The following is a 112168-nucleotide window of genomic DNA, read 5'->3' as shown; positions in this document are numbered from 1 at the left end:
GTCACCGCGGCGATATCCTCGTCCTTGCGCAGGCCGTTGAACGACATCTTGGTGCCTTTGACATAGCCACGCGGATCGGACAGGAATTCCGCCATGGTCTCGGCGTTCCAGACCAGACCTTCCTCGCCCATCGACTGCAACGTCTTGGAATATCTGAAATCCCCGACCGCGGCCATGTGGCGCCCGATCACGTCGTTCAGCTGCGGACCGACACGGTTTTTCGCGCCGTCGCCCACCTGATGGCAAGCCTTGCATTGACGGAAAACCTTTTCGCCGTCCTCGACCAGCGCCATGTCCAGCGCGGCCTCTTCGGCAGCCGCTTCTTCGGGTTCGGCCTCTGCCGTCTGCTCGGTCTCTTCATCGGCAGCTGTGTCGGCATTGGCCTCTTCCATCGCCTCCTCGGGCTCGGCTTTCCCTTCTTCTTCGGGGGTCACATCCAGAACTGCGGCGCGCATGGTGATTTCCACGCTGTCCTTGCAGTTCTCCATACAGGCCTCTTCGCTGAACCGGGGATATTCGGTTTCGGCCCGGTCATCCACGATGAACCCATCCGCGTTAGGCATTTCGACCTCGAGGAAATTTTCGTTCGTCAGAACGAAATCCTCGTCCACCAGATAGTTGGAATACAGAATATAGGCCACGATGGCATAGGTATCGTCCACCGACATGGTCTGCGCGGCGCCAAACGGCATTGAACGATGCACATAATCCCATGCCGTCGACAAGTAAGGCCAATAAGAACCGACCGTTTTCACCGGGTCCTTGTCTGCCAGCGTGTCGTCGCCTCCCGCCAGCTTGGGCCAGTTGTCCACGCCTTCGGCAAAATCGCCATGGCAGATCGCGCAATTGTCGACGAACAGCATTTCACCGTCCATGACCGAGCCCGACCCTTCGGGCAGCCCGGTACCATCCGGGCTGACATCCAGATCCCAGGCGGCAACCTCTTCCGGCAGGGCCTCGCGGCCAATGCCAAGGCGCTTGGCTTCGGCGGCTTCGTCCGCGCGGGCGGCCGCGATGAACATCATGTCCGGCGATCCGGCATCGGCCGAAACAATCGGCATCTCGGTCGGCATCGGCGCGACGTTACGATCCGCGAAATTGTAAGCCGCGGTCAGAAGCGCGGCCGCGCCGACCCCGCTCAACCCGTACAACTTAAGAGACTTCGACATTCTCTGCCTCCCCGTTTTCCTTCACCCACCAGGTCTGGATGCAGTTGTTGTGATAGATCGAATTCTCGCCGCGCACGTCGCGCAAAGCGTTCTTGGTCGGCTGGACATACCCGGTTTCGTCATGGGCACGGGACTGCAACAGCATCTCTTTTCCGTCCCACTCGATCTCGAGATAGAAGCGCGACAGCGCCTTGGACTGCCCCTCTGCCGCAAGGCGCGCCTGCTGCCAGTTCTTGCCGCCATCGGTCGAGACATCCACACGGGTGATTGCGCCGTGGCCCGACCATGCCAGCCCGGTGATGACCAGCGGTCCGGGGCCGTGCTTGATCGGCGATTGCGGGCTGGGGCTGGTGACGACCGATTTGGCATCCATGACCCAGGTCCACTTGCGGCTGGTGCCATCGGCCAGCGTATCGGTGTATTTCGATGTTTCCTCGCGGCTTTCGACGGCCTGATTTGTCACTTCGATACGGCGCAGCCACTTGATCCACATGTTGCCTTCCCAGCCAGGAACGACCAGGCGCACGGGATAGCCGTGCTCCTTGCGCAGTGCTTCACCATTGGCCTTGAAGGCAATCAGAACATCGTCCAGCGCCTTGTCCATCGGGATCGAGCGCCCGTTCGACGAGGCATCGGCCCCTTCCACATACACCCACTTGTCCGACAGATCGCCCGCAGCCTCCAGCCCCGCCTCGGTCAGCAGGGTGCGCAGGGACACACCGGAATATTCCATGTTGTGGATCATGCCGTGGGTGAACTGCGCGCCGTTCAACTGCGCACCGGCCCATTCCATGCCCGTGTTTGCCGCGCATTCGCAGAAATACACGTGGTTTTCACGCGGGAAGCGTTCCAGATCCTCGTAGGTAAAGACCAGCGGCTTGTCGACCAGCCCGTTGATCATCAGGCGGTAGTCGTCCTTCTTCAACTCGATCGCGCCCGAGTGGTGACGCTCGAACGCGCAGCCCTGCGGGGTGATCGTCCCGTCCAGCGCGTGGATCGGGGTGAAGTTGATCGAACTGATCGTATCGGCGGTCAGCCACTCCACATTGCGGCGGATCACGTCACCCTCGAACCGGATCGGCATGCCATACGGCGTTGCATCGACCCCCTCACCCAGTCCGCTTGCCCATTCCTGAACTTCGGTGATCAGCGGGTCCGGCCCGGCCGCACGGGCCATTCCGGCCCCGGCAACCGCTCCTCCGGCCGCAACAGCGCCCTTCAGGAACGCGCGGCGCGAGGCCCCTTTCTTTTCGTTGTCGGCTGTCATCTGTTCTTAGCCTCCTCTTACAACATCAAATTCGCTTACGTGAATATGATGAATCCACGGTATCCGTCAAACGGTCGCGGCACGAATTACGTGCCGCTGACCTTCACACTTGTGTTCGGCTCCAGCGAAACGGTGCCGAGCTTGCGGATATGGCTTTCGACCACGTCCCAGATCTGCGGCCCTTCGGTGCCTTCGTTCACGCTGGCCCACCCGGCCACGACATAATTGCGCGCCGGGTCGATCGGCTCGCCCGTGCTCAGCAACGTCATGTCGGAAATCCGTTCGCCCTGCGGTTTGGAAATGTCGATGGAATAGCCCATGCCGCCGATCCGCACCATGTCCCCGCCCTGCTGGTAATAGGGGTCGGGGTTGAAGATGTTGTCGGCCACGTCTTCAAGGATCACCTTGATGAATTCGCCGGTCATCTCGCTGCGATAGGCCTTGCCATAGGTCATCGAGGTGACGTTCCAGATATCGTCACGCGTGATATCGTCGCCGGGGATCAGGCTGGGGCCCCACCGCACGCCGGGGCTCATGGCGATCTCGGCATCGCGCTCGCTCAGCAACGCGTCGCAAATCAGATCGTCCCAGGACCCGTTGAAGTTGCCACGACGATACAACAGGCTGTCCGTCTGGCCGATCACCTCGTCCAGTTCGGCCTGATAGGGCGCGCGCTGTTCGTCGATCAGGGCGGCCACCTCGGCATCAGGCTCGATCACGTCACTGAAAATCGGGATCAGCTTGTGGCGGAATCCCATCATCCGCCCGTCGCGCACATCCAGATCGACGCGGCTGACGAATTTCCCGTTCGATCCGCTGGCGATGATGATCGTATCGCCCACCAGCGCCGGCTCGGGCAGCGCATCATGGGTATGCCCCGACAGGATCACGTCGATCCCCGTGACCACGCCGGCCATTTTCTTGTCCACGTCAAAGCCGTTATGGCTCAGGCAGACAACCAGTTCGGCGCCCTGCTCACGCACCTCGTCGACCATCTGCTGCATATGCTCGTCACGAATGCCGAAACTGTAATCGGGGAACATCCATCCCGGATTGGCAATCGGCATATACGGGAAGGCCTGACCGATCACGGCGATCTTCACGCCGCCGCGCTCAAAGAATTCATAGGGTTTGAAATCTTCCGCCGGCTCGTCCCATTCCGCATCGAAGATATTCTGCCCAAGCGCGGCAAAGGGCAGGCCTTCGACGATTTCGCGCACCCGGTCCTGCCCAAGGGTGAATTCCCAGTGGAAGGTCATCGCGTCGGGCTTGAGCGCGTTCATCACATTGACCATGTCCTGCCCTGCGGTCTGATAGCAGGTGTAGGACCCATGCCAGGTATCGCCGCCATCCAGCAACAGTGCATCGGGGCGCGCGGCCCGGATCGAATTGATCACCGTCGCCACGCGATCCAGACCGCCAACGCGACCGTATTCCTTGGCCAGTGACGAGAAATCATTGTAGGTCAGCGCGTAATGCGACGGGCTGCCGTCTTCGATCCCGTACATTTTGCGGAAATCCGCCCCGGTGACATGGGGCACCTCGCCCTTGTTGTCACCAACCCCGATATTGATCTCCGGCTCGCGGAAATAGATCGGTTTCAGCTGGGCGTGGATATCGGTCACATGGATCAGCGACACGTTCCCGAACGTGTCGAACTCCAACAACTGGTCTTGCGTCAGCGCCTGCTGCGCCGCCAGCCTGGCCCAGTTGCCAAAACCGCTTGCGCCCACCATCGCCGAGGCCGCCATGCTGACCTGTAGAAAATCGCGACGAGAGATCATTTCAGTCTCCGATAGTTAAAGTTAACCCTGTCCGCGCCCGGCCTCCCGGATGCGGCATGGCCCGAAGGCCCCGAATTTCAATGTCATGCAGGCAGCGGCACGCCGGGGCAACGGGGCCGCCCCGGCCAGTATCAGATCAGTTGCGGACCGACGGACCTTCGACCGACAGGCCATTACCGCGGCTCGCAACATAAAGCTCAAGCGCCACGAACTCCTCGCCACCCGGCGTGAAGGTCTCGGCGCGGGTATCCCGCACGCATCCCTTGAACCGCCCGTGAACCGTATTCAGCTTGGTGTTCTTCAGGCGATAGGTCGGAAATCCGTTGACCTGCCCCTGGCTCAGATGGTCGGCGCGGATCATGTTCCCATAATTGTCCTCATGGCAATTGGCGCAGCTCAGTTCCAGCTGGCCGTAACGGGTATAGTAGATTTCCTTGCCCTTCTCCCAGGTCTCTTTCGCCGGGCCGTCAATGGCCACATTCACCGGCATCCCACGCGATTGCAGCGCGATCAGGGCTTCCATGTTGGCCATCTGACCGCCGGTGTACTCATAGGGTTCGGCCCCCATGTTTTCCTCACGGCAGGCGTTGATCTGCATGGCGAGCGTACGGACTTCGCCCGCATCCTCGTTCCACTTGGGATAAACGGCGCGAACGCCGGTCATGCTTTCGGGGCCTTCATGGCATGACGCACAGGACTTGCCCTCGGACCCTTCGACGGTATCCCACTGCTCCTGCGCGATTTCGACGAACACCATGCCGGGGTTGTCGAAATCATCCATTTCCAGAACCTGGGTTTCGTCCGAGCGGAAGTGCCAGCCGGACATGATCATGTCCATGTTGAGATCTTCCATATGAGCGGGCAGCGGTGCCTTGGTGACGATCTCGGTTTCGCCATTGATGATCAGTTTATCATCGTCCGGCCCCGCCGATGCCACGCCCGGCACGGCCAGCATAACTGCGGCCACTGCTGTCATTGCATTGAATTTCATACGTTTCCTCCCTTGGGCTGCCCTGCCCGCCCGGTCGGGGCCGGCAGGGCGCCTTTATAGTTATCAACGATCAGCCGACCGAAACCGCCTTGACGTCTTCGTAAACATCGCCGTCATCGTCATACCAGGTGAACTTGAATTCACCGGCTTCGGGCACCTGGGCCTCGAACTCGAAATACGGGTTGGTCGAAATCGCAGGCTCCATCTTGACCTCCACGACGCTCTGGCCGTTGAACTCACAGGTGAAACGATTGATGATCGAACGCGGAATGGTATTGCCGTCGCTGTCCTTGCGCTGACCCGATTCCATCTTGTGGCTGATCAGGGTCTTGATGACGATCACCTCGCCGGCATCTGCCGACTTGGGAACTTTCACGCGGGGGCGTACACCTTTTGCCATTGTACTGTCTCCTTCTCGCTTAGCCGCCGCAGCCGCCGATGGTGACCTTCACGGTCTTCGAAACCCTGGCAAAGCTGCCATCGGCCATCTTGGCCACCGCGATCACGTCCTGCGTACCGGCAAGGCGGATACGGGTCTTGGCGCGGTGCACACCGGCCAGCGCGCCAAAGGTAAAGGTCGCCACACCGGGCGTCGGGTTACCGGCGGCCAGCACCATGATCGCCTCGGCGCCATCTGCGCCGACCTCGATCGGAACCGTGTTGCCGTTTTCCGCGATCTCGGGTGCGTCCAGATCGACACCGCCCTCGGCCACATCGGCACCGCCGGTGAATTCGTTGATCATGTCGTCCACGGCCGAGGCCATGGCAGGCATGGGCAGCACGGTCACCGCCGCAGCGGCGGCCCCGAGTGCCATAGTTTCGCGTCGTGTGAATTGCATCTTCATCTCCTTGATGAGCGTAACCGGATCACTGTTCCTTGAGGGTGACAAGGAAGGCGACCACATCTTCGATTTGCTGCGCCGACAGCAGCGGGTCCAGCGGACCCTCAGGGGCTTTGCCGGTATAGGCGTTGCCCGGCCGTACGAAGCCATCAACCTTATAGTAGGCCGGCATCATCGTCCCCGGATAGGTATTCTTGGCGTTGGATACGATACCGCGGATTTCAGCCTCGCTCCAGCGGTCGGCAACGCCATCCAGCGTCGGGCCGATTTCGCCATGGAACGGCGCGTCATTCAGCGCGGTGATCTCGTGACAGGAAATACAGTTGCCGATCGACTTGGTCTTCATGACCATCGCACCGTTCTCCGGATCTCCCGGCTGACCGGTCAGAGATTCGGCGACAGCGCCATATTCGTCAAACTGCACATCCGCCGGGGCAACCGGTTCGGCCATTGCAGAGCTGGCCGCAAGCACCGTTGCCGCCAGAAGTGTTGTTGAAAGCTTCATGTTTCCTCCCATAGCTACCAAGTTCTTTGCTGCGATAGCTTGGTATACAGTAGGCTACCAGTCACACGCTACGCAACAACAAATTCAGGTTTGTGAATTATTTCCCGTTCAGCGCCGTATTTTTACTGATCTTGCCCGGCCTGACGCTCCTTGATGCGGCGCGCGTGATATCTTTGAAAATCCTCGTCGTTTTCCATCTCATACCGCTTTTCATTGACCCAGGTATACATATCCAGCGTCGTGCCTTGCTGGAACGCGCCGGGCATGACGGCCACCGCAGCCTGCTGTGCCGTCGTGCCCTCCGGCACCTCCTCGGGCAGGAATATGACGGTCGGCGTGAACAGAATCCCCCATTTGCGCAACAGATTCTTCTCGGCCATGGTTTCGCCGTCCAGATCGGTCACCTCGCGGTCGCCATGCAGGTTCAGCTGCACGACAAAGAAGTTCTCTTCAATATAGTCCGAAATCTCCGGAACCGGATACACCTCTTCGTGCATTGTCTTGCAATAGATGCACCCGCGCTGCTCGATCATCAGCGCCATGCGCTTGCCCTCGGCGCCCGCTTCGGCCAGATCCTCGCGCAGGTCGAGGAATGTCTCGCGCATCCAGTCCTCTTTGTGCAGGCCGTCATCGCCCAGTTCCGCCGCGACGGTAGGCATTGCCAGTCCACCCAGAAGCACAGCCAGAGCCAAAATCATACGTTTCATAATCAATCCTCCCATCGTTCTGTCATTGTGCGGTCCGATCATCCGATCGACTGGAATCCGGGGAACCATCGAATCATCATATCCGCGATCAGGTTAACAGCGTCCGTCGCGATCAGAACAGCGAACAGGATCAGCATCCCGCCCATGACCTTTTCGACATAGCCCATGTATTTCCGCTTGCTTTGTATCCAGTTCAGGAACGGGCGCGCGAAAAATGCCGCCACGATGAACGGGGCGGTCATCCCCAGACCATAGACCAGCAGCAACAGCGCCCCCTCGGTCAGACTCCCCATGCCGCTCGCCACCATCAGGATCGCCGCCAGCGCCGGGCCCACGCAAGGCGTCCAGCCAAAGCCAAAGGCCAGCCCCATCAGATACGCGCCGATAATCGTGGTCGGTTCGGCGCTGCTTTCCATGCGCGCCTCGCGATAGAGCAGCGGGATGCGTACGATACCCAGGAAATGCAGACCAAACAGCAGCAGAATGCCCGCCGCGACATAGCTCAGCGGCTGGCGCCATTGCGCAAAGGCCTGCCCGAGCGCCGTCGCCCCCATACCCAGCAACACGAAGATCGTCGTCACGCCGAGGGCAAAGAATACGGCCGATACCACAAGACGTTTCTGCGCCCCCGGCGCGATGTCGTCCTCGCCGCGCAGCTCGTTCATCGAAAGCCCCGCCATGTAACACAGGTAAAACGGCACCATCGGCAGGATGCAGGGTGTAAAGAATGACAAGAGCCCGGCAAGTGCCGCCCCTGCATAGGAAATTTCCAGCATCCTTGAAGCTCCTTGTGAACTCAACATATTCAAATTATGTTTTGTGAATATCCAACGTCAATCGGTTCCTCAATGGCCCTGCGTAAATTTACCGTTCTTTCATCGCTCATCTGGCTGGTCATGGCGTCTGCTTCCCATGCCGTCGAACTGATCATGGTCGAACGCGCGGGCTGCCATTACTGCATCGAATGGAAAACCGATCTGGGCCCGATCTACCCCAGGACGCCCGAAGGCATCTATGCGCCGCTGCGCATGGTTTCGATTAAGGATGCCCCGCCGGACGGCGTTGAGTTCGACCGCCCGGTCACCTTTACGCCGACTTTCGTTCTGGTCGATGGCGGGCAGGAACTGGGCCGGATCGAAGGCTATCCGGGCGAAGACTTCTTTTGGGGCATTCTCGGGATGCTGCTTGAAAAACACACCGATTACCCGCAACAACCACGCACGAACTGATCAGGAACGCCCGAAACGGGCATGTAAAAACGGAACCGGGACAAATGGCACTTCCAGTTTTCGACACTTCGCTGACCGACGCCGAGATGGACCGCATGGTCGAGAACGCGACCAATGCATCGAACTTCCTCAAGGCGATCAGTCACGAAGGCCGGTTGATGATCCTGTGCCACCTTGTCAGCGGCGAAAAATCCGTCACCGAACTGGAAGACCTCCTGTCGGCGCGTCAGGCCGCCGTGTCACAACAACTGTCGCGCCTGAGGCTCGAAGGGCTGGTCGTGCCCCGGCGCGAAGGCAAGGCGATCTATTATCGTCTGGCCGATAACCGGCCGCGCCGTGTACTCGAACTCGTCTATGAGTTATTCTGCGCCGAAGAGTCCGGGGGTGCACAGGCCTGACGCCTGTCACCTCGGGGCCAGGGGACCGCGCCATGTTCGAATTCCTCACTGACAACACGCTCGTCGCGCTGATCGGGGCGGCTTCCGGCATTTTGCTGGGGCTGGCGGCCCGGATGGGGCGCTTTTGCACCATGGGCGCCATCGAAGACATGCTGTATGGCAGTTCAACGGTGCGGATGCGGATGTGGATTCTGGCCATCGGCGTCGCCATGATGGGCACCTTCGCCCTGACCGGCGCCGGAATGATGGCCCCGGAACAGTCGTTCTACCTCTCGATTCGCTGGATGCCGCTGGCCTCGATCCTCGGCGGGCTGATGTTCGGCTATGGCATGGCGCTGGCCGGGAACTGCGGATACGGCTGTATCGCACGGCTCGGCGGGGGCGATATCCGCGCCTTCGTCATCGTGATCGTGATGGGCGTTTCGGCTTATATCGTGCTGTATGGCCCGGTGTCCTACCTGCGGAACATGGCGTTCTTTCAGGAAGAGGTCACAAATGGCCTGCCCCCCGGCCTGATCCATCTGGCCGCCCGGCAGACCGGCCTGCCGCTGGCCCCGCTGGGGATCGCCATCGGCGCGCTGATCGCCTTGGGCGCACTGGCCTCGCGCTCCCTGATCACCGAACCGAAATCCATCCTCTGGGCCTGTGCCGTGGGTCTGGCGATCACCGCCGGTTGGGCGGGCAGCTATTGGGTGGCGACCACCGGCTTTACCGCCATGCCCGTCGTCTCGCACAGCTTCTCGGCCCCGGTCGGTGAATCCCTGCTCTACCTCATGACCGCCTCGGCCCGCGCGCCGTCCTTCGCGGTGGGGTCGGTCACGGGCGTTGCGCTCGGGGCCTTCATCGGCTCGCTGATCAAGGGGCATTTCCGGTGGGAAGCCTGCGAAGACCCGCGTGAACTGCGCCGCCAGATGACCGGCGCGGCGCTCATGGGCGCGGGCGCGGTGCTGGCCATGGGCTGCACCGTGGGGCAAGGCCTGTCGGCCTTTTCCGTCCTCAGCTATTCCGCCCCCGTGACATTCCTCGCGATCATCGCCGGCGCAGCCCTTGGCCTGCGCCAGTTGATCGAAGGGTTCCAGCCCGCCGAATAACGCCCGACACCACGGCTCGCCCCCCTTCGGGCTGCCCGCGGCGCAGCTCGGGCGTGCGCCCTGCGCATGCATCGTCAAATCCACTCCCGAAAATGTCCCAATTCCCGCCACAAACGCACGCCACAGTGACCACGGCGTCCCGCGGAACGCCCTGCATGTTGCAGGAATCTCCGCAGTGTATCCGGCGCGACCGCGCCAAATGTGTAAGAGTAATCGAGGTTCGGGCAAGGCATGCAAATCAGAACAACGCCAGAAACATCTGGAAAAACAGGCCGTGGCGAAAACGCCGTCACCTGTTTCACACCGGGCACGATGATCACCACGACGACAGGTCGTTGCGCCGTCAACCATCTGCAACCCGGTGATCGTGTCCTGACCCGCGACAGCGGGTTTCAACCGGTCGTCTGGATCGGTCAGCGCACATGCAGCGCCGCAACTCAGCGCAGCGATCCCGCGCAGGCCCCGATTCTGATCCGGGCAGGGGCGCTCGGCCCCGGCTTGCCCGCGCAGGACATGATCGTATCCCCCCGGCATCGGTTCCTCACAACCGATCCGGCGCTTTTGTCCGCCCTGAACGAAACCGAAGCCCTGGTCGAGGCACGCGCCCTGCTGGGCCGTCCCGGTATTTCGCGCACCGCCCCGGCCCGGCAGACCTATGTCCATGTCCTGTTCGATCGGCACGAGATCATCCTGTCCGACAATACATGGTCGGAAAGCTTCCGCCTCGATCGCATCAATACACAGGCGCTGATCCAGGATCGCGAAACACAGGTCCTGGCCCATTTCGCGCCACAGGGCGATCAGCCCGCAGAGTTGCAACCGCCCGCGCGCACCTGCCTGCCCTGCCGCGACACCGCCGCCTGAGCGCACAACCACGATTCGCGAATACCTGCGCACCGCGCCGCGCCGGGATGCCAGTGTGCGCCCGGCGTCCTACCCTGCCCGACCCCTTGCAATTCGGCGCCCGACAGGCAAAGCCTTGGTCAAAGCAAGGACACCGATGATGCCCGACGATTCCACTCCGACCGATCCCTTTGCCATTCCCCCCGACACCATGGGCATGACCGCCGACCAGATGCGCCGGCTGGGTCACCGGGTCGTCGATATGGTCGTCAACCGGTTCGAGCGCCGCAATGCCGAATCCGTGATCACCACGGGCGATGCCGTCGACCTGACCGCACGGCTCGGCGGCGATCTCCCCGAAGCCCCGGTCGATCCCGACGCCACGCTGGACCTGATGGCGCAGGTGGTGATGCAGAACATGCAGCACGGCGATCATCCGCGCTATTTCGCCCGCGTGCCCGGCCCCGCCTCTTTTGCCGCGATCCTGGGCGACTGGATGGGCACCGGCTTCAACGCCATCTGCGCCAGCTGGGGCGGCGGATCGGGCCCTGCGGTGGTGGAAACCACCGTCTGCGCGTGGATCGCGCAAATGCTGGGCCTGCCCGACCGAACCGAGGGCGTCCTGCTGTCGGGCGGCTCGCTGGGCAATTTCACGGGCTTTTGCGTCGCACGCTCGGAGATCGGGCGCGGCGTGGCCTACCTGACCGATCAGACGCATTCCTCCCTGCCCCGCAACCTGCGCCAGATGGGCCTGTCCGGGGACGAAATCCGCATCCTTCCCTCGGACGACGCCTTGCGCATGTCCGCCGATACCCTGCGCAACGCCATCGCGGACGACATCGCCGCGGGCCGCCGCCCGATGATGGTCGTGGCCACCGCCGGCAGCACCAATACCGGCGCGACCGACCCGCTCGACGCCATCGCCGACATCTGCACCGAGCACGGCATGTGGATGCATGTGGACGGGGCCTATGGCGCACCCGCCGCAATCACCGATCAGGGCCGCGCCGTCCTGCGCGGGATGGAGCGCGCGGATTCCGTGGTGCTGGACCCGCATAAATGGTTTTTCCAGCCCTACGATCTGGGCCTGTGCCTCGTCACCCGCCCCGGCGCGCTCGAGCGGTGCTTTTCCATGAACCCGGAATATCTGCGCGACGTTCAGGCAACGGGGGGCCAGGTGAACTACGGCAACCGCTCGCTGGAACTGTCCCGCCGCTCCCGTGCGCTCAAGCTCTGGATGTCGCTGCGCACCTACGGCGCTCAGGCATTTCGCGATGCCGTGGCGCGGGGCATCGAACTGGCCGAATTCACCGAAGCCCACCTGCGCAGCCAGCCCGACACCTGGGAGGTGATCACCCCCGCGCAATTGGGCGTGGTGTGTTTTGCCCATCGTGGATCGGACGCCGCCGATCACGCCGCACGGGCCGCGCGGCTGTCCGAATCGGGTTTCGCCACGTTGTCCTCGACCATGCTCAAGGACCGCTCGGCGCTGCGGCTCTGCACGATCAACCCGCTGACCACCCGCGAGGACATCCTGCAAACGCTCGACCGGCTGGCAGCGCCCCTCTGACATAACGCCCGAGCAATTGTATACTCGCTGAAACGGCGTCTTCGACCGCTCCCGAACCGGCGCGTCCGGATCACGCACGCAACGGGCTTTCCGACCGGCACACTGCGACATTCCGGCAAAAATCGGACGAAAAGGCTTGTTTCGCACCCAAAAAGTCAGCTTTAACGGCGAACGGCGACAAACAGAACGGGACAGACATGAACGACGGCAGCAACCTCCTTCCCCTGATCGCAAGCCTTCCCTTTATCGGTGCACTGGTTCCCGGCCTCATGATCCGCGCCGGACGTAACGCCTGTGCGACATTCACCGCCGTTCCGACCGTTCTGGCGCTGGTTTGCCTTGGCCTTCTGGCCCCTGCGGTGCTGCGCGGGGAAACCTTGCAGGCCGAAATCGCGTGGTTGCCGCAACTGGGCCTGTCCGTATCGTTCTTTCTTGACGGTCTGGGGCTGCTGTTTGCCGGGATGATCCTCGGCGTAGGCCTGCTGATCACCCTCTACGCACGGTTCTACCTGTCGGGCGACGACCCGATGGGGCAGTTCTATACCTACCTGCTGCTGTTTCAGGGCGCGATGCTGGGCATCGTCATTTCCGACAATATCCTGCTGCTGCTGATCTTCTGGGAACTGACCAGCCTGTCGTCCTTCCTGCTGATCGGCTATTGGAAACACCTGCCCGAGGGACGGCAGGGCGCGCGCATGGCGCTGGCCGTGACCGGCGCGGGCGGGCTGGCGATGATCGGCGGCATGCTGATCCTCGGCAATATCGTGGGCAGCTACAACCTGACCGACATCCTGTCACAGGGCGACGCGATCCGCGCCTCCGAATGGTACATGCCCGCGCTGATCCTGATCCTGATCGGGGCCTTCACCAAATCGGCGCAGTTCCCGTTCCATTTCTGGCTGCCTCACGCCATGGCCGCCCCGACGCCGGTATCGGCCTATCTGCACTCGGCCACGATGGTGAAGGCCGGTGTGTTCCTGATGGCCCGGATGTGGCCGGTGCTGGCGGGCACCGACGCGTGGTTCTATATCGTGTCGATCACCGGCATGATCACCATGGTGCTGGGCGCGCTGATCGCGCTGTTCAAGGACGACCTCAAGGCGCTGCTCGCCTTTTCCACGGTCAGCCACCTTGGCCTGCTCACCATGCTGCTGGGCTTCGGTACGAAAACGGCCGCCATCGCGGCGGTGTTTCACATCATCAACCACCTCACGTTCAAGGCCGCGCTCTTCATGACCGCGGGCATCGTCGATCACGAAACCCACACCCGCGACATCAAGCGCCTTGGCGGGCTGCGCCACCTGATGCCGATCACCGCCCTGATCGGCACCGTCGCCGCCCTGTCCATGGCGGGCATTCCGCTGTTCAACGGGTTCCTCTCCAAGGAAATGATGCTGGAAGAGGCCGCGCATACCGAATGGTTCCGCAACCCGTGGATCGTGCCGGCGCTGGCCACGCTCGGCGCGCTCCTGTCGGTGGCCTACAGCCTGCGCTTCATCTTCCATGTCTTCGCCGGGCCGGTGCGCGACGACTATCCGCACAAACCGCACGATCCGCCCTTCGGCATGTGGGCCTCGCCCGCGCTGCTGGTCGTGCTGGTGGTGCTGATCGGCCTCCTGCCGCACCTGGCCGAGCCGGTCGTGACCATGGCCGCCAACGCCGTGACCGGGCAGGACCTGCACCCGCATCTGAAAATCTGGCACGGCGTGACCCCTGCCCTGTTCATGTCCATCGCGGCGGTGGCGGGCGGTGCGATCCTGCTGGCGATGCACCGCCCGCTGGATCGCCTGTGGCTGACCACGCCGCGCCCCGAAGCCAAGACGATCTTCGATGCGCTTTACGGTGCACTGGCCGGGCTGTCCCGCGCGGCAACCGACGGCCTGCATAACGGCGCGATCAGCCGGTATCTGGCGATCTTCGTCTCCGCCACGGTCGTGCTGGGCTATTTCGCCTTCACCAGCGGCACCATGACCCCCCCGACCCGCGAATTGCTGCCCATTCCGCTGGTGGCGGCGGTGGGCTGGCTGCTGCTGATCGTGGCGACGGCGCTGGTGGTGATCAATCACCGCAACCGTTTCCGCGCGCTGATCCTGATCGGCATCATCGGTCTGATGGTCTCCAGCGGATTCGTCTATCTTTCGGCGCCCGATCTTGCGCTGACGCAGATCTCGGTCGAAACCGTCACGATCATGCTGCTGCTTCTGGCGCTCTATTTCATGCCGAAATCCACCCCGAACGAAAGCGGCGCCTCCCTGCGCCTGCGCGACGGGATCATCGCCGTTGCCGCAGGCGCGGCGGTGGCGGCCCTGGCCATGGCCTTCATGATGCGCGATCTCAGCTCGATTTCCGGGTTCCACCTGGCCAATTCCTACACCGGCGGCGGGGGCACCAACGTTGTCAACGTGATCCTCGTGGATTTCCGGGGCTACGACACCTATGGCGAAATCATCGTCCTGGGCATCGCGGGCCTGACGATCTTCGCCCTGATGGAGGCCCTGCTGCGCGGCCCCGCAGGCAGCCGGCTCAAGGCGCGCCCCGTACCGCCCGACCGCTCGCGCGACCGACATCCCCTGATGATGGTTGTCGCCACCCGCGCCATGCTGCCGATTGCCGTGATGGTGGGCATCTACATCTTCCTGCGCGGCCACAACCAGCCGGGCGGCGGGTTCGTCGCCGGGCTGGTGATCTCGATTGCGCTTCTGATGCAATACATGGCCTCGGGCTTTGCCTGGACCCAAAGCCGCCAGCGGATCGAATACCACTCGATGATCGGCTGGGGCGTGGTGATCGCCGGGCTGACCGGCGCAGGCGCATGGCTGGCGGGCAAACCGTTCCTGACCAGCGCCTATGGCTATATCCACTGGCCCCCGATCGAGGAATTCGAATGGGCCACCGCCATGTCCTTCGACCTTGGCGTGTTCCTGACGGTTCTGGGCGCGGTGATGCTGATGCTCTACAGCCTGTCGCGGATCGCGCGCTATGCCGGTGAAACCGTGAACATCGAACCGATGGACTACGACCCCTCGCTGCGGGTCGCCGACAGCAAGCAGGAGGAGGAGTAACATGGAAATCGTCGTTGCCAGCTCTGTCGGCGTCCTGACGGCAGGCGGGGTCTACCTGATCCTGCGCCTGCGCGCCTTTCCGGTGATCCTGGGCCTTGCCCTGCTGTCCTATGCGGTGAACGTGTTCCTGTTCGCCACCGGACGGCTGGCGATCAATGCGCCGCCCGTCCTGTCGAAATACGGTGACGCCACCTATACCGACCCGCTGCCGCAGGCGCTGGTGCTGACCGCGATCGTGATTTCCTTCGGGATGACCGCCGTTCTGGTGATGATCGCGCTCGGGGCCTACCTCGAAGCGGATCACGACAGGATCGACATGACCGGCCCCAACGCGCCCGACACCGACAAGAAGGAAACCGGAGCATGAGTCACTGGATCATTGCGCCGGTCGTCCTTCCGGCCCTTCTGGCCCCGATCATCGCTTTTGTGATGCGCCACGACATCACGCTGGCGCGTGCCGCATCCTTTGCCGGCACCATCACTCTGGCCGCGATCACCGTCGGGCTGCTGTTCATGTCCGCCGATGGCGCAACCCATGTCTACCGCCTCGGCGACTGGCCCGCGCCATTCGGCATCGTTCTGGTGCTGGACCGTCTGTCGGCGCTGATGCTGTTGCTGACCTCGGCGCTGGCGCTGATCGTGCTGCTGCACGCCACCGCCACCGGCTGGGACAATCGCGGGCGTCACTTCCACGCGCTGTTCCAGTTCCAGCTGATGGGCATCTGCGGCGCGTTCCTCACCGGCGACGCCTTCAACCTCTTCGTTTTCTTCGAGGTTCTGCTGATCGCCTCCTACGGGCTGATGATCCACGGCGGCGGGCGCGTGCGCCTTCAGGCGGGGCTGCAATACGTGGTGATGAACCTGGCCGGGTCCACCCTGTTCCTGTTCGCGCTCGGCACGCTCTATGCCTCGACAGGCACGCTCAACATCGCCGACCTTGCGGTGAAGGTGCGCGAACTTCCGGTCGAAGAGGCCTCGCTGGTGCGCGTCGCCGCGATCCTGCTGATGGTGGTCTTCGCCATCAAGGCCGCGCTGTTCCCGGTGCAGTTCTGGCTGCCCGCCACCTATTCCAACGCCCCGGCCCCCGTGGCGGCGCTGTTTGCCATCATGACCAAGGTCGGCGCCTATGCGATCATCCGCGTACACGCGGTGGTGTTCGGCCCCGACGTGGCCGTTCTGGACGGGCTGATCGGCGACTGGCTGATGCCCGCCGCCCTGGTCACGCTGGCCATCGGCGCCATCGGCGTCATGGGCGCGCGGCGGCTGATGTCGCTGCTGTCCTTCTCCGTGATCGCCTCGATGGGCACGATGATGATCGCCGTCGCGGCCTTCACCCCCTATGCCACCGGCGCGGCGCTCTATTACCTGCTGCACTCCACCTTTTCGGCGGCGGCCCTGTTCCTGCTGGCCGATCTGGTGGTCAGCCGCCGCCCCGGCGGCGACCTCCTGCGCGCCGAACCCCCCATCGTGCAGAACGGCCTGTTCGCCGCGCTGTTCTTTGCCGGGGCCATCGGCATGGCGGGCATGCCCCCGCTCAGCGGCTTCCTGGGCAAGCTGGTGATCCTCGACGCCATGGCCGACACGCCGCAAATGGTGATCAGCTGGATCGCGATCCTCGTGGGCTCGCTGCTGCTCATCCTGGGCTTTGCACGGGCAGGCAGCACGCTGTTCTGGAAATCCACCGCCCTCGCGCCGGCCCCCGAAGACACCGACACGCAAGAGGACGACGAAACACCGCCGCCCGATGACGCCCCGGCCCCGGCCCGCGCGCTCGAACTCGCCCCGACCATGGCCGCGCTGGCCGCTCTGGCCTTCCTGTCGGTCTTCGCCGGCCCGATCAGCACCTACCTTGTCGAAACCTCCGAGCAACTGTTCGACGGCACCGATTACGTCACCGCCGTGCTCGGCCAGGGCGAGGAGAGCTAACTCATGCTGAAGCGCCTTTTTCCCCACCCCGTTCTCAGCATCGTCCTGACCCTCGTCTGGCTCGCGCTGGTCAACAAGGTCACCGTCGGAAACCTGATCCTCGGCGGCGTGCTGGGGGTTTTCGTGCCGATGTTCACAGGCCCCTACTGGCCACGCCGCGCCAAGGTCGGCGGCCCGTTCCGCGTGATCGAATACCTCCTGATCGTGCTGTGGGATATCCTTGTGGCGAATGTCGAGGTCGCGCTGATCGTGATGTTCAAACGCAACGAAAACATCCGCTCGCACTGGATCACCGTTCCGCTGGAACTGACCTCGCCCGAGGCGATCACCGTTCTGGCGGGAACCATCACCATGACGCCGGGCACGGTGTCGACCATGCTGGCCGCCGACGGCGGCAGCATCCTCGTGCATTGCCTGCACACCGACGATCCCGACGAGGTGCGCGACACCATCAAAAGCCGCTACGAATGGCGCCTGAAGGAGATTTTCCAATGATCGAAGCCGCCCTGATCTTTGCCTTCGGCTGTTTCGGGCTGGGGCTCCTGTTCAATCTCTGGCGCATCGCGACCGGCCCCGACAGCGCCGATCGCATCCTTGCGCTCGACACCATGGTCATCAACATCATCGCCCTGCTGATCCTCTACGGAATCAAACAGGGCACGACGATCTATTACGAGGCGTCGATGCTGGTCGCCATGGTCGGGTTCGTCTCCACCGTCGCCTATTGCCGCTTCGTTCTGCGCGGCGACATCATCGAGTAACGAAAGGACAGGCCATGACAGTCGCAATCGAAGCCCTGATTTCCTTTTTCCTTGTCGTCGCAGGCCTCTTCGGCCTCGTCGGATCGTTCGGCCTGATCAAGCTGGAAAACACGATTCAGCGCCTGCACGCTCCCACCAAGGCCACCACCGTGGGCGTGGGCGGGGTGCTGATCGCCTCGATGCTCTATTTCCTGCTGGTCAAGGGCTCGGTGTCGTTCCACGAACTGCTGATCACGCTGTTCCTGTTCCTGACCGCCCCGATCAGCGCGAATTTCATCGCCAAGACCTACATTCAGGGCAACATCCGCGCCCATGAACTGCCCGGCACCGAATGCGATTACGGCTGGTCCGTCTACGACGACCCGCCCAAGCGCATCGAGGACGAGGAATAAACTCCAGGGGCCGGGCACACCGGCCCTTTTTCATTCGCCCACGCAAACAGAAGCACCGGCCAGCCGCATAACGGCCCCGGCATCTGCCCGAATGTCAGAATGAAAATGGTGCGGTCGAGAAGACTCGAACTTCCACGGGTGTTACCCCACAGCGACCTCAACGCTGCGCGTCTACCAATTCCGCCACGACCGCACGTGTCTGGTAGGTGAGCGGCGTATAGCAACGCGCCAAGACGATGTGAAGCACAATTTCAACTTTCGGCCATCCTTTCCGCACGACGCCGGGGATGCCCGCGTTCAGGGGGCCGCGGGCATCCCGCAGCCCCCCCCCGAAGTCAGATCAGTTGTCGATATTGAATGTCGGCAGGGTCGATGCCGGCTGAACCGAATTGACCGCCTCGCCATCCTCGACGCCATTCAGGCGATAGGCCGCTTTCTGAACCAGCGCACTACGCCCGGGATTGCCCGGTGAAAACACCGGCTCGGCCCCCCGCTCCAGCGCATCGAACGAGGACTGATACCACGCCAGCGCCAGATCGGGGCGCTTGGTGGTGCCGAATCCCTCGTTCAGGTGGTGGCCCAGCAACTCGCCATAGGCGCCTTCGCCAAGGGCCGTCAGCAACAGGGCCGATCCCAGGGCGACATCCATATTGTCGGTGCGATACCCGACCGACAGACAGATTTTCGCCGTACCGGCAAGCTGCTCGGGCGGTGCTCCGGCCTCGAGAATGAAGCTGCGCGCGCCTTGCAGCACTTCGGCCTGCGGCTTGAGCGACACCGACGCCACCAGATCCCGCATTGCCGGAGCGAACCCGTTGCATTGCTCTTCGATCTCCGCAACGCTCACGCCACGCAACCCGCTGGCCAGCTTTTCGCCCGCCGCGACCGCATAGGTGCGCGCCAGACAGAACTGCTCGTTCAGCGCGAAACGCGGGTCCTGGATCGAGGCTTCCGTGACGAATCCGCCATTGGAATTGGTCAGCAGGCTGACCTGATTGCAATGCGACGCCAGAGACCGGGTGTTTTCCTGCGATCCCATCAGGTTCGGCAAGGCCAGTTTCGTGCTGCCGCCGCTCGCGGCCTCCCCGGTCGTCCCCGAGAACGCGGCCATCGTCGATGTCGACTGCTCCTGCATGACAGGCACGGCAGGTGCAGCAGGCGCGGCAGGAACCGCCGGGGTGCTCGCCATCTGGCCCGAGGCCGTGCCGTTCGCCTCGTCGCGATAGGCATGCAGCAGCCCACGGGTGCCCTGACCGCGCTCAGCAATCAGTTGCGCCGTCACGGCACCGCTGGACTGCGCCCGATAATAGGAGCCGACAAGAAACTGGCGCTCGTAATCGGTGATATACCCCGTCACCGGATACCCCATATGCGCCTGGTACTGCGACACCGCGTTGCGCGTGTTGCGCCCGCTCACGCCGTCCGGGGTCCCGGCAGGGAATCCGAAATAATTGAGCGCGGTCTGGGTTTCACGCACCTCGGCGCGTTTCGCCGTATTCTGCGGCGCGGAGCGATAGATCGTGCGCGTGCGGGTCGTCGTCGCGCGCTTGCGCTCGCGCGCCTTGGCGCTTTCGTTCACGATGATCCCGCTGACCGCCCCGCCGACCAGACCGCCGACAATGCCGTCGCCGATATCCGCCGAAACCGGCGCCGCCGGGGCCGACAGCAGGCTTGCGGCGATCCCGCACATGACAATTCGTTTTGAAAACATTCTATCTCTCCCGTAAATGGAACTCGTTTTATTGCTTTAGTATAGCATACACCCCCGGCCCCGATGGAGAGTTTTGCCGCCGTGCTGCCCTATGATCCACAGATTCACGACAAAAATTCGGTCCAGTGGCATGTGTCGGGCGGGTTGGTCCCCTATGAACAGGCCGTTGCGGCCATGGAAGACCGGGCAAACCGAATCGCCCGTGGCGAGGCCCCCGAGGCGATCTGGCTTCTCGAACACCCGCCGCTTTACACCGCAGGCACCTCGGCCAACCCCGCCGACCTGACCGATCCCGACAGGTTCCCGGTGCATCCTTCCAGACGCGGCGGGCAATATACCTATCACGGCCCCGGTCAGCGCGTGGTCTACGTCATGCTCGACCTCAACAAGCGCGGCCGCGACGTGCGCGCCTTCGTCAAGCAACTCGAAAACTGGGTCATCGCCACGCTGGACGAATTCAACGTCACCGGCGAAATCCGCGACGGCCGCGTCGGGGTCTGGGTGACGCGCGACGACAAACCCCTGACCGCCAGCGGCGAACGCCCCGAGGACAAGATTGCCGCCATCGGCATCCGCCTGCGCAAATGGATCAGCTTCCACGGCATCTCGATCAACGTCGAGCCCGATCTCGACCATTTCACCGGCATCGTCCCCTGCGGCATCACCGAACATGGCGTCACCAGCCTTGTCGATCTGGGTCTGCCGGTCACCATGGACGATCTGGACGTGGCCCTGAAACGCCGCTTTGACGAAGTCTTCGGCGATACGGACCGCACAGCGCAGCGGCCCCCGCAGACAGCATGATCAGAAACACGACGGAGAAGAGCAAGATGACAACGACGGCAGAAAACGTACTGGTGGTCACCGGCGGCGGTGCCGGTATCGGCCTGGCCTGCGCCAGACGCATGGCGGCAGATCATGGCCGGATCGTATTGCTGGATCGCAACGAGGAGGCGCTGGAACAGGCCGTAAACGGCCTGAAAGCCTCGGGCATCGACGCCACCGGCATCGCCTGCGACGTGACCGACGCCGAAGCCCTCAGCGCCCTTGCCGACCGGGTCGAGGCCGAACATGGCCCGGTCGAAACCCTGGTCACATCGGCAGGAATCATCAGCAATACCGAAACCCTGATGGACATGGATCTCGACCGTCACCGTCAGGTCTGGGACGTGAACTATCACGGCACGGTCTACGCGGTGCGCGCCTTTGCCCGCGCCATGCAGGATCGCCGCAAGGGCGCAATCGTCACGCTCGGATCGATCACCGGCATGGGGGCCTTTCCCCTGCCCGCCTACAGCCCCGGCAAAACCGCCATCACACGCCTGACCCAGATCCTGTCGGTCGAACTCGGACGGTTCGATATCCGGGTGAACTGCGTCGCCCCCACCTATGTTCTGAGCGACACCCTGAAACAGCGCATCGCCGAGGGCCTGCGCGACGGCGAAGCCATCCGCAAGGCCGGGGCGCTGACCACCTATGTCCTGCCCGACGACATCGCCAACGCCGCCGCCTTCCTGTGCTCCGACGCCGCCCGCGCCATCACCGGGGTGCTGCTTCCGGTCGACGCGGGCTGGCAGGCGGCCACGATCTATCGCAGCTACACCGGCGGCGTCCCCTGGGAAGAATCGAACTGAGGTCAGGCGCAACGCCGCCACGGGCTGTCGAGCGTCAGGGCAATTGCCTTCTTCGGGTGCCACCGCACCCCGGTTCGGCTTGCCCGCAATTCTCGCCATCCACACGACGCTCGGTTGTCAGATGGTCGGGAAAAACGGAACAGATACGCGACTGTCAGACATTTCGCCAAGCGGTCGTCCTTCGAAAGGCCGGTCCAAAGTGGCTCCTCTTGTGCATGGCTGAACGTCAGCTTCGTTGCACGGCTCAGGCAATGTCCGCTTCATTCCACCCGGCCATCCGCTCCCGTTTCGCACCGCGAACGTGCACGGACGGGACGAACTCCGTGCCGCCGTTTTCACCGGACGCGCCGGAGCATATGGCGCAAAAGAAAAGGGCCGGTCGATGTGACCGGCCCTTTGGCGTTGTCGGTATGGGGCGCGATTACTCGCGCTGGCCCAGCAGGTTCAGGAGCATCATGAACATGTTGATGAAGTCCAGGTAGAGGCGCAGCGCGCCCATGATGGCGGACTTGCCCAGCCATTCGCTGTCGCCGTGATGGGCGTGGGCGAGGTATTCGTTCTTGATATCCTGCGTGTCATAGGCCGTCAGACCCGCAAAGATCAGCACACCGATGATCGAGATCGCGAACATGATCGCGGGCGAGCCGAGGAAGATATTGATGATCGACGCCACGATCAGGCCGATCACACCCATGATCAGGAAGCTGCCCCAGCCGGAAATGTCCTTTTTCGTGGTGTAACCCCACAGAGACAGGCCCGCGAAGGCGATCGCGGTGGTCAGAAAGACCTGCGCGATGGAGAAATCCGTGAAGACCACGAAGATGTAGCTGATCGAAACGCCCATCACCGCCGAAAAGGCGTAGAAGAACAGTTGCGCGCCGGCCGCCGACAGGCGGTTGATGGCCGCGCTGAAGGCGAACACCATGATCAGCGGGGCAAACATGACGATGTAACGGGTGAACCCGGTGAACAGGGTGTTCATCATCGCCGCGTTGTTGCCCACGGCCCAGGCCGCGGCAAAGGTCAGCAGCATGCCGATGGACATGGTGCCATAGACCTTGTTCATATGGGCGCGCAGGCCCTGGTCAATCTGGGCGGAACGGGCGCCGGCCGCCGTCCGGATTGTATCAAATTCAGCCATCAAAGCCTCCGATAAGTGTCAGACCAAACCCGTTGTCGGGCTTTGCCTGACAATATCGGTGAGCTTTGCGCCTATTTCAAGCTTTACCGTCGCAAATCGTACAACGCGGTGTCAGCTTTCGCGCCAGGTGTCGGGAACGTCCCAGAAGGGGCGGCGCGCCTCGGCCTGTGCGGCCTTGCGGGAGAGGCCGATATCGCGCAGCGCGGTTTCATCGAGCCGGGCCAATGTCCGCCGCTGGCGGCGCAGCACCAGAACGGCGCGCAGTTTGCGGGCCAGCGACAGCGGGCGCAGTGCAAGGCGGGTGCGGTGGTCGGACAGGTAAGCCATAGCGATATTCTTTCGTAAACGTGATGTATTCAGTGACATTCATCTTGCATGGTGATAGTTATGCCGGACAGAAGGGCATTCGGAAAACGAATGTTTGTGGTTTCGGTCATCAAAATGGGTGATGAATGAGAAATCTGGATACAACGACCCTGCGCTCGTTCGTGGCGGTGGCCGATTGTGGCGGTGTCACGCGGGCCGCCGGAATGCTGCACCTGACGCAATCGGCGGTGTCGATGCAGATCAAGCGGCTGGAAGAGTTGCTGGGCCTGTCCCTGTTCGACCGCAACAACCGGCGCGTGACGCTGACCGCCTCGGGCGAGCAGTTGCTGGGCTATGCGCGGCGCATTCTGGAACTCAACGACGAGGCCGTGGGCCGCCTGACCGAGCAGACCTTCGAGGGCGAACTGGTGCTGGGCGTGCCCAACGACATCGTTTACCCGGTGATCCCGCGGGTTCTGAAATCGTTCAACACGGCCTTTCCGCGGGTGAGCGTCAACCTGAAATCGTCCAGCACGGTCAGGTTGCTCGAAGGGCTGAAGAAGGGCGAACTGGATCTGATCCTGACCACCGAGGAAAATGTCGGCCCCGAGGGCGAGACCCTGAGCGAGATGCAGTTGCGCTGGACCGGGGCGGTGGACGGTGCGGCGTGGAAAAAGCGGCCCTTGCGGCTGGCATTCTGCAAATACTGCATTTTCCGTCCGCTGGTCCTGCGCAAGTTGGAGGCGGCGGGGATCGACTGGGAACTGGCGGTGGATTCCGATGACGACCGCGCGGTCGAGGCCCTGACAAGCGCCGACCTGGCGGTGGGGGCCTATCTGGAAGAGAGCATCCCGCCGCATCTGGAGGCGATCACACCGGGGGCGGCCCTGCCCGACCTGGGGGTGCAGAAAGTCAACCTCTATACCCGGAGCGGGCGCGACGAGTTGCTGGAGGAACTGGCCAACATGCTGCGCAAGGGCTATGGCGCGGTGCGGCCCGTGACCAGCGTCAACGCGGCGTGACCACCACCTTGCCGGTGGATTTGCGGGCGCGCAGCAGATCCAGCGCCTCGCTCACGCGCTCAAGCGGCAGCACGTGGCTGACATGGGGTTTGATCCTGCCCTCTTCGTACCAGCGCATGAGCGTGGCGAGACTGTCCGTCACCACCGAGGGGCGGAATTTCAGGAACCCGCCCCAGTAAAGCCCCATGACGCTGAGATTCTTGACCAGCAGGTGATTGGGCTTGATTTGGGGCATCTTGCCGCTGGCAAAGCCGATGGTCAGAAGGCGCCCTTCGGGGTTGGTGGCGCGAAAGGCGGCCTCGAACTGATCGCCGCCCACGGGATCGTAGACCACGTCGACACCGCCGAGGCGCTTGCATTCCGCGCGGATGTCCTGCGTTTCGGCGTCGATCAGGTGGTCGGCCCCGGCGCGTTCGGCCACCGCCAGCTTGGTCGCGCCGCGGGCGCAGGCGATCACGCGCGCGCCCATCACCTTGCCGATTTCCACCGCCGTCAGGCCGACGCCCCCCGCCGCCCCGAGCACGAGAAGCGTTTCGCCCGGTTGCAGCCGCGCGGTATGGGCCAGCGCGACATGGCTGGTGCCATAGGCGATCTGGAAGGCGGCGGCGTCGATATCGGACATCGCGTCAGGCAGGGGCACGGCGCGTTCGGCGGGAAAGCAGCCCATTTCGGCCAGCCCGCCCTGTCCGGCGAACACCGCGACACGGGTGCCGGTGGCGGGGCCGTCCACGCCGGGGCCGAGCGCATCGACGGTGCCGGCCACCTCCATCCCGAGGGTAAAGGGGGCCTCGGGCGTGTCCTGATAGTCGCCGGACATCATCAGGAGATCGGCGAAATTCAGGCCGCAGGCCCCGATGCGCAGGCGCAACTCACCCGGTCCCGGTTCCGGGTCGGGCAAGGTGCAGAGGGCCGGTTCGGCCCCCGCCGATTCGATGTGGAACGCGCGCATGAAAGGCCCCCGATGTCTGGCTGATGGGTGTGCAAGTGTCTGACATGGTTAACCGAATTGCCTTTTTCATGTCAATTGACGGGCGGCACGCCACCTGTATACTTCCAAAGGATAGGTGCCCGTTAAAATTGTCGGGCAAATAGCCGCGTCACGTTTTCGGGGTGCGAAAAATCTTGTAATTTTGCCGGGTGCTGCCTAACATCCCTAACGCGCTGTTGGGGTATGCAGTGCAAATATGATCATATTTATTATCGTAACTGGTGGTTTCTTTTACCGTTCTGTAGCAATTATAGAGAAGGGAAGATCATGCCGCACCCTGTTGATGTGCATGTTGGAAAACGTATTCGCCATCGCCGGTGGCTTGTGGGGATGACGCAACAACAACTGGCTGAACATGTCGGGATCAAATTTCAGCAAATTCAGAAGTACGAAACAGGAGCGAACCGCGTCAGCGCCTCGCGCTTGTGGGATATCGCGGACGCGCTGGGCGTCGAAGTAAGCTTTTTCTTCGAAGGTCTGGCACCCGAAGGCAGCACCGGCGGCGATGCCGAGAACATGCCGGCGGACCTGCTGGGGGACAAGGAAGCGCTGGATCTGGTGCGGTCGTATTACGCGATCCCCGAAAACCAGCGCCGCCGCCTGTTCGATCTGGCTCGGGTGCTGAGCGACGTGGCTTGAGATTGACGCCGGGGCGGTCTACCCATGACGCGACATGCGGCATGGCAGAGGGTGGCCCCGGCAGATGGATATCGACAGCATCGTAACAACGGCCCACGCCATGGCAGATGCGGCGCGGGCCGCTGTTCTTCCTTACTTCCGATCCGACAATCTGAGCGCCGATAACAAGGCGGACTCCGGGTTCGACCCGGTGACGGCCGCGGATCGCGCTGCCGAGCGGGCGATTCTGGCCGTGCTGGAGGCGCATCGCCCGGATGATGCCCTCTATGGCGAGGAATTCGGCGCGCGCCCCGGCACCAGCGGCCTGACCTGGGTGATCGACCCGGTGGACGGCACGCGCGGGTTCCTGTCGGGCACGCCCACATGGGGCGTGCTGATCGCGCTGAGCGACGCGAGCGGCCCCGTCTATGGCCTGATCGACCAGCCCTATATCGGGGAGCGGTTCGAGGGCGGGCTGGGCCGGGCGCGGCTGACCGGGCCGCAGGGCGAACGGGTGCTGAAGGCGCGCGGCGATCGCCCGCTGGCGCAGTCGATCCTGTTCAGCACCTTCCCCGAGATCGGATCGCCCGAGGAGGGCGCAGCGTTCGGCCGGGTGGCCGGGGCGGTGCAACTGGTGCGCTATGGCATGGATTGCTATGCCTACGCCCTGTTGGCCGCGGGCCAGATCGACCTTGTGATCGAAGCCGGGTTGCAGGCCTATGACATTCAGGCCCCCATCGCGGTGATCGAGGCCGCGGGCGGGATCGTCACCGACTGGCAGGGCCGCCCGGCCCATGCGGGCGGGCGCGTTCTGGCGGCGGCGGGGCGCGAGCAGCATGAGGCGGCACTGGCGTTGCTGGCGAGCATCTGAGCGGCGTCGATCCGGTGCCTTCCCGGATCGCCTGCGATCCGGTTCGCGCCCACCCTCGGGGTCGGGCGCGACCCTCTTGTTGTCCGAAGGGAATGGTGTCAGCCGGTCAGGATAATGCGCGCCCCGCGACATAGACCTGTTTCACCGCGCGGTCGTCCCCCATCATGATCGTGGGAAAAAGCGCCTGCCAGATATCCTCGGCGCGGACGTGGCGTTGGGCGATGGCCGGGGTCGAGGCGAGATCGAGCACCACCAGATCGGCCTCCATCCCCGGTGCGATTGTGCCGATGTGATCCTGCATATGCAGCGCGCGGGCCGATCCGGCGGTGGCCAGCCAGATCAGCTGTGCGGGATGCAGGGCGGTGCCGGTCAACTGGCCGATCTCATAAGCCGCCGCCATGGTGCGCAGCATCGAAAAGGATGAGCCGCCGCCGGTATCGGTGGCAAGGCCGATCCGCTGCCCTTCGGCGACGCGCCTGCCCATGTCGAACAGCCCCGAGCCGATGAAGGTGTTGGAGGTGGGGCAATGAATGAGGGCGGCGCCGGTTTCGGACAGGCGGGCGGTTTCGCGCTCTGTCAGGTGGATGGCATGGCCGTAAAGGCCGCGTTCCCCCAGAAGGCCGTGGGTTTCATAGACATCGAGATAATCGCGCGATTGCGGGAAAAGCCGCCGCACCCATTCGATTTCCTCGGTCTGTTCGCTGAGATGGGTTTGCATCAGGCAGGTGGGGTTTTCGGCCCAAAGCGCGCCGAGCGCATCGAGCTGTTCGGGCGTGGAGGTGGGCGCGAAGCGCGGCGTGATGACATAATGCAGCCGGTCCACCCCGTGCCAGCGGGCGATCAGGGCGGCACTGTCGTCATACGCGCTTCGGGCGGTATCGCACAGGGCCGCGGGCGCATTGCGGTCCATGCAGGTCTTGCCCGCCGCGGCCCGCAGGCCGCGCGCCTGTGCGGCGGCAAAGAAGGACTCGGCGCTTTGCGGGTGCGAGGTGCAGTAGCTGGCGGTTGTGGTGGTGCCGTTTGCCAGCGTCAGGTCGAGATAGCGCTCGGCGATCAGGGCGGCATAGGCAGGATCGCCAAAGCGCATTTCCTCAGGGAAAGTATAGCCGTTCAGCCAGTCGATCAGACGTTTGCCCCAACTGGCGATGATCGCGGTCTGCGGGTAATGCGCATGGGCGTCGATGAAGCCGGGCGAGATCAGGCAGCCCTCGTGCCGGGTGATCGCAGCCTCAGGCGCCTGTGCCGTGAGGGTATCGAGCGGGCCAAGCGCATGGATGCGCCCGGCGCGGATCAGAACGGCCTCGTGCAACTGCGCGGCGCGATCCGGGGCGTCGTCGAACGGGGAGCCGGTGAACGACAGGACGGTGCCGGTGAGAATCGTGTCGTCATGCATCGGGAAGGGCCTTTTGCGGTTGCCGTGTGATCGGCTTGACGATAGGCGGCGATGAACGCGGGGTAAATCGCGCAAGTCGATTGTCATTATGTGCGGTCTTGCTAGAATCTGCCGCGATGGCGCGTAACAGTGGAGGGGCATATGGCTGAAGACGACGATCAGGCAGAGCCCGATACCGAACGCGAGCCCGAGCGCGAAGAGGATGCGTATTCGCTGAGCCCGCAGGCGGTGGCGCGCATCATCTATGCAGTCGACATAGGCGATCACGACCTGTTGCTGCGGGAATTGTCCGGCCTGCATGCAGCGGACGTTGCCGACCTTCTGGAACAGATCAACGCCTTTGACCGGCGCCGCCTGATCGAGCTTTATGGCAGCGATTTCGATGGCGACGTGCTGTCGGAACTGGACGAAGGGCTGCGCCAGGAGGTGATCGGCCTGTTGCCGCCCGACGTTCTGGCCGATGCGGTGCGCGATCTGGAATCGGACGATGTGGTCGATCTGGTCGAGGATCTGGAGGATCACGAGCAAGAGGCGATCCTGAGCGCGCTCGAGGCCGGCGACAGGATCGCGGTGCAGCAATCGCTGACCTATCCGGAATATTCCGCCGGCCGCCTGATGCAGCGCGAAGTGGTAATGGCGCCCGAGCACTGGAATGTGGGCGAAGCCATTGATTACCTGCGCAATCAGGAGGATCTGCCCGAGCAGTTCTATCACATCATCCTGGTCGATCCGCGCCTGCGCCCGGTGGGCAACGTCACGCTGGGCAAGCTGATGGCGGCGCGGCGCGAGGTGTTGCTGAGCGCTCTGGTGGAGGAGACGTTCCATGTCTTTCCCGTCACGCAGGACGAAGAGGACGTGGCCTATGCGTTCAACCAGTATCACCTGATCTCGGCCCCGGTGGTGGACGAGGACGACCGCCTGGTCGGGGTGATCACCATCGACGACGCGATGGCGGTTCTGGACGAGGAACACGAAGAGGACATCCTGCGCCTTGCCGGTGTCGGCGAGGGGCGGCTGAGCGACCGGGTGATCGACACCACGCGCCGCCGGTTCCCGTGGCTGGCGGTGAACCTCGTGACGGCGATCCTGGCCTCGATGGTGATCGCGCAGTTCGAAGAGGCGATCACCCAGGTGGTGGCGCTGGCGGTGCTGATGCCCATCGTGGCGTCGATGGGCGGCAATGCCGGCACCCAGAGCCTGACCGTGGCGGTGCGCGCCATCGCCACCAAGGACCTTACCGGGTCGAACGTGTGGCGCTTCATCCGGCGCGAGGTGCTGGTGGGGCTGGTGAACGGGGTGATCTTCGCCGTGGTGATGGGCGTGGTCGGCGTGCTGTGGTTCGGGGGGCCGGAACTGGGTTACGTGATCGGTGCCGCCATGGTGATCAATCTGGTCGTGGCCGGGCTGGCCGGGACGGTGATTCCGGTCATACTGGAACGCATCGGCGTTGATCCGGCGCTGGCCTCGGGGGCGTTCGTGACCACCGTGACCGATGTGGTCGGGTTCTTCGCCTTTCTGGGGCTGGCGGCGGCGGTGTTGTTATGAACGATCTGACAGAGGTGAAGACGCAGGCGCGCAGGGCTGCCTTCGCTCGGCGCAAGGCGGCGCATGAGGTGGCCTTGCCGGGGGCGGCGGCGCATCTGTCCGAAGTGCTTGCCGGGTACCGGGGCGTGCCGCTGGCAGGCTATATGGCGATCCGCACCGAGATCGACCCGCTGCCGGCGATGGAGGAAGCGGCGGCGCATGGGCCGGTATGCGTGCCGGTGATTCAGGGGGCCGGGCTGGCGCTCAAATTCGCGCGCTGGTCGCCGGGCTGTACGCTGAAGGACGGGCCGTTCGGGGCGATGATCCCCGAACTTGACGATTTCTTCGAGCCCGAGATCGTGATCGTGCCGCTGGTGGCGTTCGACCGGCGGGGCGGACGGCTGGGCTATGGCGGCGGGTTTTACGACCGGACGCTGGAGATGCTGCGCGCGAAACGCCCGACGCTGGCGATCGGGTTTGCCTACGCGGCGCAGGAGGCCAGGGCGCTGCCGCTGGAGCCCACGGATCAGCCGCTGGACATGATCGTGACCGAAGCCGAGGTGATCGAACCCGGCCCGGTATGAATGCGCCGCCCGCGCCGTTCGGATCGGGCGCAGGGCCGGTTGTGGGGGTATGTATGAGGAGGCGTGGTCTGTGCCTTCCAAAAGGACCGGGATGAGCAGGTTAACGTATTTTATTCTCGCGAATTTCCTGTCGTCGGTCTCCATGGGGGTGTTTTTGATTGCGTTGCCGTGGTTGATCGTGAAGACGCTGGGTGGCAACGCGCTGATCGCGGTCAGCGCATTCGCGATGCTGGTTCTTTTCCTGCTGAGACAGAGAAGCGGAACACTCGTGGATTCCGCTCCGCGAGGTAGGTTATTCGCCACCGCAATGGTTGGGATGGGTCTGCTTCTGGCTCTGTTGGCCGTTGCGCCTGCGAACACGGCTTTGATGCTCACTGTATTCTTCTGCGGCCAAATCTACTTGTTTTTCTATTATGTCATCCGGTCTGCCATCACCCGTGAGATCGTGCCGGAGGGTCAATTTGGCCGCTACAATGGGATTCTCGAAATCGAGGGCCAGGTATCCACATTTTTCGCGGGAGGGGCCGCAGCGTTCTTCTTTGCACAGAATACGGAGTCCCTGTCTCCGGTCTTATGGGCCTCCGCAGGAGGTATGCTGATCTCATCGCTGATCGTGCTTGTAAAGCTGCCCACCGACGCGCCGCCACGTGACGCTGGTGAAAATGAAACGGAAACCCCTGCAACGCAAGCGTTTCCACTCTCTCTGATGCTTCTGGCCTACTGCGGGAGCGTACCGTTTATCTGCGTGATGCTACTCAACGTGATCAAGCCAATCGTTATTGTCGATCTGCTGCGGTATTCGGGTGAAGTGCTCGCGCTCACAAGCGTGTTCTACACAATCGGAGCCATTGCCGCGGGCCTGCTCGGCGGGCGAGGCTGGATCGGAACGGGACAGAAGCAGGTCGTCACCTTGACGCTGTTTGGTTTCTTTATTTTCTGCCTGTTGCCAGCTATCGCACCTACACCGATTGTCCTTTACGTTAGCTCAGTCGTCTGGGGGTTCAGCAACGGTTTGAGCCGGATCACATGGCAGACAGCAGCCATGAGCCAAGTCGGCAATCAGCGGATCGGAAACTTCTTTGCGACCGTCACCGCAGGAGTCGGTGTCATGCGCATCGGGTTATTGTTCGGCTATTGGGCAATATCCACGCTTTGGGGATATGAGATATCCTTCGGCTATCTCGCATTGATCTGTGCCATTGGCCTCGTCGTTTTTGCGTCAGCGCTCTTGAGGCCGCAAACCTTTTGACGATGGAACTTCCAATCAAATTCCTCGTTCTCATTGGGCTTTGGTGTCTGCATTTCCTGCTGGAATACAGTGAGATATTTCCTCGCTTTTGCAGAGATCGCGGTGCTGCGAGCGCAGGCCCCAAGAAATTGGCACTTCCGGAATGGTCTCCAAGCTGACCTTTAGGTTTCCATGAAGCGGGACAGCCGCGTGGCGGGGGCGGATAAGGAGGCGCCCGCTGGTGGCAGGCAAACCGACCGGGGCGCGGTGCACCTGAAGAGGGCAAATGCCCTGACGATCGACAGTTCGTGGCGTGAACTTGGCCCAGCACGAAATGACGCGCCAACCTGATCTGGTCGGACCTTTTCCAACTTCGGTGCTTCAGGATGACAATATGGCTGTGAGGATACTTATCAATAATGAATGTTGCTGCCTCTTCCGAGGACAGGCTACGGATATATGACGCTTCTTGATGATCTCTTTCATTCACAATTACAAACTGGTTTTCGCAAAAAAACTACGCAACTGAGGACTCACGGCCCCCTATCAGTTCCCCCGCACACACCCACCCCTCCACCCTCAACGAAATGAAAACGCTACATCTCGCGTTTCATCTGCACCGCCGGGAAATACACCCCCGGCCCCAGATGCAGCTCCACCTCGCCCTGCGCGGCAAATCCCATCGCCCCGTAAAACCGCACCGCATTGCGCGTGGACAGGCACAGGAAGCTCCTCACCCCCGCCGCCTGCCCCGTCGCTTCGATCCGCCCGAACAGCGCCCGTCCGATGCCCTGCCGCTGGTGATCGGGGCACACCGCCACATGCCGGATATGGCCCAGCCCCGCCACGCCGGGACGCCCGAACGGGGTTTCCCGGCTCCAGCCCCCCGCGCCCACCACGCGCCCGGCCCTCACCGCCACGAAATATTCCGCCGCGCTCAGCAACTCGGGCCGCGCCCGGCCCAGCACCGGCAACACCGCGCGCAGCAGGTCGGGCGGGTAATCCGCACAGAGCAGCCGGGCACAGCTGCGCTTCAGCATATCGTCGATATCGGCCGGACAGGCCGCACTTGCGGGAAGGATCTGAAGGGAACTCATAAAACGGGCCTCGGGCTGTTGGATCACCGCCCCGCCGCCCGTTCGCCTGCCCCCCGGAATCAAGAAAGCCGCGCATCGGGCGGCGCGGCTTTCGTCAGTCTGTCAAAGTCGGGCGATCTTACTTGATCTTGCCTTCCTTGTACTCGACGTGCTTGCGCGCCACCGGGTCATACTTTCGTACGACCATCTTTTCGGTCATGGTGCGTGCGTTTTTCTTGGTCACGTAGAAATGGCCCGTGCCCGCGGTCGAGTTCAGACGGATCTTGATGGTCGTCGGCTTCGCCATTTTGCTGTCTCCTGCACCGGACGCGCGGCGCGCCCGTGAAATTCGTCATGAAGCCCGCCTTTTAATGGCGCGCGCGCCCGAGTCAACCGGTTTTTGCCGCCCCGGTCGTGCCGGTCGTCAGTTCGACGACAAACGCGTGGGCATACGATAGAAATAATGCACCCCGATCGACGCGGTCTGCGAGAACGTGCGCGCCCAGCGCGGGCTGACCGCACGGGTATGGTAATGCGTCGCCCCCGCCGTCAGGTGACGCGGCGCACCGTCCACCATCAGCCTGGCCACCTTGCCCACCTGCTCGAAGGCGCGCGGCTCGCTGATCACCTCGGGATGCCCATCGCAGGTATAGCTGAACTGGCAGGCGTATTTGCGCCCCGTCCCCTGTTTGACCACACCGCAGATACTGTCGGGAAATTCGGCGCTGTCGACGCGGTTCATGATGACCTCGGCCACCGCAAACTGCCCCTTCACGCTTTCGCCGCGCGCCTCGAAATACAGCGCCTCGGCCAGGCACCGCCACTGCGCGCCGCCTTCTTCCAGAGATTGCCCCGCCAGCCAGTCGCGCGAATAGCGCAGATCGGCCTCGGGACGTTCCATGTAACTGGCCAGACGCGCCTGCGACATCTGGTTGAGCGCGCGCATCTCCTGATCGAACAACCGCTTGACCGGTGTGTCCGCCGCAGCCATCCCCCCCAGACACGTCAACACAATGGCAGCAAACCTGAACATCGGATCTTTCCTTTCATGGCCCCCCACCGGGCCCCCGGATTGATCCGCGTCACATAGACAAAATGCCTGCACAGGTCCAGTCCACGACACACCATGCCAATTCACGACATTATTTCCCGTCGCGACTCCCGTGGCCAACATGCCATATCTTGCGCAAAATGCGCCTCTCGCTACCCGATCTTGTCTTTTACCGCCAGCTGTGCGGCAGCAAGTCGCGCCACCGGCACCCGGAAGGGCGAGCACGAAACATAGTCGAATCCCACGTCCCGGCAGAAGGCGATTGATTCGGGGTTGCCGCCATGTTCGCCGCAGATCGACAGAACCAGATCGGGCGAGGCCCTGCGACCCCGTTCCGCCCCGATACGCAAAAGTTCGCCCACACCGTCCACATCCAGCGTATGGAACGGGTCTTCGGGGTACACTCCCTGCTGCACATAGGCCGACATGAACCGCCCGGCATCGTCGCGGCTCAGGCCATAGGTCATCTGCGTCAGGTCGTTGGTACCGAAACTCAGAAACGCCACATGCGGCGCGATCTCTTCGGCGCGCAGCGCGGCGCGCGGCGTTTCCACCATCACGCCCAGACGATAGGTGAACTCCTGCCCGGTCTCGTTGCGCACCGCCGCCGCCACCAGGTCGATCCGCGTCTTGACCAGTTCGACCTCGCGACAGGCCGACACCAGCGGAATCATGATCTCGGGCACCACCGGCGCCCCCTCGCGGCTGGCCTCGATGGTGGCCTCGAAAATCGCCCGCGCCTGCATCTCGTAGATTTCCGGCACCACGATGCCCAGCCGCACCCCCCGCATCCCCAGCATCGGGTTGTATTCGCCAAGGGCATCCACCCGGCGCGTCACGTCCGACAAGGGCAGGTCCAGCGCCTCGGCCAGCTCGCGCATGCCGCTGCGGTCGGACGGCAGGAATTCATGCAGCGGCGGGTCGAACAGGCGAATGCATACCGGCTTGCCCTGCATGATGCGGAACAGGTCGATGAAATCCGCCCGCTGCATCGGCAACAGCCGCTCCAGCGCCGCCGCGCGGTCCTCGCTGGAATCGGCAAAGATCATTTCGCGCATCACGGTCAGCCGGTCGGTCTCGAAAAACATGTGCTCGGTCCGGCACAGCCCGATTCCCTGCGCGCGGAACCTGCGCGCCACCTCGGCATCGGCGGGGGTGTCGGCATTGGCGCGCACGGCAATGTCGCGCACCTCGTCGGCCCAGGTCATCAGGGTCTGGAACGAGTCGTCGCGCGCCGCTTCCAGCAACGGGGCCTCGCCCGCCAGAACCTCGCCATTGCTGCCGTCGATGGTGATCGTATCGCCCTTTTTCAGAATCCGGCCATCGGGCATCTTCAATTGCTTGTGCGCCGGATCGAATCCGATCTCCGACGCGCCCACCACACACGGCAGGCCAATGCCCCGCCCGATCACCGCCGCGTGGCTGGTCATCCCGCCCCGTTCGGTCAGCACCGCCACCGCGGCATGCATCCCGCGAATATCCTCAGGGTTGGTTTCGCGCCGCACCAGAACGCAGGCTTCGCCCCGCGCCGCAGCGGCCTGCGCCGCCTCGGCGGTAAAGACGATCCGGCCCGTCGCCGCGCCGGGGCTGGCCGCCACGCCCCGCGCCAGCACGTCGCGCGGCGCTTCCGGATCGACCTGCCGGTGCAGCAATTCGTTCAGCGCCCGCGGCTCGATCCGCATCAGCGCCTCTTCACGCGCGATGATCCCGTCCTCGGCCAGCGCCACGGCAATCGCCACCGCCGCGCGGGCGTTGCGCGCCACGCGCACCCCGTCCAGAACGAACACCGCGCCGTTCTCGATGGTGAACTCCACCTGCATTTCCTCGCGCAGCTTGACGCGCATCAGGGCGGTATACTCCTTGAGCGCCGCAAACGCCTCGGGCGCCAGTTCCTCCAGCGACGGGCCGCGCGGGTCCTGCTCCAGATACAATGCGTCCGACCCGCCATGCAGCGCCTCGCGCCCCTGGCTCTGGCTCAGGTAGCGCCCGGTGATCTGGCGCGTGCCTGTCTGGCTGTCCACAAGCTGGATCACCCCCGATCCGCATTCGCCCTGCCCCAGCCCGAACGCCATCTCCTGCACCACAAGGCCCAACCCCGCATCCGCCGGTGCGCCCTTGGCCTGCCGCAGCAGCCGCGCCGTCGTGCCCTCCCAGGCCCGCGCCATCGAGCGCAGCACCTCGGCCAGTTGCACGCCCGTATCCTGCGGGAAATCTTCCTCGGTTTCGTCCTCATAAGCGCGCAGCGCCTGCCCCAGCCCTTCGATGGGGTCTTCGGAAATCTCGTCGAACATGTCCGGGTCCAGCCGCGCCACATGAATCGCATAGGCCTGCACGAACCGCAGATACAGATCCGAAGCCGCCTCCTTGCCCAGACGATCGCTCAGTTCCACGAACTTGGCGTCGTTCATCCCGATATTCAGAACCGCCCCCGGCCCGCCCCAGTCCGGGTCTTCCGAAGACGGGCGCACGCACAGCAAGGCCTCGTCCTGAAACGGCGCCAGCATCCGCGTCATGTCGGGGCTCTCGCCCGCGGCGATTCCGTGAACCGCCCGGAACGACAAAGCGATGGTGCGCGGCACCGGCAGATCCAGCCGCACCAGCCGCTGAAGACACTTGGCGCGCCCGCCATGCGTTTCCGCCGCCATCGGGGCCGAGGGGGTGATCAGGGTGATATCCGGGTCGTTATGCTGCACTGCGGCACCTTTCGCTGCGTGGCCGCAGAATACGCGCCCGCCCGCTCATGGCAAGGGAAAGCCGGTCACGGGCGGCAGGTGACCGGACGGCGCAAAGGTCCATGATGGACGCAATTTCGCGCCGGAGCCCCGATTTTCGTACAAAACGCGCGTACACTTCGTACAAAACCGTACGAAACGCGGCGCTCAGCCCTCCAGCCTGGTCAGATCGGCGGCTTTCAGGCAAATGTCACGGATTTTTCCAAGCAAATTCAGCCTGTTACGGCGAACGATCTCGTTCTCCGTATTGACCTGCACCGCCTCGAAAAACGCATCCACCGCCGGGCGCATCGCAGCCATCGCAGCCATCGCCCCCACAAAATCCTCGGCCTCGTTGGCCTTGGCGATCTCGGATTCGGCCGTGTCGAGAGCGGCGAAAAGGTCTTTTTCTTCAGTGACTTCCGCGAATTTCGGATCGGCCCCGAACGAGTATTCCACCCCGTCGCGCTCCTCGGCCTGGGTCAAGATATTGTTCGCCCGCTTGAACCCCTGCACCAGGTTTTCACCGTCTTCCGTTTTCAGAATATCGTTCAACGCCCCCGCCCGCGACACGATCAGGCTCAGGTCGTCGCCCCCGTCCAGCGTCAGGCAAGCGTCGATCACGTCATACCTAAGCCCTTGATCACGCAGGTAAACTTTCAGCCTGTCATGGAAGAACGCCAGCAGATCGGTGCTCAGATCCGGCACCAGATCGCCCACCGTGCGCAGCAAACTGCCCTCGCCCGTATCCGGCGCACCGTCCTTTCCCTGCAACCGATCCATCACCGCATGAAACGCCGCCCCGAACACCCCGCGCTCCGCAACCTCTTCCAGAATCTCCTCCAGCGTGTCGATTTCGCCTTCGCTCGCACGGGCGTGATTGAGGCTTATCTTGTGGCGCAGCAGTTGTGCATCAATATATCTGTCCAGTTTGACGCGATATCCGCCATCCAGAATGATGCGGATCACCCCCAAGGCCGCGCGACGCAGCGCGAACGGATCTTTCGATCCGGTCGGTTTTTCGTCGATCGCCCAGAACCCCGTCAGCGTATCCAGCTTGTCCGCCAGCGCCACTGCCACCGAAACCGGCGCGGTCGGCACATCGTCGGATGGCCCAAGCGGCGCATAATGCTCTTCACAGGCCGCCGCCACCTCGGCGGGCAGGCCCGCCGCTTCGGCATAGTAACGCCCCATAAGCCCTTGTAATTCCGGGAATTCATAGACCATTTCGGAACTCAGATCGGCCTTGGCCACCCGCGCGGCCTGTCCTGCCAGATCGGGCCTGGCCCCGACCTCCGGCGCGATCTCCTGCGCCAGCGATGCAATCCGGACGATCCGCGCCGCCTGCGTTCCCAACTGACGCTCGAACGTGACATTGCCCAACTGCTCGATCCACGCATCCATACCGGAGCGGGCAACGCGTAAGTCATTCTCCCAAAAGAATTTTGCGTCCGACAATCGTGCCGACAGAACCTTCTGGTTGCCCGCAAGAATGGTCGCGCCATGATCGGCGGTTTCGATATTGGCCACGGTCACGAAGGATTCGATCCGCGCGGTCTTGGGGTTGCGTACCGAAAAGAACTTCTGATGTTCCTTCATCGAGGTCTGCAAAACCTCGGGCGGCAGTTCCAGAAACTCGTCGTCGATCCGGCCCAACAGGACCACGGGCCATTCGACCAGCCCGGACACCTCGGCCAGAAGCCCTTGATCTTCCACGACTTCCAGCCCGGCGGCAAAGGCCTGATTGGTTGCGTCCTGCCAGATGTGATCGGCGCGCTCCCTGGGGTCGAGGATAACTTTGGCGCGCTTCAGCCTGGCCTCGTAATCCTCGAACGAGGTCACGGCAAAGCGGCCACCGCCCATGAAACGGTGCCCCTCGGTGGTGTTGCCCGCCTTGATGCCATCGACATCCAGATCGACCACCCGCGCCTCACCCGCATCATCCGTCAGAATGCACAGGATCGAATGCAAAGGCCGCACCCACCGCAGGCTGCCCGATCCCCACCGCATGGATTTCGGCCACGGGAAGTTGCGGACCACACTCTCCAGAACCTCGGCCACGATGGCATCCGCCGGACGGCCCGGCTTGGTGATGGTGGCGAAATACACTTGCCCTTTTTTTTCGTCCCGCACCTCAAGATCATCACGCGAAACGCCTGCACCGCGCAAAAAGCCCTCGATCGCCTTTTCCGGTGCGTCCACACGCGGCCCCTTGCGTTCTTCCTTGATGGTCGGACTTTCGGCCAGCAGCCCCTCGACCGCCAGCGTCAGGCGGCGCGGTGTGGAGAAGGCCTGCGCACCGGCATAGGTCAGACCGGCCTCGACCAGACCGTCAGTCATGCGCTTGCGCAGATCATCCGCGGCACGGGCCTGCATGCGGGCGGGGATTTCCTCGGAAAACAGTTCGATCAGGAGATCAGGCATATCGGTCAGTTCCCATTCGGGGGTTCAGGGCAGTCTTCGGGCGCAGGCTGGCCGTCAAAGACGACCTCGCCACAATGGTTGATCTGGTGCCAGACATAACCGCGACCGTCTTCGGTGATGGCGACGATCCGGTCGATGCCGTATTCGATGTCCTTCTGACCCAGAAAGGCCAGTGCGCGACCGTCTTCCAGAGCAGCACCAAGCGCATCGGCGTCGAAACAATCAAACCAGCCCGGCGCGACCAAAGGCTCGGCCCGCTCGTAGGGTTCATAGGTTTCCGTCAGCATGGCCTGGCTCATGGTGGTGGTAAAGCAGGCCCGGTAGCGGATGGGCGAACTGTCGGAATCGATCGCACGGAAATCGTCATAGAGCACCGGCTCGGGCTGGCCGGACACCATCGAGGTCATCAGAACGTCATCGGTACCGTTGCCCGATACCTCGTCATAAAACGCATAGATTTGGAGATAATAAAGCGCCGCACCCGCGACGATTGCCGTAACCAAGATCAGCCCCGCCAGAAATTTTCCCATTACGCCGCATGCCCCCCGGCCTCGGTCTGAACGAAGGCGTCGGCGCATTTCTTGGCCAGCGCACGCACCCGGCCGATATAAGCCTGCCGTTCGGTCACGGAAATCACACCGCGCGCATCCAGCAGGTTAAAGAGATGGCTGGCCTTGATGCACTGATCATAGGCGGGATGCGCCATGATGATCCGATGGCCGGTCTTGGGGTCTTCATGTTCGTGACTCAGGATCGCCTCGCATTCGGCCTCGGCCTCTTCGAACTGTTTCAAGAGGACATCGGTATTGGCCACATCGAAATTCCAGCGGCTGTATTCCTGCTCGGTCTGGCGGAACACATCGCCATACGACAGCGCAATCGGCGCATCGGGATCGTTGAAGGGCATCTCCATCACGTGATCGACCCCCAGGACGTACATTGCCAGACGCTCCAGACCATAGGTCAACTCGCCCGAAACGGGCTGACAGTCATGGCCGCCGACCTGCTGGAAATAGGTGAACTGGCTGACTTCCATTCCATCGCACCAGACTTCCCAGCCAAGGCCCCAGGCTCCCAGAGTGGGGCTTTCCCAGTCATCCTCGACAAAACGGATATCGTGCAGGGCCATATCGATGCCGATGGCCTCGAGGCTGCCGAGATACAGCTCTTGCAGGTTGGGCGGGCTGGGTTTGATCAGGACCTGGTACTGGTAATAGTGCTGCAACCGGTTGGGGTTTTCCCCATAACGCCCGTCGGTGGGGCGGCGCGAGGGCTGCACATAGGCCGCCGCCCAGGGTTTCGACCCAAGCGAGCGCAGCGTGGTGGCCGGATGGAACGTACCGGCGCCCACCTCCATGTCATAGGGCTGCATCATGGCACAGCCCTGCCCGGCCCAGTAGGTCTGAAGCCGCAGGATGACTTCCTGAAAACTGCGTGGTTTGCTTGTCTTGTCCGCCATGGTCGTCTCCGGGCTCGGGCCGTCGAAATCGCCGCTCTTACCTACGGCTCCGATCCGGCAGGGTCAATTGCATGACCGGGCATATTTTGGGTGCACGCAGATACAGATTTGTTAAAACACCTCTCAAGCGCAATAGAGGCGCGGAAAACACGATCGGGCAAGGATTAAGGGAAATTCATGACACGCATTTTTTGGGCAACGCTGTTTGCAATCCTGATGATCGGAACGGCGCAGGCGCAACAGCAGGGCCCGACCGCATGGGTCCAGATCGAAGCGCAGCCCAGTCTTGCTCAGGCCCGCAACAGCATCCGCGGCTATGCCACCCGGCTTGAGGATGTGAACGGGTTCTCGTTGGGCGGAGGATGGTATGCCATCGCGCTTGGCCCCTATTCCCCCGACGATGCGGCGCGTGTCCTGCAGGTCTATCGCGCCGAGGGCGTGATCCCGCGCGACAGTTATATCGCCGACAACAACGACTATCGCCAACAATTCTGGCCCATCGGCGCGAACTTCCTGACCAGCCCTGCGCTGGTTCCTACGCCGCCCGCATCCGATACACCGCCCGAAAACGCCGCGATTCCCGACCTTCCCGACCCCGACCCGATCGACGAAACCCCGGCTGAGGCCCGCGCCAGCGAGCGCATCCTGACCCGCGAAGACCGCGCCGAGTTGCAGGAAGCGCTGAAATGGGCCGGTTTCTACGACGGCGGCATCGACGCGGCCTTTGGCCGGGGCACGCGCGGGGCGATGGCCCGCTGGCAGGCGGCGCAGGGCTATCAGAGCACCGGTATCCTGACCACCCGGCAACGTGCCGAGCTTTTGCAGGACTACAATGCCGTTCTGGCCGACCTTGGGCTGGATATCGTGCGCGACCCCGAGGCTGGAATCGAAATCAAACTGCCCACCGATATTGTCGGGTTCGAAAAATACGAACCGCCCTTTGCCCATTACACGCCAGTCGGCGACGTTGACGCGCGCGTTCTGCTGATCAGCCAACGGGGCGACAACAACACGCTGGCCGGGCTGTATGACATCATGCAGACGCTGGAGATCGTGCCCGAAACCGGTCCACGCTCTCTGAACGACGACGCGTTCACCCTGATCGGGGAAAGCGCCCTTGTAATCTCGCATACACAGGCCTGGCTACAGGATGGAGAGATCAAGGGCTTTACCCTGATCTGGCCCGCCGGTGACGAAGAGCGCCGCACGCGCCTGCTGGGGGAAATGCAGGAAAGTTTCGCCCGCCTCGACGGGGCCCTGGCCCCCACCGCAGGCAACGCGGGCACGCAAAGTATCGACCTTGTTTCTGGTCTGGAAATCCGCAAGCCGCGCCTGTCGCGGTCGGGGTTTTACGTGGACGGCAACGGCATGGTCGTCACCACCGCCGACGTGGTTCGGGATTGCCGCCGGATCACCATAGATCAGGATCACGAGGCCGAAATCGCCACTCAACAGGACGGCCTTGGAATCGCGGTTCTGCGCCCTCTGGAAACGCTCGCGCCGCTGGCCGTGGCCACGTTGCAGAACGCCGTTCCGCGCCTGCAATCGGAAATCGCTGTTGCCGGCTATTCCTACGGCGGCATTCTGGGCGCGCCGACCGTGACGTTCGGGCAACTGGCCGATCTCAAGGGGCTCGACGGGGAAAGCGGAATAAACCGGCTGGCGCTGAACGCTCTGGACGGCGATATTGGTGGCCCGGTCGTGGACGCCGCCGGGTCCGTGCTGGGGATGCTGCTGCCCGATGGCGGCAACGGGCGCACCCTGCCGGAAGGCGTGCGCTTTGCCCTGGACGCCGGGGCATTGCGCAAAGTGCTGGAAGAGGCCGGGATCAACCCGGCATCTCCCGCAGCACGCGCACCGCTGCAACCCGAGGCCCTGACCGACCACGCCAAGGGGATGACGGTTCTGGTCAGCTGCTGGGATTGAGGATCGCCAGCCCTGTCAGGCGATATCGGGCGTGAGCCGGATCAGGGTCGGCCCATCGGCCTTGAACGCCCTGAGGATCGCCCCTGACAGGGCGTCGAGACTGTCCGGCTGCTCGGCCCCGGCGCCATAGGCCCTGGCCAAAGCCGGGAAATCCGGATTCCGCGCCACGACCGCCTTGGGCGCGATCTGAGAGCTGATCATGTGCTGTTCGATCTCTCTCAGCTTGCCATTGTCCCAAAGCAGGATCGGCAACGGCAGTCCCAGTTCGACCGCGACGCCAAGTTCCGGCAACGTGTACTGAAACCCGTAATCCCCGGCGATGCACATGGTCGGCAACCCCGGTCGGGCGACCGCCCCGCCGATAGCCGCAGGCAAAGCATAGCCCAACGTGCCGAACCCGCTGGGATGATGCCAATGGCCGGGGCGCGGTATGTCCCATATTTCATTCGCGGCATAGGCAAACTGCGTCATGTCCGAAAACATCATGGTTTCGGGCGGCAAACTGTTTTGAAGATGTCCGCAGACGGCCCCGATTCCGGGCAGGCGGGAGTCGACCTCGGCCCGCCAGCCTGCACGCCTTGCCGCGACCTGCTCGGCGCTCCAATCGCTGCCCTGCATCTCCGGCAACGCATCGCACAACGCCTCCGCCGCCAGCAGGGAATCGGCGGCCACGGGGATTTCGGCGCGTTGCTGATCGGCCAGCACCTCGGCATCCAGATCGACACGGATCATTGTCCCCGTGTGCCCCAGATGCCCCCGCCACGTATCGACCTCGGCCAGTTCCGTGCCCACGGCCAGAACCACATCGGCCTTCGCGATCTCGTCGACCGAACCGGGCCGCATCAGGAAACTGCCGTAGAACAGGGGGCAATCGGGCGGGAAAATCCCGCGACCGGCATAGGTGGTCATTACCGCCGCCCCCAGCCGGTCCCGCAACATATTCAGCGCCTCCGCCGCATGTCGCGCGCCGCCGCCGGCAATGATCAAAGGGCGCCTTGCGCCGCGCAACGCATCTGCCGCCGCCGCGATCTCGTCCGCTGACGGAACAGGCCGCGCCAGAACCGCCCGTGTCGGCGCAGCGGCCTGTGCCTCGCCCTCCAGCACGCGAATGGGAACCGACAGTTGCTTGGGCCTTTTGCGCGTCGTTTCAAACTCGGACAGGGCGCGGTCGATCAGCGCATAGGCCGCACCCGGAGACAACGCCGTTTCCGACCAGTCCGCTACACAGCGCCCCGCCCCGGCCTGATCCTTCATCTGGTGAAGCTGCCCGCGCCGCGCCGCCGTTTCATCCAGACAGGACGAAATCACCAATAGCGGCACACTGTCCGAATAGGCCTGCCCGATGGGGGTCATGATATTGCACAGGCCCGGCCCGGTGATCACATAGGCCACCCCCGGCCTGCCGCTGGCACGGGCATAGCCATCGGCCATGAAGCCCGCCCCCTGTTCGTGACGGGCCAGAACATGGGTGATTCCGGCTTCGTCAATTCCACGATACATTTCCTGATTGTGAACACCGGGAATGCCGAACACCGTATCGACACCCCGCGATTTCAACATATGGCTGATCTGGGCACCAAGCGGGCGTGTCGCTCCGCGAGAAGACATCGTCATCTATGAGCACTCCTGTCATTCGTCGCAAAATCGCAGGCGTCGGAACCGAAATATTCAGTCGCGCCAGAAAACGGGCATGAACAGAACGACGACCGCAACCACCTCCAGCCGTCCCATCAGCATGGCCATGATCATGATCCATTTCGACTCGGATGGATAGGCATTCAAAGCTCCGGTAGGGCCGACCAGTTCCCCGAAGGCCGGACCGATATTGAAAATCGCGGTCCATGCCCCGGTCAGCGCATCCGACATCGTAAGCCCCGTCAGTGCCAGCGCGACCGAGAACAGCCCGAAGAACAGAATGTACGTGGTGAACAGCAGGATCACCGACTGCAACACATCATCGCCCACGGCACGCCCGTCATGACGCAGAATGGTCACCTTGTGAGGGCTGAAAATCCGTGCCGCCTGCATCCCCACCGCGCGAAACAGAAGCTGATAGCGGAACACCTTGATCGAACATCCGGTCGATCCGGTGCACCCGCCAATCGCCCCGACGATAATCAGCACCACAAAGGGCATCCCCCCCCACGCCGTGACATCGCCATCGCCATAGCCCGTGCCCGAAAAGATCGACACGACGTTGAACAGACGTTCACGCACCGCCGCCTCGCTCAGGGTTTTAGACACCAGAAATTCATAGAAAACGATTGCCCCGCAGGCGTAGAAAATCCATCGAAAATACGCCCGCGCCTGAGAGTCGGCAAAAAACGGTTTGAGGTCGCCCCGCATCCCCTGCATCAGGCGCACAAAGGGCATGCTGGCCAGAACCATGAAAACGATACCGGCATATTGCGGAAGCCCCGGAAAGGCGGCAAAGGAATCGTCTCTGGTTGAAAATCCGCCCGTCGATACGGTGGTCAGGGCATGTACCGTGGCCTCGAACGGATCGAGCCCCAACAGGATATAGCTGACCGCGCACATCAGCGTGAGCGCCAGGTAGACGTTCAGCACACCCTTGGAAATGTCGATGGTCCGCGGGAGCACCTTGCCGAAGGTATCGAACCCCTCCGAGCGGAAAAACTGCATCCCGCCCACGCGCATCACGGGCAAAAAGGCCAGGGCGACGATCACGATCCCCAGGCCACCCAGCCATTGCAGGATACCGCGCCACAGCAACAACCCCTTGGGCAACTCATCCAACCCCACGAACACGGTCGATCCCGTTGTGGTCAGGCCCGACATGGCCTCGAACATGGCATCGGTAAAACTGGCCTGCGTCTCGCCCAGCATGAACGGAAGCGTTCCGAACGCGGGCAGGATCACCCAGACCCCTACGGTCAGCAAAAACGCCTGCTGGATATTCAGCGCATCGGCCACCCGGTTGTGACAAGCGACCGACACCAGAGCGCCCACAAGGATCGTCAGGATCGCGCTTTCGGCAAAAACGGGCCAGTGCTCGCGCCCCTCGGCGATATCGACGAGCATGGGGAAGAACATGGTCAGACCGAGGGTCGCAACCAATAATCCCACCACATATCCAACAGGGCGCAAATCCAACATGAGGCGCAGAGTTGGCCTTGGCCCGGCAGAGTGTCAAGCGCCAGTTGCCGCGCCACAAAGGACAATACGGACAAGCGCTGTCAGCGCCACGGGCGGACCTGCGCGGGATCGTCGGCCTCGTGCCGGGAGCACGGGCGGGGCGGCCAGCCATGTCGCATTTGCAACCACAGCGCCGGGGCCGCCCCGCATCTCATACGATCAACACCGATCAGGTGTAAAAGAGATCGCGATAGACATAGTGAATGATCTGATCGCGCGTCAGACCCATTTGCGCCAGTTCCTCGTCGCTTTTCGCTTCGAGCGCTTCGATCTTGTCGCGGCGAGAGGCTGCATTCATATGCGCTTCGAGCCCGCATTGCAGTGCCGTACCGATTGATGCCAACCAGTTGCGCAGGGCAGCAGGTGCCTCGGAAATATTTGTGGTCAGTGTTGCCATTGGAAACCTCGCTTTCGGCTTTCAGGTTTCCTCCCTGACCCGAAGTTAGGTCATCAAAGCTGACCTTACAATCGCCAATTGGTCATGCCTGCGTTGCACCTCGCGCAATCCGCACATCGCGGTATCAGCTCTTGCCCGGCGTGGTTGCGGCCTTGGCCGCCGGGGCAGGCATCGCCGGAGGCGGCGAAGGTTGACGCGGGCGTTTTACGGTATCGGCAACCGGTTTGTCCGGCTCGGCTTTGGTAGCGGTCGCCGTCCCGGAGCGCTTGGCCACAGCGGGTTCGGCCTTGGGGGCCGGTGGTTTCGCTTTGACCTTCGGGGCGGCCGGCCTGGCGGTTTCTGCGGCCTTCGCGGTTGGGCGCGCCGTTTTGGTTACCGGAATGAAAGGATTGGCGCCAATGGCGGCACGGCCAAATTCCTGCGCCACACGTATATGGGTTTCGATGACATACCCTGCCAATCGCATTCCGGCAGCCGATATTGCCAAAGGCGTGATAAGTTGGGTCATGGTCATGATCCTTTCCCTGTTATGCCCATTCCGACGCGTATCCGCACCGGATGACAAAACGGTAACGCAGACCGGCCCGGTCCCGCCCACGCGCACCATTCCGCCGGTCGACAGAACCGCCAGACGCCCATTTCAAACGCAAGAATGCGCTCCATGGCACAAAAACCGGGCAAACCGGAAAAACGAGGTTCTGAAAACGACCTAGCCGACGTGAAACAGCGTATTGAACAGCTTGGGGTCGATGCTGTCGGCGGCAAAGGTCGTGCCTTCGGTCAGGACGCTGACGGCATCATGGCTGTGCAGGCTTTCCTGATGGCTGGCGATCACCCGGAAATCCCCGATACGCGGCTCATTGTGCAGTTTCTCGCAAAACAGCCGGGTGGCATCCTCGACGAAGATCGGATTCGCGGCGTTGAGTTCCGCAAACGCCTGTTCGTCTTCGCGCTTCACCATGACCTGCGTTTCGGTCGGCACCGCGCTGCGTGCGATGTCGATCAGGTCTTCGAACCACAAAATGTCATCGCCTTTGGATTCGACCGAAATGCGCGCAACCGAACGCTGCGAATGCGGTGTCGCCAGCCGCCCACGCGCCTGCCGGGCATGTTCACTGAGTTCCAGCGAACACGGGCAGGTCGAGGAATAGACATAATCCAGATGCATGAACTTGCGCCGCTGACCGTCCCGTTCGACCAGTTCCATCGCGATATCGTAATACTGATAGCCCTCCAGCCCCGAGCGCAGGGATTTCACCCTGGCCGGGTAGGAAAACCGCATCTGAAGGCGCGCGTCGATGGTTTCCAGATCGCTGATATAATCGTCCAGCGCGGCCTCCATCACCTCGAAACTGAAGGTCTTTTCCGCATGGCGGTAAAAGCTGCGCATGATGCGCGACATGTTGATGCCCTTCTTGCCGGCCTCAAGGCTGACCGTACCCGTCACGCTGGTTTCCAGCGACAGGTCGCCATCATCGCGGGTATGGAAACGGATGGGCAGACGGAAATTCGAGATGCCGACATGCTGCAACTGCTTTTTCGCGCCACGGATCAGCGAGCTGGGGCCATTCTGCAAATCGGGCATCGTGGCCCTGTAGGCATCGCCCGCTTCGAACCCGTCGTCATACACACGTACCAGATCGGGATAGTTCACGCTTTGCCGCCCCGGCAAAAGGCGCGCGATGGCCGGGTCGAGATCGGCCACCTCTTCGGGCGTGACCTTTTCGGCCCACGCGCGCAGACGCTCAAGCGCCGCCCTGGCTTCTTCACGATCCGGCATATCCGACGGTTCCCGCGTATGAACGTTCATTTCCGGCCCCTTGCTCTATGGTGCCCGTGATATCTAATCACGCCGCTGGCGTATTTCCAATTTCGAAAGGAAGTACGCCGGAACCGACACTCCGGATCATTTCCCGGCCTGCGCGGCGGCCACGGCTTGCACGATATCGGCCACCAGGTCTTCGGTATCTTCGATCCCCACCGACAAGCGCACCAGCCCCGGCGTGATGCCAAGCGCCACTTTCTGGTCATCGGGCAACCGCTGATGGGTGGTGGTTGCGGGATGGGTCGCGATGGATTTGGCATCCCCAAGGTTGTTGGAGATCAGAACGATCTGTAACGCATTCAGGAACCGGAACGCCGCCGGTTGCCCGCCTTCAAGCTCCAGTGCGATCACCGTGCCGCCCTTGCCCATCTGACGCTGCACCAGATCGTATTGGGCATGCGACGGATGCCCCGGATAAATCACCCGTGCCAGCCCGGCTTGCCCCTGCAACGCCTCGGCAATGGCCAATGCGCTGTCGGCCTGCGCCCGGACCCGCAGCGAGATCGTTTCCAGCCCCTTGAGCATGATCCACGCCGTGAACGGCGACATCGACCCGCCGGTGTGCTTCATGTAGGGCTCGAGCGTGCCGCGAATAAAGTCGCGCGTGCCAAGGATCACGCCGCCAAGGGCGCGGCCCTGCCCGTCGATATGCTTGGTCGCCGAATAGACCACCACATCGGCCCCCTGTTCGATCGCGCGCGAAAACACCGGCGTGGCAAAGACATTGTCCACAATGACGGTCGCCCCGACCGCATGGGCAATTTCCGCGACGCCCTGCAAATCGACAACGTCCAATGTCGGGTTGGCCACCGATTCGAAAAATACCGCCGTGGTGTCCTCGCGGATGGCGTCGCGCCACTGCTCCAGATCGGTGCCGTCGACAAATGTCACCTCGACGCCATAGCGCGTCAGGATTTCCTCCAGAACATATAGGCACGATCCGAACAGCGCCCGCGCCGAAACCACGTGATCCCCGGCCCTGAGCATCGAGGTCAGCGCGCCGCTGACCGCCGCCATGCCGCTGGCCGTGGCAAAGGCGTCTTCGGCCCCTTCGAGGGCCGCGATCCGCTCCTCGAACATGGCCACGGTGGGATTGCCATACCGGGCATAGATATACTCATCCGGTCCCGCGTTCAGAAAACGCGCCTCGGCCTGCTCGGCCGTTTCGTAAACGAACCCTTGCGTCAGGAAAATCGCTTCGCTGACCTCGTTCCACTGGCTGCGCCGCGTACCGCCATGCACCAGTTTGGTGCGTGCTTTCCATTCACTGTCCATATCCGATCTCCATGGGCCATGCAGGCCCCAATAAAAAAACCCCCGACGCGGTCAAGCGAAAGGGGGCTTTCATCCTGACCTCTTTAGCGGTGTTGTTTAACGTGGCCCGCAATCCGGTAACAAATCGCCACGCGAACCGGATTAGCGGCCCTGCTGTTGCAGGTCAACACCGTCACGCGGGTTTAACCTGCGCTTCAAGAAAGTTTCGTATGTGTTTCCTATCGAGAGGCCACAAGATGTTGTGGGAACCTGATCGCATGCCGTTTTTGCAAATCAATGCCGGACCCGAGGGGCCAGCCTTGCACGGAACGCCCCGGCCCTTGCGTCCATCCCTGACGCAGGCCTTGCGCGCACAGGGGCCAATCATCATCATGACACACGGATTCAAGTTCGCCCCCGGACAAGGGCTGGATTGCCCGCATAATCACATCCTGTCGCTTTCGCCACTCAGCCGGTGCTGGAAAACGCTCAGTTGGCCACGTTACCTTGGCTATGGTGCAGGCCATCGCGGCGAAGGTCTTGGCATCGCCTTCGGCTGGGCCGGGCGCGGCACGATCTGGCAGGCCTACCGACAGGCCAGAAATGCAGGTCACTCCCTGGCCCGCCTGATCCACATGATTCATCAAATCGCACCCGGCAGGCCCATCCACCTGATCGCGCACTCTCTTGGTGCCCGCGTCGTCCTGAGCGCCCTGCACGATCTGCCAGAGGACAGCATAAGGCGCGCGATCCTCCTGTGTGGCGCGGAGTACATCGAAACCGCAAAGGCCGCGCTGTCCACGGATGCCGGGCGCACCGCCGAAATCATCAATGTCACGACACGCGAAAACGACCTGTTCGACTTCCTGCTGGAGCGGTTGATCCCGCCTGCCCGTTTCCGCGAGAACCGCAGCCTGGGGCGTGGCCTGCCTGACCTGCCCAACACACTGAACCTGCAATTGGATCATCCCGCGACGCTGACCCGGCTGTCACGGGCAGGGTTTTCGATCGCCCCCGCCAAAACGCGCATCTGTCACTGGTCCGCCTATCTGCGACCCGGAGTATTTCCGTTTTACCGTGACATTCTGCGCCACCCCGACGACTGGCCGATAAGCAAATTGCGCACCGCCCTGCCATACCAGCCCGATCCGCACTGGACGCGGCTGCGGGAACTTGCACCGCGCATCCTGCCCGTGGCAACGCCGGAAACGGCGGCCCTTCCCTAGGCCGCCCCTTCGTCCAGCGGCTCTTCCATGGGCAGCACCATCAGGACCATGAACCAGTAGAATGCATGCAGGAACAGCACGAACACCGGGATCACCGTGATCCAGACGGCCAGGGTTTCCGTAGCGACCAGCATTTCATTGACGATGATCACGACCGCCGCGGCAAGCGCATTCACCCGCAACAGGCTGACCCGTTGAACCGGTTGCGCATTGGCCCCCTGTGTCGGCACGATACGCTCCAGCAGATCCTGTTCACGCCGCATACCAAGAAACATGATGATCAGGAAAAAGCAGCAAAAGCCCGTCACCACGCGCTGCGTCACCAAAGGATCATTCAACGCCAGTTGCACACCTGCCAGCAAAACCATGATCAGCACCGGCCAGAGCAGCAGAGCGGGCCTGCCTTCACGCACCTTGCGCAAGCTATACGCTGCATTCGGCAGGTTCCGCCAGATCGTGTAGACCTCGGCCAGCACGACCGACGATACAAATGCGCGCTCTTCGGAAAAGCCGGTCTGGCGCATGACGATCCAGAGGATCAGCATCATGACGAGGGGAAGGAGATTCTCCGGCCGGATTGGCGGAATCGAGGTGGCGGCGAACCACAACCGGGTGGAGGTCGATTTAATCATACCTCTCGCGATACGGGCGAAATCTGGCGAAATCCCGACCAGCGTGTGAGTTTTCCACGAAATTCACAGCCGCCCGCAAGTGACGTAACGTCAGCCGTTATCGTCCGTCTGCGTTCCATGATCGCGAAACAACCGGCCCTGCCCCATGAAAAACAGGAAAATCGCCGCCGTCAGGCCGAACGTCTTGAAATAAACCCAGGCCTCTTCGCTCATCAGGCGCCAGACCAGTTCGTTGGCAATCGCAAGGCCGAAAAAGAACGCTGCCAGCCTCCTGGTCAGAATCATCCAGCCCTGATCGGTCAGCGGCATGACGCCCTCCATCACGTATTGCAGCCAGGATTGGCCACGCAACAATCCGGCCATCAGAACGCCGCCGAACAGCACATAGATGATCGTCGGCTTCATCTTGAAAAACCGCGGATCGTTGAACCACACGCTCATGCCCCCGAACACCACGATCAGCACCGCCGTGACCACCTGCATTTTCGACAAATGCCCGGTCAGCCACCACAACAGCCCCATCGCCAGAAGGAATACCGGAATGAACCCTGCGGTAACGACGATGAACCCCTCGTATTCGGTTCCGCCGATGGTAAAAATCCGATCCTTGAGCCACAGGTAAGCAGCGAAAAAGCCCAGGATCGGGCCCAGTTCCAGCCCTGTTTTCAGCATCGGGTTGATCTTGCGCTCGCTCATGTCCGGCCTCTTTGTTATCCGCCCATTTCAACTATCACAGCGCCAGCCGCGATCAACGTCATCAACGCGATCCGGCGCGGTCCCACTGTTTCCTTCAGCACCAGCCAGCCGATCAGGGCCGCAAACACGGTCGAGGTTTCGCGCAACACCGCCGCCTCTCCCACCTTGTCCAGCCGCGTGGCCATCAGGATCGACCCGAACGAAAAGAACGCCACCACACCGCCCACGATTCCGCGCAGGAACAATGGCCCCGGCGCAGGCCGCGCAGGCATCGCCCGCCACCGCAGAAAGGCATAGATCGGCAGAACCACCCCGTCGAGCATGAAAAACCACGCCAGAAAGGTAAACGGATCGGCGGCAGCGCGGATGCCATAGGCGTCATATGTCGTGTAAAGCGCCACGAACAACCCCGTCGCCACGGCCAGCATCAGAGCCGACGGCAGGTTTTCGCGGTTCACCTCGAGATAGCGCAGGTTATAGACGGCCAGCCCGAATATCCCCGACAGCAATACCGCAACGCCCAGCCATTGCACCGGCGTGAAGATTTCGGAAAACAGCAGGTACGCCGCGACCACCGTGAACAAGGGGCTGGTGCCGCGCACCACCGGATAGACCACCGTGTAGGCCCCCTTGGTATAGGCCTGTGCCTGAAGGATCTTGTAACTCAGATGGATCAGGAACACCCAGCCGAAGATCGGCCACATATGCGGCTCCGGCCACGGCACCACGAACAGGGCGAAAGGCGCGGCCATGATCCCATAGCTTCCGTCGATGGCGCCACGGCTGAGCCACGGATCATGCTTCCCCTTCTGCAAGGCCCCGAAAACCGCATGCAACAGCGCCGCCAGCACGGCCAGGGCAAGGGCCAGTTGATGCCCTGCCTCCGTCCCTTCCAGCGAGAGCAGCCAGTCGCTCAGCGTCATGTCGCTGCCACCCCTTGCATTTCGTGATAGGGTTGCCAGATCCTGCCATGACCACGATTTCGAGGCCGCATGTACGAATTTTCATTCGACGCTTTCACCAATGAATTCACCGGCACATTTTCCGGCGTGCCCCCGGTTGTTTCCGCCGCGCGCCTGACGGCGGCCCTGCTTTTGGGGGGCATCATCGGGATGGAGCGCGAATGGCTGCGCAAACCGGCAGGGCTGCGCACGCACATGCTGGTGTCGATGGCCGCCTGCCTGTTCATCATCGTCAGCCAGCAACTGGCCACGATCCCGTTCGGCGACGACGAAGCCCTGCGCGTCGATCCCTTGCGCCTGATCGAGGCGGTGACCGCCGGTGTCGCCTTTCTGGCCGCCGGGACCATCTTCACGTCCAGGGGCGAGGTGCACAACATCACAACCGGTGCCTCCATGTGGCTGGCCGGGGCCATCGGCCTGGCTTGCGGATCGGGGCAGATTCCCCTGGCCGTTATGGCAACACTGATTGTGCTGGTCGTGCTGCTGGTGCTCAGATTGTTCGAAAAATGGCTGGGCACCAACAACCCGACACCCCCGGAGTGACTCATTCCCGCTCCAGTCCCGTCAGCGCGGCGGCGAACTCTTCGGGGTCGAACGGGGCCAGATCGTCGATCTGCTCGCCCACGCCAATGGCGTGAATGGGCAGACCGAACTTGTCGGCCAGCGCCACCAGAACCCCGCCCTTGGCGGTGCCGTCCAGCTTGGTCATGACCAGACCGCTGACATCGGCGAGTTTCTGGAAGGTCTCGACCTGGCTCAGCGCATTCTGGCCCGTCGTGGCGTCCAGCACCAACAGCGTATTATGCGGCGCGGTTTCGTCTTTCTTGCGGATGACGCGGACGATCTTGGCCAGTTCCTCCATCAGGTCGGCGCGGTTCTGCAAACGGCCCGCCGTATCGATCATCAACAGATCGGCCCCGTCCGCCTGCGCCTTTTCCATCGCGTCAAACGCCAGGCTCGCCGGGTCCGAACCCTCCGGCGCGGTCAGCACCGGCACTCCGGCGCGGTCGCCCCAGATTTGCAATTGTTCCACCGCTGCGGCGCGAAACGTATCGCCCGCAGCGATCACCACGGATTTCCCGGCGGCCTTGAACTGGCTGGCCAACTTGCCGATCGTCGTTGTCTTGCCTGATCCGTTGACCCCCACGACCAGCACCACCTGCGGCGTCCTGGGATAAAGCGGCATGGGCCGCGCCACAGGCTCCATGATGCGGCTGATTTCCCCGGCCAGAAGTTCCTTGATCTCCTGCGTGGACAGTTTCTTGCCCATGCGCCCCTCGGCCATGTTGGCCGTGACGCGCAGGGCGGTATCCACGCCCATATCGGCGGTGATCAGCAACTCTTCCAGCTGTTCCAGCATGTCGTCATCCAGCACACGGCGAATGACGGTCTTTGCCTCCTTGCGCCCCAGAAGACGGCCCAGAATACCCGGTTTTTCCGCCTTGGCCGTTGAGACATCGCTCTCCGGCGTCTGAATGGGAATTTCCAGCGGCGCAGGCGTGGGCTGCGGTTCGGGCGCCCGGACCGGGGCTTCCTGAGGGGTGGCATCCGGCATCTCGGCTGGCGCAGGCGCGGGAACTTCCGAAGGCGGCGCAGGCACTTCCTGCGGGCGCGGCTCGGGGGCCGGTTCCGGTTGCGGTGCCGGTTCGGGGGGCGGTACGGGCATCGGCTCCGGTTGCGGCGCAGGTTCTGGTGCGGGCTCGGGTTCCGGTTCCGGTTCGGGCACCGGTTCTGGCTCCGGCGTCGGCTCGGGGTCAGGTTCAGGGTCGGGTTCGGGGGGCGTTTCGGGCTCGGGCTGCGCGGCAACCGGGGTTTCAGCCTCTTCCTCTTCCCCGCCGTCTTCGACAATCGCGTCCAGACCGTCCTCGATCTTCGACGACGACTTGAACAACCGATCCTTGAGTTTCTTGAAAAACGCCATGCGTCCCCCACACCGATGCTTTTCTTTCACCTAATGCGGAACGGCGGCAGATGGAAGACTCAGCCAAGAACCGCCCAGAGGATCAGCCCCTGCGCGCCGTAATACAACACCCACAAGGCCGGGCTGATAATCCGGTGCAACGGGCTGGCCGGATCGAGGCAAAACAACTGAACGGCCAGAAGCGTATCCGACGCAATGAACGCCCCCGCCCCGATCAACGCCACGTTCAGCCCGCCGGGAAGCGTCAGCGCGGCCAGCCCCATCAGGGTGATCAGCACCACGTAAACCCGCACGGGCCATTTCATGTCACCGGTATGGGGGGCCAGCCAGATTTCCGACGCGATCGCATAGAGGATCAGCCCGATTGCGGGCAAAAGCGGCGGCAGCCCGCTCCCCAACCCGGCAAACAGCGCGATATAGGCGACATGCGCCAGGGCGAAACTGCACAGGCCAACCAGAAAGGCGCGCTCGCCCGACCGCGACAAGGCCAGATCGCCAACCGCGGACAGGGCCAGAGCGCACACCAGCAAAACAGGGGCCCCATGCAACGATGCCAACACGGCAAGCGCCCCAATGGCCCCAGTTTTTATGGCCGAACGCAACAGCGACGGGTCACGAAAACAAAACCATCCCCCATAGAGCAGAGCGGTGACTCCGCTGACGGACGCCAGCACACCGATCATATCTCGTCAGGGAAATGCTTCATCGTCAGCCGGATCGGATTGGGCGCGGCCTGCCCCAGACCGCAGATCGACGCATCGCCCATCGCCTGGCACAGTTCTTCCAGCAGCGGTTGATCCCAACTGTCAGCCTGCATCAGCTTGACCGCCTTTTCGCAGCCCACCCGGCAGGGCGTGCATTGCCCACAGCTTTCATCCTCGAAGAACCGCAGCATGTTCAGCGCCGCCTGTTTCGCGCTGTCCCGGTCCGACAGAACGACCACGGCCGCCGACCCGATGAACGTGCCATGCGGTTGCAGCGTATCGAAATCCAGCGGGATATCGTTCATCGACGCGGGCAGCAGCCCCGAGGACGGACCGCCCGGCTGATACGCCTTGAACCTGTGCCCATCCGCCATGCCCCCGGCGGCCTCGATGATATCGGTGATGGTCGACCCGGCCGACAGCAGATGCACGCCCGGATTTTTCACCCGCCCCGACACCGAGTAAGAGCGCAACCCCTTGCGCCCGTTCTTTTCGACGCCGGACAGGATCTCGCCGCCCTCGCGCAGTACACGCGCCACCCAATAAAGCGTCTCGATATTGTTCACCAGGGTCGGGCGATTGAAAATCCCCACCTGCGCCACGAAGGGCGGACGGTGACGCGGCAGGCCGCGCTTGCCTTCGATCGATTCGATCATCGCGGATTCTTCGCCGCAGATATAAGCGCCCGCGCCGCGGCGCAGTTCGATATAACCCGGCTCGACGATCCCGGCCCGTTCCAACGCGGCGATCTCACGGCGCAGGATGTCCAGAACAGCGGGATATTCATCGCGCATGTAGATAAAACATGTCTCGGCCTCGACCGCCCAAGCGGCAATCAGCATTCCCTCAAGGAAAACATGAGGTTGCCGCTCGAGGTAAAAGCGATCTTTGAAGGTGCCCGGCTCGCCCTCGTCACCGTTCACGGCCAAATAACGCGGCCCCGGCTCGGCCCGCACGAACCCCCATTTGCGCCCCGACGGGAAGCCCGCACCGCCAAGCCCGCGCAGGCCCGCATCCAGCAGTTCCTGCTGCACGGTCTCGAAATCCCCGCCCTCGCGCAGCCGGGACAGCACGTCATACCCACCCTCCGCGCGATAGGCCTCCAACCCCTCGTACTCCGGCACATGCGCATGGGTGTCGCCCGCCGCAATCGCCGCCTGCACCTTTTCCGGCGTGGCGTGGTCGATATGGTTATGGCCGATCTCCAGCACCGGCGCCGTATCGCAGCGGCCCATGCACGGCGCGCGCAGCACCCGCACCTGTGCCGGGTCCAGGCCTTGCTCAAGCGCCTGCTGCAATTGCCCGGCCCCCGCCAGCTCGCAACTCAGCGAATCGCACACCCGAATCGTCAGGGCGGGCGGCGGGGTCTCGCCCTCTTTCACCACGTCGAAATGGGCGTAGAAACTCGCCACCTCGTAAACTTCGGCTTGTGCGATGCGCAGCGCCTCGGCCAGAGCGCGCAAATGGGCTGCGGACAAATGGCCGTATTCGTCCTGAATCAGGTGCAGGTACTCGATCAGCAGATCACGGCGCAGCGGGCCATCGCCCACCAGGGCGCGCAGATCGTCTATCGCCTGATCGTCCAACTGGCGGCCCTTGGGCGTGACACGCCCCTTGCCCTTGCCCGACTTCCAGACGCCCTTGCGATCATCCAATGCCATTTGCCTGTTCCCTGATCCGGTTCGAGCCATCAGATACCGCCCCGGCCATCCATTCGCCTGATCAAAAGCGACACCTGCGCTACTGGAAGCGTTCGCGCAGAGGCGAAATCCTATACGGTGTTTCCTATAATGCGCATATCGGGGTCATTCTGCCTACCCCCGCTCAACTGTTGCAAATATCTGGCCTGCGGGCGATCTCTCTGCCAGACTGGCCGCATGAAACGAACCGCACTCGCCTGTTGCCTGCTCCTGTCCGCCACGCCCTTGCGCGCCGATCCCGTTATGAGCGCCGAGGCGTTCGATGCCTACACCCGTGGCAAGACCTTTTACTACGCCAGTCAGGGCGCGCCCTATGGGGCCGAGGAATACCTGTCCGACCGCCGCGTGCGCTGGTCGTTTCTGGACGGCGAATGCAAGGACGGGCGCTGGTTCGAACAGGACGGGCTGATCTGTTTCGTCTACGAAGACCGCCTCGAGCCGCAATGCTGGAGCTTCACGCAAAGCGCCTCGGGCCTGATCGCCCGGTTCGTGTCGGAAGACAGCGAAACCGAACTGTACGAAGTCGAGAAAAGTGCGGAACCACTGGAATGTCCAGGCCCTGAAATCGGCGTTTGAGCATCACATATGCGATCTTAAATACGCTCACATCCACAGCTATACGCAAAATTCTTACAAAAACCGCACAATTCAGACCATTCAGAACAAACTGCCCTGATCCGGCGGATCGGCTTTCGGTTTGGCCGGTTTCGCGGCCTTGCGTGCCGGTTTCGTCCCCGAGGTTTCAGCCCCGGCCTCCCGGTCCAGCAACAAGCGGCCATCGGAAAATTCGATCTCCAAAGCCTCTGCCCTGGATGCGGCAACCTTGGTGGTCACCACGTCGCCATCGCCGCGCACCACCGCATAACCCCGCTTCAGCGTCGCCTTGTAGCCAAGCGTTTCGCGCAGCCGGTCCAATCCGCCAATCCGGTCGCGCCACCCCTTGGTCTGCCGCGTGGCCGCATCCGAAAATCGTTGGTTGATCTGCCCAAGCTGAACCTTCTTTTGCGCGATATCGCGCTCGATGGGCCGCAGATTCAGCCGGTCAGCCCGGCGATCCAGCGCCTCGCGCTTGGCCGCAACGCCGCGCAGCAGCGCCGGGTCCAGCCGCGCACCCCACGATTTCAACCAGTCCTGCCGCCCGCTCAGCCGCGATTGCAGCGTACCGGGGCGCAAGGCCCCCGACGCCTCGTAGAGCCGCACCCGGCGGGTCTGCACGGTACGCGTCAACGCGGCAGGCAACCGATCCGACCACGCATCGAGACGCTGGCGCGGCCCGTCCAGCAGACGCTCGGGGCGGGGCAAGGCGCGCGCCAGATCGCGCAGCCGCTGGCCACGCGCCGTGACGCCCGAGGTCAGCGCATGGGTCAGACGCGCCTCCTGATTATCCAGCCACGCCAGCAGGTCCAGCCGCACCGGAACCGCCAGTTCCGCCGCCGCCGTGGGCGTCGGCGCGCGCTGATCGGCGGCAAAGTCGATCAGGGTCGTATCCGTTTCGTGCCCGACGGCGGAAATCAGCGGTATCTCGCTGGCCGCCGCCGCGCGCACCACCGATTCCTCGTTGAACCCCCACAGATCCTCGATACTGCCCCCGCCCCGCGCCACGATCAGAAGGTCGGGACGCGGCAGCGCACCGCCGGGCGTCAGCCGGTTGAACCCCTCAATGGCGCGCGTCACCTCGGGTGCGCATTTCTCGCCCTGCACGGCAACGGGCCAGATCAACACCTTGCGCGGAAAACGATCCCGCAGCCGGTGCAGGATATCCCGGATCACCGCCCCCGAAGGCGAAGTCACCACCCCGATCACCTCGGGCAGGAACGGCAGGGGGCGCTTGCGCTCGGGCGCGAACAGCCCCTCACCGGCCAGTTGCGCCTTGCGTTTTTCCAGCATGGCCATCAGCGCGCCCATGCCCGCCGGTTTGATATCCTCGATCACGATCTGATAGCGCGACTGCCCCGGAAACGTGGTCAGCCGGCCCGTGGCGACCACTTCCATGCCTTCCTCGGGTTGTACCGACAGACGCGACGCGACCCCTTTCCAGATCACCCCGGCCAGCACCGCACGATCGTCCTTGAGGTCCAGATACACATGCCCCGAGCGCGGGCGGCTGACGCGCCCGACCTCACCCTTGACCCGGACATGGGCGAATTCACCCTCGATCACGCGTTTCACCGCCCCCGAAATCTCGGAGACTGAAAATTCCGGGGCGTTTTCGCCTTCCATGGGATCGTCGATCAGATCGGACATGCCTGCGCCTTGTGTCTGCCTGCGCGCCACCTTAGAACGCCTGTCAGGCAAGGCCAAGCAGGAGAGTGGCGGCATGAATATCCTGATCCTCGGTGGCGGCGGGCGCGAACATGCGCTGGCCTGGGCGGTGATGCAGAACCCCAAATGCGACAAGCTGATCGTCGCGCCGGGCAATGCCGGGATCGCACAGATCGCCGAATGCGCCAGCCTCGATGTGGAAAACGGCGCGGCTGTGGTCAATTTCTGCGAGGCCAACGCCATCGACTTCGTCATCGTCGGCCCCGAAGCCCCTCTGGCCGCAGGCGTCAGCGACCGGCTGCGCGATGCCGGGCTGCTGGTGTTCGGCCCCTCGCAGGCCGCAGCGGAGCTGGAAGCCTCGAAAAGCTTCACCAAGGCCATCTGCGATGCGGCAAACGCCCCCACGGCGGCCTATGCCCATTTCACCGATGCCGAAGCCGCCAAAGCCTATGTCAGATCCCGGGGCGCGCCCATCGTCGTCAAGGCCGACGGGCTGGCCGCCGGCAAGGGCGTGATCGTGGCCGAAACCGAAGATCAGGCGCTGGCCGCCATCGACGATATGTTCGGCGGCGAGTTCGGCGCGGCGGGTGCCGAGGTGGTGATCGAAGAATTCATGACCGGCGAAGAGGCCAGCTTTTTCGTGCTCTGCGATGGCGAATCCGCCCTGCCCATCGGCACCGCGCAGGACCACAAGCGCGTCGGCGAGGGCGATACCGGCCCCAATACCGGCGGCATGGGGGCCTATTCCCCCGCCCCGGTGCTGACCGACGAGATCGCGCAAAAGGCGCTCGACGAAATCGTCAAACCCACGCTGGCCGAAATGGCCCGGCGCGGCACGCCCTATCAGGGGGTGCTTTATGCCGGGCTGATGATCGAAAACGGCCAGCCCCGTCTGGTGGAATACAACGTGCGTTTCGGCGATCCGGAATGCCAGGTGCTGATGATGCGCCTCGGCGCGCAGGCGCTGGACCTGATGCAGGCCGCCGCCGAAGGACGGATCGCCGAAACGCAAGTCAACTGGGCCAACGATCATGCCATAACCATTGTGATGGCCGCCAGGGGCTATCCCGGCACCTATGAAAAGGGCAGCGTGATCAAGGGGCTGGACAATTGCGCCGAGGACAGTTTCCACATGGTCTTTCACGCCGGGACATCCGAAAAGGACGGGCAGATCCTGGCCTCGGGCGGTCGGGTGCTGAACGTCACCGCGCGCGGGGCCTCGCTCGAACAGGCCCGTGACCGCGCCTATGCCATGGTCGACCGCATCGACTGGCCCGAAGGCTTCTGCCGCCGCGACATCGGCTGGCGTGCGCTTGGATGATCCTGCGTGACAAGCCGGGCATCATGCAGCTGCTTTTTGCGCTGCGCGGCTCGGTCCTTCCCGCCATCCTGCCCCGCATCCTGAGCCTGTCGCTGATCGCGGCAGGGCTGGTTGCGATAGACCAGTACGTTTTCACTCTGGTTCATACCAACCCCGCCGCTTTTGCGGTGTTCGGCATAGCGCTGTCGCTGTTTCTGGGCTTTCGCAACAACGCCGCGTATGAACGCTGGTGGGAAGGGCGCCGGTTATGGGGGCAACTGGTGGCCGATATGCGGACATTGGCCCGCGAAACCGAGCTTTTCATCGAAAGCCCCGCCCGGCGGGAACGCATTCAGCGGCTGGCGCTGGCTTTCATCCATCACCACCGCATTCAGTTGCGCGGGCTCAGCGACCACAGCGGCGTGGAGGACTGGTCTGCCGAAAACTTCAGCACCGCGCCGCACCCGCCCTGCGGCGCGCTGAACCGCATGGCGCAGGAATTGCAGGCCGCCAGGACCGCAGGCGAAACCGACGGCTTCGGCCTCAAGGCGCTTGGCGAACGCATGGCCAGCATCGCCCTGGCGCAGGCCGGGTGCGAGCGCATCGCCGCCACGCCGCTGCCCTACGTCTATTCGCTGCTCGTGTTCCGCACGACCTATCTCTATTGCCTTCTGCTGCCTTTCGCGCTGATGGACACCGCTGGCTGGCTGACCCCGCTTTTCGTCTGCCTGGTGGCCTATGTGTTCTTCGGTCTGGCCGAAGTAACCGAGGAACTGGCCCACCCCTTCGGGGAAACGGTGAACGGCCTGCCGCTGGATGCCATGTGCCGCACGATCGAAATCAGCATGGCCCCGCATCTGGGGGTCGAGGCCCCGCCTCCTCTGAAACCCGACAACTATTACCTGAGTTGACCACGGATATCGCGGGGGCCAGCCCCCGCACCCCCGGAGTATTTCCGGAACGGTGAAGATCAGCGGCAGGAGTGCGCGGCGGTCATGCTGTCCGGTCCGGCATAAGGACCGAGATCGCGCGCGATGATCTGTCCCGCGTCAGCCCGGCGCCGTCGAGGTCCGCCAGCCTTGGGCGTGTATCTTCAAAAACCCTGTCGGGCCCGGCAGATACGGAATCGCGGAAAGCGGCCTACCCTGGCCCGGCGGTCCGATCCGCGCGGCCTGGTTATATCCCGCGCGGCAAGCGGCGTGGCGGCACTGACGAACAGCACGGCAAGGCCTGCAATCGCTGGCCCCGCCCGCATCGCTCAGATCTGTTTTTCGGGCATCCGGACGATCAGCCCGTCCAGCGCATCGGTAACCTTGAGCTGGCAGGTCAGGCGCGAACGTTCGGGATCGGGCTCATAGGCGAAATCCAGCATGTCCTCTTCCATGTCGTCCTTGGCGGGCAGTTTATCCACCCAGGCCGGATCGACATAGACATGGCAGGTCGAACAGGCGCAGGCACCGCCGCAATCCGCCTCGATGCCGGGAATATTGTTGTCACGCGCGCCTTCCATCACGGTCAGGCCATTGGCCACATCGACCACATGTTCGGTCCCGTTATGCTCGATATAGGTGATCTTCGCCATGAACTCCTGTTCTCCCTTGATGTGGCAGACACGCCCGTTACCTAGACAAGCCGACCCGGCCAGACCAGCCCCATTTGCGACCTTTCGGGAAAAGAGATGCGACAAAATCCGCATATTCTCACTTTGTTCCCCGGCGCGCGCCGCACAGCCCGGCTTTCCTGTCGGGCTCAAAACCGCTAGGGTATTGTAAAACAACGCCTCCGAGGCCCGAGCATGATCTCCCGCACCGCCTTTCCCGTCTTGCTGGCCTGTGGCTTGCTGATGGCCTGCAATCCGGACCGGCCGTCGGCGGTGACTGACCCCGAGATCGTGCAGACGCTGCAAGAGGCCCCTCCGGGTGCGCCCCCCGGCACCTGCTGGGGCAAGGATACCGCTCCCGCCGTGATCGAAACCGAGACCCGGCAAGTCCTGATGCAACCGGCGCAGGTTCTCGACGACGGCACGGTGGTCCAACCCGCGATCTACAAAACGGAAACCCATCAGGCGATCCTGCGCGAACGCAAGGTGACATGGTTTCAAACCCCCTGCGCCCGCGAACTGACCCCCGATTTCGTCGCCTCGCTGCAACGGGCGCTCAAGGTGCGGGGCCACTACCGCGGCCCGGTCACGGGCCGCATGGAGCCCCGCACCCGCGCCGCCATCCGGGCGTTTCAGGCGCCGCAGGGGCTCGATTCGGGTATCCTGTCGCTGGCGACCGCCCGGCAACTGGGCCTTGCCGTCGTCGCAGACCCGCAGTCTCCCGACTGAGCGTCGTATAGCGCTGGATTCGGCCTGAACCGGCCCGTCGATTCGCAAATCCTTTCGCAGTTGCCGCATGGCATTGTGACCGAAACACCACAGCCATCTGTTGGCGGCTTTGTCGTAATCCCTTCGAAACCGCCTTTGTACTGTGCGCTCTGCTCATTAAAACGGCGCAAAGGCCGATCCTGTGCATGCAATCGTTCATCGACTGCCTAAATAATCAAATAATTGCCTAACCTTAGGTCAGCTTTTCTTATGCATTTTCTGCATAGCAGCATTGATCACGCGGGGTATTGTGCACGCGCAGCATTGGCGTATCTTGAGGTCAACAGAAAGACATACACCCAAACGGTGTTCACCACTCAAATTCGGACGCAAGACGATGACTTTCGCAAACTACACCCGCGCAACGGAAACCGGCCTCGGACTGGAAATCAGTGCCGCTCTGCATCACCTGATGCAACGCTTTTCCGACTACCGCATCTATCGCGCCACTCTGAACGAATTGCAGAAGCTCGACGACCGTTCGCTGGCCGATCTTGGCCTGCACCGCTCGGGCCTGCGCTCGGCCGCACTGGAAGCCGTATACGGCATTCAGAACTAAAGATTTTTCGAGTTCAGGTGCTTCTCTCCTCCTCCCTGAAGCACCTGTCAATGGCGGCGGCTCCCCTCCTCCTCCCTTAGGAGCCGCCGCCCTAAAGACCCGGGTCGATCCAGACCCACAAGATTGCGATAGGCCCTCTCCTCCTCCCTGGGCCGCTCGTAAGATGGAACGGCGGCGCCTCTCCTCCTCCCTGGCGTCGCCGTTTTCTTTTTTGTGCCAGACACTTGACGGAGAGTGGCCCGACCTGCTCGTATCCCGGCGAACAACACGGGACAGCAAACATGAGCCTTTCCGCCGACACCCCTTCGATCCGTCAGGACATCATCGACGCCGTCGCCGATGGATTTGAGCGGCAAACCGAATTTCTCGCCGATTTCACCCGCATCCCCAGCACACGCGGACAGGAAGACCCCGCGCTCGACTTCATGGCCAAGGCCCTGAAGGAACGGCATTGGGACGTGGATGACTGGACCGTCCCGACAACCGCGCTGCGGGACCAGCCCGGCTTTTGCGATTGCAACGGCGAGGTCACGCATATCCGCTCGGTGGTCGGCACGCTGGACTCCGGCACCGGCAACGGGCGCTCGCTGATTCTGCAAGGGCATCTCGATGTCGTTCCCGAAGGCCCGCATGAAATGTGGGCAACGCCCCCCTATGATCCGCAAATCCGCGACGGATGGATGTACGGGCGCGGCGCGGGCGACATGAAGGCGGGCAAGGTCGCGGCCCTGTTCGCCGTCGATGCCCTGCGCCGGGCGGGCCATGCCCCGGCGGGCCGGGTGCATTACCATTCGGTCGTCGAAGAGGAAAGCTCGGGCCTCGGCGCGCTGTCCACCCTGGCGCGCGGCTATCGCGCCGATTGCGCCTTCATCCCCGAACCCACCGGCCTCGGGCTGGTGCGCGCGCAGGTCGGCGCGATCTGGTTCCGCCTCAAGGTGCGCGGGCGACCGGCCCATGTGGCCTATGCCGGCACCGGTTCCAGCGCGATCACCGCCGCGATGCACCTCATCAACGCGCTTCAGGACATGGAGAGCGACTGGAATGCCGAGGCCGCCAATCACCCGTATTACCGCGATGTCGCGCATCCGCTGAATTTCAACGCCGGTATGATCAGGGGCGGCGACTGGACCTCCAGCCTGCCCGCCTGGTGTGACGTGGATTGCCGCATGGGCCTGCTGCCGGGCGATGACGTGAACGCGCGCCGCGCGCAAATCGTCGAAACCGTCGAAAAAGCCGCCGCCAACCACCCCTTCCTGCGCGACACCCCGCCCGAAATCGAATGGACCGGGTTCATGGCCGATGGTTACGCGCTCGAAAACGCCGACGCCCCCGAGGCCGCGCTGGCCCGCGCCCATGCCGCCGCCACGGGAGAGGCCAAGCCCGAAGATCAGTCATGGACGGCCCTGACCGACACGCGGTTTTACGGGCTCTACCACGGCATCCCCAGCCTGTGTTACGGCCCCGAAGCCGACAGCATCCACGGCTTTGACGAAAAGGTGAACCTCGCCTCGATGCAACGCTGCACCGAGGTGATCGCCCTGTTCATCGCCGACTGGTGCGGATTGCGACAGATCGGCGGTTAATGCAGGGCCATCGCCCGCCGCCTGCGGCGCACCGGGCGCGCGGCGCCGCCGTTTCCGGCCTGTTTCAGAAACCCGACAAAGGCCTGCGCCGCCGGGCTGACGGCATTGCGCGCCTCCGGACAGTCCAGCGCGACCCGCGCCGCCCGTGCGGTCACCGCGTCCGGTTCCGCGAAAACCCATTCCAGAAATCCCATGCGCGCCACCGCCTCGGCCTCGGCCCCGGTTGCGTCGCTGGTTTCCAATCCGCTCAGAATGCGACCTGCACTCATTTCGTTCACTCCTTCGGCCACACCCCGGGCCAATCTGGGGCAAAGGACCTTGTGAACGAAACGAAACCGGACGCCCGGTTTCCCTCGTCCGCACCGCCCTCCGCAGCTTGACGTTTGTCCAAGGCTGGTTTCCGGGCTTGGCGGGATCGGATGCAGCGCCTTCCCGGACCTGTTCACGCGTCCAGTGGCCTTGTGCCGCATCCCCCATCCTTACCGTTGCGGGGGCAGCGCCGGAGTTTCACCGGCTTCCCAATTCTCCCGCATGATGCGGGCACCTCGGAGCCTGACTGTGGCGCAATCCTCGATATCTTGCAAGCTGTGAAACCGCCATTTCCGGCCCGTCACCGACATGCCGCAACCACCGTCCATTTCGAAATATTCCGCAGCTTGTGAGAATGGGATCAGAACGGCACGTCGTCCGTGCCCATGACGAATCGCGCCACCACTTTCTTGACGCCCGCCTTTTCGAAATCGATCTCCAGCTTGTCGCCCTCGATTCCGATGATCGCGCCATAGCCGAATTTCTGGTGAAACACCCGCTCACCCACCGTATGGGCGCTGACGGCCTGCGCGTCGATCACGCTGGATTTCGCCCCGCGCGGCTGGCTGGCGGGCCGATCGGCGGCACGTTCCTGCAACCGCCGCCACCCCGGCGAATTATAGACATTGGCCTCGGCCACGCGCTGCTCCAGCCCGCTTTGCGCCGCACCGCCCGCCGCCGCGCCATAGCCCCCGCCATACAATCCCGGCGGGGTCAGCACCTCGACATGCGCCTCGGGCAATTCGTCGATGAACCGCGAAGGCAATTGCGATTGCCACTGCCCATAGACCCGGCGGTTCCCGGCAAAGGAAATCGTGCAGAGTTCCTCGGCCCGCGTGATACCCACATAGGCCAGCCGCCGCTCTTCCTCGATGCCTTTCAGCCCGCTTTCGTCCATCGAACGCTGCGAGGGAAACAGCCCGTCTTCCCACCCCGGCAGGAACACGGCGGGAAATTCCAGCCCCTTGGCGGCGTGCAGGGTCATGATGGTGACTTTTTGATCGCCTTCCTCGCTTTCGTTGTCCATGATCAGGCTGACATGCTCCAGAAACCCGCCAAGGTTCTCGAACTGCTCCAGCGCCTTCACCAGTTCCTTGAGGTTCTCCAGACGCCCCGGAGCCCCGGGCGTCTTGTCGTTCTGCCACATCTCCGTATAGCCGGATTCGTCCAGGATGATTTCGGCAAAAACAACGTGATTACCTTGTAGAACTTCAATGTATCGCTCGATCACTTCAATTCTTGAACGATGCTGCTGCACCACCAACTCACATTCGGAAATGCGCGCTAGTTGTTCCTCGCGTTCTTCATCGGTCGAAAATTCTTGAATATCTGTAGATTGAAGGTTCGATAACTCTTCGGTCGCTTGATCCAATAGAATCTCATTTTCCCGAATTTGTTCACGAAACCTATCTATCTCTGCCTTGTCTCCTACACTTCGATTCAAATGCTGCCAGACAGCGAGTCTTTCGGTCAGTTCACGTAGCGCGGCACCACCCTTGCCCTTGATCGCGCCCTGCTCCACCGCCAGGGCCGCTCCGTCCAGCAAGGACACGCCATTCTCCCGCGCGAGCCGCTGGATCGTTTGCTGCGCCTTGTCGCCAAGCCCGCGCTTGGGCGTGTTCACGATCCGCTCGAAGGCCAGATCGTCCGCCGGGCTGACCACCAGCCGGAAATAGGCCATGGCATCGCGGATCTCCATCCGCTCGTAAAACCGCGGCCCGCCGATCACCCGATAAGGCAGGCCGATGGTCAGGAACCGATCCTCGAAGGCCCGCATCTGATGAGAGGCGCGCACCAGAATCGCCATTTCGTCCAACCCGATGGGCCGCATCCCGCGCGTGCCGCGCTGCATCGCCTCGATCTCTTCACCGATCCAGCGGGCTTCTTCCTCGCCGTCCCAATGGCCGATCAGGCGCACCTTTTCGCCCTCGGGCGCGTCGGTCCACAACTCCTTGCCAAGCCGCCCCTTGTTGGCCGCGATCACCCCCCCCGCAGCCGCCAGAATATGCGGGGTCGAGCGGTAATTCTGCTCCAGCCGGATCACCGTGGCGCCGGGAAAATCCTTTTCGAACCGCAGGATATTGCCCACCTCGGCGCCGCGCCAGCCATAGATCGACTGATCGTCGTCCCCCACGCAGCAGATATTCCTGTGCCCCCCCGCCAGCAGCCGCAGCCAAAGGTACTGCGCGACGTTGGTATCCTGATACTCGTCCACCAGAATATAACGGAACCAGCGCTGATACTGCGCCAGTATATCCGCATGCTGCTGGAAAATCGTGACCACATGCAACAGCAGGTCACCGAAATCCACCGCGTTCAGTTCACGCAGGCGGGTCTGGTATTGCCGATACAGCGCCGGGGCCTTGCCATCGAACGCCGATGCCTCTCCGGCAGGTACCGTATCCGGCGTCCAGGCACGGTTTTTCCAGTTGTCGATGATCCCCGCCAGTTGCCGCGCGGGCCAGCGTTTGTCGTCGATGCCCGCCGCCTGAATCAACTGCTTGAGCAGGCGAACCTGATCGTCGGTGTCCAGAATGGTGAAGTTCGATTTCAGATCGACCAGTTCCGCATGGCGGCGCAGCAGTTTCACACAGATCGAGTGGAACGTGCCCAGCCACGGCATCCCCTCCACCGCCTCGCCCAGCATCCGGCCCACGCGCTCTTTCATTTCGCGCGCCGCCTTGTTGGTGAATGTCACCGCCAGAATCTCGTTCGGACGGGCCGAGCCGGTGTTCAGCAGATGCACGATACGGGTGGTCAGCGCCTTGGTCTTCCCGGTCCCTGCCCCGGCCAGCATCAACACGGGGCCATCCAGCGCCTCGACCGCCGCGCGTTGCTCGGGGTTGAGATCGTCGAGATAGGGCATCGGCCGCGCCGCCATGGCGCGCGCGGACAGGCTGGCGCCTTCGAAGGCGTCGGATTCGTCATAACTGCTCATGCCGCTCAGAATAGCGAGGGTTAATTTCGAGTTAAAGAGAATGTTCAGGGATTGTTCCAAGGCTTTACGCCTGTCCCGCCCGCCACTGGACAATACCGGGGACGCGCTTACAGTCGCGCCATGGATCTGCATTCCCGATACCCGGCGCTCGGCGACCTGCGCGCCCGCGCCCGCCGCCGCATCCCGCATTTCGTCTGGGAATATCTCGACAGCGGCACAGGGTCCGAGGCCACGACCGCCCGCAACCGCAGCAAACTGGACGAGGTTCTGCTGATGCCCTCGGCCCTGCATGGCGAGGTCGCGCCCGACCTGTCGGCGCAGCTGTTCGGCCACACCCTGCCGCTGCCCTTCGGCATCGCGCCGCTTGGCATGTCGGGCATGATCTGGCCGGGGGCCGAACACCTGCTGGCGCGCGCCGCGGCACAGGCGGGCATTCCCTATTGCCTGTCCACCGTCGCCACCCGGACCCCCGCCGACCTCAAGGGCGACCTGGGCGACCACGCCTGGTTCCAGATGTATCCGCCCCGCGATCCCGACATTCGCAAGGACATGCTGCAAAAGGCGCGCGATGCGGGGTTTGGCGTGCTGGTCCTGACGGTCGATGTCCCGGTGCCCAGCCGTCGCGAACGGCAGGTGCGCTCGGGTCTGACCACCCCACCGAAACTGACGCCGCGCCTGTTGGCGCAGGTCGCGTGCCGCCCGGCCTGGGCGCTCGGCATCGCGCAGCGCGGCATGCCCCGGATGAAGCTGATCGACGAATATGCCGGCAATGTCAGCGGCCTGCCCTCGACCAAACACGCGGGCTACCTGCTGCGCACCGCACCGGACTGGAATTACCTGCGCTGGCTGCGCGAAGCGTGGGACGGGCCGATGATCGTCAAGGGCGTCATGGAAGCGCGCGATGCAAAGCGGCTCGACTCCGAGGGCGTCGATGCGGTCTGGATTTCCAACCATGCCGGGCGGCAGTTCGACGCCGCCCCCGCCACGATCGAGGTGCTGCCCGCCATCCGCGCCGCCACCTCGAAACCCGTGCTGATCGACGGCGGGTTCGAGGGCGGGCTCGACATCCTGCGCGCCATCGCGCTCGGGGCGGATTTCGTGATGATGGGGCGGCCCTGGCACTATGCGCTCGGCGCGCTCGGGGCCGATGGACCGGCCCATCTGTGCGAAATCCTCTCGCTCGACCTTCAGGCCAACATGGGCCAGCTCGGCCTGTCCGCCCTGTCCGGGGCACGCGGCCGGATGATTCCCGCCCCATAGGAAACCTATACACCCGCCACACGGCACCCCAATAGCACGCAAAATGCCAAACCCTTGAAACAAAACGCATAACACCCACTGCCCGGCAGGGTGGTGCGGCTACCCGTTCGGGCGGGAAATGTCGCGTTACGGTGAAAGACGTCGCAGCGGCATTGCGCAAACCCTTCACAATTCCTACAAACTGGCCGCACCGGCGCTGCACCGCAGCAACCGCGCACCGCACGCGCCGGCCAGACAACATGCGACAGACAGGGGGGCTGAAGCCCGTGAGCGACTTCAAAAAGATCCTTATCGCAAACCGCGGCGAGATCGCGATCCGCATCATGCGGGCCGCCAACGAGATGGGCAAACGCACCGTCGCCGTCTTCGCCGAAGAAGACAAACTGGGCCTGCACCGGTTCAAGGCCGACGAGGCCTATCGCATCGGCGAAGGGCTCGGCCCCGTGGCCGCCTACCTGTCGATCGACGAGATCATCCGCGTCGCCAGGGAAAGCGGCGCCGACGCGATCCATCCCGGCTATGGGCTGCTGTCGGAGAACCCCGATTTCGTCGATGCCTGCGTGGCCAACGGCATCGCCTTCATCGGCCCCAAGGCCGAAACCATGCGCGCCCTCGGCGACAAGGCCAGCGCCCGCAAGGTCGCCATCGAGGCCGGTGTACCCGTGATTCCCGCCACCGAAGTTCTGGGCGACGACATGGAGGCCATCCGCAAGGACGCGGATGAGATCGGCTATCCGCTGATGCTCAAGGCGTCCTGGGGCGGCGGCGGGCGCGGGATGCGCCCGATCAACGGCCCCGACGAACTGGCCGAAAAGGTCATGGAAGGCCGCCGCGAGGCCGAAGCCGCCTTTGGCAACGGCGAGGGCTATCTCGAAAAGATGATCACCCGCGCCCGCCATGTCGAGGTCCAGATCCTCGGCGACAAGCACGGCAACATGTATCACCTGTTCGAGCGTGACTGCACCGTGCAGCGCCGCAACCAGAAGGTCGTCGAACGCGCCCCCGCCCCGTATCTGAGCGAGCTTCAGCGCGCCGAGATCTGCGAGCTGGGCTACAAGATCTGCAAGCACGTGAACTACGAATGCGCCGGCACGGTCGAATTCCTGATGGATATGGACTCCGGCCAGTTCTACTTTATCGAGGTGAACCCCCGCGTGCAGGTCGAACACACCGTCACCGAGGAAGTGACCGGCATCGACATCGTGCAGGCCCAGATCAGGATCGCCGAAGGCAGGACCATCCAGGAGGCCACCGGCAAGGCCAGCCAGGACGCCATCACGCTGAACGGCCACGCCCTGCAAACCCGGATCACCACCGAAGACCCGCTCAACAACTTCATCCCCGATTACGGCCGCATCACCGCCTATCGTTCGGCCACCGGCATGGGCATTCGCCTCGATGGCGGCACGGCCTATGCGGGCGGGGTGATCACGCGCTATTACGACAGCCTGCTCACCAAGGTCACGGCGCATGCGCAAACCCCCGAGGCCGCCATCGCCCGGATGGACCGCGCCCTGCGCGAATTCCGTATTCGCGGCGTCAGCACCAATATCGCCTTCGTGGAAAACCTGCTGAAACACCCGACCTTCCTCGGCAACGAATACACCACCAAATTCATCGACGAGACCCCCGAACTGTTCCAGTTCGCCAAGCGGCGCGACCGCGGCACCAAGGTTCTGACCTATATCGCCGATATCACCGTGAACGGACACCCCGAAACCACGGGCCGCGCGAAACCCGCCGCCGATGCCAAGCCCCCGCGCCCGCCACGCCTGATCGGCGATCCGGCTCCCGGCACCAGGACCCTGCTCGAGGAAAAAGGCGCCAAAGCCGTGGCCGACTGGATGCTCGGGCAGAAACAGCTTCTGCTGACCGACACCACCATGCGCGACGGGCATCAGTCGCTTCTGGCCACGCGGATGCGCTCGATCGACATGGTCAGGGCCGCCCCGGCCTATGCCGCCAACCTGCCGCAACTCTTCTCGGTCGAATGCTGGGGCGGGGCCACCTTCGACGTCGCCTACCGCTTCCTTCAGGAATGCCCGTGGCAACGCCTGCGCGACCTGCGCGCCGCCATGCCCAACCTTCTGACCCAGATGTTGCTGCGCGCCTCCAACGGTGTGGGCTACACCAACTACCCCGACAACGTGGTGCAGGAATTCGTCCGTCAGGCCGCCGAAACCGGCGTCGATGTGTTCCGCGTGTTCGACAGCCTCAACTGGGTGGAAAACATGCGCGTCGCGATGGACGCAGTGATCGACACCGGCAGGATCTGCGAAGGCACGATCTGCTATACCGGCGACATCCTCGACCCGGACCGCGCCAAGTACGACCTGAAATACTATGTCTCGATGGCCAAAGAGCTGGAAGCCGCAGGCGCGCATATCCTCGGCCTCAAGGACATGGCGGGCCTGCTGAAACCCGCCGCCGCGCGGGCGCTGGTCAAGGCCCTCAAGGACGAGCTGACGATCCCCGTGCATTTCCACACCCATGACACCAGCGGCATCGCGGGCGGCACCATCCTGGCGGCGAGCGATGCAGGCGTCGATGCCGTGGACGCGGCAATGGACGCGTTTTCGGGCGGCACCTCGCAGCCCTGCCTCGGCTCCATCGTCGAGGCCCTGATGCACACCGAACGCGACACCGGCCTGGATATCGAGCGCATCCGCGAAATCTCGAACTACTGGGAACATGTCCGCGCGCAATATGTCGCCTTCGAATCCGGCCTCGCCGCCCCCGCGTCCGAAGTCTACCTGCACGAAATGCCCGGCGGCCAGTTCACCAACCTCAAGGCACAGGCCCGCAGCCTCGGGCTCGAGGAAAAATGGCCCGAAGTGGCGAAAACCTATGCCGACGTGAACCAGATGTTCGGCGACATCGTGAAGGTCACGCCATCCTCCAAGGTGGTGGGCGACATGGCGCTGATGATGGTTTCTCAGGGCCTGACCCGCGAACAGGTGGAAGACCCCGACACCGATGTGGCCTTCCCCGACTCGGTCATCGACATGATGCGCGGCAATCTCGGCCAACCGCCGGGCGGCTTCCCCGACAACATCGTTCAGAAGGTCCTGAAGGACGAAAAGCCCAACACCGAACGCCCCGGCAAGCATCTTGCGCCGGTCGATCTGGATGCGGCCCGTGCCGATCTTGTCGGACAGCTCGAAGGCAAGTCCGTGGATAACGAGGATCTCAACGGATACCTGATGTATCCCAAGGTGTTCCTCGATTACATGGGCCGCCACCGCAACTATGGCCCGGTGCGCACCCTGCCCACGCGCACCTTCTTCTACGGCATGGAACCGGGCGAGGAAATCAGCGCCGAGATCGACCCTGGCAAGATCCTCGAAATCCGCCTGCAAGCCGTGGGCGAAACCGACGAGAACGGCGAGGTCAAGGTGTTCTTCGAACTCAACGGCCAGCCCCGCGTGATCCGGGTGCCCAACCGTTTGGTGAAATCCACCACCGCCGCCCGGCCCAAGGCCGAACAGGGCAATCCCAACCATGTCGGCGCACCAATGCCCGGCGTCGTCGCCAGCGTCGCCGTCAACGCGGGCCAGACCGTCAAGGAAGGCGACATGCTGCTGACCATCGAGGCGATGAAGATGGAAACCGGCATCCACGCCGAACGCGACGCCACCGTCAAGGCCGTCCACGTCCAGCCCGGCGGCCAGATCGACGCCAAGGACCTCCTCGTCGAGTTCGAATGATGGCAAAAGGCCCCGGAGAAGTTTCCGGGGCCTTTTTTCTTCGGGCCTTTCCGATGGGGGAGCCCGTTGCGTTCGCTCCCAAGCGCGAAATAGCGGCCGCAGGCCGCCGCGCATCGCCGGGCCGCCCCCCCGGCACGGCGATTTGGTTGATGCAAGGACCATGCTCTGATCTTTTCATGATTTGGCGACCATAAAGTGCCTCAAACCAAAGGTTGCATCGCCGCACCGCGGCCCAGCAATGCACGGCTCTTCTCTTAAAACTATACATGCCCCCCTTCCCGCACTCCCTCCTTGCCCGTACCGGTGCGTACAAAACTGACCTCCAAAACGTACGAAACGCACCGCACACCCTGTTAACCTGCGCGGTTGCGGCAAAAGACACCGACGCGATACCGACGTGATACCGATACGTTACAGACCGGTGTTTTCCCTGTTAACCAAGGACTTGGCCCCGATTCGCCCATCCCCCTTTCAAACCGCCCGAAATCCCCTACCCTGCCCCCGGCAACAACGCGGCGACTCCCATGCAGAAAATCATCGTCTTCACCGATCTCCACATCCTCCCCGAGGGCGAAACGATCATCGGGCTCGACCCCTCCGCGCGCTTCGCTCAGGGGCTGGCCCATGCCCTGCACCACCACCCCGACGCCGCGCGCATCGTCATCACCGGCGACCTGACCCATCACGGCAAAGGCGCCGAATATGCCCGCCTGCGCGCCCTTCTGGCCGATTGCCCCCTGCCTGTCAGCCTGATGCTCGGCAATCACGACCGCCGCGCGCCCTTTGCCGCCGCCTTCCCCGGCACGCCGCGCACCGGGGATGGATTCATCCAGCAAATACAAGATCTTGATCACGCCCGCCTGATCCTGCTGGACACGCTGGACGAACAGGCCCCGGACCTGCACAGCGGCTATCTCTGCCCTTCCCGCCTGACATGGCTGGCCGACGCGCTGGCCGGGGCGCAGGGCCGCGCAACCGTGGTGTTCACCCATCACCCGGCCTTTCGCACCGGGTTCGGCGGGATGGACCGGATCGGATTGCGCAACAGCGACGCGCTGATCGACACGCTGCACACCCACGGGCCGGTCGCACAGATCGTCTCGGGCCATATCCACCGCACGATGCAGGGCGCGGCGGGCGGCATTCCCAATGCCGTCTTCAAAAGCCCCTGCCACCAGATGCCCCTGATCCTGGGCGATCAAAGCCCCCACCTGTCGGTGGACGAACCGGGCGCCTATGGCCTGCTTTTGATCGGCCCCGACGGCGTGGTCGTGCATACCGAGGACTTCGACCTGCCCCGCACCGAGGCCCGCACATATTCCTGACCGGCCCGCACCGGCAATTTTTCGCACATATTCAGGCAGAAAACCGGCGACTTGCCGCCCGGATCGCCGACTCGCTTGCCCGGACCTTTACCAGCCTCTACCATAAGTTGTGCGTCACGAGTAACCGCTTGCAATCCCGACCTTCAGTTCAGGAGCATTCCGCGTGTCACACCCTCTTCACCGCCCGCCATCCTGCCCCCGTCGGCGCCCCCCCGCCCGCAAACTGGTGCTTTTGGGCGTCTTGCTGCTGTCTTCGGCCCTTGTTTACGCGGAACTTGCCCTGCGCTTCAGATAACAAGGATCGCCCGCATCCGGTCGCCGTATACTTTTTTCTCACTTTTCCCGAAATTTGCTCTTGCAGCCACCGCCAAGAATTTATACATCCCGCCCTACCCAAGGACGCGGGTGTAGCTCAGGGGTAGAGCGTTACCTTGCCAAGGTAAATGTCGTGAGTTCGAATCTCATCACCCGCTCCAATTTCTCTTCCCCCAACCGGTTGCCGTAACCGCCTGTTACACAGGCGATGCAGTCGCGCGCATTCGCTGCGCCGCCTCTTGGCGCGGCCCGCGCACCCGCATATAAGGGCGCGGCATATCAGCAAGAGGCACATCGCATGCGCAGCGCCACGATCACACGCAAGACCGCCGAAACCGACATCAGCGTCGAGATCGGTCTCGACGGCACAGGGGTTTACGACAACCAGACCGGCGTCGGCTTTTTCGATCACATGCTGGACCAGCTTGCGCGCCATTCGCTGATCGACATGACGATCCGCTGCACGGGCGACACCCATATCGACGATCACCACAGCGTCGAGGACGTGGGCATCGCCCTCGGTCAGGCCCTGTCGCAGGCGCTTGGCGACAAACGCGGGATTCGCCGCTACGGCGCCTGCCTGCTGCCGATGGACGACGCGCTGGTGCGCGCCGCGCTCGACCTCTCGGGCCGTCCCTACCTTGTGTGGAACGCCGAAATGCCTACGCAGAAGATCGGCAGTTTCGACACCGAACTGGTGCGCGAATTCTTCCAGGCGCTCAGCACCCATGGCGGCATCACCCTGCATGTCGATGCCCTGCACGGGATCAACAGCCACCACATCGCCGAGGCCGCGTTCAAGGCCGTCGCCCGCGCCCTGCGCGAGGCGGTCGAAACCGATCCGCGCAAATCCGATGCGGTCCCCTCCACCAAAGGGGCACTGTGAGCGGCATGACCACCGTTATCGTCGATTACGAATCCGGCAACCTGCACTCGGCCGAAAAAGCGTTTCAGCGCATGGCGTCCGAGGCCGGCGCGGGCAAGGTCACCGTCACGTCCGACCCCGATGTCGTGCGCGGAGCCTCCCGCGTGGTGCTGCCAGGCGACGGGGCTTTTCCGGCCTGCCGGGACGAACTCTACGATCACCGCGGCCTGTTCGAAGCCATCGAAGAGACCGTGATCGCCAAGGGCCGCCCCTTCATGGGCATCTGCATCGGAATGCAGATGCTGGCCACGCGCGGGCTGGAATACCGCGAAACCGCCGGGTTCGACTGGATCGGCGGCACGGTGGAACGCATCGCGCCCTCGGACGACAGCCTCAAGGTGCCGCATATGGGCTGGAACGATCTGGTGATCGACCAGCCGCATCCGGTGTTCGACGGCATCTCAACCGGCGATCACGCCTATTTCGTGCATTCCTACCACTTCCGCGTGGACGATCCCGCCGACCTGCTGGCGCATGTGGAATACGGCGGGCCGATCACCGCCGTGGTGGGACGCGACAATATCGTCGGCACCCAGTTCCACCCGGAAAAAAGCCAGTCCACCGGACTGCGGATCATCGGCAATTTCCTGAACTGGACCCCCTGAAAACCGCATCCGCCCCGGCGCTGCAACAGGTTCGCCGCCGGTTCGCCGATAACCGGCGGCCTTTCAACGAACTGATACAAACCCGCCCTACTCTGTGGACGCACCCCGTTCCATAGAAAGGATTGATTCCGTGCGTTATTTCAAATCCGCTTTCGTCGCCACCGCGCTTTGCGCCCTGCCCGGCCTGGCCTCGGCGGCAACCCTCGACTTCGAGGAATTCACCAGCTTTCAGCAGCTTGGCACCCATTTCACGACACAGGGTTTCAGCGTCACCGCTACTTCGGGCGACATGCTCGCCTATTCCGCCGGCAGTGTTCCCACCGTGCCGGAAAGCGGCTCCACCAGCATCGGCATGAGCAACAACCCCAACGCGCCGACGCCGGTCAACTCCTCGCTCACCTTCGCCGCAGAGGACGGCAGCACCTTCGACCTGCTCAGCTTCCGCGCCTCCGAGGGCCGCAATCAGGGCCGCTTCTTCGCCGATTTCGCATCAACCGCCATCGACATCATGGGAACCCGCGCCGACGGCTCGACCGTTTCGCTGAACTTCGCCTTCGACGGCATCGCCTCCGACTCGCCCGCGACGGATTTCGAAACCGTCCTGTTCAGCGGCTTCACCAATCTGACAAGTTTCAGCGTCACCGGTCAGGGCGGCACCCGCGGCGGGTATGCGTTCCAGCTCGACGACGTGCAGGTGCAGCCGTCGGCGATTCCCCTGCCTGCGGGCGCACCTCTTGTGCTGAGTTCCTTCGCATTGCTTGGCGCGCTTCGTTTGCGCCGCAGGTCACGCGCGGCCTGATCGCCCCCGCGACCGGACATTGCAGGGGGCGGGCCGGGCCCGCCCCTTCGCCTTTACTGCACCCGAGTCCATGTCTGTCTGGCGCAGATCAGCCCGCCGGCCACGCAGCCGCGCAGCTTCAGCGAATTGCCCTGGAGGTCGATCTTGCCGATATAGATCTTGTCGTTCGACGGGCGCCAGACCTTGCCTTCGTATTGTCCGTTCCCCTGCGGGGCCATGTTGCGCACCAGCATCTTGCCGATATTGGGCGATTTGTATTCGCCGCCATCCTTGAACGTCCGCGCAATCGTCCCGCAGATATTCGCACCGCATTTCTGCATTTCCACATACGCATAAGACCCGTCGTCGACTTCGGTCTTCCATGTGCCCAGCACCGGATCGGCCATCGCCATCCCCGCGCTTGCCACCAATGCCATCGCGGCCATCGCCATTCGTTTCATGGGGGTCCTCCTCCCTCGGATATCTGTGCAAGTCTGGCGCGCGTCCCGGCTTGAAATCAAGTCTGACGTCGGGTCGCGTTGCATTTCCGCGGCCCCCGTGCCAAACGGCCAACAACGCAGCCAACAAGGATTTGGGCCCATGATCCTCTACCCCGCCATCGACCTCAAGGACGGTCAGGCCGTCCGCCTGTTCAAGGGCGAAATGGACAAGGCCACCGTCTTCAACGACGATCCCGCCGCGCAGGCGATGGAATTCGTCGAGGCGGGCTGCGAATGGCTGCATCTGGTGGACCTCAACGGCGCCTTCGCCGGAGAGCCGGTCAACGCCGCCCCGGTCGAGGCCATCCTCGAACGCACGCAGGTGCCCGCCCAACTGGGCGGCGGCATCCGCGACATGGCCACGATCGAGCGCTGGCTGTCCAAGGGGCTGGCCCGCGTTATCCTTGGCACCGTGGCCGTGGAAACCCCCGATCTCGTGCGTCAGGCGGCGCGTGAGTTCCCCGGCAAGGTCGCCGTCGGCATCGACGCCCGCAATGGCCGCGTCGCCACCAAGGGCTGGGCCGAGGAAACCGATGTGCTGGCCACCGATCTGGCCCGCTCGTTCGAGGACGCAGGCGTGGCGGCGATCATCTACACCGACATCAACCGCGACGGCGCGATGCAGGGCCCCAACGTGGCCGAAACCGCCGCGCTGGCCAATGCCGTGTCGATCCCGGTGATCGCCTCGGGCGGGGTCAGTTCTATCGACGATCTCAGGGCGCTCAAATCCTGCGGCGCGCCGCTCAACGGCGCGATCTCGGGCCGCGCACTCTATGACGGCGCGATCGACCTGGCCGAGGCGCTTGCGGTGATGAAAGCCTGATCCGCCGTCAGCCGCCCGCCGCCGTGGCCGTCAAATTGCCCAACGCGCCCCGCATCCTGGCAATATATGCGGCGTCATCGTCAATGCCGTTCAGATCGTCCAGCGTTTCCTCGGGGTCTTCATAGGCCAGCCAGACCTGCCCCTGCATGTCCTCGTAAACCAGCACCTTGAGCGGCAGGTACAACCCCGCCAGCGGATTCGCCTGCATGGCGGGCGTGCCCAGCATCGGATTGCCGAATATCAACAATTGCGACGGCGCCAGATCCATATCCACGCCGGCCGCACCGCTCGTATGATCGACGCGCGCAAATACCGTGGCCCCCGCCCCGGTCACCGCCGATTCCAGCGCATCCATCGTGGCGGCCACATCGCCAGCGGCCCGCACCTTGCGGATATCGTCCTCCGAGGCCGACGCCCCCTGTGCCGCCAGCCCCAAGACCAATGCGGTCAAAATCCGTTTCATCGTAATCCCCCTTCCCGAATACGCTAACGCGCCCCATCCTCTGGTAACCCGCCCGCTTTGCCCATAAACAAAACCGTGAGTTCCAGAAGATCGGCTATTTCATGTCCAGACCTCCCCCCTCAGCCGCGTCAGCGCAGCCCCCTGCGCCCCGTGCCATCGCGGGCGCGCCGCTATGGGTGGTCCTGATCATGGTGGTCACGGCCATGTTCAGCATCGTTCTGGGCGACACCGCCGGAAAGGAACTGACCGCCGCCGGGGCGCATCCGTTTTTCGTGGCATGGGCGCGCTTCGCCATGGCCGCACTGGTGCTCTTGCCGTTCAGCGGCCTGTCACGGGCAGAACTGCCCGGCCTTCTCGACTGGCGCATCCTGCTGCGCGGGGCGCTGATCGTCGGCGTCGTCTCGTCGATCCTCACCGCCTTGCGAACCGAACCCATGGCCGATGTCTTCGGCGCGTTCTTCATCGGCCCGGTGATCTCCTACGTTCTGGCCGCGCTCATCCTGGGCGAACGGATCACCCCCCTGCGCAGCGTGCTTCTGGGGCTGGGGTTCGGCGGGGTGCTGCTGGTCGTCAAACCGGGCTTCGGCGCGGGCGCGGGCATGGGGTTCGCACTCCTGGCAGGGCTGTTCTTCGGCTCCTTCCTCACCGCCACGCGCTGGCTCGCCAGCAGCTTCCGGCCCCGGTTCCTGCTGATTTCGCAATTGCTGGTCGGCAGTGTCCTCCTGGCCCCCGTGGCCTTCGCCATCGGCGCACCGGCGATGACTCCCTGGCTCTGGCTTCTCTTCGGGGTCAGCGCCTTCGGCTCGGCGCTCGGCAATCTCCTCCTGGCCACCGCCAACCGCAACGCCCCGGCCTCGGTCATCGCACCGCTGATCTATACCCAGTTGCTGGCCGCCACGATCCTTGGCTGGCTGGCCTTCGGCGACTGGCCCGACACCCTGTCGCTGATCGGGCTCGGCGTGATCCTCGCCTCGGGGATCATGTCGCTGCGGCTCGCCCGGCGCTAAACGATCCGCGCCGCATGCAAAAACGCCGCGCCATGCAGGTCAGACCTTTTCAAGGGGCAGTGTTTCAGGCTACCTCACCCCCATGTTGAAGATCCGCATCATCCCCTGCCTCGACGTGGCCGACGGCCGCGTGGTCAAAGGCGTGAATTTCGTCAACCTGCGCGACGCGGGCGATCCCGTGGACGCCGCCAAGGCCTATGACGCCGCAGGCGCCGACGAGCTGTGCTTTCTCGACATCCACGCCACCCATGAAAACCGGGGCGTGATGCTCGATGTCGTCACCCGCACCGCCGAGCAATGCTATATCCCGCTCACCGTGGGCGGCGGCGTGCGCACGGTGGACGATGTCCGCGCCCTCCTGCTCGCGGGCGCGGACAAGGTCAGCTTCAACTCTGCCGCCGTGGCCGATCCCGACGTGGTGCGCCGCGCCGCCGACCAGTTCGGCAGCCAGTGCATCGTCGTCGCCATCGACGCGAAAACCGTCAGCCCCGGCAAATGGGAAATCTTCACCCATGGCGGGCGCAAATCCACCGGCATCGACGCCGTCGAATTCGCCAGACTGGTCGAGGAAAAGGGCGCCGGTGAAATCCTGCTCACCTCGATGGATCGCGACGGCACCCGCGCGGGCTTCAACCTGCCGCTCACCCGCGCGATCTCGGACGCCGTCGATATCCCCGTCATCGCCTCTGGCGGCGTGGGCGATCTCGACCACCTCGTCGAAGGCGTGACCAAGGGCGGCGCCTCCGCCGTGCTGGCCGCCTCGATCTTCCACTTCGGCGACTACACGATCCAGCAGGCCAAGGATCACATGGCCGCCGCCGGCATCCCGATGAGGACAGGCGCATGACCCTCGACGACCTCGAACAGATCATCGCCGCCCGCGCACAGGCCGACCCGGACGAAAGCTGGACCGCCAGACTGCTCGCCAAAGGCCCCGAAAAGGCCGCCGAGAAATTCGGCGAAGAAGCCATCGAAGCCGTGATCGAAGCCGTCCGGAACGACCCCGAACGCCTGACGTCCGAGGCCGCCGACGTCCTCTTTCACCTGCTCGTCATGCTGCACGCCCGTGGCGTCAGGATCGCCGACGTGATGCAGGAACTCTCCCGCCGCCAATCGCAATCCGGCCTTCAGGAAAAGGCATCCCGCCCGAAATGATCCGTCACATCGTCTTTTTCACCGCCCGCGACCCCAAGGACCTCGACCGCATCCGCGAGGGGCTCGAAACGCTGTCGCAAATCCCCCATTCGCGCCACTTCGAGGTGGGCCGCAATCTGCATGCCGACCGCCTGACCGGGGCCGAGGTCGATTACGTGGTCTATGCCGAATTCGACACGCAGGCCGATCTGGACGCCTACAAGGCCCACCCGGCCTATGCGCGCGGCATCGAACTGGTCAAACCCCTGCGCGACATGCGCATCGCCGCCGACATCGAAAGCGCCTGATCCGGCGAACAGCCGTTACACCTTCTTCTTGCTGAAAATATCCTGGGGGAATCGCCGCTTGCGGCGATGGGGGCAACGCCCCCCAAATAGCGCCAGCCCCGACCGCATTTCACAATTTCGATGAAATCACGCCGGTGTTGAACCCGCCCATGCGCAGCTCTCCGAACAGGCGCTGATACTCGATCTTGGGGCAGCGATCCATCACCACGTCCACGCCCCGCGCCCGCGCCTTTTCGGCGGCTTCCTCGTTCACCACGCCGATCTGCATCCAGATCGTCTGCAAATCCGGGAACGCCTCCAGCGCCTCGTCCACGATGGGCGGCACATGCTCGGGGCGGCGGAAGATATCCACCATGTCCACCCCGCCCTCGATCTTGCTCAGGCTGGCGACCACCCTGGCCCCGAACACGGTTTCCCCCGCATGGCCGGGATTGACGGGCACCACCTCGAACCCTTTCAGGCTCAGGTAGCGCGCCACGTAATAACTGGGGCGCACCGGGTTCATCGACACGCCCACCACCGCCACGCGGCGGGTGCGGGTCAGGATATCGCGCAGATAGGCGTCGGAATAGTCATTGCTCATGGGTCACAACCTACTCCCCTTGCGGCAAAGAAAAAAGCGCCCAAGGCGAAAGCCCTGGGCGCCAGTCGCGGAACGAGGGACAGTGAAGTGAAACGCCGATGTTCCGTATCGACGTTTCTGATCCATAGATAGGGGCGCGTTTGCGAATAAAAAGGGGGCGCTCAACAGGATGTGATCGGCCCGCCTGGTCCGGCTCAATCGAAAATATCCTCGACCACATCCCACAGCTCTTCCAGCATCCTGCGGGCCATCGGCTTGCGCCGCTTGCGCGGCTTTCGGCGCGCCTGCCCGCCATGACCGAACCAGCTTTCGCGCTCGTGCTCGTCATGGGCCTTGCGCCGCCGCCGGGGCTGCACCGGCGCGCTCATGGGGGCTTTTTTCGCTGTCTTTGCAGGCGATTGCGGCATCGCCTTCATGTCATGCAACGGCGCCCCGCAGGCCGAACAGGTCAATTCATGGCGCCCCCGGTCCAGAACCAGCGCGGCGCGCGTTCCACAATAACTGCATGTCGCGATCTTGGGGCCCATGTCTCCTCGGCGCTCAATCCGTTCTCGAGGCATATAGGGCAACCGCCGCCGCATTGGAGACGTTGAGCGATCCGAAATCGCCCGAAAACCCGATTCGCACCAATTGGTCGCAGGTTTCGCGCGTCTTTTCGCGCAATCCCGGCCCCTCGGACCCAAGAACCAGCGCGACCGGCTGATCGCGCCGTCGCTCCAGCGCCGCGTCGATGGTATCCCCGGCCTCGCCCGCCAGCCCCAGCACGGTATAGCCCATCCCCTGCAACGCCTCGATGGCGCGCGCCAGGTTGGTGACCCGCAGATAGGGCTGCCGCTCCAGCGCACCGCTGGCCGTCTTGGCCAGCGCGCCGGTTTCCGGCGCTGAATGGTGGCGCGGCGCGATCACGGCGCAGGCCCCGAACACCTCGGCCGAGCGCAGGATCGCCCCCACGTTATGCGGATCGCTCACCCGGTCCAGAAGCACCACGCGCGGCGCGGCCTCGCCCGGCGGGGCGGCGCAGATATCCTCCAGCCGCCCCCAGTCCAGCGGTTTCACCTCCAGCGCCGCGCCCTGATGCACCGATTGCGGGTCCAGCGGCGCGGAAAACTTGCGCGGATCGGCCATTTCCGGTGCGACGCCACTTGCGGCAATCGCCTCGGCCAGTTTGTCGGCGGCGTTCCTGGTGACGATCAGCCGCAGTTTCTCGCGCGCCGGGTTCATCAGCGCATCGCGCACCGCATGCAGCCCGAACAGCCACACGGTTTCGGCCTCGGCCGCCTTTTTCGCCTGCTCTTTCTCGATCACCCAACGGGGTTTTTTCTGGGCCATTCCGGTCCTTTCCTTGCGCGGCGCGACAATGCGCGCGCACAGCGCCCCGCGCAAGGCATTTTCCGGTTGACGCTGCACCATGGCTTTCCTAAATACGCCCTCACGCTTCGGAGCATCCTGAATGCTTCCGGCAGTGGGCGACAGGCCGCAAGGTGTGGCAGGGGACTGTAACTCCCTCGCGGAGACGCACGCTAGGTTCGATTCCTAGGTCGCCCACCATTTTCCCCCTCTGGAAATGGTATTCGCGCCGCACAGGCCCGGCTGCGCCTATCCGACCCGGCCCGCCAACGCGATCAGCGCCACGGTCGCGCTGCTGATCGCCAGCGCCCAGCCGAACGAAGTCAGCGTCCCGATAATCACGTATTCGCTGGCGCGCTGTTCCTTGGTCGCCTCGAATCGCAACAGCGATTTGGCCGCGATCAGAAACCCGATTCCCGTGGGCTGCCCGATCAGGATCAGCAGGAAAATCACCGCGCGCTCCAACTGGCCGATCATCTGCCCGGCCTTGGGCAGGCCCTGTTTCTTGAACGCCTGCGCATATGGCGCGGTGATCAGACCCACCGCATGGCCCCCGGCACGCACCGTCAGGATGAACCCCGACAGGATCAGCGCCGGCGCCAGCAACAGCGGCAGCCACCCGGCCCACACCCCCGCAGCCGCCGCGCCGGGCCACCACAGGGCGGCGGCAATGATCGTGGCCAGATGCGCGATCTGATCGGCCATGAACGCCCCGAACGTCGCGCGCATCCCATCAGGCAGCGCATAGGTCTTGATCGCGTCGATCGCCAGATGCGCCCCCGCAACCAGCAGCGCCAGTTGCCACGCCCCGCCCAGCGCCGCGAGGCTCAGTGCAGCGACAATCGCGATATGCAGAAGAAACACGCCGAACTGGCGCTTTCTTTCGATCATCCAGTTGAATTGAAACACGAAATCCGCCAGCACATGCGCCAGCAAAAGCGCGGCGAAACTCTGAAGCATCGGCGCCGTCACGGCAATCATTTCAGCTTGCCTGTCGAAAAAGAAAGCATTTTCACTTGCCTCACCTTGTTTCCAGCGCGCTCAACGCCGCCTCGATGGCCGGAAACCCGGCCGCCCACAGCGCCTGATCCACCGCCTGGCGCGAGATATCCAATCGCCCCGCCGCCTCGGCCCGCGTGCCCGCACCGGGCGGCAGTTGCTCGGCCAGCGCACGCGCCTGCGCCTGCGTCCAGCCCTGCGCGATATGATCGGCCAGCCGCGCCGTCGCCGCCTCGGCCCCGCCCGCCGCATGATCAAGATGACGCCCCGACGGCAGACTGTCCAGCAACCGGCCCGACGCCGTGAAGGCCGCGCCATGCGCCGCGTTGGGATCTTGCCCCGGCATCTGCCCCGCCCCCGTGGCCATCGCCATGCGCGAGGCCCGCGCCTTGTCCAGCCGCCGGATGCAGGCATTGACATAAAGCGCAGCGCGCAAGGCGAAGACCGGCGCATCGAACGCCATCTGCCAGGCATCCCCGCCGCGCCGGGCAAACCCGACCTCCGTAACCCCCGGCCATGCGCCAATCGCATCGGAGGCCGCGCCGATCGCCTTCAGCGTCGCCTCCAACTCCCCGACGCTCAAGCTGGTCGAGTCCACGATATCGCCAGTCAGAACTGCAAACATGGCCGCAAGCATTATCACTTGCCAAACCCAAAAGCAAGCCAAACAACTTGCTCACGCCATCCCGCAAGAATGCCCGTCTTCCCCCTTCTGCCCGCGCGCCATCCTCCCTATACTGTGCGCGCAGGCAGAACCGGGCAGAGTGTGAGTAATGGCCGCCAAGGCAAAGAAGACCCCCAAACCCTACAATATCCTGATCGTCGGCCAGGGCGGTCGGCTGCAATACGAGGCGGTTCTCTTTGCCGCCTCGCTGCGCGCCAGTTCCCCCGGTTTCAAAGGCCGCCTGATCGTGGCCGAGCCCCGGCCCGGCCCGCTCTGGCAGAACGATCCCTCCATTCGCGGGCAGGATACCCGCGACCTGCTCACCCATCTGGGCGCCGAAATCATCCCCTTCGACTCGCGCCATCTCGGGCAGGCCTACCCCTATGGCAACAAGATCGAAGCCCTGTTCGCCCTGCCCAAGGGCGACCCCTTCGTGTTCTTCGACACCGATACGCTGGTCACCGGCGATATCACCTCGGTGCCCTTCGATTTCGCCCGCCCCACCGCCTCGCTGCGCCGCGAAGACACATGGCCCGAAATCGAACTCTACGGCCCCGGCTACACCGCCACCTGGAAATCGCTCTACGACAAGTTCGGGCTCGATTTCGACTCCTCGCTCGACCCGGCCTGGCCCGATGAATTCTGGCGCAGATACCTGTATTTCAACGCCGGGTTCTTCTTTTACAAATGCCCGCACATCTTCGGTCAGCGCTTCCTCGACTACGCCCTGGCGATCCGCGACGACCCGCCCGCCGAACTGGTCTGTCAGTCGCTCGACCCATGGCTCGATCAGGTGGCGCTGCCGCTGGTGATCCATTCCCTCGGCGGCGGGCGCGATACCCTGCCTGCGGGGCTGCTGGATGGCGACGTCACCTGCCATTACCGCCTGCTGCCCCTGCTCTACGCCCGCGAATCGGATCGCGTGGTCGAGGTGTTGGAACAGGTCAGCGCCCCGAACAAGCTCAAGAAAGTCCTGAAATCCTATGACGCGATCAAGTTCATGATCTATCACGGGCGCGGCCGGAAGGTGCGCGCGCTGTTCGATCGCGACGATCTCCCTCGCAAGGAACAGGCCATTCGCAACACGATCAAGCGCAACGGCTTCTGGATGCGCTGATGTCGGACTCCCCCTCCACCGGCAGCGGCCTGACCCGCATCGCACAAGTCTACTCGCCCATCGACGCGGCGCTGACCGTCGCCGCCCTCGAAGGGGCCGGGTTTCAGGTGTTCGTGCCCGGCTATCACACCCATAACACCATCCCCCACATGGCCGTGGCCTTTGGCGGCATCCCCGTCATGGTCCGCAGCGATCAGGCCGCCGAGGCCGCGCATTTTCTCGACGCGCTCGACCGGCCCGCCACGCCGGACACCGCGCCCGAAGACGCACCGCACCTGCCATGGTGGCGGCGGCTTCTGGCACTGGTGATCTTCCTGCTCACCGGCACCGCACCGCCGCTCAAGGGCCGCTTCAAGGGGCCGCGCGACGGATAAGCCCGCGATTTTCCACCACGGGACATGCCGGGAACCGTCACCGCAATCCGCCTCACGGCCGCAAATCCGGCCATAATTCCCCGCATACCGCACCGAACCGGAACACCATCCGTCACGGCACGGGAAAACCGGAACAAACACGCCACCCCCGCCATGCCAGTTGTTCCCTTCCGGCCGATGCCCTACACATTTCCCGAACGATTACCTCAGGGAGGACCATCCAGATGGCATACGGCTTCGACACATTGCAGATTCACGCGGGCGCCCGTCCCGATCCGGCCACCGGCGCACGCCAGACCCCCATTTACCAGACCACGGCCTATGTGTTCCGCGATGCCGAACACGCCGCCGCGCTCTTCAACCTGCAAGAGGTGGGCTATATCTATTCGCGCCTCACCAACCCCACCGTGGCCGTCCTTCAGGAACGCGTCGCCACGCTGGAAGGCGGCGCCGGGGCGGTCTGCTGCTCCTCGGGCCACGCGGCGCAGATCATGGCGCTGTTCCCGCTGATGGGTCCGGGCCTCAACGTGGTGGTGTCCACCCGGCTTTACGGCGGTTCGATCACCCAGTTCAGCCAGACGATCAAGCGCTTCGGCTGGGAGGCCAGGTTCGTCGATATCGACGATCTCGACGCCGTCGAGGCCGCGATCGACGACAACACCCGCGCCGTGTTCTGCGAATCCATCGCCAATCCGGGCGGCCATATCGCCGATCTGGATGCCCTGGCCAAGCTGGCCGACAAGGTCGGCCTGCCGCTGATCGTCGATAACACCTCGGCCACGCCCTACCTGTGCCGCCCCATCGAACACGGCGCGACGCTGGTCGTGCATTCCATGACCAAGTTCCTCACCGGCAATGGCACCGTCACCGGCGGCGTGGTCGTGGATTCGGGCAAATTCGACTGGTCCGCCAGCGGCAAGTTCCCCTCGCTCAGCGAACCGGAACCGGCCTATCACGGGCTCAAGTTCCACGAAACCTTCGGCCCGCTGGCCTTTACCTTCCACGGCATCGCCATCGGCCTGCGCGATCTGGGCATGACACTGAACCCCCAGGCGGCGCATTACACGCTGATGGGCATCGAAACCCTGTCGCTGCGGATGGAACGCCATTGCGAAAACGCCATGAAGGTCGCGCAATGGCTGGAAAACGACGACCGGATCGAATCCGTCACCTATGCCGGGCTGCCCTCCTCGCCCTATCACGACCGGGTACAGCGGATTTGCCCCAGGGGTGCGGGCGGGTTGTTTACCGTGGCGCTCAAGGGCGGCTATGACGCCTGCGTCAAGCTGGTGGACAGTCTCGACCTGTTCAGCCACGTCGCCAATCTCGGCGATACGCGCTCGCTGATCATCCACTCGGCCTCGACCACCCACCGCCAGCTGAGCGAGGAACAACAGATCGCGGCGGGCGCGTCGCCCAACGTGGTGCGCATCTCCATCGGGATCGAGAACGCCGAGGACATCATCGCCGACCTCGATCAGGGGCTTGCCAGGGCCGCGGGCTGAACCAATGCCGCGCAGAGAACCGAAAACCGGGCCACATGGCCCGGTTTTTTCTTGGGCGCGGAACAGTCTGCCGAAGAACCTCACCGGCCCCCAACAAACCCTCACGACGCATCCGCCGGCTTCAGAATCGTGCTATCCGTTGATCCGTCTTCAATCGACGAAATCTTTTGTTCCGGTGAGGCCAGACACCTGCCTCCGCTGCGCCTTCCAAGGCTTCGACGACGATTCCCCGCTCGCTCGAAACCGCGATATGCAGCACTGACGCGGTAATCTGTGGATCGTTACGGGCTGAAACCTTCCTGCCCGCTTTGCCTGTGCACCTCTCCGGCCTGTCCCCTGTCACGTCCCTTTCCCTCGGCGGGAAGCTGCTATAAAATCGGATCAGTTCAGGGGCTGACTCCACTCGCCCCAAACCCGATGCTAGTGCGGTGGAAATGAAACCGAATTTTGCCCTGTCCCTGTCGTTCGAAGGCATCCGCCTTCTGCATCGTGCCTTTCCCGGCTGGCACGATGTCGGTGAGGTATCGCTCGAGGCCGAGGATCTGCCCGCCGAACTCACCGCATTGCGGGAACGGGCACAGACGCTTACCGCATCGCCGATGATCTGCAAGCTGGTGATCCCGGACGCGCAGATCAAATACCTGACATTCGATGGCGAAGGGCTGACCGGCGACGCCCTGGAACAGGCCGTGCGCACCCATCTGGACGGCGCAACGCCCTATGCGCTCGACGATCTGGCCTATGACTGGTCCTTCGAGGCCGGGCAGGTCCACGTCGCCGCCGTGGCGCGCGAGACGCTGGCCGAGGCCGAAAGTTTCGCAACGCTGCACGGTTTCGCCCCGGTCAGCTTCGTGGCCCGCCCCGCGCAGGGCCGTTTCGTGGGCGAACCGTGGTTCGGGGAAACCGCGCAAGCCGCCCGACACCTCCCCGAGGGCGACACGCTCGAACGCGACACCGCCCCGGTCCGCATAATCGGCCCGGCCCCCGTGCCCGACGCCACGCAACAGACAGCCGCCGAAGACGAAACGCCCCCCACTGCCGAAACTCCGCCCGACCCCGAAACGCCCGCCGCAGCGCCGCCGCCGTCAGACGCCGATGACAACGCACCGGCAACCGCCGGGGATGACGCCCCCGACACCGGATCGCCGCAGGACGACACCCCCGCCCCCGACACGCCGGACGACACCCCGGCCACCGCCTTCCGCTCGATTCGCGCCAGCCGGGGCGATCCCCCGCCCTCGGCCCCCCGCCGCCTCGAAGGGGCCGCGCGCGGCTTCACCCCGGTTGCGCCCGGCACCGCCAACAGCGAGACCTCCGCCGCACCGCCGGTTACCGGCACACCGCAAGACGCCATGTCGGACGCCGCCGTGGCCGATCTCGCCGCCTCGCTCACCGCCACCGAAGCGGATGAAACACCCGACCGCGCATCGCCCGCCGAGGACGACTCCCCGGTTTCCGCCTTCTTCACCCGCCGCAGCGCGCGGATCGAGGCAACGGCCCCCACGCCCCCGCCTCCGGGCGACGAAAAACAGCGCATGACGGTCTTCGGCGCGCGCGAACCCGCCACCAATCGCGGCAGGTCACGCTATCTGGGCCTGATCCTGACCGCCATTCTGCTGCTGTTCCTGGTGGCCGTGGCCGCCTGGGCGTCGGTCTTTCTGGACGACGGCATCGCCAGCCTGTTCCGCAAGGACGACCAGCGCCAGATCGTCGCCACGCCCGATATCGACCTCCCCGAGGACGACCCCGAGGCACAGGCCGACGCCGCGCTCACACACCCCGACGACCAGCCCACAGAGCCGCCCGCCGAGGCCGAAGAGCCCGCCCCGCAAACCATCGCCGCCCCGGCGGACCTCTCCCCCGACGAGGTGCGCACACGCTATGCCGCCACCGGCATCTGGCAAATGGCTCCCGACGCCCCCACCGCGCCGGGCGTCCTGACGCTCGACGATTTCTACCAGACCTCGATCGACAGCCAGGTCAAATCCTCCGACGCGGTCGCCCTGCCCGACCCATCCCGCACACCCGCCGATACGCGCCCGGAAACCCCCGGCGATCCGCCCGCTGCGGGCACCCGTTTTCGCTTTGACGATCGCGGGCTGGTCGTGGCCACTCCGAACGGCGCGCTGACTCCGCAAGGCGTGCCCGTCTATGCCGGACGTCCCGCGCTGATCCCGCCGCAACTGCCCGACCGCCCCGAGGCCATCGTCACCGATCTGCCCAACGACGAGGTGCTGCACCTGATGGGCGTCCGCCCGCGCCTGCGCCCCGACACCCTGAGCGAACAGAACGAACGCGGCAGCCTTGGCCTTGGCGGGCGCACCCGCGTCGAACTGGCCGCCCTGCGCCCGCGCCTGCGCCCCGAAAGCGCACAAGAGGCCGCCATAGCCGCCGCTCAGGCCGCCGCGGCCGAAGCCACCGAAACAGCCGAAACAGCCGAAACAGCCGCCGCGACCGACCCCCAGGCCGTCGCCGCCGCCCTGGCCGAAGCCGTCCAGGCCCCCGATCCCTTTGCCTCGGCCACGGAACAGGCCGTCAGCGCCTCGCTCAAGCCCAATTCACGGCCGCGCAACTTCGACAAGGTCGTGGCCCGCACCACCCAGGCCGCCCGCGCCGCGCCGGTCAGCGCCTCGCAAAAGGTGACGCCGAACGCACCCACCACCACCACCGTGGCCCGTGCCGCCACCGACAAGAACGTGATCTCGATGCGGCAGGTGAACCTGATCGGCGTCTATGGCAGCCCGTCGAACCGCCGCGCGCTCGTCCGGCTGGCCAACGGACGCTATCAGAAGGTCAAGGTGGGCGACCGCCTCGATGGCGGACAGGTCGCCGCCATCGGCGACAGCGAGCTGCACTATCAGAAACGCGGGCGCAGCATCGTCCTGCGCATGCCGCGCGGCTGACGCCCCGATCCTGCGCACGCCACGCGCATCCCGACAACAATCCGGTGAAAAACACCTCCCCGCAACGGGGCTGCATTGCGGCTGTCACAGGCTCCGACTACGCTATGTTCAAGACCCCGACATATTTACACAGACAAGGCATGACTGCACATGGAAGGATTCCTGTTTCAGGCTTCGGTTTTTCTGGCCGCCGCGGTGATCGCGGTGCCGCTGGCCTCGCGGCTCGGTCTCGGCTCGGTGCTGGGTTATCTCGCCGCCGGAATCGTGATCGGGCCTGTGCTCGGGCTTGTCGTCGGGCACGAAACGCAGGAACTTCAGCATTTCGCCGAATTCGGCATTGTCATGATGCTGTTTCTCATCGGCCTCGAACTGGAACCCCGCGCCTTGTGGAACATGCGCCACCGCCTTCTGGGTCTGGGCGGGCTTCAGATCGCGCTGACGACACTGGCGGTCATGGCCGGTGCGATCTTCCTGGGTCAGCCTGCCAGCATCGCGCTGGCCATTGGCCTGATCTTCGCCCTGTCCTCGACGGCCATCGTGCTGCAAACCCTGTCGGAAAAGGGGCTGATGCAAACCGGCGGAGGGCGCTCGGCCTTCTCCGTGCTGCTGACACAGGACATCGCGGTGATCCCGATGCTCGCCCTGCTGCCGCTCCTGGCCCTGCCCAAACCGCCGGGCGTGGTGCTTGGCGAAACGCTGGAACGGATGAGCGCAACCACCGCCGCCGAAAACACCCCGCAACCCGCACACGAGGCCGCCGCATACTTCATCGGCAACCTTCCGGGCTGGGGCGTCACACTGGTGACGCTGGCCGCCGTGGCGGCGATCATCCTCGCCGGGTTCTACCTGATCAACCCGGTGTTCCGCTATATCCACACCGCCCGCCTGCGCGAGATGTATACCGCACTGGCCCTGCTCATCGTGATCGGCATTGCCTTCGTGATGACGCTGGTGGGGCTCTCGCCTGCGCTCGGTGCGTTTCTGGCGGGCGTGGTTCTGGCCAACTCCGAATTCCGCCACGAACTGGAAAGCGACATCGCCCCGTTCAAGGGCCTGTTGCTGGGCCTGTTCTTCATCACCGTGGGCGCGGGCATAAATTTCTCGGTTCTCGCCCGCGATACCTTTGCCGTGCTTGGCCTGGCAGCGGCGGTGATCCTGCTCAAGGGCACGGTGCTCTATGTGCTCGGGCGGGTCTTCGGCCTGCGCGGGCGCAGCCTCTGGCTTTTCACCCTGTCGCTGGCGCAGGCGGGTGAATTCGGCTTCGTGCTGATCTCGTTCTCGGCACAACAGAACGTCCTGCCCCCCGCGATGTCCGAGATGCTCTTGCTGGTCATCGCCCTGACCATGCTGATCACACCCTTGCTGTTCATCCTCTATGACTGGCTCTCCAGCCGGGTCGAAGACATCGTCGAACCGCAGGAGGCCGACCATATCGACCGGCAGGCGCCGGTCATCGTGGCGGGCATCGGCCGCTTCGGCCAGGTGGTCAACCGGCTGGTGCGCTCCAGCGGGTTCAACACCGTCTTGCTGGATCACGACCTTGCCGCGATCCAGCGAATGCGCCGTTTCGGCGTCAAGGGCTTCTTCGGCGATCCCACCCGGCCCGAATTGCTACGCGCCGCCGGTCTGGACAAGGCCCGCGTTCTGGTCGCCGCCCTCGACAACCCCGAGGCCACGACCCGCCTTGTCGCCTATGCCCGCCGCGAACGGCCCGATCTGCACATCATCGCCCGCGCCCGCGACCGCACCCATGTGTTCCGCCTCTACAAGGCCGGGGCAAATGACATCGTGCGCGAACTCTTCGACAGCTCTCTGCGCGCCGGACGTTACGTTCTCGAGAATATGGGCCTGACCGAATTCGAGGCCGCCGAACTCGAGAAAACCTTCTACCAGCACGACAGGCAATCGGTGCGCGATCTGGCGACGCTCTGGAATCCCGACATCCCGACAGTCGAAAACAAGGAATATATCGCCCGCGCCAAGGAACTGGAAAAAGAGCTTCAGACAATGCTTCTGTCACAGCTCGAAGAAACCGCGGCGGAGGTGCCGCGCTCGGGCACCGGCGGCTGAGGTGCGTCCATGACGGACGCAAGTCCGGTGAGACCCCCGGAGTTTCGTACAAAACGCGCGTACACTTCGTACGTTTCGTACAAAACTCAGCCGTCCGAAACCCCCGCCTCGGCAAAGGTCGCCATGCCCGAATGACAGGCCATCGCAGCTTTCAGGATGGCCATGGCCAGGACCCCGCCCGTGCCTTCCCCTAACCGCATCCCGAGCGACAGAATGGGGTTTTTATTCATTTCTTTCAACAACTTGGGATGCGCCACCTCGGCGCTGACATGACCCGCCACCGCATGATCCAACGCCCCCGGCTGTGCCCGCTCAAGGCAGGCCGCCGCCGACGTGCAAATAAAACCGTCCAAAATCAACGGGATACGCAACATTCTGGCGCGCACCATGGCCCCGGCCATCGCCGCCAACTCGCGTCCGCCAAGGCAGCGCAAAATCTCCAACCCATTGGTTTTACATTGTTTATTTACCTCGACCGCCTGCGCCACGACCTGCGCCTTATGGGTCAGGGCATCGCCCTCCATCCCGGTCCCGCGCCCCGTCCAGTCCCCCGCCGTTCCCCCGAACAACGCCAGCGAAATCGCTGAAGCACTGGTCGTATTGCCGATCCCCATTTCACCGACAACCAGTAAATCTGCTTTTGAATCAACAGCTTGCCACCCCACGTACAAGGCCTCCACCAGTTCGGCCTCGTCCATCGCGGGCCCTTGGGTAAAGTCTTCGGTCGGGGTTTCCAGCGCCAAGGCATGCACATCCATTGTCGCGCCAACGGTCTCGGCCAACTGATTCACAGCCGCCCCGCCCGCCTGAAAATTCGCCACCATCTGCACGGTCACTTCGGGCGGAAACGCACTGACTCCTTGGGCCGTAACCCCATGATTTCCCGCGAAAACTATGACCTGTGGCCGTTCGATCCGGGGCTTCGGATCACCCCGCCATCCGCAATACCACGCCGCCAGATCCTCCAACCGGCCAAGCGATCCGGGCGGCTTGGTCAACTGCCCGTCCCGCTCTCGCGCGGCGGCGCACGCCCCGGCATCCGATGCGGGAAGCCTTTGAAGAATATCAACAAATTCAGAAATCGTGGCAAAATCCTGCTGCATGTCGTACCTATTGCGTGCTAACCTTGCCACCATGTATCGCAGCCAAGGATTTGGGCGCAGCCGAAAAAGGCCACTGCAATGGCAAAAAACGACCAACCCCTTGTCATGGCTGAGGATTTTCCCCTCGCACTGGCCCTCCTGACCCGCCTGCCCATCCACGCAAGCCGCTTCGACCGCGGCGCCCGCGCCGCCTGGGCCTATCCGCTGGTCGGGGTAATGGTCGGCTCGCTGGCCGCAATGGCGGGCCTTATCGCTTTCTGGTTGGGGCTGCCGACCGCTGTTACAGCACTGATTTCACTGTCTTTTCTGACCGTCCTGACCGGCGCCATGCACGAAGACGGCCTTGCCGACAGCGCCGATGGCCTTTGGGGCGGATGGGATCGCGCCCGGCGGCTGGAGATCATGAAGGACAGCCATATCGGCAGCTATGGCGTTCTGGCCCTGCTGTTCAGCTTCACCGCCAGATGGGCCGCCCTGTGGACCTTGTTCAACAGTGGCGCAGGCCTTGCTTTTATTGGCATTCTGGCCGCGGCAACGCTATCACGCGCGCCCTTGCCAGCCCTCATGGCCACCCTGCCCAATGCCCGCAACGCCGGCCTGTCCCACGCCACCGGCCGCCCGTCCGCGCGCACGGCATGGCTGGCCATCGTCATTGCGACAGGGCTGGCGGTATTGCTGTTGGGATTCTCCGGGATCGGAGCAGTCGTCTGGGCCGGGCTAGCCGCGTTGAGCGTCGCCCTGATTGCCCGCGCCAAGATCGGCGGGCAAACCGGTGACATCCTGGGCGCCTGTCAGCAAGTCACGGAAATCACGGTACTTTTCACACTCATAACCTAAGTCGAAAAGAAAGGCCGCACCCTCATGGGTACGGCCGGTCATCAGTCGAATTGCGCCCGGATCAGGCCGCGCGCGACACCAGGACGTCGTCCACCTTCTTGGCGGCCTGCACCTCGTCACCGCCACTGACAGCGGCCACTTCGCGGGTCAGCCGCTCCAGCGCGGCTTCGTACAGTTGACGCTCGGAATAGCTTTGCTCGCGCTGATCGTCCGTGCGGTGCAGGTCGCGCACCACCTCGGCAATCGCGATCAGATCGCCCGAGTTGATCTTCTGTTCGTATTCCTGAGCCCGGCGCGACCACATCGCCCGTTTGACCTTGGCCTTGCCTTTCAGCGTGGTCATCGCCTTGGACACCACATCGGGGCTGGACAAAGAGCGCATCCCCACCTCAGTGGCCTTGTTGGTCGGCACGCGCAGGGTCATCTTGTCCTTCTCGAAGGATACGACAAACAGCTCGAGTGTGATGCCGGCAATTTCCTGCTCTTCGATCGAGACGATCTGGCCAACACCGTGGGCCGGATATACAACGTAGTCGTTGGGGCGAAATTCAAGCTTTTTCGCTTTGCTCATTCAGTTCTTCCTCACAGGGCTGCTGGCCAAAACTCGTCGCCTTGCTTCCAACGGCTAACCGACGAAATCTGGCCTCAAGCGCAAAAGTACCCACACACCCGGCAGCGCCGTGGGGAATGGATATCTGGCAGCGTTCTACATTTGTAACAATAATATAGCACAAAATACGTGCTTTCGGAAGTGGCACGCATTCATGAACCTGATTTTTAATTTTATATCAGGGCGTTACACCTATCTTCGCCCCGATATTTGATCAAAAATCCCCGCAGCTGCGCGAATCAGCCGCCTTCGCCCGGCGCTTCTGAAAAATACTTGTCCAGCTTGCCTTCTTCGCCGTCACGCTCTTCGGCCTCGGGCAACTGATCCTTCTTGGTGATGATCACCGGCCATGCTTCCGAGTACTTGCGGTTGAATTCGACCCATTGTTCCATATCCGGTTCGGTATCCGGACGGATGGCGTCGGCGGGACATTCGGGTTCGCACACGCCGCAGTCGATGCATTCATCGGGGTGGATCACCAGCATGTTCTCACCCTCGTAAAAACAATCCACGGGGCACACCTCGACACAATCGGTATATTTGCATGCGATGCAGTTATCCGTCACGACATAGGTCATTTCAGTCTCTCACCTTTACCGGTCTTGGCCTCACCTAATCCAGCCACGGGTATCAATCAAGCGTATCCGGACGGTTGAGATCGAGTTTGCGCCGATCCCGCTTGGTTGGACGACCTTTTCCTTCGTATTTCGGCGCAGATGGGACATTTGGCCGCTCTGCCGGGGGGCTCAGGTCTTCATAAAGCGCCTGCGCTTCAGCGGCCGGGCCGCGCCGCTCTCCGACGGCGACGATACGGATCACCCGCGTCGCACGCGCCTGCGGAAAGGTCAGCACATCGCCGGGCCCGACCGAATGGGCCGGTTTCGACACCTTGGCGCTGTTCACACGCACATGCCCGCCCGAAACCAGCTTGGCCGACAAACTGCGCGTTTTGAAAAAACGCGCCTGCCACAACCACTTATCCAGGCGGATCTTGGCGGGGGTGTCGTGCAAACCGAATACGGCCCCGGTTCAGCCCTTGTCCTTCAGCCCCATAAGGGCTGCGGCAAAGGGATTGTCCGGATCGATCTGGTCTTTCTTTTTCTGCGGTTTGGCCGAGAAGGTCTTGGGCCCCTGATCGCGGCGCTGCTTGCCCTTGAGTGGCTTTCCGCCCTTCCCCTTGGGCTTGTCGCCACTGCGTGGTTTGCCACGCCCCTGCGGTCGGCCACGCGCTGCGCGCCCGGCCCAGGTGAAGGTATAAAACACCTCGATGTCGGGCTCTGCGGGATCGGCAGCAGGCGTTTCGCCCGGCAGCACCTCGCCTTCCGTCGCAGCGGGAATATCAGCGGGTTGTTCGGTCTGTTCGACCGGCTCGGCAACGACAGGCGCCTCGCCCTCATCGGGGATATCTTCGACCCGTTCAGACGCTACCGGTTCGGCAGCTTCCTCGGCGGAGGCTTCGGCGACGGCCTGATCGACCGGCTTGACCTTTTCCCGCTCGCCCTTTTCGGCCTTGTAACCAAGACCCTGCATCAGATCGGCGAACTGTTCCAGAGTCATACCCGTGATCGACAGCATATCGGCGCTGGCCTCGAACCCGGCGCGGCTGTCCTCGTTGCGCAGCATATCGGCCAGCCGCTCCAGCATATCGATTCGGATCGCCCGCTCGCCGGCTGCGCGATAGCCCGCCATCGAGTGGTAACCACGCGGCAGCGCCGTGCCTGCGGGCACCGTCACCAACCCCGGTGGGGGGGCTTCGGGGAAGTCGGACAGGTCTTGCGCCAGCGACCACAACACCAGACGCAGGCGCGTCGGCGCAGGCTTGAGCAGCAACGGCATGAAAATGGTGAACTGTCCAAACCGCACACCGTGCTTGCGCAGCGCGCCGCGCGCATCCTGATCCAGTTCCTTGACGTTTTCGGCCACCTCGCCGCGCGGAATGATGCCGAAATTCTCAACCAGACGGAAGCCGAAACCACGCGCAAGGCCGGTCAGCGCTTCGTCGCGCTGGATGTTCAAAAGCGGTTCGAACAGGGTGGCGACCTTGCGGTCGATGAAGTGTTGCAGACGGCGCTGCACCTTCTGCGCGACGTCCGTACCGGCGGCTTCATCCACAAAGGCCTCGGCCTGCGGCTTGAGGGGATCAGCCCCCGCCACCAGCTTGCCCAAGGCCTGATCGCCCCACATCAGGCCACCTTGTTCGGTGAAGTCGATCTCGGTATCCGGCGCGTTATAGAACCGATCCGCCTTGAGATGGAAATGCGGCGCAAGCGCTTGCAGGCTGGCCTGTGCAATCGCCTTGGTCTCCTGCCCTGCCGACGCCTTGTCCTGCATGAAGCGGAACCCTTCCAGACGTCCGACGAACTCGCCCTCGACCGTCACATCACCGTTTTCGTTCACTTCGGCCACCATGGCCTCCTTCTGCTTGAGCCGGCGCAAAAGCACGGATGTGCGCCGGTCCACAAATCTCTGGGTCAGACGCTCGTGCAGCGCATCCGACAAGCGGTCTTCTACCGCGCGCGTCGCGCCGCGCCAATGCGTTTCGTCATCGACCCAGCCTTTTCGCTGCGCAACATACGTCCAAGTCCGGATATAGGCGAGATGTTTCGACAATGTGTCGATATCTCCATCGGTCCGGTCGATCCTCTTGACCTGCCGCGCCAGCCAATCGTCGGGTACCCGTCCATGTTCGTGCAGATCGCAATAGATGCGCTCCAGCAGCCCGGCATGTTCGGCGTGGCTGATACCCCGGAAATCGGGCACCCGGCAGACATCCCACAACAACCGTACCGAAGGCCCGTCACTGGCCCGCGTACGGACCTCAGCCACCTGCGCGAGGGTTTTCAGCGCCCCAAGGTCGTCGGCCTCGCGGGCGCGGGTCAGCCACTGATCGTCGGGCCTGGCCTCCAGCGCCTGAATGAGCGCATCGAGGTTTCCAAACGGCAAGTCGGAGTTGCGCCACTCCAGCTTGCGAATGGGGGTAAAGCGATGATCCATAATCGCCTGCGCCACTTCGCCGGACAACTCGGGCGCTTCACCGGTCACGCCAAACGTGCCGTGGCTCATCCCCCGTCCTGCACGGCCTGCGATCTGCGCCAGTTCATTGGGGGCCAAGGGGCGCATCCGGCGACCGTCGAACTTTGTCAGCGATGAAAACGCGACGTGGTCGATATCCAGATTCAGCCCCATACCGATGGCGTCTGTCGCCACCAGATAGTCCACATCGCCGTTTTGGTACAATTCCACCTGCGCATTGCGCGTTCGCGGGCTGAGCGCCCCCATAACCACTGCCGCACCCCCCTTTTGGCGGCGTAGCAGCTCGGCAATCGCGTATACATTATCAATTGAAAATCCGACAATCGCACTTCGCACAGGCATCTTACTTATCTTTTTTGAACCTGAATACGATAATTGCGACATACGCTCACGGCTCAGGAACTCGACCCCGGGCACCAGTGCGGCAATTGCCCCGCGCATGGTCTGACTGCCCAGAAACTGGGTCTCGCGCAGGCCCCGCATCCGCAACAGGCGGTCGGTGAAGACATGGCCGCGCTCGGGATCGGCGCAAAGCTGGATTTCGTCGATGGCCACGAAATCCGCGCCCAGACCTTCGGGCATCGCTTCGACCGTGCAAACCCAATATTGGGTGCGTTCGGGAACGATCCGCTCTTCCCCGGTAACAAGGGCAACCACCGATGGCCCGCGCAAGGCGACGATCTTGTCATAGACTTCGCGCGCCAAAAGGCGCAGCGGCAGGCCGATCACCCCCGTGCGATAGCCCAGCATCCGCTCGATCGCGAAATGGGTCTTGCCTGTATTCGTCGGCCCCAGAACCGCCAGGGTTCTTGACTGCTCGGCCATTGGCTTGCTCCGTTCCGGTCAGATCACAGCGCTGAGCCGTCCACCTGAGTGTCGAGTCGTTCCAGGGCCTTGGTTACGGCCTCGTGATGGGGATGTATAGCCAGAACACGGGCAAAGGCACGGTGGGCCAGATCGGGCTGGTTCAACTCTTCCAGAATGACACCCAGACCGTAAATCGCATTGAAATGGCGGGGGTTGAGCGCAAGCGCGTGTTCGACATCGGCAAGTGCCAGACCGTACCGGCCCACCCGCGAATAGGCGACAGAGCGCATATGCCACCCTTCGGCGAAATCCGGCGCATGGTCCGTCAGGGCGCTGAAATGCTCGATCGCAGCCTGCGAATCGCCCCCTTCCAAAGCATCGCGCCCACGCTCGAGCAGCAGGTCCATGGCAGGCGAGCCCGACTGCGACCACGCATGTTCGATATCGCGGGCCACCCGTCTGGCATCGTTGGGTTCGGCTTGCGAAAGGCGCTCGAACAGATCGTCGAGGCGTGACGTATCCTGCGCGGCGGCAGGTAGGGAATTCATGACTACTGCCAGAAATGCCGCGACGATACGATTGAGATGTCGATGTTTTGCGCTCATAACGACTCTAAATGTAGCGTTTACTGCCGGATTTCACACCCCCCGGCGCAACGAAAACAGAAGGATTACAAGGATGAGCGATATTATCGGCAGTGCCGTGACGGCCCTGAATGAAAAAATCAGCGGCGAGTTTGACGGAACGGCCAAATTCCAGATCGAAGGCGAAGGCGCGATCATGATCGATTCCGATGGCGCGCGCGCGGCGGACGAAGACGCGGACGTGACCCTGAGCGCCGATGCGGAAACCTTTCAGGCCATCCTCGAGGGCGATCTCGACCCGACAGCCGCCTTCATGTCGGGCAAGCTCAGCGTCGATGGCGACATGGGAATGGCCATGAAACTGGGCAGCATTCTGGCCTGATGGAAAACGCACCTTTCTTCGCGGATGTGGCTCATGGCCCCGACGATGGCGCGGCCTGGTGGCTGACCACCGAAGACGGCCTGCGCCTGCGTGTCGGCGCATGGGCGCGGGATGCGAAGAAAGGCACGGTGCTGCTGTTTCCCGGCCGCACCGAGTACATCGAAAAATATGGCCGCGCGGCGCAGGATTTCGCGCTGCGCGGCTATTCCACACTGGCGGTTGACTGGCGCGGTCAGGGGCTGGCCGACCGATTACTTGACGACACCATGTCTGGCCATGTTCTGAAATTCACCGATTATCAGCATGACGTGGCTGCCACCGTGGCTGCTGCAAAGGTGCTGAACCTGCCCCGCCCGTGGCACCTTCTGGGGCATTCGATGGGCGGTTGCATCGGCCTGCGTGCAATCATGGAAGGGTTGCCGGTACAAAGCTGCGTCTTTTCCGGGCCGATGTGGGGAATCCGCATGGCAAGTTCGCTGCGGCCCTTGGCGTGGTCGCTATCCTGGAGTGGCCGGCAACTGGGTATGGGGCATGTCTATGCGCCCGGAACGTCTCAGGACAACTATGTTCTGAGTGAACCGTTCGAGACCAACAAACTGACCTGCGACCGCGGCATGTACGATTACATGATCGACCAGGCCCGCGCCTATCCGCAACTGGGCCTTGGCGGTCCGAGCCTGCACTGGCTGCACGAAGCGCTGAAGGAAACCCGGTTGCTCGCCCGCCGCCCGTCGCCCGACATGCCCTGTCTGACCGTTCTGGGTACCGACGAGGATATTGTCGATGTCAATCGAATCCACGACCGGATGGAACGCTGGCCCCAGGGCAATCTGGAACTGATCAATGGCGGGCGACACGAAGTTCTGATGGACAGCGCCGCAATCCGCACACAGGTGTTCACCCGGATTTGCGATCACTACAGCCGCGCGGCAGGCGTGACGCCTGCTATGAATCCCGCGCGACCGAAAGCTGCTGTTGGCCCAATCCTTTGATTTCGGCCACCACCTCGTCGCCTTCCTTTAGAAAACGCTGCGGCGACATCCCCATCCCCACGCCCGGTGGAGTGCCGGTTGCGATCACGTCACCGGGCTGAAGGCTCATCAACTGACTCAGGTGGCAAATGATCTGCGGTACGGTAAAGATCATTGTTCCGCTGGTTCCGTTCTGCATCCGCTCGCCATTGACATCGAGCGTCATCTCGAGCGCATCCAGATCGCCGATCTCGTCCGGCGTAACCAGCCAAGGCCCGATGGGTCCGAACGTGTCGCAACTTTTGCCCTTGGTCCACTGACCCGACAAATCAATCTGGAAACTGCGCTCGGACACGTCATTGATCACACAATAGCCGGCCACATGGTTCAGGGCTTCGGCCTCGCTGACATATTTGGCAGGCTTGCCGATCACCACGCCCAGTTCCACCTCCCAATCGGTTTTTTCCGATCCACGGGGCAGCAAGATCGTGTCGTTCGGTCCGCAGATGGCCGAAGTGGCCTTCATGAAAACGATGGGATGATCGGGCGCGCTCATACCTGTTTCGGCGGCGTGGTCCGAATAGTTCAGTCCAATGCAAATGAACTTGCCCACCTGGCCCACCGGCGGGCCAAGGCGCGGCTCTCCTTCGACCAGCGGCAGACCCTTGGGATCGATACTGGGAAGTTTGGCAAGAACGGTCCCGGCAAGATCGGGTATAACGCCTGACAGGTCCCGCAAGCGGCCCTCGGCATCCAGCATACCGGGCCTTTCCCGCCCGGCCTCCCCATATCTGACGAACCGCATACCCTGTCCCCTTCGCTTGTTTCCGCGGCAGAATAACTGCTGACCGGGACGGTGCAAGGGGCCAGCAGGCCCATCCGCCGACCCAGGGGATTCCATACATTCCCGAACAAGCCTTGAGCCGTCCGGTGCGTGGGCATATGTGTTGGCGTAAATCAACGGAGGTTTCCTGCATGTTCCACCATCCCCAGCCCGCATATGACGCGAATGCCGGTTCCGGCGACGACAATCTGGGCCAACTTCCCGAGTGGGATCTGACGGACCTCTACGCCAGCCCCGACGCGCCCGAACTCAAGCGTGATCTGGATTGGCTGGAAAAAGCCTGTGCGGATTTTGCCAATGATTACGAGGGGAAGCTGGCCGATCTTGATGCGAATGGCCTGCTGGAGTGTATCAAGCGCGACGAGAAGATCAGCAACATCGCCGGGCGGATCATGTCCTTTGCCGGGCTGCGCTATCATCAGCAAACCACGGATGGAGAGCGGGCCAAGTTCCTGTCGGATTGTCAGGAAAAGATCACCAATTACACCACGCCTCTGGTGTTCTTCACGCTGGAACTGAACCGGCTGGAGGAAGAGGCGCTGGCAGCTATGTATGCAGAAAGCGCCGATCTGGCGCGTTACAAGCCGGTGCTGGATCGCATTCGCGCGATGAAACCCTATCAACTGTCTGACGAGCTTGAGAAATTCCTGCACGATCTGGGCGTGGTCGGCGATGCGTGGGAACGCCTGTTCGATGAAACCATCGCCGGTCTGAGCTTTACCGTCGATGGCGAGGACATGGGGATCGAGGCCACCCTGAACCTGTTGACCGAGCAGGACCGCAGCAAGCGCGAGGCCGCCGCACATGAACTGGCGCGTGTGTTCGGGCAGAACATCCGCACCTTCGCCCGCGTGCATAACACGTCCGCCAAGGAAAAAGAGGTGATCGACCGCTGGCGCGGCATGCCGACGCCGCAAACCGGGCGGCACCTGTCCAACGATGTGGAGCCCGAGGTGGTCGAGGCGCTGCGCGAGGCGGTGGTCGCGGCCTATCCGAAACTGAGCCATCGGTATTACGAACTCAAGCGTAAATGGCTGGGGCTGGACAGGATGCAGGTCTGGGATCGCAACGCGCCGCTGCCGATCGAGGACAGCAAGATCGTCGACTGGGACAGCGCCCGCGATATCGTGATGGAGGCTTATTCGGCCTTCGATCCGCGCATGGGCGACCTTGCAAATCCTTTCTTTTCAAATGGTTGGATTGATGCGGGTGTCAAGCCGGGCAAGGCGCCGGGGGCTTTTGCGCATCCTACGGTGACGGATGTGCACCCCTATGTGATGCTGAATTACCTGGGCAAGCCGCGCGATGTGATGACCCTGGCGCATGAGTTGGGCCACGGGGTGCATCAGGTGCTGGCCGCAGATCAGGGCGAGCTGCTGGCGAGCACGCCGCTGACGCTGGCGGAAACGGCCAGTGTGTTCGGCGAGATGCTGACCTTCCGCAAGATGCTGGACAAGGCGAAAACGGACACCGAGCGCAAGGTGCTGCTGGCGGGCAAGGTCGAGGACATGATCAACACCGTGGTCCGGCAGATCGCGTTCTACGATTTCGAATGCAAGCTGCACGCCGCCCGCCGGGGCGGAGAGCTGACTCCGAATGATATCAATGACTTGTGGATGTCCGTTCAAGCGGAATCGCTTGGGCCGGCATTCGAATTCATGGACGGGTACGAAACCTTCTGGGCCTATATTCCGCATTTCGTGCATTCGCCTTTCTATGTCTATGCCTATGCGTTCGGCGATGGTCTGGTGAATGCGCTTTATGCGGTTTACGAGGAAACCCCTGAAGGGTTCCAGGACAAGTATTTCGATATGCTCAAGGCCGGGGGATCGAAGCATCACAAGGAATTGCTGGCCCCGTTCGGGCTGGATGCAAGCGATCCGGCGTTCTGGGACAAGGGGCTGAGCATGATCTCAGGCCTGATCGACGAACTGGAGGCGATGGAGGGCTGAGCGCCTGCGCAAATCGTACAAAACGTACGAAGTGTACGCGCGTTTTGTACGAAACCCGGCCCTTTCCGCACCTGTTGCATCCATGATGGACGCAAGGGACGCAAATGGCTGGATCTCAGCCGCCCGGTGTCACTGGGCGGCTTCCGGGGTCAGGACCATGTAATCGTCGAATCCGTCGGCACCGGCACCGGCCTGAGAGATCATGTCGCGCAGCAGATTGACCGCCGCCGGGGCGGTGACGGGAACGAAATGGTTGTAGCCCTCGCCATCGGCCAGGGCGGTGAAATCGACGACCTTGACCTGAAGCCCCTTCACCTTGTCCGGGCCGTCAATCACGCCAAGACGAACCTTGCGGCCGGTCAGCCAGCCCGCGATGGACAACGCCCGGTCCTGCCGGGTGGTGAAAATCATGAAGGGTTGCGGCAGGCTGCCGATGGCCTCGGCCTGTTTGCGGAACAGTTCCGGGTCGATATCGGGCGACATCAGGACCACGCCGCTGATCCGGTTCAAAAGCGTATGGTCGCCCCGGATCGCGGCCTGCCGCAGGCTTTCCATCACCAGTTGCGAGCCCAAGGAATGGGCAAGGATGAACACCCTTTCGCCCGGCGCGGCGGCAAGGGCATCGAGAACCGACAGGAATTCGTCGCGCGCATAGAGCACGCTGTCGCGGTCATAGACATAACCGCGCGCGTCACCCGCCGAGGGCCACGAGAACAGAACCGAGGGCATCGCCAGATCGAAATCCGCCCGGATCTGCGCCAGCCGGTACATCGAATCGGACAGGGTGTTGTTATAACCGTGCACGAAGACCAGGGTCTGCTGCCCCGGATAGGCGCGGCGCACCTCGCGCACCAGGGCATCCTGCCCCGACAGGACATCGGTGTTCGTCACGATAAAATCGGTGGCGGCATCGGCGGTTTTGCCTGGCCATTCGATCTTGCCGATCTCATGGGATGGCGGCACGGAAATATCGGCACGGAAATATTTCAGCTCTTGCGCCCGCTGCATGCCAAAGGCCTGCCCCGTGGCGTCCAGCGGGCGCAGGGTGGCGACATGCACCGGCTCGATCCGGGCATCGGGATGAGGCACGCCGCGCTCGGCGGTGACGCGCGGCGCACAGGCGGCGAGCAGGACCACAACGAACAACATCGCCGCACGGCCCGGATGGGTTTTACTGAAACGAGTCACGCTACTTGTCCCATGAAAAAGCTTCTGCCGTATATCGGCAGAAGCTAAGGTGTTTCACACGTTTTGCGCAAGCCTTCAGGCCGCGGACATCATGCCCTTTTCGGCGGCCAGTTCGCGCATCCGCTTTTGCAGTTTTTCAAAGGCGCGCACCTCGATCTGGCGGATACGTTCGCGGCTGACATCGTATTGCCCGCTGAGATCTTCGAGCGTGATGTTCTTTTCGCTCAGGCGGCGCTGCGTGAGGATATCCTTTTCGCGGTCGTTCAGCACGTCCATCGCCTCGGCCAGCAATTCGCGGCGCGCTTCCAGCTCGTCGCGCTGTTCGTAATCGGTGGCCTGATCGGCGTCTTCGTCTTCCAGCCAGTCCACCCATTCCATCGTGCCTTCGCCTTCGGTGCCGATCTGCGCATTGAGCGAGGCATCCCCGCCCGACATGCGGCGGTTCATCGAGATCACCTCGTCCTCGGTCACGCCCAGATCATGCGCGATCCGCTGCACGTTCTCGGGGCGCAGATCGCCCTCTTCGAGTGCGCCGATGCGGGCCTTGGCCTTGCGCAGGTTGAAGAACAGCTTCTTCTGGGCGCTGGTGGTGCCCAGTTTGACCATCGACCAGCTGCGCAGGATGTATTCCTGAATGCTGGCGCGAATCCACCACATGGCATAGGTCGCCAGGCGGAAGCCTTTTTCCGGATCGAAGCGTTTGACCGCCTGCATCAGGCCGACATTGGCCTCGGAAATCACCTCGGCGGTGGGCAGGCCATAGCCGCGATAACCCATGGCGATCTTGGCCGCCAGGCGCAGGTGGCTGGTGACCATCTTATGCGCGGCCTCGGTGTCTTGTTTTTCGACCCAGCGTTTGGCCAGCATGTATTCCTCTTCCGGCTCCAGAAGAGGAAATTTACGAATCTCCTGCAAATAGCGGTTCAGGCCGCCTTCCGGCGTCGGGGCCGGCAGATTTGCGTAGTTACTCACCCTGTGTCCCTCCAATGTTTAGGGGCTTAACATCCAGATGGGAGCCCTGGATACCGGTTTCAAGGGGTCATGCCCCATGGATATTAACGCAATATTACGAAAATTCCGTCGTTTTATGACAAATGTGACAGGCCCTCACGCATCTGTGCGAGATGTGTCAGCCCCCAGACAGGTCAGCAAATGCGCCATATCGGCGGGCAAAGGGGCCTCGAACCGCAGGTTTTCGCCCAAAACGGGGTGATCGAAACCCAGAACGGCGGCGTGCAGGGCCTGTCGCGAAAACCCGCTGACGGCCTCCAGCGCGGAGGGCGGAAGCGCGCGGAGCGGCAATTTGCGCCGCCCGCCATAGACCGGATCGCCGATCAGCCCGTGCCCGGCATGGGCCATGTGCACCCTGATCTGGTGGGTGCGCCCGGTTTCCAGCCAGCATTCCACCAGCGATACCGCCGGGGGCGTGCCGAACGCCTGCATGACACGGGCGCGCGTCACCGCGTGACGCCCCCCGTCGAACACCACGGCCTGTTTCTGCCGGTCGGTGCGGTGACGCGCCAGCCCGGTGGTGATCTTCATGATGTTGCCCGATTCGAAACTGACGCCACGCATCCCGCGCAGGCGCGGATCGGAGGCATCGGGCACGCCATAGACCACCGCGCGGTAATAGCGTTCGACGCTGTGTTTTTCGAACTGCGCCGCCAGCCCGTGATGGGCACGATCCGATTTCGCCACGACCAGAAGGCCGGATGTGTCCTTGTCGATGCGATGCACGATTCCGGGGCGTTTGGCGCCGCCCACGCCCGACAGGCTGTCGCCGCAATGGTGCAGCAGCGCATTGACCAGCGTGCCGCCGGGGCTGCCGGGGGCGGGATGCACGACCATCCCGGCGGGTTTGTCGATGACGATCAGGTCGTCATCCTCGAACACCACGCTCAGGGCGATGTTCTCGGGGGCGATATGGCTGTCTTCGGCCTGCGGCACAGCGATGTCGATGCGGTCACCCCCGGCCACGCGGGCCTTGGGATCGGTCGCGGCGGCGCCGTTGACCTGCACCGCGCCCTCGGCGATCAGCCGGGCCAGACGGGTGCGCGACAGGGCGGCCTCCTCTGGCACATCGCGCGCCAAGGCCTTATCAAGGCGCGGTGGCGGATCGGCGGCGATCCGGAAGGAAACAAGGGTGGACCCCATGGAAAACAGCCCCGAGCCTCGGCCGGAGGTCGATCCGGCGATGATACGTTATCTGCGCCTGCTGGTGACGATCCTGACAGGCACGATGATTGCGGGCCTTCTAGTCATCATCTTCCTGTTTGTCACGCGTCTGGGCGATCGGCCCGCCGCGCCGCCCATGCTGCCCGACACGATCGCCCTGCCCGACGGGGCAAAGGCCACGGCCTTTACCCAAGGAGGCGACTGGTACGCCGTGGTGACCGGGGACGACCGCATCCTGATCTATGACCGCGCCGGTGGAACCTTGCGGCAGGTGGTCGATATCGAGTGAAGGATGGTACCGCCTCCCCGGCTCGAACGGGGGACCTCTTGATCCACAATCAAGCGCTCTAACCTACTGAGCTAAGGCGGCACTGACGCGCGATGTAACTTTACCGCCGCGCGATTGCAAGCCTCTTACAGCGCGATTTCCCAGCTTTGTTCAACCAAATCGCAGCCGAAGGAATGCACGGGCCGGGACGAGACCAGGGTGAACCCCGCGGCGCGGTAAAGCGCACAGGCCGCGCGGTGGCTTTCATGGGTCCAGAGTTGCAGGCGGCGATACCCGGCGCTGCGGGCAAAATCCAGACAGGTGTCCAGCAGGCGGCGGCCAAGCCCCTGCCCGCGGCAGTCGGGCAGGACGAGAAACAGGCGCAGCCTGGCGGTGTCGCCGTCCAGCCGGACGCAGAAGATGCAGCCGACGGACCTGCCCCGGTGTTCGGCGATCCAGCCCTGTTCGCAATCGGGAGTGTGGCTGGCGAAGAAATCCTCGACGATCCCGGCCACCAGGGGCCCGAAACTGTCGTCGAACCCGTCATTGGCGGCATAGAGCGCCTGATGCTGCGCAACGATCCAGGGCGCGTCATCGGGGCGGACGGGGCGTAGGGGTATCTCACTCATGCCAGCCAGCAAAGCGCGATCCGGCTTGCCAATCAAGCGCGAAACGGGTACCTGCACATCGCTCAAGCAGGAGGCCGGAATGGGCATCAACACCGAACGCGACATCGAGGCGAATCTACAGATCGGGCCGACCGATCAGGGCATGGTGCGGCTGTTCGTCGAGGCCAGTGGCGTTGAAATCCCCATGGATTTCACCCCCGAGGAAGCCGAGGAAATCGCCGCCGAGATATCTGCGGCGGCCAAAGCGGCACGCGCTAAGGGCTGAGCGCCCCCGGATCGCGCAGGCCCTGCAACCGCAGCGCCGCGTGGCGGGCGAACCGGCGGGTCAGCGCGATGCGCCGCGCGCCCGCAAGCCGGGTTTCGGGGGCCATGCGCAGGATTTCGGCATCATAGCCATCGGCGACGATCAGGCCTGTTCCCTCGGGCAGGAGGTCGGTCGGGAAAGTTTCGTCCACCGCCCAGAAATACCGGTCACACCAGTTCAGGTAGCCCTGCCATTTGGTGTCCGAGGTATAGTCGGCGCGTGAGGATTTGCACTCGATCACCCAGAGATCGCCCTTGGGGCCAAGGACCATCACGTCCACGCGCTTGCCCCGTTCGGGGGTGAATTCCTCGATACAGGCGAAATCGTGCCCCAGCAGATGCCGACACACGCCCCGCGCCAGAATCTGGCCGGGGTGCAACGTGGGATCGGGCAGAAGGGTCATGCCAAAATGATGAACAAATAGTGAACAAAGTCAAGGCCGCTTTTGGGCTGAATGGCAACCGAACCGAAGGCGCCGCCGGATCGCGTGTTTCCCTGCGCGGCCCGCTTTGGGGTGCATTCCGATTTTGACACGTTCCCCTTGTTCGGGGGGCGGCAAAGCCCTAGGTAGAACTGTGGCGGGTGCTGCCCTTCTCGTGAACGGTTGCATTCCGGTGGCCTTAAGCAATTCCGAGGGAGTTGGCTCTGGCCAGGCCCTGGTCTGGTTACCTCCGACGCCCACCTGTATATACAGGTCCTCGGGAATGAGAGAACCAAACGGCTGCGTGCGGGCCCGCCACTTTTCAATTCCGCAAATGAGAACGGACCGCAGGATACATGCGGTCCGTTTTCATGATTGAAATTCCGGTGCCGGTGTCAGCGCTTGCCGAACAGATTCTGGCGGCCTTCGTCGACGCGCACGGGAATGGTGGCATGATCGGGGCGCATCACGTGCTGACGCAGCCCGCCGCGTGGTTCGTCATCGTCGTCATCCTTGAGGCGCATCACGGCGATCCCGAACTGCACCCCGGCAAAGATGATGCCGTTGGAAATCCACAGGATCAGAACCGCGAGCCAGCCCTTGTCGGAGGTGCTGACCAGGTGCCACAGGTTGGCGATATCGAACCAGAGGAGCATGGCCACGAACGCCGCCGCAATCCCGAAGCCGATGACGACATGGGTGATATAGAGGCGGATGAGTTTGGGCATGGCAGCGACTCCCCTTGTTTTCTTCGTTTTCTTCCTTTGCAGCATAGCATGTAATCACGCCTGCCCTCAAGGCAAGAGCCCCGGCCCGCCCCGCGACCCGCTGTCGCCCACCCGCAGCCTGCCTGCAAAACGGGCAGTGCGCGAGGCCGGTGCCTAGCCGGCAATCGCGCGGTCGATGGCTCCGGCGAGAATATCGGCGATCTGCCCGATCTGGTCGTCGGTCACGATGAAAGGCGGGGCCAGCAGGATGTGGTCGCCGCGCTGCCCGTCGATGGTGCCGCCCATCGGGTAACACATCAACCCGTCCTGCATCGCGTTGGCCTTGATCCGCTTGTGCAGGTCGAGGGCGGGATCGAAGGGCTCTTTCGTCGCGCGATCCGCCACCAGTTCGATGCCCCGGAACAGGCCCCTGCCCCGGATATCGCCGACATGCGGGTGCTGGCCCAGCCTGTCATGCAGGGCGGAGTGCAACAGATCGCCCGCACGGGCCACGCGCGGCAGGGTCTGACCGTCTGTCAGCCGGGTCAGCACCGCCAGCGCGGCGGCCATCGCCATCGGGTGGCCGATATAGGTATGCCCGTGCTGGAAAAAGCCGGAACCGTCGCGGATCGCATCATAGATGCGTGCCGAGCACAGCATCGCGCCCACGGGCTGATATCCCGCGCCGAGGCCCTTGGCGATGGTCACGATATCGGGCGCGATGCCGTCCTGTTCGCAGGCGAACAGCGTGCCGGTACGGCCCATGCCGCACATCACCTCGTCGAGGATCAAAAGGATGCCGTGGCGGTCGCAGATGTCACGGATGCGCCTGAAATACCCCGGAACAGCGGGAACCGCCCCGGCGGTGGCGCCGACCACCGGTTCGGCGATGAAGGCCATGACGGTCCCGGGGCCGAGGCGCTGGATTTCGGTTTCCAATTCATCGGCAACGCGCAGGCCATAAGCCTCTTGGGTCTCACCGTCCTGCCGGTCACGGTATGCGTAGCAGGGCGAAATATGGCTGGTTTCGACCATCAGGTCGGAAAACGGCGCGCGCCGCCACATGTTGCCCCCCGCAGCCAGCGCGCCGAGCGTATTGCCGTGATAGCTTTGCCGCCGGGCGATGATGCGGTGGCGCGTGGGCTGGCCGGTTTCGAGGAAATACTGCCGCGCGAGCTTGATCGCGGCCTCCACCGCCTCGGACCCGCCGGACACGGGATACATGCGGGCAATGCCATCGGGGGCATGGTGCACAAGCAGTTCGGCCAGCGATTCGGCGGCCTGGCTGGTGAAGAATCCGGTATGGGCAAAGGGCAGCCTGTCGAGTTGGTCGCGGATCGCATCCCTGACCGCCGCATCGGAATGGCCAAGGCAGGACACCGCCGCGCCGCCACAGGCGTCGAGGTATTTTTTCCCATCCGTATCAACCAGATAGCACCCGTTGCCGGTATCGGCCACGGGCAGGTTTGCAGTGCAGGAGCGGTGGAACAGTGCGGACATCTTGGATCGCCTTTGTTGCGGGTCGGAACGCGACATTGTGCAACAAGGTTTGCATTTGGATTTCGCTTATGCAAATATTTTTGCATTGTGCAGCAATAAAGCACGATGAATTTGCAACAACCTCAGCCACAGACAGGGAACTGACATGAAAACCATTGTGAAATTCGCCGCGGCCGCCGCCATCGCATTCGGGGCAAGCACGGCACAGGCCGACGAGATCGTCGTCGCCACCGACACGGCCTTCGTTCCGTTCGAGTTCAAGCAGGACGGCGAATATACCGGGTTCGATATCGAGATGTGGAAGGCCATCGCCGAAGAGCTGGGCATGGGCTACGAACTGCGCCCGATGGATTTCTCGGGGATCATTCCGGCGTTGCAGACCGGGCAGGTGGATGTGGCACTGGCGGGAATCACCATCAAGCCCGAGCGCGAGGAGGTCATCGACTTTTCCGACGGCTATTATGACAGCGGTTTCCGCCTGATGGTGCCCGCCGACAGCGATGTGGCGAACTGGGACGATCTGGCCGGCAAGACGCTGGCGGTGAAAACCGGCACCTCGGCCTCGGACTGGGCCGAGGAAAACCTGCCCGACACCGAGCTGCGCAAGTTCCCCAATATCGACAACGCCTATCTGGAACTGCGCACCGGCCGCGTGGATGCGGCCATGCATGACACGCCCAACGTGCTCTACTACATCGCCACCGCGGGCGGCGGGCAGGTCAAGGCCGTGGGCGATCAGCAGATGGCGCACCAGTACGGTATCGGCTTTCCCAAGGGCAGCGAACTGGTCGGCCCGGTGAACGAAGCGCTGGCCAAGATGCGCGAAGACGGTCGCTATGATGCGATCTACTCCAAGTGGTTCGGCTCGTCGAACTGAACCGCCCGGCCGGGTCACCCCTTCCTACCTGCGGCCCGGCCCCATTTTCCCGACATTTCCGACATTCGATAACGGAGGCCTTTCATGGAAACGGACTGGTCCGTCATCGTCGATTTTCTTCCCCAGCTTCTGGAGGGGGCGAAAACGACGGTCTACATTACGGTCGTCGGCCTGATCGGCGGCCTTTTCCTGGGCACGCTGGCCGGGCTGATGCGGGCCTATGGGGGGCGTATCCTGAACGCCATCGCATTCGCCTATATCGAGGTGA

110 protein-coding genes, 4 tRNA genes and 2 riboswitches (2 of these 116 only partly in view) are annotated in these 112168 nt (G+C 63.3%); of the genes, 54 read left to right on the top strand and 60 right to left on the bottom strand.

All coding sequences use genetic code 11. The annotated features are described in order from the left end of the window. The 9 genes from BUB53_RS11375 to BUB53_RS11335 all read right to left on the bottom strand — a co-directional run. Positions 1 to 1169 carry the 5' portion of a c-type cytochrome gene (locus tag BUB53_RS11375; protein ID WP_073034873.1) on the bottom strand. Its footprint begins 28 nt before the window's first position, so only the first 1169 of its 1197 coding nucleotides appear in the window; it begins with the start codon at positions 1167 to 1169; its stop codon lies beyond the left edge, outside the window. Next, positions 1153 to 2436 carry a sulfite dehydrogenase gene (gene soxC, locus BUB53_RS11370; protein WP_073034872.1) on the bottom strand — a complete coding sequence of 428 codons (1284 nt, stop codon included), beginning with the start codon at positions 2434 to 2436 and terminating at the stop codon, positions 1153 to 1155. Before soxC ends, BUB53_RS11375 begins: the two co-directional genes overlap by 17 nt. 86 nt (positions 2437 to 2522) lie before the next feature. After that, positions 2523 to 4220, bottom strand: a complete 1698-nt coding sequence (gene soxB, locus BUB53_RS11365; RefSeq protein ID WP_073034871.1) for a thiosulfohydrolase SoxB — start codon at positions 4218 to 4220, stop codon at positions 2523 to 2525. Positions 4221 to 4356: 136 nt separating this feature from the next. Then, on the bottom strand, positions 4357 to 5211 hold the full coding sequence (gene soxA, locus BUB53_RS11360) for a sulfur oxidation c-type cytochrome SoxA (protein WP_073034870.1): 855 nt from the start codon (positions 5209 to 5211) through the stop codon (positions 4357 to 4359). Positions 5212 to 5281: 70 nt separating this feature from the next. Continuing rightward, on the bottom strand, positions 5282 to 5611 hold the full coding sequence (soxZ, locus tag BUB53_RS11355) for a thiosulfate oxidation carrier complex protein SoxZ (RefSeq protein ID WP_073034869.1): 330 nt from the start codon (positions 5609 to 5611) through the stop codon (positions 5282 to 5284). A 19-nt stretch (positions 5612 to 5630) separates the two neighbouring features. Next, positions 5631 to 6050, bottom strand: coding sequence for a thiosulfate oxidation carrier protein SoxY (gene soxY, locus BUB53_RS11350; protein ID WP_073034931.1), 420 nt, complete (start codon positions 6048 to 6050; stop codon positions 5631 to 5633). 28 nt (positions 6051 to 6078) lie between these two features. Beyond that, a complete protein-coding gene (gene soxX, locus BUB53_RS11345) occupies positions 6079 to 6558 on the bottom strand; it encodes a sulfur oxidation c-type cytochrome SoxX (RefSeq protein ID WP_073034868.1) in 480 nt (159 codons plus the stop codon). Between the two features lie 122 nt (positions 6559 to 6680). Then, a complete protein-coding gene (locus tag BUB53_RS11340; protein ID WP_073034867.1) occupies positions 6681 to 7265 on the bottom strand; it encodes a thioredoxin family protein in 585 nt (194 codons plus the stop codon). Between the two features lie 38 nt (positions 7266 to 7303). Beyond that, positions 7304 to 8041 (bottom strand): cytochrome c biogenesis CcdA family protein, encoded by a 738-nt coding sequence (locus BUB53_RS11335; RefSeq protein ID WP_073034866.1) that lies wholly within the window; start codon positions 8039 to 8041, stop codon positions 7304 to 7306. 72 nt (positions 8042 to 8113) lie between these two features. Here BUB53_RS11335 and BUB53_RS11330 point away from each other — a divergent pair, with 72 nt between their 5' ends. The 11 genes from BUB53_RS11330 to BUB53_RS11280 all read left to right on the top strand — a co-directional run bounded on the left by BUB53_RS11330 (position 8114) and on the right by BUB53_RS11280 (position 18537). Further along, a complete protein-coding gene (locus tag BUB53_RS11330) occupies positions 8114 to 8494 on the top strand; it encodes a thioredoxin domain-containing protein (RefSeq protein ID WP_073034865.1) in 381 nt (126 codons plus the stop codon). Positions 8495 to 8538: 44 nt separating this feature from the next. Next, on the top strand, positions 8539 to 8892 hold the full coding sequence (locus BUB53_RS11325; RefSeq protein WP_073034864.1) for an ArsR/SmtB family transcription factor: 354 nt from the start codon (positions 8539 to 8541) through the stop codon (positions 8890 to 8892). Between the two features lie 32 nt (positions 8893 to 8924). Continuing rightward, on the top strand, positions 8925 to 9983 hold the full coding sequence (locus BUB53_RS11320) for a YeeE/YedE family protein (RefSeq protein ID WP_073034863.1): 1059 nt from the start codon (positions 8925 to 8927) through the stop codon (positions 9981 to 9983). A 231-nt stretch (positions 9984 to 10214) separates the two neighbouring features. After that, the gene (locus BUB53_RS11315) at positions 10215 to 10847 is read left to right on the top strand and encodes a Hint domain-containing protein (RefSeq protein ID WP_084729085.1); all 633 of its coding nucleotides are present in this window, start codon (positions 10215 to 10217) and stop codon (positions 10845 to 10847) included. A gap of 139 nt (positions 10848 to 10986) precedes the next feature. Further along, positions 10987 to 12396 carry a pyridoxal phosphate-dependent decarboxylase family protein gene (locus tag BUB53_RS11310; RefSeq protein ID WP_084729097.1) on the top strand — a complete coding sequence of 470 codons (1410 nt, stop codon included), beginning with the start codon at positions 10987 to 10989 and terminating at the stop codon, positions 12394 to 12396. Positions 12397 to 12593: 197 nt separating this feature from the next. After that, positions 12594 to 15458 (top strand): monovalent cation/H+ antiporter subunit A, encoded by a 2865-nt coding sequence (locus tag BUB53_RS11305; protein WP_073034861.1) that lies wholly within the window; start codon positions 12594 to 12596, stop codon positions 15456 to 15458. A 1-nt stretch (position 15459) separates the two neighbouring features. Then, the gene (locus BUB53_RS11300) at positions 15460 to 15825 is read left to right on the top strand and encodes a Na+/H+ antiporter subunit C (protein ID WP_073034860.1); all 366 of its coding nucleotides are present in this window, start codon (positions 15460 to 15462) and stop codon (positions 15823 to 15825) included. Continuing rightward, positions 15822 to 17384, top strand: coding sequence for a monovalent cation/H+ antiporter subunit D (locus BUB53_RS11295; protein WP_073034859.1), 1563 nt, complete (start codon positions 15822 to 15824; stop codon positions 17382 to 17384). The genes BUB53_RS11300 and BUB53_RS11295 overlap by 4 nt, the downstream gene beginning before the upstream one ends. A gap of 3 nt (positions 17385 to 17387) precedes the next feature. Then, complete coding sequence (locus BUB53_RS11290) at positions 17388 to 17879, top strand: Na+/H+ antiporter subunit E (protein WP_073034858.1); 492 nt, start codon at positions 17388 to 17390, stop codon at positions 17877 to 17879. Continuing rightward, the gene (locus tag BUB53_RS11285; RefSeq protein WP_073034857.1) at positions 17876 to 18145 is read left to right on the top strand and encodes a K+/H+ antiporter subunit F; all 270 of its coding nucleotides are present in this window, start codon (positions 17876 to 17878) and stop codon (positions 18143 to 18145) included. The genes BUB53_RS11290 and BUB53_RS11285 overlap by 4 nt, the downstream gene beginning before the upstream one ends. A gap of 14 nt (positions 18146 to 18159) precedes the next feature. After that, positions 18160 to 18537 carry a Na+/H+ antiporter subunit G gene (locus BUB53_RS11280; protein ID WP_073034856.1) on the top strand — a complete coding sequence of 126 codons (378 nt, stop codon included), beginning with the start codon at positions 18160 to 18162 and terminating at the stop codon, positions 18535 to 18537. Between the two features lie 106 nt (positions 18538 to 18643). Here the strand turns inward: BUB53_RS11280 and BUB53_RS11275 are convergent. Then, positions 18644 to 18730: transfer RNA gene (locus tag BUB53_RS11275), tRNA-Leu, on the bottom strand. A gap of 147 nt (positions 18731 to 18877) precedes the next feature. Further along, the gene (locus BUB53_RS11270) at positions 18878 to 20248 is read right to left on the bottom strand and encodes a peptidoglycan-binding domain-containing protein (protein ID WP_073034855.1); all 1371 of its coding nucleotides are present in this window, start codon (positions 20246 to 20248) and stop codon (positions 18878 to 18880) included. 63 nt (positions 20249 to 20311) lie between these two features. On the opposite strand from BUB53_RS11270, the gene lipB reads away from it, so the two are divergent. Further along, positions 20312 to 21052, top strand: a complete 741-nt coding sequence (gene lipB / locus BUB53_RS11265; protein ID WP_073034854.1) for a lipoyl(octanoyl) transferase LipB — start codon at positions 20312 to 20314, stop codon at positions 21050 to 21052. A 26-nt stretch (positions 21053 to 21078) separates the two neighbouring features. Further along, entirely contained in the window at positions 21079 to 21882 is an 804-nt protein-coding gene (locus tag BUB53_RS11260; RefSeq protein ID WP_073034853.1) for an SDR family NAD(P)-dependent oxidoreductase, read from the top strand. A 421-nt stretch (positions 21883 to 22303) separates the two neighbouring features. Here the strand turns inward: BUB53_RS11260 and BUB53_RS11255 are convergent, their stop codons facing one another. Both BUB53_RS11255 and BUB53_RS11250 read right to left on the bottom strand, forming a co-directional pair. Beyond that, complete coding sequence (locus tag BUB53_RS11255) at positions 22304 to 23023, bottom strand: Bax inhibitor-1/YccA family protein (protein WP_073034852.1); 720 nt, start codon at positions 23021 to 23023, stop codon at positions 22304 to 22306. Between the two features lie 111 nt (positions 23024 to 23134). After that, positions 23135 to 23350, bottom strand: a complete 216-nt coding sequence (locus tag BUB53_RS11250; protein WP_073034851.1) for a DUF1127 domain-containing protein — start codon at positions 23348 to 23350, stop codon at positions 23135 to 23137. Between the two features lie 125 nt (positions 23351 to 23475). Between BUB53_RS11250 and BUB53_RS11245 the strand changes: the two genes are divergently transcribed. Next, positions 23476 to 24351 carry a LysR family transcriptional regulator gene (locus tag BUB53_RS11245; RefSeq protein WP_073034850.1) on the top strand — a complete coding sequence of 292 codons (876 nt, stop codon included), beginning with the start codon at positions 23476 to 23478 and terminating at the stop codon, positions 24349 to 24351. On the opposite strand, the gene BUB53_RS11240 is transcribed toward BUB53_RS11245, so the two are convergent. Further along, a complete protein-coding gene (locus BUB53_RS11240) occupies positions 24338 to 25300 on the bottom strand; it encodes an NADPH:quinone oxidoreductase family protein (RefSeq protein ID WP_073034849.1) in 963 nt (320 codons plus the stop codon). The genes BUB53_RS11245 and BUB53_RS11240 overlap by 14 nt on opposite strands. Positions 25301 to 25606: 306 nt before the next feature. Here BUB53_RS11240 and BUB53_RS11235 point away from each other — a divergent pair, with 306 nt between their 5' ends. Both BUB53_RS11235 and BUB53_RS11230 read left to right on the top strand, forming a co-directional pair. Next, a complete protein-coding gene (locus BUB53_RS11235) occupies positions 25607 to 25978 on the top strand; it encodes a helix-turn-helix domain-containing protein (protein WP_073034848.1) in 372 nt (123 codons plus the stop codon). Positions 25979 to 26042: 64 nt separating this feature from the next. Beyond that, entirely contained in the window at positions 26043 to 26828 is a 786-nt protein-coding gene (locus BUB53_RS11230) for an inositol monophosphatase family protein (RefSeq protein ID WP_073034847.1), read from the top strand. A 106-nt stretch (positions 26829 to 26934) separates the two neighbouring features. Here the strand turns inward: BUB53_RS11230 and guaD are convergent, their stop codons facing one another. Then, on the bottom strand, positions 26935 to 28221 hold the full coding sequence (gene guaD / locus BUB53_RS11225; protein WP_073034846.1) for a guanine deaminase: 1287 nt from the start codon (positions 28219 to 28221) through the stop codon (positions 26935 to 26937). A 141-nt stretch (positions 28222 to 28362) separates the two neighbouring features. Between guaD and mgtE the strand changes: the two genes are divergently transcribed. From mgtE to BUB53_RS11210, 3 genes are all read left to right on the top strand, one after another. After that, positions 28363 to 29766, top strand: coding sequence for a magnesium transporter (mgtE, locus tag BUB53_RS11220; RefSeq protein WP_073034845.1), 1404 nt, complete (start codon positions 28363 to 28365; stop codon positions 29764 to 29766). Beyond that, positions 29763 to 30329 (top strand): 5-formyltetrahydrofolate cyclo-ligase, encoded by a 567-nt coding sequence (locus BUB53_RS11215; protein WP_073034844.1) that lies wholly within the window; start codon positions 29763 to 29765, stop codon positions 30327 to 30329. The genes mgtE and BUB53_RS11215 overlap by 4 nt, the downstream gene beginning before the upstream one ends. Positions 30330 to 30420: 91 nt before the next feature. Continuing rightward, positions 30421 to 31578: an MFS transporter gene (locus tag BUB53_RS11210; RefSeq protein WP_073034843.1), complete on the top strand. Its 1158-nt coding sequence runs from the start codon at positions 30421 to 30423 to the stop codon at positions 31576 to 31578. A 575-nt stretch (positions 31579 to 32153) separates the two neighbouring features. Here BUB53_RS11210 and BUB53_RS11205 read toward each other — a convergent pair. The 7 genes from BUB53_RS11205 to BUB53_RS11175 form a co-directional block, all read right to left on the bottom strand. Further along, positions 32154 to 32654: a GNAT family N-acetyltransferase gene (locus BUB53_RS11205; RefSeq protein ID WP_073034929.1), complete on the bottom strand. Its 501-nt coding sequence runs from the start codon at positions 32652 to 32654 to the stop codon at positions 32154 to 32156. 118 nt (positions 32655 to 32772) lie between these two features. Next, the gene (gene rpmG / locus BUB53_RS11200) at positions 32773 to 32940 is read right to left on the bottom strand and encodes a 50S ribosomal protein L33 (protein ID WP_039682682.1); all 168 of its coding nucleotides are present in this window, start codon (positions 32938 to 32940) and stop codon (positions 32773 to 32775) included. A gap of 117 nt (positions 32941 to 33057) precedes the next feature. Then, complete coding sequence (locus BUB53_RS11195; protein ID WP_073034842.1) at positions 33058 to 33666, bottom strand: cell wall hydrolase; 609 nt, start codon at positions 33664 to 33666, stop codon at positions 33058 to 33060. A 170-nt stretch (positions 33667 to 33836) separates the two neighbouring features. Next, positions 33837 to 36329 carry a pyruvate, phosphate dikinase gene (gene ppdK, locus BUB53_RS11190; protein WP_188744995.1) on the bottom strand — a complete coding sequence of 831 codons (2493 nt, stop codon included), beginning with the start codon at positions 36327 to 36329 and terminating at the stop codon, positions 33837 to 33839. A 234-nt stretch (positions 36330 to 36563) separates the two neighbouring features. Beyond that, a complete protein-coding gene (gene glyS / locus BUB53_RS11185; protein WP_073034840.1) occupies positions 36564 to 38819 on the bottom strand; it encodes a glycine--tRNA ligase subunit beta in 2256 nt (751 codons plus the stop codon). A gap of 5 nt (positions 38820 to 38824) precedes the next feature. Further along, a complete protein-coding gene (locus BUB53_RS11180) occupies positions 38825 to 39349 on the bottom strand; it encodes a DUF6446 family protein (RefSeq protein WP_073034839.1) in 525 nt (174 codons plus the stop codon). Further along, positions 39349 to 40278: a glycine--tRNA ligase subunit alpha gene (locus BUB53_RS11175; protein WP_073034838.1), complete on the bottom strand. Its 930-nt coding sequence runs from the start codon at positions 40276 to 40278 to the stop codon at positions 39349 to 39351. The genes BUB53_RS11180 and BUB53_RS11175 overlap by 1 nt, the downstream gene beginning before the upstream one ends. A 177-nt stretch (positions 40279 to 40455) precedes the next feature. Between BUB53_RS11175 and BUB53_RS11170 the strand changes: the two genes are divergently transcribed. After that, complete coding sequence (locus BUB53_RS11170; RefSeq protein ID WP_073034837.1) at positions 40456 to 42204, top strand: serine protease; 1749 nt, start codon at positions 40456 to 40458, stop codon at positions 42202 to 42204. Between the two features lie 15 nt (positions 42205 to 42219). On the opposite strand, the gene BUB53_RS11165 is transcribed toward BUB53_RS11170, so the two are convergent. The 6 genes from BUB53_RS11165 to metZ form a co-directional block, all read right to left on the bottom strand. Then, positions 42220 to 43818 carry a 5-guanidino-2-oxopentanoate decarboxylase gene (locus tag BUB53_RS11165; RefSeq protein ID WP_229709536.1) on the bottom strand — a complete coding sequence of 533 codons (1599 nt, stop codon included), beginning with the start codon at positions 43816 to 43818 and terminating at the stop codon, positions 42220 to 42222. Between the two features lie 54 nt (positions 43819 to 43872). After that, on the bottom strand, positions 43873 to 45321 hold the full coding sequence (locus BUB53_RS11160; RefSeq protein WP_073034836.1) for a TrkH family potassium uptake protein: 1449 nt from the start codon (positions 45319 to 45321) through the stop codon (positions 43873 to 43875). 208 nt (positions 45322 to 45529) lie between these two features. Continuing rightward, entirely contained in the window at positions 45530 to 45757 is a 228-nt protein-coding gene (locus BUB53_RS11155) for a hypothetical protein (RefSeq protein ID WP_073034835.1), read from the bottom strand. A gap of 124 nt (positions 45758 to 45881) precedes the next feature. Beyond that, positions 45882 to 46265, bottom strand: coding sequence for a hypothetical protein (locus BUB53_RS11150; RefSeq protein WP_143163193.1), 384 nt, complete (start codon positions 46263 to 46265; stop codon positions 45882 to 45884). Positions 46266 to 46466: 201 nt separating this feature from the next. Further along, positions 46467 to 47567 carry a GTP cyclohydrolase FolE2 gene (folE2, locus tag BUB53_RS11145; RefSeq protein WP_073034833.1) on the bottom strand — a complete coding sequence of 367 codons (1101 nt, stop codon included), beginning with the start codon at positions 47565 to 47567 and terminating at the stop codon, positions 46467 to 46469. 96 nt (positions 47568 to 47663) lie between these two features. Next, a complete protein-coding gene (gene metZ / locus BUB53_RS11140; RefSeq protein WP_073034832.1) occupies positions 47664 to 48857 on the bottom strand; it encodes an O-succinylhomoserine sulfhydrylase in 1194 nt (397 codons plus the stop codon). 62 nt (positions 48858 to 48919) lie between these two features. Further along, positions 48920 to 48998, bottom strand: a riboswitch (SAM riboswitch). Between the two features lie 230 nt (positions 48999 to 49228). On the opposite strand from metZ, the gene BUB53_RS11135 reads away from it, so the two are divergent. Beyond that, complete coding sequence (locus BUB53_RS11135) at positions 49229 to 50062, top strand: alpha/beta fold hydrolase (protein WP_229709535.1); 834 nt, start codon at positions 49229 to 49231, stop codon at positions 50060 to 50062. Here the strand turns inward: BUB53_RS11135 and BUB53_RS11130 are convergent. The 3 genes from BUB53_RS11130 to BUB53_RS11120 all read right to left on the bottom strand — a co-directional run bounded on the left by BUB53_RS11130 (position 50059) and on the right by BUB53_RS11120 (position 52307). Beyond that, positions 50059 to 50694: a hypothetical protein gene (locus tag BUB53_RS11130; protein ID WP_143163192.1), complete on the bottom strand. Its 636-nt coding sequence runs from the start codon at positions 50692 to 50694 to the stop codon at positions 50059 to 50061. The two genes, BUB53_RS11135 and BUB53_RS11130, sit on opposite strands and share 4 nt — an antisense overlap. Before the next feature lie 90 nt (positions 50695 to 50784). Beyond that, entirely contained in the window at positions 50785 to 51390 is a 606-nt protein-coding gene (locus tag BUB53_RS11125) for an inner membrane-spanning protein YciB (protein WP_073034830.1), read from the bottom strand. A gap of 14 nt (positions 51391 to 51404) precedes the next feature. Next, the gene (locus tag BUB53_RS11120) at positions 51405 to 52307 is read right to left on the bottom strand and encodes an EamA family transporter (RefSeq protein WP_073034926.1); all 903 of its coding nucleotides are present in this window, start codon (positions 52305 to 52307) and stop codon (positions 51405 to 51407) included. A gap of 75 nt (positions 52308 to 52382) precedes the next feature. Here BUB53_RS11120 and BUB53_RS11115 point away from each other — a divergent pair, with 75 nt between their 5' ends. Continuing rightward, the gene (locus tag BUB53_RS11115) at positions 52383 to 52895 is read left to right on the top strand and encodes an MgtC/SapB family protein (RefSeq protein WP_073034829.1); all 513 of its coding nucleotides are present in this window, start codon (positions 52383 to 52385) and stop codon (positions 52893 to 52895) included. Position 52896: 1 nt separating this feature from the next. Here the strand turns inward: BUB53_RS11115 and ftsY are convergent, their stop codons facing one another. Genes ftsY through BUB53_RS11100 form a run of 3 tightly spaced genes read right to left on the bottom strand, consistent with a single transcriptional unit; the run spans position 52897 to position 56638 of the window. Then, complete coding sequence (gene ftsY, locus BUB53_RS11110) at positions 52897 to 54273, bottom strand: signal recognition particle-docking protein FtsY (protein WP_073034828.1); 1377 nt, start codon at positions 54271 to 54273, stop codon at positions 52897 to 52899. A 59-nt stretch (positions 54274 to 54332) separates the two neighbouring features. Continuing rightward, entirely contained in the window at positions 54333 to 54956 is a 624-nt protein-coding gene (locus tag BUB53_RS11105; RefSeq protein WP_073034827.1) for a lysoplasmalogenase family protein, read from the bottom strand. After that, positions 54953 to 56638, bottom strand: coding sequence for an NAD(P)H-dependent oxidoreductase subunit E (locus BUB53_RS11100; protein WP_073034826.1), 1686 nt, complete (start codon positions 56636 to 56638; stop codon positions 54953 to 54955). Before BUB53_RS11100 ends, BUB53_RS11105 begins: the two co-directional genes overlap by 4 nt. Before the next feature lie 216 nt (positions 56639 to 56854). Here BUB53_RS11100 and BUB53_RS11095 point away from each other — a divergent pair, with 216 nt between their 5' ends. After that, on the top strand, positions 56855 to 57253 hold the full coding sequence (locus BUB53_RS11095; RefSeq protein ID WP_073034825.1) for a hypothetical protein: 399 nt from the start codon (positions 56855 to 56857) through the stop codon (positions 57251 to 57253). 81 nt (positions 57254 to 57334) lie between these two features. On the opposite strand, the gene xseA is transcribed toward BUB53_RS11095, so the two are convergent. Further along, positions 57335 to 58921, bottom strand: coding sequence for an exodeoxyribonuclease VII large subunit (gene xseA, locus BUB53_RS11090; RefSeq protein WP_073034824.1), 1587 nt, complete (start codon positions 58919 to 58921; stop codon positions 57335 to 57337). Between the two features lie 73 nt (positions 58922 to 58994). Between xseA and purD the strand changes: the two genes are divergently transcribed. Both purD and BUB53_RS11080 read left to right on the top strand, forming a co-directional pair. Further along, a complete protein-coding gene (purD, locus tag BUB53_RS11085) occupies positions 58995 to 60260 on the top strand; it encodes a phosphoribosylamine--glycine ligase (RefSeq protein WP_073034823.1) in 1266 nt (421 codons plus the stop codon). Beyond that, positions 60257 to 61150 (top strand): bestrophin family protein, encoded by an 894-nt coding sequence (locus tag BUB53_RS11080; RefSeq protein WP_073034822.1) that lies wholly within the window; start codon positions 60257 to 60259, stop codon positions 61148 to 61150. Before purD ends, BUB53_RS11080 begins: the two co-directional genes overlap by 4 nt. A gap of 347 nt (positions 61151 to 61497) precedes the next feature. Here the strand turns inward: BUB53_RS11080 and BUB53_RS11075 are convergent, their stop codons facing one another. Continuing rightward, positions 61498 to 61821, bottom strand: a complete 324-nt coding sequence (locus tag BUB53_RS11075) for a 2Fe-2S iron-sulfur cluster-binding protein (RefSeq protein WP_073034821.1) — start codon at positions 61819 to 61821, stop codon at positions 61498 to 61500. 213 nt (positions 61822 to 62034) lie between these two features. On the opposite strand from BUB53_RS11075, the gene BUB53_RS11070 reads away from it, so the two are divergent. The 3 genes from BUB53_RS11070 (at position 62035) to BUB53_RS11060 (ending at position 64749) form a co-directional block, all read left to right on the top strand. Then, positions 62035 to 62568 (top strand): peptidoglycan-binding domain-containing protein, encoded by a 534-nt coding sequence (locus BUB53_RS11070; protein ID WP_073034820.1) that lies wholly within the window; start codon positions 62035 to 62037, stop codon positions 62566 to 62568. 376 nt (positions 62569 to 62944) lie between these two features. Continuing rightward, positions 62945 to 63166 (top strand): DUF1127 domain-containing protein, encoded by a 222-nt coding sequence (locus tag BUB53_RS11065; RefSeq protein WP_073034819.1) that lies wholly within the window; start codon positions 62945 to 62947, stop codon positions 63164 to 63166. Positions 63167 to 63447: 281 nt separating this feature from the next. After that, positions 63448 to 64749, top strand: coding sequence for an ArgE/DapE family deacylase (locus BUB53_RS11060; RefSeq protein WP_073034818.1), 1302 nt, complete (start codon positions 63448 to 63450; stop codon positions 64747 to 64749). On the opposite strand, the gene BUB53_RS11055 is transcribed toward BUB53_RS11060, so the two are convergent. Both BUB53_RS11055 and BUB53_RS11050 read right to left on the bottom strand, forming a co-directional pair. Then, a complete protein-coding gene (locus tag BUB53_RS11055; protein WP_229709533.1) occupies positions 64746 to 65018 on the bottom strand; it encodes a hypothetical protein in 273 nt (90 codons plus the stop codon). The genes BUB53_RS11060 and BUB53_RS11055 overlap by 4 nt on opposite strands. Before the next feature lie 105 nt (positions 65019 to 65123). Continuing rightward, a riboswitch (cobalamin riboswitch) is annotated at positions 65124 to 65312 on the bottom strand. 107 nt (positions 65313 to 65419) lie between these two features. Then, positions 65420 to 67996, bottom strand: a complete 2577-nt coding sequence (locus BUB53_RS11050; RefSeq protein ID WP_073034817.1) for an ATP-dependent helicase — start codon at positions 67994 to 67996, stop codon at positions 65420 to 65422. Between the two features lie 120 nt (positions 67997 to 68116). Here BUB53_RS11050 and BUB53_RS11045 point away from each other — a divergent pair, with 120 nt between their 5' ends. From BUB53_RS11045 to BUB53_RS11015, 7 genes are all read left to right on the top strand, one after another. Next, the gene (locus BUB53_RS11045) at positions 68117 to 69256 is read left to right on the top strand and encodes an alpha-hydroxy acid oxidase (protein WP_073034816.1); all 1140 of its coding nucleotides are present in this window, start codon (positions 68117 to 68119) and stop codon (positions 69254 to 69256) included. A 266-nt stretch (positions 69257 to 69522) separates the two neighbouring features. Beyond that, on the top strand, positions 69523 to 72963 hold the full coding sequence (locus BUB53_RS11040; protein WP_073034924.1) for a pyruvate carboxylase: 3441 nt from the start codon (positions 69523 to 69525) through the stop codon (positions 72961 to 72963). A 524-nt stretch (positions 72964 to 73487) separates the two neighbouring features. Then, a complete protein-coding gene (locus tag BUB53_RS11035) occupies positions 73488 to 74288 on the top strand; it encodes a phosphodiesterase (RefSeq protein ID WP_073034815.1) in 801 nt (266 codons plus the stop codon). A 401-nt stretch (positions 74289 to 74689) separates the two neighbouring features. After that, positions 74690 to 74764, top strand: a tRNA-Gly gene (locus BUB53_RS11030). 137 nt (positions 74765 to 74901) lie between these two features. Next, positions 74902 to 75489 (top strand): imidazoleglycerol-phosphate dehydratase HisB, encoded by a 588-nt coding sequence (gene hisB, locus BUB53_RS11025; protein ID WP_073034814.1) that lies wholly within the window; start codon positions 74902 to 74904, stop codon positions 75487 to 75489. 5 nt (positions 75490 to 75494) lie between these two features. After that, a complete protein-coding gene (hisH, locus tag BUB53_RS11020; protein WP_073034813.1) occupies positions 75495 to 76133 on the top strand; it encodes an imidazole glycerol phosphate synthase subunit HisH in 639 nt (212 codons plus the stop codon). A gap of 130 nt (positions 76134 to 76263) precedes the next feature. After that, positions 76264 to 76932 carry a hypothetical protein gene (locus tag BUB53_RS11015; protein WP_073034812.1) on the top strand — a complete coding sequence of 223 codons (669 nt, stop codon included), beginning with the start codon at positions 76264 to 76266 and terminating at the stop codon, positions 76930 to 76932. 53 nt (positions 76933 to 76985) lie between these two features. Here BUB53_RS11015 and BUB53_RS11010 read toward each other — a convergent pair whose 3' ends face one another. Then, positions 76986 to 77372: a DUF2147 domain-containing protein gene (locus BUB53_RS11010; protein ID WP_073034811.1), complete on the bottom strand. Its 387-nt coding sequence runs from the start codon at positions 77370 to 77372 to the stop codon at positions 76986 to 76988. A gap of 139 nt (positions 77373 to 77511) precedes the next feature. Between BUB53_RS11010 and hisA the strand changes: the two genes are divergently transcribed. After that, positions 77512 to 78234 carry a 1-(5-phosphoribosyl)-5-[(5-phosphoribosylamino)methylideneamino]imidazole-4-carboxamide isomerase gene (gene hisA / locus BUB53_RS11005; protein WP_073034810.1) on the top strand — a complete coding sequence of 241 codons (723 nt, stop codon included), beginning with the start codon at positions 77512 to 77514 and terminating at the stop codon, positions 78232 to 78234. A gap of 7 nt (positions 78235 to 78241) precedes the next feature. Here the strand turns inward: hisA and BUB53_RS11000 are convergent, their stop codons facing one another. Then, entirely contained in the window at positions 78242 to 78697 is a 456-nt protein-coding gene (locus tag BUB53_RS11000; RefSeq protein ID WP_073034809.1) for a DUF302 domain-containing protein, read from the bottom strand. A gap of 188 nt (positions 78698 to 78885) precedes the next feature. Between BUB53_RS11000 and BUB53_RS10995 the strand changes: the two genes are divergently transcribed. The 4 genes from BUB53_RS10995 (at position 78886) to BUB53_RS10980 (ending at position 81146) form a co-directional block, all read left to right on the top strand. After that, on the top strand, positions 78886 to 79704 hold the full coding sequence (locus tag BUB53_RS10995) for a DMT family transporter (protein WP_073034923.1): 819 nt from the start codon (positions 78886 to 78888) through the stop codon (positions 79702 to 79704). 82 nt (positions 79705 to 79786) lie between these two features. Further along, entirely contained in the window at positions 79787 to 80551 is a 765-nt protein-coding gene (hisF, locus tag BUB53_RS10990) for an imidazole glycerol phosphate synthase subunit HisF (protein WP_073034808.1), read from the top strand. Then, the gene (locus BUB53_RS10985) at positions 80548 to 80859 is read left to right on the top strand and encodes a phosphoribosyl-ATP diphosphatase (RefSeq protein ID WP_073034807.1); all 312 of its coding nucleotides are present in this window, start codon (positions 80548 to 80550) and stop codon (positions 80857 to 80859) included. Before hisF ends, BUB53_RS10985 begins: the two co-directional genes overlap by 4 nt. After that, on the top strand, positions 80856 to 81146 hold the full coding sequence (locus BUB53_RS10980) for a Dabb family protein (protein ID WP_073034806.1): 291 nt from the start codon (positions 80856 to 80858) through the stop codon (positions 81144 to 81146). The genes BUB53_RS10985 and BUB53_RS10980 overlap by 4 nt, the downstream gene beginning before the upstream one ends. Before the next feature lie 109 nt (positions 81147 to 81255). Here the strand turns inward: BUB53_RS10980 and BUB53_RS10975 are convergent, their stop codons facing one another. The 3 genes from BUB53_RS10975 to rlmB form a co-directional block, all read right to left on the bottom strand. Continuing rightward, positions 81256 to 81729 (bottom strand): CoA-binding protein, encoded by a 474-nt coding sequence (locus BUB53_RS10975; protein ID WP_073034805.1) that lies wholly within the window; start codon positions 81727 to 81729, stop codon positions 81256 to 81258. A 194-nt stretch (positions 81730 to 81923) separates the two neighbouring features. Beyond that, on the bottom strand, positions 81924 to 82256 hold the full coding sequence (locus BUB53_RS10970) for a hypothetical protein (protein WP_073034804.1): 333 nt from the start codon (positions 82254 to 82256) through the stop codon (positions 81924 to 81926). A 13-nt stretch (positions 82257 to 82269) separates the two neighbouring features. After that, positions 82270 to 83058 carry a 23S rRNA (guanosine(2251)-2'-O)-methyltransferase RlmB gene (gene rlmB, locus BUB53_RS10965; protein ID WP_073034922.1) on the bottom strand — a complete coding sequence of 263 codons (789 nt, stop codon included), beginning with the start codon at positions 83056 to 83058 and terminating at the stop codon, positions 82270 to 82272. 135 nt (positions 83059 to 83193) lie between these two features. On the opposite strand from rlmB, the gene BUB53_RS22765 reads away from it, so the two are divergent. Next, positions 83194 to 83277, top strand: a tRNA-Tyr gene (locus BUB53_RS22765). Between the two features lie 48 nt (positions 83278 to 83325). On the opposite strand, the gene BUB53_RS10960 is transcribed toward BUB53_RS22765, so the two are convergent. Further along, on the bottom strand, positions 83326 to 84057 hold the full coding sequence (locus BUB53_RS10960) for a DUF3307 domain-containing protein (RefSeq protein ID WP_084729078.1): 732 nt from the start codon (positions 84055 to 84057) through the stop codon (positions 83326 to 83328). 40 nt (positions 84058 to 84097) lie between these two features. Then, the gene (locus BUB53_RS10955; RefSeq protein WP_073034920.1) at positions 84098 to 84700 is read right to left on the bottom strand and encodes a hypothetical protein; all 603 of its coding nucleotides are present in this window, start codon (positions 84698 to 84700) and stop codon (positions 84098 to 84100) included. A gap of 148 nt (positions 84701 to 84848) precedes the next feature. Here BUB53_RS10955 and BUB53_RS10950 point away from each other — a divergent pair, with 148 nt between their 5' ends. The 5 genes from BUB53_RS10950 to BUB53_RS10930 all read left to right on the top strand — a co-directional run bounded on the left by BUB53_RS10950 (position 84849) and on the right by BUB53_RS10930 (position 92708). Next, on the top strand, positions 84849 to 85856 hold the full coding sequence (locus tag BUB53_RS10950; RefSeq protein WP_073034803.1) for a hypothetical protein: 1008 nt from the start codon (positions 84849 to 84851) through the stop codon (positions 85854 to 85856). Then, positions 85856 to 86230, top strand: a complete 375-nt coding sequence (locus tag BUB53_RS10945) for a hypothetical protein (RefSeq protein ID WP_073034802.1) — start codon at positions 85856 to 85858, stop codon at positions 86228 to 86230. Before BUB53_RS10950 ends, BUB53_RS10945 begins: the two co-directional genes overlap by 1 nt. Positions 86231 to 86454: 224 nt before the next feature. Beyond that, on the top strand, positions 86455 to 87735 hold the full coding sequence (locus BUB53_RS10940; protein WP_073034801.1) for an O-acetylhomoserine aminocarboxypropyltransferase/cysteine synthase family protein: 1281 nt from the start codon (positions 86455 to 86457) through the stop codon (positions 87733 to 87735). Between the two features lie 434 nt (positions 87736 to 88169). Further along, positions 88170 to 90638 (top strand): hypothetical protein, encoded by a 2469-nt coding sequence (locus BUB53_RS10935; RefSeq protein ID WP_073034800.1) that lies wholly within the window; start codon positions 88170 to 88172, stop codon positions 90636 to 90638. Positions 90639 to 90788: 150 nt separating this feature from the next. Then, the gene (locus tag BUB53_RS10930; RefSeq protein ID WP_073034799.1) at positions 90789 to 92708 is read left to right on the top strand and encodes a cation:proton antiporter domain-containing protein; all 1920 of its coding nucleotides are present in this window, start codon (positions 90789 to 90791) and stop codon (positions 92706 to 92708) included. 86 nt (positions 92709 to 92794) lie between these two features. On the opposite strand, the gene cobT is transcribed toward BUB53_RS10930, so the two are convergent. Then, positions 92795 to 93811: a nicotinate-nucleotide--dimethylbenzimidazole phosphoribosyltransferase gene (gene cobT / locus BUB53_RS10925; protein WP_073034798.1), complete on the bottom strand. Its 1017-nt coding sequence runs from the start codon at positions 93809 to 93811 to the stop codon at positions 92795 to 92797. Positions 93812 to 93889: 78 nt separating this feature from the next. On the opposite strand from cobT, the gene cobS reads away from it, so the two are divergent. Beyond that, entirely contained in the window at positions 93890 to 94648 is a 759-nt protein-coding gene (gene cobS, locus BUB53_RS10920; RefSeq protein ID WP_073034797.1) for an adenosylcobinamide-GDP ribazoletransferase, read from the top strand. A gap of 61 nt (positions 94649 to 94709) precedes the next feature. Here the strand turns inward: cobS and BUB53_RS10915 are convergent, their stop codons facing one another. From BUB53_RS10915 to BUB53_RS10895, 5 genes are all read right to left on the bottom strand, one after another. Next, positions 94710 to 95219: a CarD family transcriptional regulator gene (locus tag BUB53_RS10915; RefSeq protein ID WP_073034796.1), complete on the bottom strand. Its 510-nt coding sequence runs from the start codon at positions 95217 to 95219 to the stop codon at positions 94710 to 94712. Positions 95220 to 95497: 278 nt separating this feature from the next. Beyond that, the gene (gene fdxA / locus BUB53_RS10910) at positions 95498 to 95836 is read right to left on the bottom strand and encodes a ferredoxin FdxA (RefSeq protein ID WP_073034795.1); all 339 of its coding nucleotides are present in this window, start codon (positions 95834 to 95836) and stop codon (positions 95498 to 95500) included. A 52-nt stretch (positions 95837 to 95888) separates the two neighbouring features. Then, the gene (locus BUB53_RS10905) at positions 95889 to 96269 is read right to left on the bottom strand and encodes an RNA-binding S4 domain-containing protein (protein ID WP_073034794.1); all 381 of its coding nucleotides are present in this window, start codon (positions 96267 to 96269) and stop codon (positions 95889 to 95891) included. Positions 96270 to 96287: 18 nt separating this feature from the next. Beyond that, positions 96288 to 99116, bottom strand: a complete 2829-nt coding sequence (locus BUB53_RS10900; RefSeq protein WP_073034793.1) for a helicase-related protein — start codon at positions 99114 to 99116, stop codon at positions 96288 to 96290. Positions 99117 to 99139: 23 nt separating this feature from the next. Then, a complete protein-coding gene (locus BUB53_RS10895) occupies positions 99140 to 99646 on the bottom strand; it encodes a tetratricopeptide repeat protein (protein ID WP_229709532.1) in 507 nt (168 codons plus the stop codon). 130 nt (positions 99647 to 99776) lie between these two features. On the opposite strand from BUB53_RS10895, the gene BUB53_RS10890 reads away from it, so the two are divergent. Then, a complete protein-coding gene (locus BUB53_RS10890; RefSeq protein WP_073034791.1) occupies positions 99777 to 100064 on the top strand; it encodes an SCP2 sterol-binding domain-containing protein in 288 nt (95 codons plus the stop codon). Then, entirely contained in the window at positions 100064 to 101056 is a 993-nt protein-coding gene (locus BUB53_RS10885) for an alpha/beta fold hydrolase (protein WP_073034790.1), read from the top strand. Before BUB53_RS10890 ends, BUB53_RS10885 begins: the two co-directional genes overlap by 1 nt. On the opposite strand, the gene BUB53_RS10880 is transcribed toward BUB53_RS10885, so the two are convergent. Next, the gene (locus tag BUB53_RS10880) at positions 101010 to 101840 is read right to left on the bottom strand and encodes a fumarylacetoacetate hydrolase family protein (protein WP_073034789.1); all 831 of its coding nucleotides are present in this window, start codon (positions 101838 to 101840) and stop codon (positions 101010 to 101012) included. The genes BUB53_RS10885 and BUB53_RS10880 overlap by 47 nt on opposite strands. A gap of 170 nt (positions 101841 to 102010) precedes the next feature. On the opposite strand from BUB53_RS10880, the gene BUB53_RS10875 reads away from it, so the two are divergent. Continuing rightward, positions 102011 to 103831 carry a M3 family oligoendopeptidase gene (locus BUB53_RS10875; protein WP_073034788.1) on the top strand — a complete coding sequence of 607 codons (1821 nt, stop codon included), beginning with the start codon at positions 102011 to 102013 and terminating at the stop codon, positions 103829 to 103831. Positions 103832 to 103960: 129 nt separating this feature from the next. On the opposite strand, the gene BUB53_RS10870 is transcribed toward BUB53_RS10875, so the two are convergent. The 3 genes from BUB53_RS10870 to BUB53_RS10860 form a co-directional block, all read right to left on the bottom strand. Further along, a complete protein-coding gene (locus tag BUB53_RS10870) occupies positions 103961 to 105019 on the bottom strand; it encodes an alpha/beta hydrolase (protein WP_229709531.1) in 1059 nt (352 codons plus the stop codon). A 75-nt stretch (positions 105020 to 105094) separates the two neighbouring features. Then, positions 105095 to 105991, bottom strand: a complete 897-nt coding sequence (gene rpoH / locus BUB53_RS10865; RefSeq protein ID WP_073034786.1) for an RNA polymerase sigma factor RpoH — start codon at positions 105989 to 105991, stop codon at positions 105095 to 105097. Positions 105992 to 106126: 135 nt separating this feature from the next. Further along, positions 106127 to 107173 carry an RluA family pseudouridine synthase gene (locus BUB53_RS10860; RefSeq protein ID WP_073034785.1) on the bottom strand — a complete coding sequence of 349 codons (1047 nt, stop codon included), beginning with the start codon at positions 107171 to 107173 and terminating at the stop codon, positions 106127 to 106129. Here BUB53_RS10860 and BUB53_RS10855 point away from each other — a divergent pair. Further along, a complete protein-coding gene (locus BUB53_RS10855) occupies positions 107172 to 107483 on the top strand; it encodes a DUF6476 family protein (protein WP_073034784.1) in 312 nt (103 codons plus the stop codon). The two genes, BUB53_RS10860 and BUB53_RS10855, sit on opposite strands and share 2 nt — an antisense overlap. A gap of 4 nt (positions 107484 to 107487) precedes the next feature. On the opposite strand, the gene BUB53_RS10850 is transcribed toward BUB53_RS10855, so the two are convergent. Together BUB53_RS10850 and BUB53_RS10845 are read right to left on the bottom strand one after the other, a co-directional pair. After that, positions 107488 to 107564, bottom strand: a tRNA-His gene (locus BUB53_RS10850). A 44-nt stretch (positions 107565 to 107608) separates the two neighbouring features. Next, the gene (locus BUB53_RS10845; RefSeq protein WP_073034783.1) at positions 107609 to 108091 is read right to left on the bottom strand and encodes a GNAT family N-acetyltransferase; all 483 of its coding nucleotides are present in this window, start codon (positions 108089 to 108091) and stop codon (positions 107609 to 107611) included. Positions 108092 to 108170: 79 nt separating this feature from the next. On the opposite strand from BUB53_RS10845, the gene BUB53_RS10840 reads away from it, so the two are divergent. After that, positions 108171 to 108356 carry a DUF6324 family protein gene (locus BUB53_RS10840; RefSeq protein WP_073034919.1) on the top strand — a complete coding sequence of 62 codons (186 nt, stop codon included), beginning with the start codon at positions 108171 to 108173 and terminating at the stop codon, positions 108354 to 108356. Here BUB53_RS10840 and BUB53_RS10835 read toward each other — a convergent pair. The 3 genes from BUB53_RS10835 to BUB53_RS10825 all read right to left on the bottom strand — a co-directional run bounded on the left by BUB53_RS10835 (position 108346) and on the right by BUB53_RS10825 (position 111023). Continuing rightward, a complete protein-coding gene (locus BUB53_RS10835) occupies positions 108346 to 108798 on the bottom strand; it encodes an MmcB family DNA repair protein (RefSeq protein WP_073034782.1) in 453 nt (150 codons plus the stop codon). The genes BUB53_RS10840 and BUB53_RS10835 overlap by 11 nt on opposite strands. A 413-nt stretch (positions 108799 to 109211) precedes the next feature. Next, entirely contained in the window at positions 109212 to 109544 is a 333-nt protein-coding gene (locus BUB53_RS10830; protein ID WP_073034781.1) for a hypothetical protein, read from the bottom strand. Positions 109545 to 109697: 153 nt separating this feature from the next. Further along, positions 109698 to 111023 (bottom strand): aspartate aminotransferase family protein, encoded by a 1326-nt coding sequence (locus BUB53_RS10825; RefSeq protein ID WP_073034918.1) that lies wholly within the window; start codon positions 111021 to 111023, stop codon positions 109698 to 109700. A gap of 145 nt (positions 111024 to 111168) precedes the next feature. Here BUB53_RS10825 and glnH point away from each other — a divergent pair, with 145 nt between their 5' ends. Both glnH and glnP read left to right on the top strand, forming a co-directional pair. Beyond that, the gene (glnH, locus tag BUB53_RS10820) at positions 111169 to 111900 is read left to right on the top strand and encodes a glutamine ABC transporter substrate-binding protein GlnH (protein ID WP_073034780.1); all 732 of its coding nucleotides are present in this window, start codon (positions 111169 to 111171) and stop codon (positions 111898 to 111900) included. Positions 111901 to 111984: 84 nt separating this feature from the next. After that, positions 111985 to 112168, top strand: partial view of a glutamine ABC transporter permease GlnP gene (gene glnP / locus BUB53_RS10815; protein WP_073034779.1) — the start only. The gene runs 473 nt beyond the window's last position; only the first 184 of its 657 coding nucleotides appear in the window; it begins with the start codon at positions 111985 to 111987; its stop codon lies beyond the right edge, outside the window.

The sequence above is a fragment of the Roseovarius pacificus genome (genome assembly GCF_900142665.1).
Classification (GTDB): domain Bacteria; phylum Pseudomonadota; class Alphaproteobacteria; order Rhodobacterales; family Rhodobacteraceae; genus Roseovarius; species Roseovarius pacificus.
The sequence above is the reverse complement of the archived record's forward strand: the minus strand, read 5'-3'. Positions and strand labels throughout refer to the sequence as shown.

What these genes read in the sequence shown, in the direction of transcription:
- soxC (WP_073034872.1), bottom strand. Translation starts at nt 2,436, where the DNA reads ATGACAGCCGACAACGAAAAGAAAGGGGCCTCGCGCCGCGCGTTCCTG.
- soxB (WP_073034871.1), bottom strand. Translation starts at nt 4,220, where the DNA reads ATGATCTCTCGTCGCGATTTTCTACAGGTCAGCATGGCGGCCTCGGCG.
- soxA (WP_073034870.1), bottom strand. Translation starts at nt 5,211, where the DNA reads ATGAAATTCAATGCAATGACAGCAGTGGCCGCAGTTATGCTGGCCGTG.
- soxZ (WP_073034869.1), bottom strand. Translation starts at nt 5,611, where the DNA reads ATGGCAAAAGGTGTACGCCCCCGCGTGAAAGTTCCCAAGTCGGCAGAT.
- soxY (WP_073034931.1), bottom strand. Translation starts at nt 6,050, where the DNA reads ATGCAATTCACACGACGCGAAACTATGGCACTCGGGGCCGCCGCTGCG.
- soxX (WP_073034868.1), bottom strand. Translation starts at nt 6,558, where the DNA reads ATGAAGCTTTCAACAACACTTCTGGCGGCAACGGTGCTTGCGGCCAGC.
- BUB53_RS11340 (WP_073034867.1), bottom strand. Translation starts at nt 7,265, where the DNA reads ATGAAACGTATGATTTTGGCTCTGGCTGTGCTTCTGGGTGGACTGGCA.
- BUB53_RS11335 (WP_073034866.1), bottom strand. Translation starts at nt 8,041, where the DNA reads ATGCTGGAAATTTCCTATGCAGGGGCGGCACTTGCCGGGCTCTTGTCA.
- BUB53_RS11330 (WP_073034865.1), top strand. Translation starts at nt 8,114, where the DNA reads ATGGCCCTGCGTAAATTTACCGTTCTTTCATCGCTCATCTGGCTGGTC.
- BUB53_RS11325 (WP_073034864.1), top strand. Translation starts at nt 8,539, where the DNA reads ATGGCACTTCCAGTTTTCGACACTTCGCTGACCGACGCCGAGATGGAC.
- BUB53_RS11320 (WP_073034863.1), top strand. Translation starts at nt 8,925, where the DNA reads ATGTTCGAATTCCTCACTGACAACACGCTCGTCGCGCTGATCGGGGCG.
- BUB53_RS11315 (WP_084729085.1), top strand. Translation starts at nt 10,215, where the DNA reads ATGCAAATCAGAACAACGCCAGAAACATCTGGAAAAACAGGCCGTGGC.
- BUB53_RS11310 (WP_084729097.1), top strand. Translation starts at nt 10,987, where the DNA reads ATGCCCGACGATTCCACTCCGACCGATCCCTTTGCCATTCCCCCCGAC.
- BUB53_RS11305 (WP_073034861.1), top strand. Translation starts at nt 12,594, where the DNA reads ATGAACGACGGCAGCAACCTCCTTCCCCTGATCGCAAGCCTTCCCTTT.
- BUB53_RS11300 (WP_073034860.1), top strand. Translation starts at nt 15,460, where the DNA reads ATGGAAATCGTCGTTGCCAGCTCTGTCGGCGTCCTGACGGCAGGCGGG.
- BUB53_RS11295 (WP_073034859.1), top strand. Translation starts at nt 15,822, where the DNA reads ATGAGTCACTGGATCATTGCGCCGGTCGTCCTTCCGGCCCTTCTGGCC.
- BUB53_RS11290 (WP_073034858.1), top strand. Translation starts at nt 17,388, where the DNA reads ATGCTGAAGCGCCTTTTTCCCCACCCCGTTCTCAGCATCGTCCTGACC.
- BUB53_RS11285 (WP_073034857.1), top strand. Translation starts at nt 17,876, where the DNA reads ATGATCGAAGCCGCCCTGATCTTTGCCTTCGGCTGTTTCGGGCTGGGG.
- BUB53_RS11280 (WP_073034856.1), top strand. Translation starts at nt 18,160, where the DNA reads ATGACAGTCGCAATCGAAGCCCTGATTTCCTTTTTCCTTGTCGTCGCA.
- BUB53_RS11270 (WP_073034855.1), bottom strand. Translation starts at nt 20,248, where the DNA reads ATGTTTTCAAAACGAATTGTCATGTGCGGGATCGCCGCAAGCCTGCTG.
- lipB (WP_073034854.1), top strand. Translation starts at nt 20,312, where the DNA reads ATGGAGAGTTTTGCCGCCGTGCTGCCCTATGATCCACAGATTCACGAC.
- BUB53_RS11260 (WP_073034853.1), top strand. Translation starts at nt 21,079, where the DNA reads ATGACAACGACGGCAGAAAACGTACTGGTGGTCACCGGCGGCGGTGCC.
- BUB53_RS11255 (WP_073034852.1), bottom strand. Translation starts at nt 23,023, where the DNA reads ATGGCTGAATTTGATACAATCCGGACGGCGGCCGGCGCCCGTTCCGCC.
- BUB53_RS11250 (WP_073034851.1), bottom strand. Translation starts at nt 23,350, where the DNA reads ATGGCTTACCTGTCCGACCACCGCACCCGCCTTGCACTGCGCCCGCTG.
- BUB53_RS11245 (WP_073034850.1), top strand. Translation starts at nt 23,476, where the DNA reads ATGAGAAATCTGGATACAACGACCCTGCGCTCGTTCGTGGCGGTGGCC.
- BUB53_RS11240 (WP_073034849.1), bottom strand. Translation starts at nt 25,300, where the DNA reads ATGCGCGCGTTCCACATCGAATCGGCGGGGGCCGAACCGGCCCTCTGC.
- BUB53_RS11235 (WP_073034848.1), top strand. Translation starts at nt 25,607, where the DNA reads ATGCCGCACCCTGTTGATGTGCATGTTGGAAAACGTATTCGCCATCGC.
- BUB53_RS11230 (WP_073034847.1), top strand. Translation starts at nt 26,043, where the DNA reads ATGGATATCGACAGCATCGTAACAACGGCCCACGCCATGGCAGATGCG.
- guaD (WP_073034846.1), bottom strand. Translation starts at nt 28,221, where the DNA reads ATGCATGACGACACGATTCTCACCGGCACCGTCCTGTCGTTCACCGGC.
- mgtE (WP_073034845.1), top strand. Translation starts at nt 28,363, where the DNA reads ATGGCTGAAGACGACGATCAGGCAGAGCCCGATACCGAACGCGAGCCC.
- BUB53_RS11215 (WP_073034844.1), top strand. Translation starts at nt 29,763, where the DNA reads ATGAACGATCTGACAGAGGTGAAGACGCAGGCGCGCAGGGCTGCCTTC.
- BUB53_RS11210 (WP_073034843.1), top strand. Translation starts at nt 30,421, where the DNA reads ATGAGCAGGTTAACGTATTTTATTCTCGCGAATTTCCTGTCGTCGGTC.
- BUB53_RS11205 (WP_073034929.1), bottom strand. Translation starts at nt 32,654, where the DNA reads ATGAGTTCCCTTCAGATCCTTCCCGCAAGTGCGGCCTGTCCGGCCGAT.
- rpmG (WP_039682682.1), bottom strand. Translation starts at nt 32,940, where the DNA reads ATGGCGAAGCCGACGACCATCAAGATCCGTCTGAACTCGACCGCGGGC.
- BUB53_RS11195 (WP_073034842.1), bottom strand. Translation starts at nt 33,666, where the DNA reads ATGTTCAGGTTTGCTGCCATTGTGTTGACGTGTCTGGGGGGGATGGCT.
- ppdK (WP_188744995.1), bottom strand. Translation starts at nt 36,329, where the DNA reads ATGGCGGCGGAAACGCATGGCGGGCGCGCCAAGTGTCTTCAGCGGCTG.
- glyS (WP_073034840.1), bottom strand. Translation starts at nt 38,819, where the DNA reads ATGCCTGATCTCCTGATCGAACTGTTTTCCGAGGAAATCCCCGCCCGC.
- BUB53_RS11180 (WP_073034839.1), bottom strand. Translation starts at nt 39,349, where the DNA reads ATGGGAAAATTTCTGGCGGGGCTGATCTTGGTTACGGCAATCGTCGCG.
- BUB53_RS11175 (WP_073034838.1), bottom strand. Translation starts at nt 40,278, where the DNA reads ATGGCGGACAAGACAAGCAAACCACGCAGTTTTCAGGAAGTCATCCTG.
- BUB53_RS11170 (WP_073034837.1), top strand. Translation starts at nt 40,456, where the DNA reads ATGACACGCATTTTTTGGGCAACGCTGTTTGCAATCCTGATGATCGGA.
- BUB53_RS11165 (WP_229709536.1), bottom strand. Translation starts at nt 43,818, where the DNA reads ATGACGATGTCTTCTCGCGGAGCGACACGCCCGCTTGGTGCCCAGATC.
- BUB53_RS11160 (WP_073034836.1), bottom strand. Translation starts at nt 45,321, where the DNA reads ATGTTGGATTTGCGCCCTGTTGGATATGTGGTGGGATTATTGGTTGCG.
- BUB53_RS11155 (WP_073034835.1), bottom strand. Translation starts at nt 45,757, where the DNA reads ATGGCAACACTGACCACAAATATTTCCGAGGCACCTGCTGCCCTGCGC.
- BUB53_RS11150 (WP_143163193.1), bottom strand. Translation starts at nt 46,265, where the DNA reads ATGACCCAACTTATCACGCCTTTGGCAATATCGGCTGCCGGAATGCGA.
- folE2 (WP_073034833.1), bottom strand. Translation starts at nt 47,567, where the DNA reads ATGAACGTTCATACGCGGGAACCGTCGGATATGCCGGATCGTGAAGAA.
- metZ (WP_073034832.1), bottom strand. Translation starts at nt 48,857, where the DNA reads ATGGACAGTGAATGGAAAGCACGCACCAAACTGGTGCATGGCGGTACG.
- BUB53_RS11135 (WP_229709535.1), top strand. Translation starts at nt 49,229, where the DNA reads ATGACACACGGATTCAAGTTCGCCCCCGGACAAGGGCTGGATTGCCCG.
- BUB53_RS11130 (WP_143163192.1), bottom strand. Translation starts at nt 50,694, where the DNA reads ATGATTAAATCGACCTCCACCCGGTTGTGGTTCGCCGCCACCTCGATT.
- BUB53_RS11125 (WP_073034830.1), bottom strand. Translation starts at nt 51,390, where the DNA reads ATGAGCGAGCGCAAGATCAACCCGATGCTGAAAACAGGGCTGGAACTG.
- BUB53_RS11115 (WP_073034829.1), top strand. Translation starts at nt 52,383, where the DNA reads ATGTACGAATTTTCATTCGACGCTTTCACCAATGAATTCACCGGCACA.
- ftsY (WP_073034828.1), bottom strand. Translation starts at nt 54,273, where the DNA reads ATGGCGTTTTTCAAGAAACTCAAGGATCGGTTGTTCAAGTCGTCGTCG.
- BUB53_RS11105 (WP_073034827.1), bottom strand. Translation starts at nt 54,956, where the DNA reads ATGATCGGTGTGCTGGCGTCCGTCAGCGGAGTCACCGCTCTGCTCTAT.
- BUB53_RS11100 (WP_073034826.1), bottom strand. Translation starts at nt 56,638, where the DNA reads ATGGCATTGGATGATCGCAAGGGCGTCTGGAAGTCGGGCAAGGGCAAG.
- BUB53_RS11095 (WP_073034825.1), top strand. Translation starts at nt 56,855, where the DNA reads ATGAAACGAACCGCACTCGCCTGTTGCCTGCTCCTGTCCGCCACGCCC.
- xseA (WP_073034824.1), bottom strand. Translation starts at nt 58,921, where the DNA reads ATGTCCGATCTGATCGACGATCCCATGGAAGGCGAAAACGCCCCGGAA.
- purD (WP_073034823.1), top strand. Translation starts at nt 58,995, where the DNA reads ATGAATATCCTGATCCTCGGTGGCGGCGGGCGCGAACATGCGCTGGCC.
- BUB53_RS11080 (WP_073034822.1), top strand. Translation starts at nt 60,257, where the DNA reads ATGATCCTGCGTGACAAGCCGGGCATCATGCAGCTGCTTTTTGCGCTG.
- BUB53_RS11075 (WP_073034821.1), bottom strand. Translation starts at nt 61,821, where the DNA reads ATGGCGAAGATCACCTATATCGAGCATAACGGGACCGAACATGTGGTC.
- BUB53_RS11070 (WP_073034820.1), top strand. Translation starts at nt 62,035, where the DNA reads ATGATCTCCCGCACCGCCTTTCCCGTCTTGCTGGCCTGTGGCTTGCTG.
- BUB53_RS11065 (WP_073034819.1), top strand. Translation starts at nt 62,945, where the DNA reads ATGACTTTCGCAAACTACACCCGCGCAACGGAAACCGGCCTCGGACTG.
- BUB53_RS11060 (WP_073034818.1), top strand. Translation starts at nt 63,448, where the DNA reads ATGAGCCTTTCCGCCGACACCCCTTCGATCCGTCAGGACATCATCGAC.
- BUB53_RS11055 (WP_229709533.1), bottom strand. Translation starts at nt 65,018, where the DNA reads ATGAGTGCAGGTCGCATTCTGAGCGGATTGGAAACCAGCGACGCAACC.
- BUB53_RS11050 (WP_073034817.1), bottom strand. Translation starts at nt 67,996, where the DNA reads ATGAGCAGTTATGACGAATCCGACGCCTTCGAAGGCGCCAGCCTGTCC.
- BUB53_RS11045 (WP_073034816.1), top strand. Translation starts at nt 68,117, where the DNA reads ATGGATCTGCATTCCCGATACCCGGCGCTCGGCGACCTGCGCGCCCGC.
- BUB53_RS11035 (WP_073034815.1), top strand. Translation starts at nt 73,488, where the DNA reads ATGCAGAAAATCATCGTCTTCACCGATCTCCACATCCTCCCCGAGGGC.
- hisB (WP_073034814.1), top strand. Translation starts at nt 74,902, where the DNA reads ATGCGCAGCGCCACGATCACACGCAAGACCGCCGAAACCGACATCAGC.
- hisH (WP_073034813.1), top strand. Translation starts at nt 75,495, where the DNA reads ATGACCACCGTTATCGTCGATTACGAATCCGGCAACCTGCACTCGGCC.
- BUB53_RS11010 (WP_073034811.1), bottom strand. Translation starts at nt 77,372, where the DNA reads ATGAAACGAATGGCGATGGCCGCGATGGCATTGGTGGCAAGCGCGGGG.
- hisA (WP_073034810.1), top strand. Translation starts at nt 77,512, where the DNA reads ATGATCCTCTACCCCGCCATCGACCTCAAGGACGGTCAGGCCGTCCGC.
- BUB53_RS11000 (WP_073034809.1), bottom strand. Translation starts at nt 78,697, where the DNA reads ATGAAACGGATTTTGACCGCATTGGTCTTGGGGCTGGCGGCACAGGGG.
- BUB53_RS10995 (WP_073034923.1), top strand. Translation starts at nt 78,886, where the DNA reads ATGGTGGTCACGGCCATGTTCAGCATCGTTCTGGGCGACACCGCCGGA.
- hisF (WP_073034808.1), top strand. Translation starts at nt 79,787, where the DNA reads ATGTTGAAGATCCGCATCATCCCCTGCCTCGACGTGGCCGACGGCCGC.
- BUB53_RS10985 (WP_073034807.1), top strand. Translation starts at nt 80,548, where the DNA reads ATGACCCTCGACGACCTCGAACAGATCATCGCCGCCCGCGCACAGGCC.
- BUB53_RS10980 (WP_073034806.1), top strand. Translation starts at nt 80,856, where the DNA reads ATGATCCGTCACATCGTCTTTTTCACCGCCCGCGACCCCAAGGACCTC.
- BUB53_RS10975 (WP_073034805.1), bottom strand. Translation starts at nt 81,729, where the DNA reads ATGAGCAATGACTATTCCGACGCCTATCTGCGCGATATCCTGACCCGC.
- BUB53_RS10970 (WP_073034804.1), bottom strand. Translation starts at nt 82,256, where the DNA reads ATGGGCCCCAAGATCGCGACATGCAGTTATTGTGGAACGCGCGCCGCG.
- rlmB (WP_073034922.1), bottom strand. Translation starts at nt 83,058, where the DNA reads ATGGCCCAGAAAAAACCCCGTTGGGTGATCGAGAAAGAGCAGGCGAAA.
- BUB53_RS10960 (WP_084729078.1), bottom strand. Translation starts at nt 84,057, where the DNA reads ATGATTGCCGTGACGGCGCCGATGCTTCAGAGTTTCGCCGCGCTTTTG.
- BUB53_RS10955 (WP_073034920.1), bottom strand. Translation starts at nt 84,700, where the DNA reads ATGTTTGCAGTTCTGACTGGCGATATCGTGGACTCGACCAGCTTGAGC.
- BUB53_RS10950 (WP_073034803.1), top strand. Translation starts at nt 84,849, where the DNA reads ATGGCCGCCAAGGCAAAGAAGACCCCCAAACCCTACAATATCCTGATC.
- BUB53_RS10945 (WP_073034802.1), top strand. Translation starts at nt 85,856, where the DNA reads ATGTCGGACTCCCCCTCCACCGGCAGCGGCCTGACCCGCATCGCACAA.
- BUB53_RS10940 (WP_073034801.1), top strand. Translation starts at nt 86,455, where the DNA reads ATGGCATACGGCTTCGACACATTGCAGATTCACGCGGGCGCCCGTCCC.
- BUB53_RS10935 (WP_073034800.1), top strand. Translation starts at nt 88,170, where the DNA reads ATGAAACCGAATTTTGCCCTGTCCCTGTCGTTCGAAGGCATCCGCCTT.
- BUB53_RS10930 (WP_073034799.1), top strand. Translation starts at nt 90,789, where the DNA reads ATGGAAGGATTCCTGTTTCAGGCTTCGGTTTTTCTGGCCGCCGCGGTG.
- cobT (WP_073034798.1), bottom strand. Translation starts at nt 93,811, where the DNA reads ATGCAGCAGGATTTTGCCACGATTTCTGAATTTGTTGATATTCTTCAA.
- cobS (WP_073034797.1), top strand. Translation starts at nt 93,890, where the DNA reads ATGGCAAAAAACGACCAACCCCTTGTCATGGCTGAGGATTTTCCCCTC.
- BUB53_RS10915 (WP_073034796.1), bottom strand. Translation starts at nt 95,219, where the DNA reads ATGAGCAAAGCGAAAAAGCTTGAATTTCGCCCCAACGACTACGTTGTA.
- fdxA (WP_073034795.1), bottom strand. Translation starts at nt 95,836, where the DNA reads ATGACCTATGTCGTGACGGATAACTGCATCGCATGCAAATATACCGAT.
- BUB53_RS10900 (WP_073034793.1), bottom strand. Translation starts at nt 99,116, where the DNA reads ATGGCCGAGCAGTCAAGAACCCTGGCGGTTCTGGGGCCGACGAATACA.
- BUB53_RS10895 (WP_229709532.1), bottom strand. Translation starts at nt 99,646, where the DNA reads ATGAATTCCCTACCTGCCGCCGCGCAGGATACGTCACGCCTCGACGAT.
- BUB53_RS10890 (WP_073034791.1), top strand. Translation starts at nt 99,777, where the DNA reads ATGAGCGATATTATCGGCAGTGCCGTGACGGCCCTGAATGAAAAAATC.
- BUB53_RS10885 (WP_073034790.1), top strand. Translation starts at nt 100,064, where the DNA reads ATGGAAAACGCACCTTTCTTCGCGGATGTGGCTCATGGCCCCGACGAT.
- BUB53_RS10880 (WP_073034789.1), bottom strand. Translation starts at nt 101,840, where the DNA reads ATGCGGTTCGTCAGATATGGGGAGGCCGGGCGGGAAAGGCCCGGTATG.
- BUB53_RS10875 (WP_073034788.1), top strand. Translation starts at nt 102,011, where the DNA reads ATGTTCCACCATCCCCAGCCCGCATATGACGCGAATGCCGGTTCCGGC.
- BUB53_RS10855 (WP_073034784.1), top strand. Translation starts at nt 107,172, where the DNA reads ATGGAAAACAGCCCCGAGCCTCGGCCGGAGGTCGATCCGGCGATGATA.
- BUB53_RS10860 (WP_073034785.1), bottom strand. Translation starts at nt 107,173, where the DNA reads ATGGGGTCCACCCTTGTTTCCTTCCGGATCGCCGCCGATCCGCCACCG.
- BUB53_RS10845 (WP_073034783.1), bottom strand. Translation starts at nt 108,091, where the DNA reads ATGAGTGAGATACCCCTACGCCCCGTCCGCCCCGATGACGCGCCCTGG.
- BUB53_RS10840 (WP_073034919.1), top strand. Translation starts at nt 108,171, where the DNA reads ATGGGCATCAACACCGAACGCGACATCGAGGCGAATCTACAGATCGGG.
- BUB53_RS10835 (WP_073034782.1), bottom strand. Translation starts at nt 108,798, where the DNA reads ATGACCCTTCTGCCCGATCCCACGTTGCACCCCGGCCAGATTCTGGCG.
- BUB53_RS10830 (WP_073034781.1), bottom strand. Translation starts at nt 109,544, where the DNA reads ATGCCCAAACTCATCCGCCTCTATATCACCCATGTCGTCATCGGCTTC.
- BUB53_RS10825 (WP_073034918.1), bottom strand. Translation starts at nt 111,023, where the DNA reads ATGTCCGCACTGTTCCACCGCTCCTGCACTGCAAACCTGCCCGTGGCC.
- glnH (WP_073034780.1), top strand. Translation starts at nt 111,169, where the DNA reads ATGAAAACCATTGTGAAATTCGCCGCGGCCGCCGCCATCGCATTCGGG.